100 protein-coding genes and 2 tRNA genes (1 of these 102 running past the window's edge) are annotated in these 115,343 nt (G+C 75.4%); 34 read left to right on the top strand and 68 right to left on the bottom strand.

The features are described 5' to 3' along the window. From mutM to ACI79Z_RS10775, 9 genes are all read right to left on the bottom strand, one after another. Positions 1–872 carry the 5' portion of a bifunctional DNA-formamidopyrimidine glycosylase/DNA-(apurinic or apyrimidinic site) lyase gene (mutM, locus tag ACI79Z_RS10815; RefSeq protein ID WP_456902619.1) on the bottom strand. The gene continues 4 nt to the left of window position 1, outside the view, so 872 of the gene's 876 nt are visible here — the first part of the coding sequence; its start codon is at positions 870–872; its stop codon lies off the left edge, out of view. A gap of 3 nt (positions 873–875) precedes the next feature. Then, entirely contained in the window at positions 876–1,706 is an 831-nt protein-coding gene (gene rnc, locus ACI79Z_RS10810; RefSeq protein ID WP_456902618.1) for a ribonuclease III, read from the bottom strand. 11 nt (positions 1,707–1,717) lie between these two features. Further along, positions 1,718–1,897: a 50S ribosomal protein L32 gene (rpmF, locus tag ACI79Z_RS10805; protein ID WP_089402499.1), complete on the bottom strand. Its 180-nt coding sequence runs from the start codon at positions 1,895–1,897 to the stop codon at positions 1,718–1,720. 2 nt (positions 1,898–1,899) lie between these two features. Beyond that, the gene (locus tag ACI79Z_RS10800; protein WP_387993223.1) at positions 1,900–2,526 is read right to left on the bottom strand and encodes a YceD family protein; all 627 of its coding nucleotides are present in this window, start codon (positions 2,524–2,526) and stop codon (positions 1,900–1,902) included. A 183-nt stretch (positions 2,527–2,709) separates the two neighbouring features. Further along, positions 2,710–3,399 (bottom strand): hypothetical protein, encoded by a 690-nt coding sequence (locus ACI79Z_RS10795; protein ID WP_387993226.1) that lies wholly within the window; start codon positions 3,397–3,399, stop codon positions 2,710–2,712. Next, positions 3,396–3,884 (bottom strand): pantetheine-phosphate adenylyltransferase, encoded by a 489-nt coding sequence (coaD, locus tag ACI79Z_RS10790; RefSeq protein WP_456902617.1) that lies wholly within the window; start codon positions 3,882–3,884, stop codon positions 3,396–3,398. The genes ACI79Z_RS10795 and coaD overlap by 4 nt, the downstream gene beginning before the upstream one ends. Then, positions 3,881–4,435, bottom strand: coding sequence for a 16S rRNA (guanine(966)-N(2))-methyltransferase RsmD (gene rsmD, locus ACI79Z_RS10785; protein ID WP_456902616.1), 555 nt, complete (start codon positions 4,433–4,435; stop codon positions 3,881–3,883). Before rsmD ends, coaD begins: the two co-directional genes overlap by 4 nt. After that, positions 4,432–6,615: an ATP-dependent DNA helicase RecG gene (gene recG / locus ACI79Z_RS10780; protein WP_387993235.1), complete on the bottom strand. Its 2,184-nt coding sequence runs from the start codon at positions 6,613–6,615 to the stop codon at positions 4,432–4,434. Before recG ends, rsmD begins: the two co-directional genes overlap by 4 nt. Positions 6,616–6,619: 4 nt before the next feature. After that, positions 6,620–8,215, bottom strand: a complete 1,596-nt coding sequence (locus ACI79Z_RS10775) for a DAK2 domain-containing protein (protein WP_456902615.1) — start codon at positions 8,213–8,215, stop codon at positions 6,620–6,622. A gap of 173 nt (positions 8,216–8,388) precedes the next feature. Between ACI79Z_RS10775 and rpmB the strand changes: the two genes are divergently transcribed. Further along, the gene (rpmB, locus tag ACI79Z_RS10770) at positions 8,389–8,580 is read left to right on the top strand and encodes a 50S ribosomal protein L28 (protein ID WP_073421792.1); all 192 of its coding nucleotides are present in this window, start codon (positions 8,389–8,391) and stop codon (positions 8,578–8,580) included. A gap of 84 nt (positions 8,581–8,664) precedes the next feature. Here rpmB and ACI79Z_RS10765 read toward each other — a convergent pair whose 3' ends face one another. The 3 genes from ACI79Z_RS10765 to ACI79Z_RS10755 are packed head-to-tail and all read right to left on the bottom strand — an operon-like array spanning position 8,665 to position 10,830. Then, on the bottom strand, positions 8,665–9,294 hold the full coding sequence (locus ACI79Z_RS10765; RefSeq protein ID WP_456902614.1) for a cytidylate kinase-like family protein: 630 nt from the start codon (positions 9,292–9,294) through the stop codon (positions 8,665–8,667). Then, complete coding sequence (locus ACI79Z_RS10760; RefSeq protein ID WP_387993245.1) at positions 9,282–9,812, bottom strand: GNAT family N-acetyltransferase; 531 nt, start codon at positions 9,810–9,812, stop codon at positions 9,282–9,284. The genes ACI79Z_RS10765 and ACI79Z_RS10760 overlap by 13 nt, the downstream gene beginning before the upstream one ends. Then, positions 9,796–10,830: a thiamine-phosphate kinase gene (locus tag ACI79Z_RS10755; RefSeq protein ID WP_387993248.1), complete on the bottom strand. Its 1,035-nt coding sequence runs from the start codon at positions 10,828–10,830 to the stop codon at positions 9,796–9,798. The genes ACI79Z_RS10760 and ACI79Z_RS10755 overlap by 17 nt, the downstream gene beginning before the upstream one ends. Positions 10,831–10,922: 92 nt before the next feature. Here ACI79Z_RS10755 and ACI79Z_RS10750 point away from each other — a divergent pair, with 92 nt between their 5' ends. Together ACI79Z_RS10750 and ACI79Z_RS10745 are read left to right on the top strand one after the other, a co-directional pair. Continuing rightward, entirely contained in the window at positions 10,923–11,156 is a 234-nt protein-coding gene (locus tag ACI79Z_RS10750) for an Lrp/AsnC ligand binding domain-containing protein (RefSeq protein WP_091212468.1), read from the top strand. Positions 11,157–11,250: 94 nt separating this feature from the next. Next, positions 11,251–11,745 (top strand): DUF3515 domain-containing protein, encoded by a 495-nt coding sequence (locus ACI79Z_RS10745; RefSeq protein ID WP_387993251.1) that lies wholly within the window; start codon positions 11,251–11,253, stop codon positions 11,743–11,745. 6 nt (positions 11,746–11,751) lie between these two features. Here the strand turns inward: ACI79Z_RS10745 and ACI79Z_RS10740 are convergent, their stop codons facing one another. Together ACI79Z_RS10740 and ACI79Z_RS10735 are read right to left on the bottom strand one after the other, a co-directional pair. Further along, a complete protein-coding gene (locus tag ACI79Z_RS10740; protein ID WP_456902613.1) occupies positions 11,752–12,390 on the bottom strand; it encodes a hypothetical protein in 639 nt (212 codons plus the stop codon). After that, complete coding sequence (locus ACI79Z_RS10735; protein ID WP_387993257.1) at positions 12,387–13,535, bottom strand: D-alanine--D-alanine ligase family protein; 1,149 nt, start codon at positions 13,533–13,535, stop codon at positions 12,387–12,389. The genes ACI79Z_RS10740 and ACI79Z_RS10735 overlap by 4 nt, the downstream gene beginning before the upstream one ends. A gap of 109 nt (positions 13,536–13,644) precedes the next feature. Between ACI79Z_RS10735 and ACI79Z_RS10730 the strand changes: the two genes are divergently transcribed. Continuing rightward, positions 13,645–14,430 carry a CDP-alcohol phosphatidyltransferase family protein gene (locus ACI79Z_RS10730; RefSeq protein ID WP_387993260.1) on the top strand — a complete coding sequence of 262 codons (786 nt, stop codon included), beginning with the start codon at positions 13,645–13,647 and terminating at the stop codon, positions 14,428–14,430. A 61-nt stretch (positions 14,431–14,491) separates the two neighbouring features. Here the strand turns inward: ACI79Z_RS10730 and ACI79Z_RS10725 are convergent, their stop codons facing one another. The 4 genes from ACI79Z_RS10725 to ACI79Z_RS10710 are packed head-to-tail and all read right to left on the bottom strand — an operon-like array spanning position 14,492 to position 19,121. Beyond that, complete coding sequence (locus tag ACI79Z_RS10725) at positions 14,492–16,132, bottom strand: TIGR03767 family metallophosphoesterase (RefSeq protein WP_387993262.1); 1,641 nt, start codon at positions 16,130–16,132, stop codon at positions 14,492–14,494. 4 nt (positions 16,133–16,136) lie between these two features. After that, on the bottom strand, positions 16,137–17,276 hold the full coding sequence (locus tag ACI79Z_RS10720; protein WP_387993265.1) for a cystathionine gamma-lyase: 1,140 nt from the start codon (positions 17,274–17,276) through the stop codon (positions 16,137–16,139). Between the two features lie 25 nt (positions 17,277–17,301). After that, on the bottom strand, positions 17,302–18,324 hold the full coding sequence (locus ACI79Z_RS10715) for an NAD(P)H-dependent glycerol-3-phosphate dehydrogenase (protein WP_387993268.1): 1,023 nt from the start codon (positions 18,322–18,324) through the stop codon (positions 17,302–17,304). Beyond that, positions 18,321–19,121, bottom strand: a complete 801-nt coding sequence (locus ACI79Z_RS10710; protein WP_456902612.1) for a lysophospholipid acyltransferase family protein — start codon at positions 19,119–19,121, stop codon at positions 18,321–18,323. The genes ACI79Z_RS10715 and ACI79Z_RS10710 overlap by 4 nt, the downstream gene beginning before the upstream one ends. Before the next feature lie 111 nt (positions 19,122–19,232). On the opposite strand from ACI79Z_RS10710, the gene cofC reads away from it, so the two are divergent. Genes cofC through ACI79Z_RS10695 form a run of 3 tightly spaced genes read left to right on the top strand, consistent with a single transcriptional unit; the run spans position 19,233 to position 22,953 of the window. After that, a complete protein-coding gene (gene cofC, locus ACI79Z_RS10705) occupies positions 19,233–19,868 on the top strand; it encodes a 2-phospho-L-lactate guanylyltransferase (RefSeq protein WP_456902611.1) in 636 nt (211 codons plus the stop codon). A gap of 54 nt (positions 19,869–19,922) precedes the next feature. Further along, positions 19,923–22,028 carry an RNA degradosome polyphosphate kinase gene (locus ACI79Z_RS10700; RefSeq protein WP_456902610.1) on the top strand — a complete coding sequence of 702 codons (2,106 nt, stop codon included), beginning with the start codon at positions 19,923–19,925 and terminating at the stop codon, positions 22,026–22,028. Continuing rightward, on the top strand, positions 22,018–22,953 hold the full coding sequence (locus ACI79Z_RS10695; RefSeq protein WP_456902609.1) for an NUDIX hydrolase: 936 nt from the start codon (positions 22,018–22,020) through the stop codon (positions 22,951–22,953). Before ACI79Z_RS10700 ends, ACI79Z_RS10695 begins: the two co-directional genes overlap by 11 nt. A gap of 87 nt (positions 22,954–23,040) precedes the next feature. Here the strand turns inward: ACI79Z_RS10695 and leuD are convergent, their stop codons facing one another. Then, positions 23,041–23,640 (bottom strand): 3-isopropylmalate dehydratase small subunit, encoded by a 600-nt coding sequence (gene leuD, locus ACI79Z_RS10690; protein WP_387993283.1) that lies wholly within the window; start codon positions 23,638–23,640, stop codon positions 23,041–23,043. Positions 23,641–23,673: 33 nt separating this feature from the next. Continuing rightward, complete coding sequence (gene leuC / locus ACI79Z_RS10685; protein ID WP_456902608.1) at positions 23,674–25,092, bottom strand: 3-isopropylmalate dehydratase large subunit; 1,419 nt, start codon at positions 25,090–25,092, stop codon at positions 23,674–23,676. 104 nt (positions 25,093–25,196) lie between these two features. On the opposite strand from leuC, the gene ACI79Z_RS10680 reads away from it, so the two are divergent. The 3 genes from ACI79Z_RS10680 (at position 25,197) to ACI79Z_RS10670 (ending at position 27,383) form a co-directional block, all read left to right on the top strand. Then, positions 25,197–25,859, top strand: a complete 663-nt coding sequence (locus ACI79Z_RS10680) for an IclR family transcriptional regulator (RefSeq protein WP_456902607.1) — start codon at positions 25,197–25,199, stop codon at positions 25,857–25,859. Positions 25,860–25,899: 40 nt separating this feature from the next. Next, positions 25,900–27,009 carry a sulfite oxidase gene (locus ACI79Z_RS10675; RefSeq protein WP_387993290.1) on the top strand — a complete coding sequence of 370 codons (1,110 nt, stop codon included), beginning with the start codon at positions 25,900–25,902 and terminating at the stop codon, positions 27,007–27,009. Positions 27,010–27,155: 146 nt separating this feature from the next. Continuing rightward, complete coding sequence (locus tag ACI79Z_RS10670) at positions 27,156–27,383, top strand: hypothetical protein (RefSeq protein WP_456902606.1); 228 nt, start codon at positions 27,156–27,158, stop codon at positions 27,381–27,383. A gap of 30 nt (positions 27,384–27,413) precedes the next feature. On the opposite strand, the gene ACI79Z_RS10665 is transcribed toward ACI79Z_RS10670, so the two are convergent. Beyond that, positions 27,414–28,190, bottom strand: a complete 777-nt coding sequence (locus ACI79Z_RS10665) for a helix-turn-helix domain-containing protein (RefSeq protein WP_387993296.1) — start codon at positions 28,188–28,190, stop codon at positions 27,414–27,416. 177 nt (positions 28,191–28,367) lie between these two features. Here ACI79Z_RS10665 and ACI79Z_RS10660 point away from each other — a divergent pair, with 177 nt between their 5' ends. After that, a complete protein-coding gene (locus ACI79Z_RS10660; RefSeq protein ID WP_387993299.1) occupies positions 28,368–28,628 on the top strand; it encodes a hypothetical protein in 261 nt (86 codons plus the stop codon). A 44-nt stretch (positions 28,629–28,672) separates the two neighbouring features. On the opposite strand, the gene ACI79Z_RS10655 is transcribed toward ACI79Z_RS10660, so the two are convergent. The 9 genes from ACI79Z_RS10655 to ACI79Z_RS10615 form a co-directional block, all read right to left on the bottom strand. Beyond that, positions 28,673–28,984, bottom strand: a complete 312-nt coding sequence (locus ACI79Z_RS10655) for a hypothetical protein (protein ID WP_387993302.1) — start codon at positions 28,982–28,984, stop codon at positions 28,673–28,675. A 16-nt stretch (positions 28,985–29,000) separates the two neighbouring features. Next, complete coding sequence (locus tag ACI79Z_RS10650; protein ID WP_387993305.1) at positions 29,001–30,683, bottom strand: sodium:solute symporter family protein; 1,683 nt, start codon at positions 30,681–30,683, stop codon at positions 29,001–29,003. A 21-nt stretch (positions 30,684–30,704) separates the two neighbouring features. Further along, the gene (galK, locus tag ACI79Z_RS10645; protein WP_456902605.1) at positions 30,705–31,868 is read right to left on the bottom strand and encodes a galactokinase; all 1,164 of its coding nucleotides are present in this window, start codon (positions 31,866–31,868) and stop codon (positions 30,705–30,707) included. Then, positions 31,865–32,953 (bottom strand): galactose-1-phosphate uridylyltransferase, encoded by a 1,089-nt coding sequence (gene galT, locus ACI79Z_RS10640; RefSeq protein ID WP_387993311.1) that lies wholly within the window; start codon positions 32,951–32,953, stop codon positions 31,865–31,867. Before galT ends, galK begins: the two co-directional genes overlap by 4 nt. 132 nt (positions 32,954–33,085) lie before the next feature. Then, positions 33,086–33,158, bottom strand: a tRNA-Glu gene (locus ACI79Z_RS10635). Between the two features lie 45 nt (positions 33,159–33,203). Continuing rightward, a tRNA-Gln gene (locus ACI79Z_RS10630) sits at positions 33,204–33,275 on the bottom strand. 61 nt (positions 33,276–33,336) lie between these two features. After that, a complete protein-coding gene (locus ACI79Z_RS10625; protein ID WP_456902604.1) occupies positions 33,337–34,452 on the bottom strand; it encodes a CPBP family intramembrane glutamic endopeptidase in 1,116 nt (371 codons plus the stop codon). Positions 34,453–34,625: 173 nt separating this feature from the next. Then, a complete protein-coding gene (gltX, locus tag ACI79Z_RS10620) occupies positions 34,626–36,155 on the bottom strand; it encodes a glutamate--tRNA ligase (protein WP_456902603.1) in 1,530 nt (509 codons plus the stop codon). Further along, positions 36,152–36,964, bottom strand: coding sequence for a fumarylacetoacetate hydrolase family protein (locus tag ACI79Z_RS10615; protein ID WP_456902602.1), 813 nt, complete (start codon positions 36,962–36,964; stop codon positions 36,152–36,154). The genes gltX and ACI79Z_RS10615 overlap by 4 nt, the downstream gene beginning before the upstream one ends. A gap of 54 nt (positions 36,965–37,018) precedes the next feature. Here ACI79Z_RS10615 and ACI79Z_RS10610 point away from each other — a divergent pair, with 54 nt between their 5' ends. The 5 genes from ACI79Z_RS10610 to ACI79Z_RS10590 all read left to right on the top strand — a co-directional run bounded on the left by ACI79Z_RS10610 (position 37,019) and on the right by ACI79Z_RS10590 (position 40,157). Next, a complete protein-coding gene (locus ACI79Z_RS10610) occupies positions 37,019–37,399 on the top strand; it encodes a VOC family protein (RefSeq protein WP_456902601.1) in 381 nt (126 codons plus the stop codon). 16 nt (positions 37,400–37,415) lie between these two features. Then, the gene (locus ACI79Z_RS10605; RefSeq protein WP_387993326.1) at positions 37,416–37,745 is read left to right on the top strand and encodes a putative quinol monooxygenase; all 330 of its coding nucleotides are present in this window, start codon (positions 37,416–37,418) and stop codon (positions 37,743–37,745) included. Positions 37,746–37,908: 163 nt separating this feature from the next. Next, on the top strand, positions 37,909–39,021 hold the full coding sequence (locus ACI79Z_RS10600) for a sensor histidine kinase (RefSeq protein WP_387993329.1): 1,113 nt from the start codon (positions 37,909–37,911) through the stop codon (positions 39,019–39,021). Beyond that, positions 39,018–39,671: a response regulator gene (locus ACI79Z_RS10595; RefSeq protein WP_456902600.1), complete on the top strand. Its 654-nt coding sequence runs from the start codon at positions 39,018–39,020 to the stop codon at positions 39,669–39,671. The genes ACI79Z_RS10600 and ACI79Z_RS10595 overlap by 4 nt, the downstream gene beginning before the upstream one ends. 81 nt (positions 39,672–39,752) lie before the next feature. Then, positions 39,753–40,157, top strand: a complete 405-nt coding sequence (locus ACI79Z_RS10590; protein WP_387993334.1) for a hypothetical protein — start codon at positions 39,753–39,755, stop codon at positions 40,155–40,157. Between the two features lie 71 nt (positions 40,158–40,228). On the opposite strand, the gene cimA is transcribed toward ACI79Z_RS10590, so the two are convergent. The 3 genes from cimA to serA form a co-directional block, all read right to left on the bottom strand. Continuing rightward, on the bottom strand, positions 40,229–41,821 hold the full coding sequence (gene cimA / locus ACI79Z_RS10585) for a citramalate synthase (RefSeq protein ID WP_387993337.1): 1,593 nt from the start codon (positions 41,819–41,821) through the stop codon (positions 40,229–40,231). Positions 41,822–42,071: 250 nt separating this feature from the next. Then, a complete protein-coding gene (locus tag ACI79Z_RS10580; RefSeq protein ID WP_387993340.1) occupies positions 42,072–43,094 on the bottom strand; it encodes a 3-isopropylmalate dehydrogenase in 1,023 nt (340 codons plus the stop codon). Positions 43,095–43,109: 15 nt separating this feature from the next. Then, positions 43,110–44,711, bottom strand: a complete 1,602-nt coding sequence (gene serA, locus ACI79Z_RS10575; RefSeq protein ID WP_456902599.1) for a phosphoglycerate dehydrogenase — start codon at positions 44,709–44,711, stop codon at positions 43,110–43,112. A 195-nt stretch (positions 44,712–44,906) separates the two neighbouring features. On the opposite strand from serA, the gene ACI79Z_RS10570 reads away from it, so the two are divergent. Then, a complete protein-coding gene (locus ACI79Z_RS10570; protein WP_456902598.1) occupies positions 44,907–45,713 on the top strand; it encodes a hypothetical protein in 807 nt (268 codons plus the stop codon). 112 nt (positions 45,714–45,825) lie between these two features. Beyond that, positions 45,826–46,422, top strand: coding sequence for a hypothetical protein (locus ACI79Z_RS10565; protein ID WP_456902597.1), 597 nt, complete (start codon positions 45,826–45,828; stop codon positions 46,420–46,422). Between the two features lie 66 nt (positions 46,423–46,488). Here ACI79Z_RS10565 and ilvC read toward each other — a convergent pair whose 3' ends face one another. The 6 genes from ilvC to ilvD form a co-directional block, all read right to left on the bottom strand. After that, complete coding sequence (gene ilvC, locus ACI79Z_RS10560; protein WP_387993352.1) at positions 46,489–47,514, bottom strand: ketol-acid reductoisomerase; 1,026 nt, start codon at positions 47,512–47,514, stop codon at positions 46,489–46,491. Between the two features lie 45 nt (positions 47,515–47,559). Next, a complete protein-coding gene (ilvN, locus tag ACI79Z_RS10555; protein WP_387993355.1) occupies positions 47,560–48,087 on the bottom strand; it encodes an acetolactate synthase small subunit in 528 nt (175 codons plus the stop codon). 91 nt (positions 48,088–48,178) lie between these two features. Beyond that, positions 48,179–50,047 (bottom strand): acetolactate synthase large subunit, encoded by a 1,869-nt coding sequence (locus tag ACI79Z_RS10550; RefSeq protein WP_456902596.1) that lies wholly within the window; start codon positions 50,045–50,047, stop codon positions 48,179–48,181. A gap of 297 nt (positions 50,048–50,344) precedes the next feature. Continuing rightward, positions 50,345–53,017: a putative bifunctional diguanylate cyclase/phosphodiesterase gene (locus ACI79Z_RS10545; RefSeq protein WP_456902595.1), complete on the bottom strand. Its 2,673-nt coding sequence runs from the start codon at positions 53,015–53,017 to the stop codon at positions 50,345–50,347. Further along, positions 53,010–55,727, bottom strand: a complete 2,718-nt coding sequence (locus ACI79Z_RS10540) for a putative bifunctional diguanylate cyclase/phosphodiesterase (RefSeq protein ID WP_456902594.1) — start codon at positions 55,725–55,727, stop codon at positions 53,010–53,012. The genes ACI79Z_RS10545 and ACI79Z_RS10540 overlap by 8 nt, the downstream gene beginning before the upstream one ends. A 75-nt stretch (positions 55,728–55,802) precedes the next feature. After that, a complete protein-coding gene (ilvD, locus tag ACI79Z_RS10535; RefSeq protein WP_387992642.1) occupies positions 55,803–57,506 on the bottom strand; it encodes a dihydroxy-acid dehydratase in 1,704 nt (567 codons plus the stop codon). A gap of 80 nt (positions 57,507–57,586) precedes the next feature. Between ilvD and ACI79Z_RS10530 the strand changes: the two genes are divergently transcribed. Then, positions 57,587–58,423, top strand: a complete 837-nt coding sequence (locus ACI79Z_RS10530; RefSeq protein ID WP_387992640.1) for a helix-turn-helix transcriptional regulator — start codon at positions 57,587–57,589, stop codon at positions 58,421–58,423. Here the strand turns inward: ACI79Z_RS10530 and ACI79Z_RS10525 are convergent. From ACI79Z_RS10525 to ACI79Z_RS10515, 3 genes are read right to left on the bottom strand one after another with little or no spacing between them, the layout of a single operon-like run. Next, complete coding sequence (locus ACI79Z_RS10525; RefSeq protein WP_387992637.1) at positions 58,405–58,785, bottom strand: PH domain-containing protein; 381 nt, start codon at positions 58,783–58,785, stop codon at positions 58,405–58,407. The genes ACI79Z_RS10530 and ACI79Z_RS10525 overlap by 19 nt on opposite strands. Before the next feature lie 46 nt (positions 58,786–58,831). Further along, complete coding sequence (locus ACI79Z_RS10520) at positions 58,832–59,791, bottom strand: 2-hydroxyacid dehydrogenase (protein WP_456902593.1); 960 nt, start codon at positions 59,789–59,791, stop codon at positions 58,832–58,834. 11 nt (positions 59,792–59,802) lie between these two features. After that, a complete protein-coding gene (locus tag ACI79Z_RS10515; protein WP_387992631.1) occupies positions 59,803–61,191 on the bottom strand; it encodes an NAD(P)/FAD-dependent oxidoreductase in 1,389 nt (462 codons plus the stop codon). Positions 61,192–61,325: 134 nt separating this feature from the next. On the opposite strand from ACI79Z_RS10515, the gene ACI79Z_RS10510 reads away from it, so the two are divergent. Beyond that, positions 61,326–62,498: a PQQ-dependent sugar dehydrogenase gene (locus tag ACI79Z_RS10510; RefSeq protein ID WP_456902592.1), complete on the top strand. Its 1,173-nt coding sequence runs from the start codon at positions 61,326–61,328 to the stop codon at positions 62,496–62,498. A gap of 52 nt (positions 62,499–62,550) precedes the next feature. Here the strand turns inward: ACI79Z_RS10510 and gatB are convergent, their stop codons facing one another. Genes gatB through gatC form a run of 4 tightly spaced genes read right to left on the bottom strand, consistent with a single transcriptional unit; the run spans position 62,551 to position 66,048 of the window. Continuing rightward, entirely contained in the window at positions 62,551–64,050 is a 1,500-nt protein-coding gene (gatB, locus tag ACI79Z_RS10505; RefSeq protein ID WP_456902591.1) for an Asp-tRNA(Asn)/Glu-tRNA(Gln) amidotransferase subunit GatB, read from the bottom strand. After that, a complete protein-coding gene (locus ACI79Z_RS10500; protein WP_387992622.1) occupies positions 64,047–64,229 on the bottom strand; it encodes a hypothetical protein in 183 nt (60 codons plus the stop codon). Before ACI79Z_RS10500 ends, gatB begins: the two co-directional genes overlap by 4 nt. After that, a complete protein-coding gene (gene gatA, locus ACI79Z_RS10495) occupies positions 64,226–65,722 on the bottom strand; it encodes an Asp-tRNA(Asn)/Glu-tRNA(Gln) amidotransferase subunit GatA (RefSeq protein ID WP_456902590.1) in 1,497 nt (498 codons plus the stop codon). Before gatA ends, ACI79Z_RS10500 begins: the two co-directional genes overlap by 4 nt. Next, positions 65,719–66,048 carry an Asp-tRNA(Asn)/Glu-tRNA(Gln) amidotransferase subunit GatC gene (gene gatC, locus ACI79Z_RS10490; protein WP_387992616.1) on the bottom strand — a complete coding sequence of 110 codons (330 nt, stop codon included), beginning with the start codon at positions 66,046–66,048 and terminating at the stop codon, positions 65,719–65,721. Before gatC ends, gatA begins: the two co-directional genes overlap by 4 nt. Positions 66,049–66,234: 186 nt before the next feature. On the opposite strand from gatC, the gene ACI79Z_RS10485 reads away from it, so the two are divergent. Continuing rightward, positions 66,235–66,915, top strand: coding sequence for an ACT domain-containing protein (locus ACI79Z_RS10485; protein ID WP_456902589.1), 681 nt, complete (start codon positions 66,235–66,237; stop codon positions 66,913–66,915). 1 nt (position 66,916) lies between these two features. Here ACI79Z_RS10485 and ligA read toward each other — a convergent pair whose 3' ends face one another. The 8 genes from ligA to cds1 all read right to left on the bottom strand — a co-directional run bounded on the left by ligA (position 66,917) and on the right by cds1 (position 77,643). After that, positions 66,917–69,067: an NAD-dependent DNA ligase LigA gene (gene ligA / locus ACI79Z_RS10480; protein WP_456902588.1), complete on the bottom strand. Its 2,151-nt coding sequence runs from the start codon at positions 69,065–69,067 to the stop codon at positions 66,917–66,919. A 58-nt stretch (positions 69,068–69,125) separates the two neighbouring features. Next, positions 69,126–70,154 (bottom strand): methionine synthase, encoded by a 1,029-nt coding sequence (locus ACI79Z_RS10475; RefSeq protein ID WP_387992607.1) that lies wholly within the window; start codon positions 70,152–70,154, stop codon positions 69,126–69,128. A gap of 57 nt (positions 70,155–70,211) precedes the next feature. Next, positions 70,212–72,023 (bottom strand): bifunctional metallophosphatase/5'-nucleotidase, encoded by a 1,812-nt coding sequence (locus ACI79Z_RS10470; RefSeq protein WP_456902587.1) that lies wholly within the window; start codon positions 72,021–72,023, stop codon positions 70,212–70,214. 164 nt (positions 72,024–72,187) lie between these two features. Continuing rightward, positions 72,188–73,255: a tRNA 2-thiouridine(34) synthase MnmA gene (gene mnmA, locus ACI79Z_RS10465; RefSeq protein WP_387992601.1), complete on the bottom strand. Its 1,068-nt coding sequence runs from the start codon at positions 73,253–73,255 to the stop codon at positions 72,188–72,190. A gap of 5 nt (positions 73,256–73,260) precedes the next feature. Then, positions 73,261–74,442 carry a cysteine desulfurase family protein gene (locus ACI79Z_RS10460; RefSeq protein ID WP_387992598.1) on the bottom strand — a complete coding sequence of 394 codons (1,182 nt, stop codon included), beginning with the start codon at positions 74,440–74,442 and terminating at the stop codon, positions 73,261–73,263. 180 nt (positions 74,443–74,622) lie between these two features. Continuing rightward, positions 74,623–75,585, bottom strand: coding sequence for an electron transfer flavoprotein subunit alpha/FixB family protein (locus tag ACI79Z_RS10455; protein ID WP_387992595.1), 963 nt, complete (start codon positions 75,583–75,585; stop codon positions 74,623–74,625). A 39-nt stretch (positions 75,586–75,624) separates the two neighbouring features. Further along, complete coding sequence (locus ACI79Z_RS10450; protein ID WP_387992592.1) at positions 75,625–76,404, bottom strand: electron transfer flavoprotein subunit beta/FixA family protein; 780 nt, start codon at positions 76,402–76,404, stop codon at positions 75,625–75,627. A gap of 117 nt (positions 76,405–76,521) precedes the next feature. After that, positions 76,522–77,643, bottom strand: a complete 1,122-nt coding sequence (cds1, locus tag ACI79Z_RS10445; protein ID WP_456902586.1) for an L-cysteine desulfhydrase Cds1 — start codon at positions 77,641–77,643, stop codon at positions 76,522–76,524. Between the two features lie 217 nt (positions 77,644–77,860). On the opposite strand from cds1, the gene ACI79Z_RS10440 reads away from it, so the two are divergent. Further along, a complete protein-coding gene (locus tag ACI79Z_RS10440; RefSeq protein WP_456902585.1) occupies positions 77,861–79,927 on the top strand; it encodes a protein kinase domain-containing protein in 2,067 nt (688 codons plus the stop codon). On the opposite strand, the gene ACI79Z_RS10435 is transcribed toward ACI79Z_RS10440, so the two are convergent. The 6 genes from ACI79Z_RS10435 to ACI79Z_RS10410 form a co-directional block, all read right to left on the bottom strand. Further along, on the bottom strand, positions 79,909–81,027 hold the full coding sequence (locus tag ACI79Z_RS10435; protein WP_456902584.1) for an ABC transporter ATP-binding protein: 1,119 nt from the start codon (positions 81,025–81,027) through the stop codon (positions 79,909–79,911). The two genes, ACI79Z_RS10440 and ACI79Z_RS10435, sit on opposite strands and share 19 nt — an antisense overlap. Beyond that, positions 81,024–81,917, bottom strand: coding sequence for an ABC transporter permease subunit (locus tag ACI79Z_RS10430; RefSeq protein ID WP_387992581.1), 894 nt, complete (start codon positions 81,915–81,917; stop codon positions 81,024–81,026). Before ACI79Z_RS10430 ends, ACI79Z_RS10435 begins: the two co-directional genes overlap by 4 nt. Further along, on the bottom strand, positions 81,914–82,837 hold the full coding sequence (locus tag ACI79Z_RS10425; protein ID WP_456902583.1) for an ABC transporter permease: 924 nt from the start codon (positions 82,835–82,837) through the stop codon (positions 81,914–81,916). Before ACI79Z_RS10425 ends, ACI79Z_RS10430 begins: the two co-directional genes overlap by 4 nt. Next, a complete protein-coding gene (locus tag ACI79Z_RS10420; RefSeq protein WP_387992575.1) occupies positions 82,813–83,964 on the bottom strand; it encodes an ABC transporter substrate-binding protein in 1,152 nt (383 codons plus the stop codon). Before ACI79Z_RS10420 ends, ACI79Z_RS10425 begins: the two co-directional genes overlap by 25 nt. A 142-nt stretch (positions 83,965–84,106) precedes the next feature. Beyond that, the gene (locus tag ACI79Z_RS10415; RefSeq protein ID WP_456902582.1) at positions 84,107–84,892 is read right to left on the bottom strand and encodes an enoyl-CoA hydratase/isomerase family protein; all 786 of its coding nucleotides are present in this window, start codon (positions 84,890–84,892) and stop codon (positions 84,107–84,109) included. A 60-nt stretch (positions 84,893–84,952) separates the two neighbouring features. Continuing rightward, positions 84,953–85,765, bottom strand: coding sequence for an ABC transporter ATP-binding protein (locus tag ACI79Z_RS10410; RefSeq protein WP_387992569.1), 813 nt, complete (start codon positions 85,763–85,765; stop codon positions 84,953–84,955). Positions 85,766–85,829: 64 nt separating this feature from the next. Between ACI79Z_RS10410 and glgX the strand changes: the two genes are divergently transcribed. Further along, positions 85,830–87,983, top strand: a complete 2,154-nt coding sequence (gene glgX / locus ACI79Z_RS10405; RefSeq protein WP_456902581.1) for a glycogen debranching protein GlgX — start codon at positions 85,830–85,832, stop codon at positions 87,981–87,983. Positions 87,984–88,116: 133 nt separating this feature from the next. On the opposite strand, the gene ACI79Z_RS10400 is transcribed toward glgX, so the two are convergent. Beyond that, positions 88,117–89,115 carry an FHA domain-containing protein gene (locus tag ACI79Z_RS10400; protein ID WP_387992563.1) on the bottom strand — a complete coding sequence of 333 codons (999 nt, stop codon included), beginning with the start codon at positions 89,113–89,115 and terminating at the stop codon, positions 88,117–88,119. A gap of 99 nt (positions 89,116–89,214) precedes the next feature. Further along, positions 89,215–91,764: an alpha-glucan family phosphorylase gene (gene glgP, locus ACI79Z_RS10395; protein WP_456902580.1), complete on the bottom strand. Its 2,550-nt coding sequence runs from the start codon at positions 91,762–91,764 to the stop codon at positions 89,215–89,217. Positions 91,765–91,895: 131 nt separating this feature from the next. Between glgP and ACI79Z_RS10390 the strand changes: the two genes are divergently transcribed. From ACI79Z_RS10390 to ACI79Z_RS10365, 6 genes are all read left to right on the top strand, one after another. After that, a complete protein-coding gene (locus ACI79Z_RS10390) occupies positions 91,896–93,923 on the top strand; it encodes an alpha-1,4-glucan--maltose-1-phosphate maltosyltransferase (protein ID WP_387992557.1) in 2,028 nt (675 codons plus the stop codon). A 41-nt stretch (positions 93,924–93,964) separates the two neighbouring features. Next, positions 93,965–95,815: a maltose alpha-D-glucosyltransferase gene (gene treS, locus ACI79Z_RS10385; RefSeq protein ID WP_387992554.1), complete on the top strand. Its 1,851-nt coding sequence runs from the start codon at positions 93,965–93,967 to the stop codon at positions 95,813–95,815. Between the two features lie 30 nt (positions 95,816–95,845). After that, complete coding sequence (locus ACI79Z_RS10380) at positions 95,846–97,234, top strand: maltokinase N-terminal cap-like domain-containing protein (RefSeq protein WP_387992552.1); 1,389 nt, start codon at positions 95,846–95,848, stop codon at positions 97,232–97,234. 111 nt (positions 97,235–97,345) lie between these two features. Beyond that, positions 97,346–100,276, top strand: coding sequence for a 1,4-alpha-glucan branching protein GlgB (glgB, locus tag ACI79Z_RS10375; RefSeq protein WP_456902579.1), 2,931 nt, complete (start codon positions 97,346–97,348; stop codon positions 100,274–100,276). Positions 100,277–100,474: 198 nt separating this feature from the next. After that, positions 100,475–101,866 carry a neutral zinc metallopeptidase gene (locus tag ACI79Z_RS10370; RefSeq protein WP_456902578.1) on the top strand — a complete coding sequence of 464 codons (1,392 nt, stop codon included), beginning with the start codon at positions 100,475–100,477 and terminating at the stop codon, positions 101,864–101,866. Positions 101,867–101,957: 91 nt separating this feature from the next. Further along, positions 101,958–103,349 (top strand): neutral zinc metallopeptidase, encoded by a 1,392-nt coding sequence (locus ACI79Z_RS10365; RefSeq protein ID WP_387992544.1) that lies wholly within the window; start codon positions 101,958–101,960, stop codon positions 103,347–103,349. 54 nt (positions 103,350–103,403) lie between these two features. Here ACI79Z_RS10365 and ACI79Z_RS10360 read toward each other — a convergent pair whose 3' ends face one another. The 6 genes from ACI79Z_RS10360 to ACI79Z_RS10335 all read right to left on the bottom strand — a co-directional run bounded on the left by ACI79Z_RS10360 (position 103,404) and on the right by ACI79Z_RS10335 (position 109,751). Continuing rightward, positions 103,404–104,372, bottom strand: a complete 969-nt coding sequence (locus tag ACI79Z_RS10360; protein WP_387992541.1) for a tetratricopeptide repeat protein — start codon at positions 104,370–104,372, stop codon at positions 103,404–103,406. Positions 104,373–104,407: 35 nt separating this feature from the next. After that, positions 104,408–104,941: a MarR family winged helix-turn-helix transcriptional regulator gene (locus tag ACI79Z_RS10355; protein WP_387992538.1), complete on the bottom strand. Its 534-nt coding sequence runs from the start codon at positions 104,939–104,941 to the stop codon at positions 104,408–104,410. Between the two features lie 52 nt (positions 104,942–104,993). Beyond that, entirely contained in the window at positions 104,994–105,923 is a 930-nt protein-coding gene (locus tag ACI79Z_RS10350; protein ID WP_456902577.1) for an endonuclease domain-containing protein, read from the bottom strand. Between the two features lie 125 nt (positions 105,924–106,048). Then, the gene (locus tag ACI79Z_RS10345; protein ID WP_456902576.1) at positions 106,049–107,515 is read right to left on the bottom strand and encodes a phytoene desaturase family protein; all 1,467 of its coding nucleotides are present in this window, start codon (positions 107,513–107,515) and stop codon (positions 106,049–106,051) included. A gap of 23 nt (positions 107,516–107,538) precedes the next feature. Then, positions 107,539–108,564 carry a methylmalonyl Co-A mutase-associated GTPase MeaB gene (gene meaB / locus ACI79Z_RS10340; RefSeq protein ID WP_456902575.1) on the bottom strand — a complete coding sequence of 342 codons (1,026 nt, stop codon included), beginning with the start codon at positions 108,562–108,564 and terminating at the stop codon, positions 107,539–107,541. Further along, positions 108,561–109,751 (bottom strand): acetyl-CoA C-acetyltransferase, encoded by a 1,191-nt coding sequence (locus ACI79Z_RS10335; protein ID WP_456902574.1) that lies wholly within the window; start codon positions 109,749–109,751, stop codon positions 108,561–108,563. Before ACI79Z_RS10335 ends, meaB begins: the two co-directional genes overlap by 4 nt. A gap of 131 nt (positions 109,752–109,882) precedes the next feature. Between ACI79Z_RS10335 and ACI79Z_RS10330 the strand changes: the two genes are divergently transcribed. The 5 genes from ACI79Z_RS10330 to ACI79Z_RS10310 all read left to right on the top strand — a co-directional run. Next, entirely contained in the window at positions 109,883–110,401 is a 519-nt protein-coding gene (locus ACI79Z_RS10330; protein WP_456902573.1) for an alpha/beta fold hydrolase, read from the top strand. A 106-nt stretch (positions 110,402–110,507) separates the two neighbouring features. Further along, entirely contained in the window at positions 110,508–110,969 is a 462-nt protein-coding gene (mce, locus tag ACI79Z_RS10325) for a methylmalonyl-CoA epimerase (protein WP_387992521.1), read from the top strand. Between the two features lie 113 nt (positions 110,970–111,082). Beyond that, positions 111,083–112,414: a crotonyl-CoA carboxylase/reductase gene (ccrA, locus tag ACI79Z_RS10320; RefSeq protein ID WP_456902572.1), complete on the top strand. Its 1,332-nt coding sequence runs from the start codon at positions 111,083–111,085 to the stop codon at positions 112,412–112,414. Between the two features lie 183 nt (positions 112,415–112,597). Beyond that, on the top strand, positions 112,598–114,028 hold the full coding sequence (locus tag ACI79Z_RS10315) for a hypothetical protein (RefSeq protein WP_456902571.1): 1,431 nt from the start codon (positions 112,598–112,600) through the stop codon (positions 114,026–114,028). A 326-nt stretch (positions 114,029–114,354) separates the two neighbouring features. Next, the coding region (locus ACI79Z_RS10310; protein ID WP_456902570.1) for a DUF4397 domain-containing protein at positions 114,355–115,343 on the top strand (989 nt) is incomplete at its 3' end.

The raw sequence follows: 115,343 nt of genomic DNA, 5'->3' as shown, positions 1-115,343 counted from the left end.
GACCGCCTCGCGCGCGGGCGCGGCTGGCACTGCGGGCAGCTGTAGCTCGACCGGTTCGTGAAGGACTCCCGGACGATCGGCGTCCCGCACCGCGGGCAGGGCCGGTCGGCCTGGCCGTAGACGGCGAGGAAGCGGGAGAAGTAGCCGCTCTGCCCGTTGACGTCGACGTACAGCGAGTCGAACGAGGTGCCGCCCTGCGCCAGCGCCTCGCCGAGCACGCTGCGCACGCCGTCGAGCAGGTCCGCGACCTGGGTGCGGGTCAGCCGGTCGGTGGGCCGCGTGCCGTGCAGGCGGGCCCGCCACAGCGCCTCGTCGGCGTAGATGTTGCCGACGCCGCCGATCAGCGTCTGGTCGAGCAGCGCCCGCTTGACCTCGGTGCGCCGGCGGCGCAGCGCGGCGCTGAAGCCGGCCTCGTCGAACGAGGTGTCGAGCGGGTCGATGGCGATGTGCGCCAGCCGCGGCGGGATCCGCTCGCCGTCCGCGTCCTCGACCGCGAGCCCGCCGAACGTGCGCTGGTCGACGAAGCGCAGCTCGCGGCCGCCGTCGGTGAAGGTGAACCGGGCGCGCAGGTGGGTCTCGTCGGGCTGGGACCGCTTCTCCACGAGGAGCTGCCCGCTCATGCCGAGGTGGGCGACCAACGCCCGGCCGGCGGGTGTGCCGTCGGCCTCGGTCAGCGGCAGCCACAGGTACTTGCCGCGGCGGTGCGCGGCGCTGAGCGTGCGGCCGGTCAGCGACTGCACGAAGGAGTCGGCGCCCTCGAGATGCCGGCGCACCGCGCGCGGGTGGTGCACCTCGACGGCGGCCACGGTGCGCCCGGCGACCCAGCGCTCCAGGCCGCGCCGGACCACCTCGACCTCGGGCAGCTCGGGCACGGGTCAGTCCCCGGCGGGCGCGGGGGCGTCGGCGGGCGCGGGGGCGTCGGCGGGCGCGGGGGCGTCGGCGGGCGCGGGGGCGTCGGCGGAGACGGCGCGCCAGGCGGCCTCGGCGGCCTCCTGCTCGGCGGCCTTCTTGGTGCGCCCGGTGCCCTTGCCCCGGACGACGCCGGCCAGCGAGACCGCGGCGGTGAAGGTCTTGGCGTGCGGCGGGCCCTCGTCGGTGACGTCGTAGACGGGGGCGCCCAGGCCGCGGGCGGCGCCGAGCTCCTGGAGGCTGGTCTTCCAGTCCAGGCCGGCGCCGCGGGTGGCGGACTCGACCAGCAGCGGGTCGAACAGGCGGTGCACGACGGCCGCCGCGGTCTCCAGGCCCACGCCCAGGTGCACGGCGCCGATCAGCGCCTCGAGCGCGTCGGCGAGGATCGAGTCCTTCTCCCGGCCGCCGGTGGTCTCCTCGCCGCGGCCGAGCAGCAGGTGCGGCCCCAGGCCGCCGTCGCCGAGCCGCCGGGCGACCCCGGCCAGCGAGGTCATGTTGACCACCGAGGCGCGCAGCTTGGCCAGCCGGCCCTCGGGCAGGTCCGGCTGGCTGCGGTACAGCTCGTCGGTGACGACGAGGCCGAGCACCGCGTCGCCGAGGAACTCCAGCCGCTCGTTGGTGGGCAGGCCGCCGTGCTCGTAGGCGTAGGAGCGGTGGGTCAGCGCCAACGCCAGCAGGCCGCCGGGCAGCTCGATGCCGAGGGCGTCGAGCAGCCAGGCGGCCGCGGAGTCGGCGTGCGCCGGTCCCGCCGGCGAGCCGCCGTCGGGGACGACCGGCGGGCGGGCGGCGCTGCCCACGTCGTACCGGGTCAGACCGAGAGGACCTGGCGGCCGGCGTGCTGGCCGCAGTTCGGGCAGGCCTGGTGCGGCGGCTTGAGCTGGCCGCAGGCGCGGTTCGGGCAGGGGGCCAGCGTGGGGGCGCTCGCCTTCCACTGCGACCGGCGGGCGCGGGTGTTGGCGCGGGACATCTTCCGCTTCGGGACGGCCACGGTCAGTTCTCCTCAGGGTCGCCCGGACGGTCGGTGACCGCTCCGGTGGTGAAACGGCCGGCGAGGCCGGCCCAGCGGGGGTCGACCAGCTCGTGCGAGTGGTCGTCCGGCAGGTCGTCGAGGCGCTGGCCGCAGCCGGAGCACAGGCCGGCGCAGTCCTCGGTGCAGGTGGGCGAGAGCGGCAGGGCGAGGACGACGGCGTCGCGCACCATCGGCTGGAGGTCGATGCGCTCGCCCTCGACGAGACGCACCTCGTCCTCCTCGCTGGTGGCCTCGGTGGTGCTGCCCGGGTAGGCGAACAGCTCCTGGACGTCGAGGTCGTAGGTGTCCTCGACCGGGTCCAGGCAGCGGGCGCACTGGCCCTCGACCGGCACCTCGACGTCGCCGGAGACCAGCACGCCCTCCATCACCGACTCCAGCCGCAGCCGCAGGTGGACCGGCGCGCCCTCGGGGACGCCGATCATCTCCAGCCGCCAGCCCTCGGGGGCCGGGACGGTGCGGTCGAGCTCCTGCATCGAGCCCGGACGGCGGCCGAGCTCGCGCAGTTCCACGGCCCAGGGGTCGGCGGCAGGGCGCCGGGCGTCGGGGGACGCGGCGCCGGGGCGGCGGTCGGCAGGTGCGGCAGGCATGTCGGTACTCGCGGTCGTCAGGGTGGGAGGGGATCCGGCGGGCACGGACACCGGTGGTCGGACCAGCAACCGAGACTACCCGATCCCGCGCCGACGCCGTCCGGCCCTGGCGGGGTGCTGGAACGGCCACCCTCCACGGGCCCTCCGCCTGCGCGTGCGAGGCGTGGGGGAAGGGTGGCCCTCCTACGGCTCCCGCAGCGTCTCGCGGGCCTTCTCCACCGAGCGCAGCATCCGCTCGAGGGTGGTGCCGAAGTCGGCCAGCCGGGTGTCGACGTACTCGTCGACCTCGGCGCGCATCCGGTTGACCTCGGCGACGGTCTGCGCGCCGAGCTCGTCGGAGCGGGCGACCGCGCCGCGGTAGACCTCGGTCTCGCTGACCAGCCGCTCGTGCTCGGCCTGCGCGGCGGCGAGCACCTCGGCGTGCTGGGCCTGCGCGTCGGCGAGCACCGCCTCGTGGTGCGCCTGCGCCTCGGCGATCAGCCGGTCGGCCTCCGCCTCGGCCCGGGTCAGCAGGTCCTCGGCCTCGGCCTGGGCGCGGGCGAGCAGCTCGTCGCGCTGCCGCCGGGCGGTCCCGAGGACCTCCTCGCGCTGGCGGCGGGCCGAGGCGACCAGCCGGTCGGCCTCCTCGCGGGTGCGGCCGGTGAGCTGCTCGGCCTCGGCCTGCGCCTGCTCGAGGATCTCGGTGCGCTGCTCGACGATCGCGCCGGCCGCGTGCACCTCCTCGGGCAGGTTCTCCCGCAGGTCGTCGAGCAGGTCGAGCACCTGGTCGCGCGGCACCATGCACGAGCCGGACATGGGCACGCTGCGGGCGCTCTCGATGAGCCGGCTGAGCTCGTCGACGGTCTCGTAGAGCCGGTACACGACCTCGGTCACGGCTGCGCCCCGTCGTCGCGCTTGGCCAGCAGCCGCTCGAGGACCGCCTTGGGCACCAGCCGGGAGACGTCGCCGCCGAAGGTGGCGATCTGCTTGACCAGGCTGGAGGACAGGTGGCCGACCTGCGGCGCGGTGGGCACGAACAGCGTCTCGACGCCGGCCAGCTCGCGGTTCATCTGCGCCATCTGCAGCTCGTACTCGAAGTCGCCGACCGCGCGCAGGCCCTTGACCACCACCGGGATGTCGTGGCTGCGGCAGTAGTCGACGAGCAGGCCGCTGAAGCTGTCGACGACGACGTTGGGCAGCTCGGCGACCGCCTCGCGCAGCAGCTCCATGCGCTCGTCGACGGAGAACAGCCCGGCCTTGCCGGGGTTGACCAGGACGGCGACCACGAGCTCGTCGTACAGCGCCGCGGCCCGGGTGATGACGTCGACGTGGCCGTTGGTGACCGGGTCGAACGACCCGGGACAGACCGCTCGCCTCACGGGAGGCGACCGTACCGGAGCACGGCCTCCCCGTAGCGGCGGTCGCGGATCCCGGTGAGGGGTGTCGGCCACTCCCAGGGCTCCTCGCGGGAGGAGCGCTCGACGACGACGACCGCGTCCGGGGCGAGCCACTCCCCCGTGACCAGCGCGCTCAGCACGCCGCGCACCTCGTCGGCCCGGACGGCGTAGGGCGGGTCGGCGAGCACGAGGTCGAAGCGGGCCGGCGGCGCGCCGCCGACGACGGTGGGCACCGACCCCGCGACCACCCGTGCGCCGGGCAGGCCGACGGCGGCGACGTTGGCGCGCAGCACCGGCAGCACGCGCGGGCCGTTCTCGACGAGCACCACCTGCGCGGCCCCGCGGGACAGCGCCTCCAGCCCGAGCGCGCCGGAGCCGGCGTAGAGGTCGAGGACGGCGGCGCCGTCGAGGTCGAGCAGGGTGCCGAGGCTGTTGAACAGCCCCTCGCGGGCGCGGTCGCCGGTGGGGCGCACCCCGCTGGGCGGCACCTTCAGCCGCCGCCCTCCGGCCGCCCCGGAGATCAGCCGCGTCATGCCTTCTCGAGGTAGCCCGCGCGCTCGTCGGTGGCCAGGGCGGCGACCTCGGCGGCGAGGCCGGGGTGGTCGGCCAGCCCGCGCTCGGTGGCCAGCAGCGCGGTGGCCTCGGCGCGGGCGGTGGCGATGAGCTCCTCGTCCTCGAGCAGGGACAGCAGCTTGACGGTGGAGCGCCGCCCGGACTGCGCGGCGCCGAGGACGTCGCCCTCGCGGCGGGTCTCGAGGTCCACGCGGGCGAGCTCGAAGCCGTCGGAGGTGCCGGCGACGGCGGCCAGCCGCTGCCCGGTCGCCGTCGTCTCGCGGGCCTCGGTGACCAGCAGGCACAGGCCGCGGTGCTTCCCGCGGGCCACCCGGCCGCGCAGCTGGTGCAGCTGGCTGACGCCGAACCGGTCGGCGTCCATGACCACCATCACGGTGGCGTTGGGCACGTCGACGCCGACCTCGACGACGGTGGTGGCGACGAGGACGTCGACCTCGCGGGCGGCGAAGGCGCGCATGGTCGCCTCCTTCGCCTCGGGCGTCATGCGGCCGTGCAGCACCGCCAGCCGCAGCCCGGCGAGCGGCCCCTCGCTCAGCGCCTCGGCGACGTCGAGGACCGCCAGCGGCGGGCGCCGGTCGTCGCCGCCGCTCTCCTGCGGGGCGTCGGCCTCGTCGGGCTCGTCCTCGCTGCCGGTGTCCTCGTCGCCGATCCGCGGGCAGACGACGTAGGCCTGCCGGCCGGCGGCGACCTCCTCGCGCAGCCGCTCCCACGCGCGGTCGAGCCAGGTGGGCTTGTCGCTGACGGGGACCACCGAGCTGGCCACCCCGCCGCGGCCGCTGGGCAGCTGCCGCAGCACGGAGGTCTCCAGGTCGCCGTAGACGGTCATGGCGACGGTGCGCGGGATCGGCGTGGCGGTCATGACCAGCACGTGCGGCGGCCGGTTGCCCTTGGCGCGCAGCGCGTCGCGCTGCTCCACGCCGAAGCGGTGCTGCTCGTCCACGACGACCAGGCCGAGGTCGGCGAACTCGACGCCCTCCTGCAGCAGCGCGTGGGTGCCGACGACGATCCCGGCGCTGCCGTCGGCCACCGCGGCGCGGGCGGCGCGGCGGGGCGCGGCCTTGAGCGAGCCGGTGAGCAGCACGACCTTCGTGCCCGCGGGGTCGCCGTCCAGCTCTCCGGCGCGGGCCAGCGGGCCGAGCATGCCTGCGATGCTGCGGGCGTGCTGCGCGGCGAGGACCTCGGTGGGCGCCAGCAGCGCGGCCTGCCCGCCGGCGTCGACCACCTGCGCCATGGCCCGCAGCGCGACGACGGTCTTGCCGGAGCCGACCTCGCCCTGCAGCAGCCGGTGCATGGGGTGGTCGCGGGCGAGCTCGGCGGCGAGCTCCTCCCCCACCTGCCGCTGCCCCTCGGTCAGCTCGAAGGGCAGCGCGGCGTCGACGGCGTCGAGGAGTCCGCCGTCGCGGCGCGGGCGGGCGGTGCCCGGCTCCAGCGCCGCGGCCCGCCGGCGGGCGCCGAGGACCAGCTGCAGGACCAGCGCCTCGTCCCACTTGAGGCGCTCCTCGGCGCGCTCGACGTCCTCGTCGCTGGTGGGGCGGTGCACGTCGAGCAGGGCGGCGGGGAGGCTGAGCAGCCCGTGGCGGCGGCGCAGGTCCTCCGGCAGCGGGTCCTCGACGAACCCGAAGCCGCCGGAGGCGTCGAGCAGCAGCCGCACCGACTTCTGGATGACCCAGCTGGAGACGTCCTTGCTCGCCGGGTAGATCGGGATGAGCGCGCGGGCCCAGTCCTCGTCGTCGTCGCCGGTGATCAGGTGGAAGTCCGGGTGGGCGAACTGCTTGGTGCGGCGGTACTCGCCGACCGTGCCGGCGAACAGCCCCCAGGCGCCCTCCTCGAGCTTCCCGAACCTGCGGTTGAAGAAGACCAGCTGCATCTCGCCGGCGCCGTCGCCGACGGTGACCTCGGTGAGCGTGCCGGGCCGGTTGCGCATCCGCCGGCTGGTCACCCGCCGGACCTGGGCGAGCACGGTCACGCGGTCGCCGACCTGCAGGTCGTCGAGCCGGGTCATCTCGCCGCGGCGGGCGTAGCGGCGCGGGTAGTGGCGCAGCAGGTCGCGGACGGTGCGCAGCCCCAGCGACTCGGCCATCGCCTTGGCCGTCTTGGCGCCGAGCACGCGCGCGAGGTCGGTGTCGAGGGTCACCGCCATCGGGCTACTCCACCCCCACCTGCAGGGGCAGGACCGCGCCGGCGTCGTAGCGGACGACCTCGACGGTCGGGTGGACGGCGGCCAGGTGCGCGCAGACGGCGTCACCGAGCGCGGCGTCCGGCCCGACGACGAGGGTGGCCATCTCGCCGCCGGCCGACAGCAGCCGGTCGAGCAGGTCGCAGGCCACCGCGGCGAGGTCGCGCCCGACCACCACGACGTCGCCCTCCGCCGAGCCCAGCGCGTCGCCGGGCCGGCAGAACCCGGCGCTGGTGAGCGCCTCCTGCTCGGCGACGGTGACCTCGGCCCAGCGGGTGGCCGCGGCGGCCTCGGCCATGGCGATGACGTCGTCGCCGAAGCGGCGGGCGGGGTCGGCCACGGCGATGGCCGCCAGGCCCTGGACCGGCGAGCGGGTGGGGACGACGGCGACGTCGCGGCCGGCCTGGCGGGCCCGTTCGGCCGCGCGGGCGGCGACCGGGGTCAGCGCGGGGTCGTTGGGCAGGACGACGACGTCGCCGGCGGCCGAGACGAGCAGCTCGTCGAGCAGCTCGTCCTCGTCGACGCCGTCGGGCCCGCAGGCGACCACGCGGACGCCCTCCCCGGAGAACAGCTGCGCCAGGCCCTCCCCCGGCACGACCGCGACGACGGCCCGGCGGCCGGGCACCGGGGCGGCGGGGCGGACGGGCGCCAGCGGGGTGACGGTGATCCGGTGCGGCCGGCCGGCCTCGATGCCGGCCTCGATGGCGCCGCCGACGTCGCTGGTGTGCACGTGCACGTTCCACTGCCGGCCGGTGGGGGTGTCGACGCCGACGACGACGAGGCTGTCGCCGAGGGCGGCCAGCCGGGTCTGCAGGACGGTGACGGCGGCCTCGTCGGTGTCGGCGAGCAGGTACTGCACCTCGCTGCCGGGGCCCGGCGGCGGCTGGTGCGGCACGTCGGCGGGGTCGGCGGGGTGCGCCGGGCGGGGCACCAGCGGCGGTCGGGCGGGCTCGACGCCGGTGACGGTGGCGACCAGGGCGTCGAGGACGAGGCACAGGCCGGCGCCGCCGGCGTCGACCACGCCGGCGTCGCGCAGCGCGTCGAGCTGGCCGGGGGTGGCCTCCAGGGCCGTGCGGGCGCCGTCGGCCGCGGCGGTGACGACGTCGGCCAGGGCGGTGCGGCCCTCGGCGACGCAGGCCACGGCGCACTCGGCTCCGGCGCGGGCGACGGTGAGGAAGGTGCCCTCCTCCGGGTCGGCGACCGCGGAGTAGGCGGTGTCGGCGGCCTTCTGCAGCGCCGCGGCCAGCGCGGGGCCGTCGGCGGGCTCCTGGCCGGCGAGCTGGTCGGACAGGCCGCGCACCAGCTGGGCGAGGATCGTGCCGCTGTTGCCGCGGGCGCCGAGGACCGCGCCGCGGGTGAGCGCGGTCCAGGCCGGCTCGCGCCCCCCGGCGGCGTCGAGCTCGGCGACCGCCGCCTGCGCGGTGAGGAGCAGGTTGGTGCCGGTGTCGCCGTCGGGCACGGGGAAGACGTTGAGGTCGTCGAGGCTGCGCCGTCCCGCGGACAGCGCGGCGACCGCGGCCCGGCACCAGCGACCGACCGCGGCGTCGTCCAGCGCCTGCAGCACGGCCGGAGGGTACCCGCGGGAACGGACGGACCCGGTCCCGTGGCGGAGCCGCTCCCCGTCCTCCTCCGACCTCGGCGACGGTTCCGCGGAGGAGCGGTTATGCTGGACGACGGTCTCGCGGTCGCCTCCTGTGCGCCGCCGTCTGAAAATCGATTCTCTGGGAGTGATCCACCGTGGCTGCCGTGTGCGATGTCTGTGGCAAGGGGCCCGGTTTCGGTATGTCGGTGTCGCACTCGCACCGCCGCACGCCGCGCCGTTGGAACCCGAACATCCAGTCGGTGCGGGCGCTCGTCGCCCCCGGCAACCGCAAGCGGATCAACGCCTGCACCTCGTGCATCCGCGCGGGCAAGGTCGTCCGCGCCTGATCGCCGGGCCTCCTGACCGGAGGCCGCCGCTCGCGAAGGACCCCGGAGGTCGCCGACCTCCGGGGTCCTTCGCGTGCGCGAGGGTCAGCGGGCGCCGATCCCGCGGGCGCGCGCCGCGGTGACCACCAGGTCCACCACCGTCCCCAGCGGCAGGGCCGTCCCGTCGACGACGAGGTGGTAGTGCCGGGCCGCCGCGGGGTCGCACCGGTAGAAGTGCCGGACGTAGGCCTCGCGGGTGGTGTCGTTGGCCTCGAGCTCCCGCCGGAGCTCCTCCTCGGGGCGGCCGTAGCGCGCCACCGCCGCCCGGAGGCGGGCCTCCGGCGGGCCGTCGAGCCGCACGTGGAGGGCGTCGGGCCGGTCGCGCAGCACCAGCGCCCCGCCGCGGCCGAGCACCACCCCGCCGGCGCCGTCGGCGATCTCGCGCAGCACCCGCTCGGTGTGCTCGCGGTAGGCCCGCTCGTCGGGCTGCGTGGTCGACGGCATGACGCCGCCGACCGGGTCGGGCATGGCACCCAGCGAGGCCACCAGCCGCCACAGGCCGCGCACGACGCGCTCGTCGTTGGCCTCGGCGTCGTCCTGGGAGACGCCGAGCCGGCCGGCCACCTGCGCCGGGATCGCCCGGTCGTGGAAGGCCAGGCCGAGCCGCTCGGCGACGGCGGGACCGACCTCGGGGCCGCCCGCGCCGTAGGACGCGGAGATCGTCACGACGCCCACGGGCGCTCCTCCTCGTCGATCCGCCGGCCGAGGAACACCGCCCCGGCCTCACCGGCGTAGATGCCGTACCCCGGGACGGGCGTGTACCCCATCGCCGAGTACAGCGCGAGCGCCTCGGGCTGCCGGTCGCCGGAGTTGAGCACGACCGAGCGGTGGCCCGACTCGCGAGCGGAGCCCTCGAGCGCGGTGACGAGCACCTGGGCCAGGCCGCGCCGGCGGAAGCGCGGCACGACGTACACGCGCTTGACCTCCGCGACGGTGGGGTCGTCGCCTCCGGTGTGCCGGCGCCAGGCGCCGCAGCCGGCCGGCTCGCCGTCGACCTCGGCGACGAGGAACAGCCCGGCCGGCGGGACGAACTCGGCGGGGTCGACGACGGCGCCGTCCGGGCCGCCGTAGCGCTCCACGTACTCCTGCTGCACCCGGCCGACGAGGTCGCGGGCCAGCGGGTCGTCGTAGGGCACCGCGCGCAGCCGCGCGACCGACCCGTCGCGCAGCCGCACCTCAGCCGAAGTGGACATGCCCGGTCCCCTCCGCACCGACCGCTCCCGCGACCGCGGCCGCGGGCTCCCCGCTGACGGACACGCCCGGTTCCCCCTCCTCGACCCGCCCGATCGGCACCCACCCCTCCGGCAGCGCCGCGGACGGCGGGAAGGTCGCCAGCAGGGCGTGGTCCTCCCCGCCGGTGAGCACCCAGGCCAGCGGATCGGCGCCGAGGGCCGCCGCCACCTGCTGCAGCGGACCGGGCGGCTCCAGGGTCGCACGTACCAGCGCGGCCCGGTCGACGTCCAGGACGACACCGCTGTCGGCGGCCAGGTGCCCGGCGTCGGCGAGCAGGCCGTCGCTGACGTCGCACATGGCGGTCGCCCCGGCGTCGGCCGCGGCCGGCCCGGCGAGGTAGGGCGGGGTGGGGCGGCGGTGCGCGGTCACGGCGGCCAGCGGGCTGCTGAAGCCGCGGCGCAGCACGGCCAGCCCGCACGCCGACCAGCCCAGCCGCCCGGCGACGGCGAGCACGTCCCCGGGACGCGCCCCCGAGCGCAGCACCGGCGCCCGGCCGCCGAGGTCGCCCAGCGCGGTGACCGACAGGACGACGGCGGCGCTGTCGGGGGCGGAGGCCACGGTGTCCCCGCCGACGACGGCGGCGCCCAGCGGCGCGCACTCGGCGGCCATCCCGGCGGCCACGCCCTCCAGCCACGAGGTGGGCGTGTCCGCGGGGCAGGCCAGCCCGACCAGCAGCGCGGTGGCGACCCCGCCCATCGCGGCGACGTCGGCGAGGTTCGCGGCGGCGGCCTTGTGCCCGACGTCCTCGGCCGAGGACCAGTCCCGGCGGAAGTGGCGGCCCTCGACGAGCACGTCGGTGGTGGCGACCACCCGGCCGTCGGGCACCCGCAGCACCGCGGCGTCGTCACCGGGGCCGACCTGCGCGACCCGCGCTGCGCCGGCGCGGGCGACCACCCGGGCGATGACGCCGAACTCCCCCACGACCCGCACGCTGTCGGCGGGGTCCTCGCGCGGCACCAGCGGACGGGGCCGTGTCACAGGCCACCCCGGGTCGCTGGGGTACGTTGCGCTCCGGTCCGTCTGCCGGTGGCAGGCAGCCACCCGCAGAGCCGTCCGAGGAAGGTCGTCCCGTGGTCCACGCCTACATCCTGATCCAGACCGAGGTCGGCAAGGCCGCCCAGGTGGCGTCCACGATCAGCGAGATCGCCGGCGTGACCAAGGCCGAGGACGTCACCGGCCCCTACGACGTCATCGTCCGCGCCGAGGCCGAGACCGTCGACGAGCTGGGTCGCCTGGTGGTCGCCCGCGTCCAGTCGGTCGACGGCATCACGCGCACGCTGACCTGCCCCGTCGTCAACATCTGAGCCGCTGAGCGAGGACACCCCCGCCCCGGACCCGGCGCCGGCGCCCGCGCGCGACCCGCTGCGCCGGCTGGCGCTGATCGCGACCGCCGTCGTCGTGCCGGTGCTCGTGGCGCTGCTGGTCCTGGTCCGGGTGGTCGGCGGCGACGACGAGGGCGACGAGCCGGTCGCCGACGTCAGCGGCGCCCCGACGCAGCAGCGCGCCGAGGACCTCCCGGTGCTGCCGGTCGAGGTCCCGCCGCCGACGCCGGAGGCCGACGCGCACTGCCCCGCGCTGATGTCCGGCCTCCCCCTCGACCTGACCGGGGAGCCGCAGCGGCTGGTCGACTCCGACACCCCCTACGCCGCCGCCTGGGGCGACCCGCCGATCGTGCTGGTGTGCGGCGTGCCGCAGCCCGCGGGCCTGGTCCCCGGCGAGGGGCTGCTGCAGATCGACCAGGTCACCTGGTTCGTCGAGCAGACCGAGGAGGCCACGACCTGGACCGCGGTCGACCGCGCCGCCTACGTGCAGGTAACCCTGCCGCCCGACGTCGACAGCGCCCCGGTCACCGTGCTCAGCGGCGTCATCGCCGACACGCTGCCGCCGCGCTGAGGCCGCTCAGGCGGCCGGGAGCCGCTCCAGCTGGGCCCGGACGGCGTCGTGCACCTCGCCGCCCGCGGCCTGCTCCGTGGCCGCCACGGCGGTCACCCCGACGCTGAACACCCCGTGCGCGCACCAGGCGAACGCCGCCGGGCCCGACAGCCCGGTCGCGGGGTCGACCTCGGCCACGGTGAGCAGGCTGCAGCCCTCGGGCAGCGACGACGGGTCGTGCTGCAGCACGCCCTCGTAGAGCTCGGCGTCGTTGCCGGCGAGGTCGCGCGCGTAGGCGGCGGCGCCGGCGGGGTCGGCGAACTGGTCGAGGAAGACGCTGGTGAGCGGGCCGGTCGCGGCGCCCCAGAAGCGCTCCCAGCCGTGCCGGTAGCCGTACTCGCGCAGCACCGCGCGCTCGCGGGCGGGGTCGTCGGAGTAGGTGGCCACGTCGTCGACGGTCTTGGCGCCGGCGGGGGGCTGCAGGTCGGCGTCGGCGATCCGCGGGAGGCCGGAGGGCACCTCGTCGAGCAGCAGCTCCCCGAGCTCCTCGACGCTCTCCGGCGTGGCCGGGGCGGGCGCGGGGGTGGCGCTGGTCGGCGTGCAGCCGATGGCCGGCACGAGCGACACCAGCCCGGCGAGGACGGCCGCGAGCCGGCCCGGGGTCACCGGGGTGTCCGCTGGTCCCCCGGCCGGCCCGCACGGGTCAGTGCGGAGGCGACCAGCCGGTCCACCAGCTCGGGGTAGGACACCCCGCTGGCCGCCCACATCCGCGGGAACATCGAGATGGGCGTGAAGCCCGGCATGGTGTTGACCTCGTTGACCACCAGCCGCTCACGGCCGTCGGGGCCGGTGCCGAGGAAGAAGTCCACCCGCGCCAGGCCCTCGCAGTCCAAGGCGAGGTAGGCGCGGCGGGAGGCCTCCTGCACCTTCCGCGTCTGCTCGGGCGTGAGGTCGGCCGGGACGTCGAACTCGACGGCGTCCTCGAGGTACTTGGCGTCGAAGTCGTACCAGTCGGTGCCCGGCTTGAGCCGGATCTCGGCCGGCAGGCTGGCCTCCGGCGGCCCGCCGGCGCGGCCGGCGAGCACGCCGCACTCGATCTCCCGGCCGGGCACGGCGGCCTCGACGACGACCTTCGGGTCGACGGCGGCCGCGGTGGCCACCGCCTCGGGGAGCTGCGCCCAGTCGGTGACCCGGGTGATGCCGATGCTGGACCCGGCACGCGAGGGCTTGACGAACACCGGCAGGCCCAGCCGCTCGCGGTCGGCGGCCGTGAGCAGGCCGGGGTCGGCCGACAGGGCACCCTCGGCGTCGCGGAGCACCACGTGGTCGCCCTGCGGCAGCCCGGCGGCGGCCAGGAGCTTCTTGGTGAACTCCTTGTCCATCGACGCGGCGCTGGCGAACACGCCCGACCCCACGTAGGGCAGCCCGCTCATCTCCAGCAGCCCCTGGATGGTGCCGTCCTCGCCGTAGGCGCCGTGCAGCACCGGGAAGACGACGTCGACCTCGGTGAGCGCCGGGCCGATCGCGGCGGCCGGCTCCAGCACGGCCAGCCCGCGCCCGGCGGGGTCGCCGACCAGCGACACCGCCGTCCCGCCGGTGACCTCGGGCAGCCGGCCGCCGTCGATGGCCAGCTGCTGGCCCTCGTCGGGGAGCACCCAGCGGCCGTCCCGGGCGATGCCGACGGGGACCACCTCGTAGCGCTCCCGGTCCAGCGCCGCCATCACGCTGCCGGCGCTGACGCAGGAGATGGCGTGCTCGGCGCTGCGCCCCCCGAACACGACCGCGACGCGCACCTTGCCCGTTCCGCTCATCGCGGCCGACCCTAGTCGACGGTCCCCGCGCGTCCTCCGGCTCCCGCGGGGCCGGCGTCCGCGTGGTGTGGGAACCTCGTCGGCGATGCGGGAGAACGCGGCCCCTCCGGTGGACCCCCGACCTCCGGCGACGACGGCGCACCAGGGGGACGGCGCTGCGCGCAGGCACCCGCTCCCGCTGCGGCTGGCCGGCGCGGCGGTGCACGCCTACACGGCGCTGGGCTCGGTGCTGGCGCTGCTGTTCGTGCTGGCCGCGATCGAGGGCGAGGTCGAGGCCGCGCTGTGGATCGGGCTGGCCGCGCTGGTGGTCGACGGCACCGACGGGATGCTGGCCCGCCGCGCGCGGGTCAAGGAGACGATCCCCTGGTTCGACGGCGCGCTGCTGGACAACATCGTCGACTACCTGACCTACGTCTTCGCCCCCGTCGTCCTGCTGTGGACCACCGGCGCGCTGCCGCACGGGCCGGCCGGCTGGGTGCTGGCCGCGCTGCCGCTGCTGGCGTCGAGCTACCAGTTCTGCCGGGTCGACGCGAAGACCGACGACCACACGTTCCTGGGCTTCCCCAGCTACTGGAACGTCGTCGCGTTCTACGCGGTCGTGCTGGACCTGTCGCAGGTGGCCGTGGCCGTGGTGCTCGTCGTCTGCTCGGTGCTGGTGTTCGTGCCGGTGCGCTACCTCTACCCGTCGCGGACCGAGGCGTTCTGGCAGGTGAGCATGGCGCTGACCGCCGTCTGGTTCGTGTCCTACGCCGTGCTGGTGGCCCAGCTGCCCGACCCGAACCCGTTCGTCGTCGCGCTGTCGTTCGTCTACGTCGTCTACTACCTGGCCTTCAGCGGCTGGCTCACCGCCCGCGCCGCCCACCGCCGCCGCCGGGACGCCCGCACCGCCCGGTGACGTGCCGGAACGACCCTCCCGCACGGGCCCGCGCCGAGCGGAGCGGGGCGTGGGGGTCCTCCTAGAAGGGGGCTCGGAGGACCAGCTCGACGTTGCGGTCGGCGGGCGTGCCGGCCAGCGGCGAGCCCAGGCCCGCGTACGGCACGTTGGCGGCCAGCTCGCGGTGCAGCGCCGCCAGCGCGGCGGGGTCCCCGGCGGCCGGGTCGTCGGCGGCCGGCGGCCGGGCGGGGCTGTCGTGGTCGACCATCGTGCAGACCAGCGACAGGGTGCCGTCGCCGTTGTCGAGCAGCTCGACCAGCCGGGCCTGCCCGGGCCAGTCGACGACGGCGCACGTGGTCACCTCCCACAGCCCGCGCCCCGGCTCGTGCGGGTGCGCCCACGGCCGCACCTCGCTGACGTGCGTGTGCCCGTTGAGCCACAGCACGACGTTCGGGTACCGGTGCAGCAGCGCGAGCAGCTCGGGCGCGCCCAGCGCGGTGTCGCCCGTGGCCGGCTGCCCGCCGAGGGCGTCGGCGCGGGTGAGCGTGCCCGACCCGTGGTGCGAGAGCAGGACCACCAGCCGGTCGGCGTTGCCGGTGGCCACCCGCCCGCCGTCGGGACCGGGCGCCGACGACGACACCTCGCGCAGCCGCTCCTCCAGCCACCGCGCCTGCGCCGCGTCGACCGAGCCCGCGGCGCCGCCGGTGACCCGGGTGGTGTCCAGGCAGACGACGCGCACGCCGGGCAGCCCGTCCCAGGCGTAGTAGGCGGTGCCGTCGCGCAGGTTCTCCTCGGTGAACCCGTGGCCGGTCGGCGCCCCGCCGTCGGAGAGGTGCGCGGCGACGAAGGACCGGCGGTCGATGAAGCGGCGGTCGGCCACCGGCGTCACCGGTCGGGAGGTGGCGGTGGTGAAGACCTCGGAGCGGTGCGTGAACAGGTGCAGCGCGTCGTCCAGCGGCAGGGCGGGGTCGACGTCGACCGGCTTGCGCCCGGCGCCGAGGACGGCGGCCAGCGCGGGCGTGGGGACGCCGACGCCCTGGATGAGCGCTTCGTGGTTGCCGTGGCAGCCCAGCCACGGCAGCCGCAGCCCCTCGGCGGCGAAGGCGGCGAACGCCGCCTCCAGCAGCCCGGGGCGGGCGGGGAAGCCGAACCGCTCGTGGTGGACGCCGCCGTCGTCGTCGGGCCGCCAGAACAGGTCGTGCGGCCACCCGGAGGCCTGCACGCCGTCGTAGGCGGTCAGCCCGGCGCCGGGTGAGACCACTCCCCCGCGGAGGACGGCCAGGTACAGCTCCAGCTCGTTCCACTGCGCGTTGTCGATGGCGTCGCCGGTGGTGACCACCACCTGCAGCGGCTGCCCGGTCCGCGGCGCGCCGGCCAGGCCGTTGAGGGTGCGCACCAGCGCGTCGACGGCGTGCGCGGTCAGCGCCTCCTGCGGCCGGTGCATGGGCACGAGGGCGCGCATCCGCGGGTCGGCCTCGAAGCGGTGGAAGAACTCGAAGCGGGCCGGCGAGCAGACGTCGGCCAGCTGCAGGTCGGTGACGTGGGCGAGGCAGGCGACCGCCCGCACGCCCCGGCGCGGCGGCTCCCACGACGGCCCCACCAGCTCGCGGCGCACCCGGTGCGGCTCCCCGGCCGCCCAGGCGAGCGCCCGGTAGTCGCCGTCCCGGCCGGCGTGCAGCACGGGGCCGGCGGCGAGGACGCGGTCGAGGGTGGTGCGGCTCATCCCGTCAGACGGCGTCGAGCGCGGTGGTGAGGTCGGCGACGACGTCATCGGTGTCCTCGATGCCGCAGGAGAAGCGCAGGAAGCCCGCCGGGACCGCGTCCCCGCCCCACTGCGCCCGCCGGTCGACGGTGCTGTGCACGCCCCCGAAGCTGGTCGCCGCCGTCCACAGCCGGCTCGCGGCGAGGAAGCGCGACACCGCGGCCTCGTCGGCGAGCTCGGCCGAGACGACGCCGACCGGCCGCAGCATCTGCCGGGTGGCGAGCTCGTGCGAGGGGTCCGAGGCCAGCCAGGGCCACCGGACGCCGGTCACCGCCGGGTGGCCGGCGAGGACCTCGGCCACCGCCGCGGCGGTCTCCGCCTGGCGGGCCAGCCGCAGGTCCAGCGTGCTCATCGACCGGTGCCCGAGCCACGCGTCGAACGCGCCGGGCGTGCTGCCGGTGTGGTCACGCCAGCCCTTGAGCCGGTCGAACACCTCGCCGGAGGTGGTGCTCACGTGGCCGAGCAGCAGGTCGCTGTGCCCGGTGAGCGCCTTGGTGTCGGCGCCCACGGTGAGGTCGGCGCCGAGCGCCAGCGGCCGCTGGCCGAGCGGGGTGGCGGTGGTGTTGTCGACGGCGAGCAGCGCGCCGGCCGCCCGCGTCGCGCGGGCCACCGCGGCGACGTCGCAGACGTCGAGGTGCGGGTTGCTCGGCGTCTCGAGGAGGACCATCCGGGCGCCGTCGAGGTCCCCGCGGGCGGCGACGTCCCCGATCCCGGTGGTGGGCACGTACTCCACCCGGACGCCGAGCCGCTCGAGCTCGTCGCGGGCGAGCAGCCGGGTCGCGTAGTAGCCGTCGGCGGGCAGCACGAGGCGGTCGCCGGCCGACACCAGCGCGGTCACCGCGGCGGTGACCGCGGCCATCCCGGTGGAGAACGCGAGGCACCGGCCGCCGTCGAGCTCGCCGACGGCGTCCTCGAAGGCGCGGAACGTGGGGTGCTCGGTGCGGGCGTAGGCGTCGGCGCCGTCGGCGCGCGGTGGGCGGTCGCCGAGGTGGAAGGGGGCGGCGAACACCGGCGAGGGACGCAGCGGGGTGCCCGGCACCGGCGGGGCGTCGCCCGCCCGGACCGAGCGGGTGCCGTCGCCCCACCCGGCAGGGAGCGTCGTCACTCCGGCTCGGCCCGGGGGTGCGTCGTCACTCCGGCTTCGCTTCCCGACTCATGATCTCCTTCACCATCTGCGCGGCCGGCACGCCCTCGTGGCAGACCCGCACGACCGCCTCGGTCACCGGCACGTCCACGCCGTGCGCGCGGGCCAGGTCCAGCACCGGGCGGCAGCTCTTGACCCCCTCGGCGGTCTGCCGGGTGGTGGCCTGCACCTCCTCCAGCGACAGGCCCCGCCCCAGCTTCTCCCCGAACGTGCGGTTGCGCGACAGCGGCGAGCTGCAGGTGGCCACGAGGTCGCCCAGCCCCGCCAGCCCGGCGAAGGTCGAGGGCTCCGCGCCCAAGGCCACGCCCAGGCGGGTGGTCTCGGCCAGGCCGCGGGTGATCAGGGAGGCCCGGGTGTTGTCGCCGAAGCCCATCCCCTCGGCGATGCCGCACGCCAGCGCGATGACGTTCTTCACCGCGCCCCCGAGCTCGCAGCCGACGAGGTCGGAGTTGGTGTACGGCCGGAAGTAGACGGTGTGGCAGGCGGCCTGCAGCGCCGCGGCGCGGTCGGCGTCGGTGCAGGCGATGACGGTGGCGGCCGGCTGCTCCTCGGCGATCTCCCGCGCCAGGTTCGGTCCCGACAGCGCCGCCACCCGGTCCGGGCCGGCGCCGGTGACCTCGCAGATGACCTCGCTCATCCGCTTGGTCGTGCCGAGCTCGACGCCCTTCATCAGCGACAGCAGCGTCGCGTCCGCAGGGAGCAGCGGCGTCCACTCGAGCAGGTTGGCGCGCAGCGACTGCGAGGGGACGGCGAGCACCACGACGTCGGCGCCGTCGAGGGCCTCGGCGGCGTCGGGGGTCGCCGTCAGCGCGCGGGGCAGCGGCACGCCGGGCAGGTACTCGGCGTTCTCCCCCGTCTCCGCGATCGCCCGGGCCAGCTCCGGCCGGCGGGCGTGCAGGGACACCGTGCAGCCGGCGTCGGCGAGCACCTTGGCGAAGGTGGTGCCCCAGGAGCCGGCGCCCAGGACGGCGGCGCGGGTGCCCCGCCCGAGGCGGTCCAGCTCGCTCACGCAGCGCTCCCCGGGAGGTCGCCGGGCAGCGACCGCCCCGGCCGGGGGGCGAACGAGGCGGGGGCCGGCTCACCCCGGAGACCGGACAGCAGGTCGCGCACCCGGCCCATGATGAGGTCGGTGGTCTCCCGGAGCAGGTCCGGGGTCAGCGGGCGGCCGGCGCGGACCTCCGCCCGCAGCGCGGACAGGTCGACCGGCTCCCCGACGGCGTAGTCGGCGGGCGCCCGGAGGCGCAGGTGCAGCTCCTTCGTGTGGTAGTCGTGCACCCGGTGCGGGCCCCACTGGGCCACCGGCAGCACCACCGCGTCGGTGGTCAGCGCCAGGCGCGCGACGCCGGTGCGCGCCTGCATCGGCCACCAGTCGGGGTCGCGGGTCACCGAGCCCTCGGGGTAGATCACGACGACGTTGCCCGCCTCCAGGTCGGCCGCCGCGGCGGCCAGGGAGCCGAGGGCGTCGGCGGAGCCGCGCGCCACGGGGATCTGCCCCGCGTGCCGGAGGATCTTCCCGACCACGCCCTTGAACACCGCCTGCTTGGCCAGGAAGTGCGGTACGCGCCCGTTGTCGTAGACCAGCCGCGCGCAGGCCAGCGGGTCGAGCACCGACACGTGGTTGGCCACCAGCAGCACCGGGCCGGTGCGCGGCAGCCGGTCGCCGTCCCGGTAGCGCAGGCGGAACAGCAGCGAGGTGAGCGGGTAGATCAGCAGGACCGCCAGCTTCAGCGACCACGGCAGCCGGCCGCGCTCGTGCAGCGCGCGCCGCTGTACCGCAGTGGTCCGGAAGGACTGCTCCTCGGTCACCGGCACCCCTCCGCTCGGTCGTGACGACCGGCACATGATCGACCCTCCGGCCGGTCCGGGTGCGCACCGGGGTCCTCCGGCGTCCGCGGCGGGCCGTGGCGGTGTGCTCACATGGTGCCCGTGCGGTGGTCCCTGGTCGTCCCGGCGAAGCGGCTGTCCGCGGCCAAGACCCGCCTGGTGCCGCTGACCGGCGGCGGTCCCGGGCTGCACGCGGACCTCGTGCTGGCGCTGCTGGCCGACACGGTCGCCGCGGCCCGCGCCTGCCCCACGGTGGCCGACGTCGTCGTGGTGACCGACGAGGACCGCGCGGCCGCCACCGTCCGGGCGCTCGGCGCGCGCACGGTGCCCGACGAGCCCGACCGCGGGCTCAACCCGGCGCTCGCCCACGGGGGCCGGGCCAGCGGCGGGCACGCCGTCGCCGCCCTGTCGTCGGACCTGCCGGCGCTGCGGCCGGCGGAGCTGGCCGCCGCCCTGGCCGCGGCCGAGGCGGCGCCGCGCTGCTTCGTCGCCGACGCCGCGGGCACCGGCACCACCCTGCTCACGGCGGCCGGTGTGCCCCTGGACCCGCGGTTCGGCCGGGACTCCGCCGCCGCGCACGCCGCCGCCGGTGCGGTGCCGCTGGACGGCGACTGGCCGGGCCTGCGCCGCGACGTCGACACGCCCGCCGACCTGGCCGCGGCCGCGGGCCTCGGCGTCGGGACGGCGACGGCGGCGCTGCTGCCGCGGCTCCCGCGCCCGGCCGCCTGACGGGGACCGCGCAGGAGCGGCGGCCGTCCACGTGCGTGGGGCACGATGAGCGCCGTGGCAGCCGAGACGACGTCGCCGATCACCGATCCCGAGACGCCCGCCCCCGCGGATCAACCCCCGCTGCCCGCGGACCGCTTCCTCAACCGGGAGCTGTCCTGGCTGGACTTCAACGCGCGGGTGCTCGAGCTGGCCGAGGACGCGTCCATGCCGCTGCTCGAGCGGGTCAAGTTCCTGGCGATCTTCGCGGGCAACCTCGACGAGTTCTACATGGTGCGCATCGCCGGGCTGAAGCGGCGGCTGAGCACCGGGCTGACCGTGCGCTCGCCCGACGGGCTGACCATCCGCGAGCAGCTGGCCCGGGTCACCGAGCGCACCCAGGAGCTGGTGCACCGGCACGCCGAGTGCTTCGAGCGGGACGTCACGCCGCGGCTGGAGGCCGAGGGCATCCGGATCGTGCACTGGGACGACCTCGCCGAGACCGAGACGCGGCGGCTGCGCGAGTACTTCCGCGACCAGGTGTTCCCGGTGCTCACCCCGCTGGCCGTCGACCCGGCGCACCCGTTCCCCTACATCAGCGGCCTGTCGCTCAACCTCGCCGTCGTGGTGCGCGACCCGGAGACCGGCGCGCCGCGGTTCGCCCGGCTCAAGGTGCCCAACAACGTGCCGCGGTTCGTGCCGGTGGGGCCGGTCGACTCCCAGGCGACGTTCCTGCCCCTCGAGGACCTCATCGCCGCGCACCTGTCGCTGCTGTTCCCCGGCCTCGACGTGATCGACCACCACCTGTTCCGGGTCACCCGCAACGCCGACCTCGAGGTGGAGGAGGACCGCGACGAGGACCTGCTGCAGGCCCTTGAGCGGGAGCTCGCCCGCCGCCGGTTCGGCCCCGCGGTCCGGCTCGAGGTCACCGAGACGATGGACCCGCAGATCCTCGACGTCCTCGTCTCCGAGCTCGAGGTCAGCCCGCAGGACGTCGTCACCGTGCCCGGGCTGCTGGACCTGGCCTCGCTGTGGGCGCTGTACGACATCGACCGTCCCGAGCTCAAGGACGAGCCGTTCGTGCCGGCCACCCACCCGCGGCTGTCCGAGGGCGAGACGCCCAAGAGCGTGTTCGCCACGCTGCGCGAGGGCGACGTGCTGGTCCACCACCCGTACCACTCGTTCGCCACGAGCGTGCAGCGCTTCATCGAGCAGGCCGCCGAGGACCCGCACGTGCTGGCGATCAAGCAGACGCTGTACCGGACCTCCGGGGACTCCCCGATCGTCAACGCGCTGATCACCGCCGCGGAGCTCGGCAAGCAGGTGGTCGTCCTCGTCGAGATCAAGGCGCGCTTCGACGAGGAGGCCAACATCACCTGGGCCCGGTCGCTGGAACGGGCCGGCTGCCACGTCGTCTACGGCCTGGTGGGCCTGAAGACGCACTGCAAGACGGCGCTGGTGGTGCGCCGCGAGAACGGCGTCATCCGCCGCTATGTGCACATCGGCACCGGCAACTACAACCCGAAGACGGCGCGGCAGTACGAGGACCTCGGCATCCTCACCGCCGACCCGCGGGTGGGCGCCGACCTCACCGACCTGTTCAACGTGCTCACCGGCTACTCGCGGCAGACCACCTACCGGCAGCTGATGGTGGCGCCGCACGGGGTCCGCGCCGGGCTGGTGGAGAAGATCCGCCGGGAGGCGCGGCACGCCGCCGAGGGCCGTTCGGCGGGCATCCGGTTCAAGGTGAACTCGCTGGTCGACGAGCGGGTCATCGACGCCCTCTACGAGGCCTCCCGCGCCGGGGTCCCGGTCGAGCTGTTCATCCGCGGCATCTGCGCGCTGCGCCCGGGTGTGCCCGGGCTGAGCGAGACGATCCGGGTGCGCTCGATCGTCGGCCGCTTCCTCGAGCACTCGCGGGTCATGGCGTTCGACAACGCGGGCGAGCCGGAGTGGTGGCTCGGCAGCGCCGACCTCATGCACCGCAACCTCGACCGCCGGGTCGAGGTGCTGCTGCGCGTGTGCGACGACACCGCCCAGCGGGAGCTGCAGGCGGTGTTCGACGCCGCCATGGCCCCCGGTGTGCGCTGCTGGGAGCTCGGCTCCGAGGGCCAGTGGACCCGCACCGGGACACGGGACTACCAGGCCGCCCTCATGCACCGGGTGATCGAGCATGCCGGCTGAGCGGACGGCGGTCGTCGCGGCCGCGGGCGGGGTGGTGTGGCGGCCGGCCGCCGACGGCGGGGTCGAGACCGTCCTCGTGCACCGGCCGCGGTACGACGACTGGTCGCTGCCCAAGGGCAAGCTCGACGCCGGGGAGAACGCCCTCTCCGCCGCGGTGCGGGAGGTCGTCGAGGAGACCGGACTGCAGGTGGCGCTCGGCCGCCGCAGCCTGCGCACCCGCTACGAGGTCGCCGCCGGGCCCAAGCACGTGGACTACTGGCTCATGCGGGCGGTCGGCACCGAGCAGCCGTTCGAGCCCAACGACGAGGTCGACGAGCTGCGCTGGCTGCCGCTGGACGACGCCGCCGCGCTGGTCACCCACGAGCACGACCGGCGGGTGCTGGCCGACCTCGCCCGCGACGACGTCCCGCGGGGGCCGTCGCTGCTGCTGGTGCGCCACGCCAAGGCCGGCAGCCGCAGCGACTGGGACGGCCCCGACGACGAGCGGCCGCTGGAGTCCAAGGGGTGGCGGCAGGCGCGGCAGCTGGCGGACGTCCTGCCGGCGTTCAGGCCGGTCGAGCTGCTCAGCGCCGCCCGCGTGCGCTGCCGGCAGACCCTGGAGCCGCTGGCCGAGCGGACCGGCCTGCCCGTGCGCGACCTGCCGGAGCTCGGCGAGGAGGAGTTCACCGCCGACCCGCAGGCCGGCCTGGCCGTCGTCGAGCGGCTGCTGGAGCCGCGGGAGGGCGCCGGGGTCACGGTGGTGTGCAGCCAGGGCGGGGCGATCCCGTCGGTGCTGATGAGCCTCGGCGTCCGCTGGGAGGGCGTCGCCGGGCGGCTGCACCCGCCGGCGGCCAAGGGCAGCGTGTGGGCGCTGGGCGGCCGGCCCGGAGCGCTGCTGGCCGACTACTACCGCGACCTCGGCCCGGACCCCGACGCCCCCGAGTAGGGGGCGCCGGGGCCGACGAAGGACCACCCCTCCCCCCACGCCCCGCGAGCTCGGCGCGGGCCCCTGGAGGGTGGCCGTTCCCTCACGTCACCTGGCGGGGAGCGCCCTCGGCAGCCAGGACGGGCGCTGCGCCTCGTAGGCCTCGATGTCGGCCAGGTGCCGCTCGGTGAGACCGACGTCGTCGAGCCCCTCCAGCAGCCGCCAGCGGATGTAGTCGTCGACCTCGAACGGCACCGTCGTGTCGCCGTAGGTGACCGTCTTCGCCTGCAGGTCGACCGTCACCGGCAGCGCCGGGTCCGCCTCGACCGCCTGCCACAGCGCCTCGACGTCGGCCTGCGGCAGGACGACGGTGAGCAGGCCGGACTTGGTCGAGTTGTTCCGGAAGATGTCGGCGAACCGCGAGCTGATCACGACGCGGAAGCCACCGTCGAGCAGCGCCCAGCAGGCGTGCTCGCGCGACGATCCGGTGCCGAAGTCGGGGCCGGCGACCAGGATCGAGGCGTCGGCGTGGTGCGGCTGGTTGAGCACGAAGTCCGGCTCGTTGGTGCGCCAGGCGACGAACAGGCCGTCCTCGAACCCGGTGCGGGTGATCCGCTTCAGGTACTCGGCCGGGATGATCTGGTCGGTGTCGACGGCGCTGCGCCGCAGCGGGGCCGCGGTGCCGGTGTGCGTGGTGAACGGCTGCATCTCAGACTCCTGCTGGGGTGGCGGGGCGGGTGGTCACACCGTCGCGGGGACGTCGGCCAGGTCGGCGGGAGCGGTCAGCCGGCCGGTGAGCGCGGTGGCGGCGGCCACGGACGGCGACACGAGGTGCGTGCGCCCGCCCTTGCCCTGCCGGCCCTGGAAGTTGCGGTTGCTGGTCGACGCCGACCGCTCCCCCGGCTTGAGCTGGTCGGGGTTCATGCCCAGGCACATCGAGCACCCGGCGCCGCGCCACTCGGCGCCGGCCTCGGTGAACACCCGGTCCAGGCCCTCGGCCTCGGCCTGCTGCTTGACCCCGATCGACCCGGGGACGACGAGCATCCGGGTGTTGGCGTCGATCCGCTTCCCGCGCAGCAGCTCGGCGGCGGTGCGCAGGTCCTCGATCCGGCCGTTGGTGCAGGAGCCGAGGAAGACCGTGTCCACCTCGATCTCGCGCAGCGGCGTGCCGGGGGTGAGGCCCATGTAGGCCAGCGCCTGCTCGGCGGCGCGGCGCTCGTTGTCGTCGGCGAAGTCGGCCGGGTCGGGCACCCGCCCGGTCAGCGGCAGGCCCTGGCCGGGGTTGGTGCCCCAGGTGACGAACGGCGAGAGCTCCGCGGCGTCGAGGACGACCTCGGTGTCGAAGACCGCGCCCTCGTCGGTGTGCAGCGTCCGCCAGTGCGCGACGGCGGCGTCCCAGTCGGCGCCCTGCGGGGCGTGCGGGCGGCCCTGCAGGTAGGCGAACGTCGTCTCGTCGGGGGCGATCATCCCGGCGCGGGCGCCGGCCTCGATCGACATGTTGCAGATCGTCATCCGGGCCTCCATCGACAGCGCCTCGATGGCGCTGCCGCGGTACTCGATGACGTGGCCCGCGGCGCCGTTGGTGCCGATCCGCGCGATGACGGCGAGGATGACGTCCTTGCTCGACACGCCCTCGGGCAGCTCGCCGTTCACCGTGACGGCCATCTGCTTCGGGCGGTACTGCGGCAGCGTCTGGGTGGCCAGCACGTGCTCGACCTCGCTGGTGCCGATGCCGAACGCCAGCGCGCCGAACGCCCCGTGCGTGGACGTGTGGCTGTCGCCGCAGACGATCGTCATCCCCGGCTGGGTCAGCCCGAGCTGCGGGCCGATGACGTGCACGATGCCCTGGTCGCGGTCGCCCATCGGGGCCAGCCGGATGCCGAACTCCGCGGCGTTCCTCCGCAGCGCCTCGACCTGCGCCCGGCTGACCGGGTCGGCGATCGGCGCGAGGACGTCGAGCGTCGGGACGTTGTGGTCCTCGGTGGCCATGGTGAGCTCGGGGTGCCGCACGCGGCGGCCGGCGGCCCGGAGGCCGTCGAACGCCTGCGGGCTGGTGACCTCGTGCACGAGGTGCAGGTCGATGTAGAGCAGGTCCGGCTCGCCCGCGGCACTGCGCACGACGTGGGCGTCGTAGACCTTCTCCGCCAGGGTCTTCGGCACGGGGTCCCTCCCGATCGGGCCATCCCACGGTGGCGTCTCATTCTGTGGGATGGGAGTATCGCTGTGTGGGACAGCCTAACCCCGTCGCCGTTCTGGACAAAGCAGTGGCCATCCTCCGCGCCGTCGCGCAGGAGCCGGCGTCGCTCGCCGACCTCGTGACGCGCACCGACCTGCCGCGGGCGACCGCCCACCGGCTGGCCGTCGCGCTCGAGGGTCACCGGCTGCTGCGGCGCACGCCGGCGGGCACCTGGGCGCCCGGTCCCGCCCTGGCGGAGCTCAGCCACGGCAGCGCCGACCTCGCCCGGGTCGCCGGCCGGCACCTCGCGGCGCTGCGCGACGCCAGCGGCGAGAGCGCGCAGTTCTACGTGCGCGAGGGCGGGTCGCGGGTGTGCGTCGCCGCCGCCGAGCGGGCGCACGGGCTGCGCGACACGGTGCCGGTGGGCGCGCGGCTGCCCATGACGGCGGGGTCGGCGGCGCACGCGCTGCTGGCCTTCGCGCCGCCGGAGGAGGTCACGCCGCTGCTGCCGCAGGCGAGCTTCACCGCCCGCACGCTGCTCGACGTCCGCCGGCGCGGGTGGGCGCACAGCGTGGCCGAGCGCGAGGCCGGCGTCGCCTCGCTGTCGGCACCGGTGCGCGACCCGGCGGGCGCCGTGCTCGGCGCGGTGTCGATCTCCGGCCCGGTCGAGCGGCTGGGCCGCCGGCCGAGCCCCGAGGTGGTCGGCGCGGTCCTGGAGACGGCGGCGGCGATCGCCCGCGCCGCCTCCTAGGAGGGTTCTCCCCGGCGCCCGCGGGGCGGAGACTCCTCGCATGACCGCCACGGAGCCCCGGCAGCGCGGGCGGGCCCGGATCGCCGGGCCGGGCGAGGGCATCGGCCTGGACGAGCTGGCGCTGGCCACCCGCAACCACGGCCTGCCGCTCGAGGCGCTGCGCTACGACGTCACGCCGCCGGGCCTGCACTACGTGCTCACCCACTACGACATCCCCGCCGTCGACCCCGCCACCTGGCGGCTGGAGGTCACCGGCGCGGTCGAGCGGCCGCTGCGGCTGGACCTCGACGACCTGCGCCGGCGGCCGGCGGTCACCTCGCGGGTGCTGCTCGAGTGCGCCGGCAACGGCCGGGCCCGGCTCGAACCGCGCCCGGTCAGCCAGCCGTGGCTGCTCGAGGCCGTCGGCAACGCCGAGTGGACCGGCACACCGCTGGCGCCACTGCTCGAGGAGGCCGGCGTCTCCCCCGCCGCGGTCGACGTCGCCTTCACCGGCGCCGACCACGGGGTCGAGCGCGGCGTCGAGCAGGACTACGCCCGCGGCCTGCCGCTGGCCGAGGCCCTGCGGCCCGACGTGCTGCTGGTGTGGGCGGTGAACGGCGCTCCGCTGCCGCCGCAGCACGGGGCGCCGCTGCGGCTGCTGGTGCCCGGCTGGTACGGCATGGCGCACGTGAAGTGGCTGACCCGGGTCGAGGTGCTCGAGCACCCCTTCCGCGGGTTCCAGAACGCGACGGCCTACCGGCTGAAGACCGAGGCGCACGAGGCCGGCGTGCCGGTCACCCGGATCGCCCCGCGGGCGCTGGTGGCCCCACCCGGCTTCCCCGACTTCATGACCCGCGAGCGGTTCGTGCGGCCCGGCCCGGTGACGCTCACCGGCCGGGCGTGGTCCGGCCGCGCCCCGCTGACCGGCGTCGAGGTGAGCACCGACGGCGGGGTCACCTGGACCCCGGCCGACCTCGCGCCGGCCGACCCGGCGCACCCGCACGCGTGGCGAGCGTGGACCTGCGCCTGGGACGCGGAGCCCGGCGGGTACGAGCTGGTCGTGCGCGCCACCGACGCCGAGGGCCCGCAGCCGGTCGAGCAGCCCTGGAACCGCCAGGGCATGGCCAACAACCTCGTGCAGCGGGTGCCGGTCACCGTCCTCGACGACTGAGCCGGCGGGCCGCCGGCGGCCGGGATACGCACCGTCGCGTATTCCGCGCGGCTCGGCGCGGGCGGAACGTCGTGGTCCCCGGTCACCCACCGCCGGGTCGGCACATCCCAGGGACGGCCCCGTGCCGCACCCGGAGGGGCCTCCCGATGACCACCGCCACACACGGCCCGGCCGCCGCCTGGGCCGCCGCCCACCGCTCCCTGCTCGTCCTGTTCGCGATCGTGGCCACGCTCGCCGTCGCCGCGGCCGTCACCCTGACGGTCCTGCTGGCCACCGACGACGCGGTCCCGGTCGCGCCGTCGCCGGCGCCGGCCGAGGAGGCCTGCGTCCTGCCCGGCGCGATGACGGTCGCCCTCGCCAAGCCGTTCTGCTGACGGCCCGCGACCGGGCCGGCGCGGACCGGGTCAGCCGCCCCACCGCACCACCGGCTGACCCGGTCCCGGCCCGTACGGCAGGCACCGCGCGGCCGCCTCGGCGACGGTGTGCGTGCCGCACTTCTCCCGGATGTGCTCGGTGTGCTTGCGCACGGTGCCGACCGCGATGCGCAGCGCCGCGGCGATCTCCTCGGCGTACAGGCCCGCGCCGGCCAGGCCGAGCACCTCCCACTCGCGCGCGGTCAGCCGCGGCACGTCCGCCCGGCGGTGCTCGGCGTCCAGCCACAGCTCCAGCAGGTGCGGCCGGGCCAGCTCCAGCAGCCGCCGGTCCCGCTCGCCGAACGGGGTGCCGCCGGAGCGGAGGAACAGCAGCACGGGGGCCTGCCCGAGCGGCGCGCGCAGCGGCACCACGAGCTCGCCGGGCACGTCGGTGGTCACCTCGGGGTGCAGCGGACCGGTGCCGTCGCCCGGGTGGAGGTCGGCGGCGGACAGCACGCGGCGGAGGACGCGCTGGGACTGCGGCCCGACCAGCGGGGAGCGCAGCCGGCCGGAGGGGCCGGTCAGCGCGTCCTCGCCGGCGCGCTCGACGCCGCGCGTCCCGTCGGCCAGCACGCCCTGGACGACGACGGTCCGGAGGTCCCGGTGGTCGACCAGCCGGGCGGTCAGGTCGAGGTCGGCGGGGACCAGGCGCAGCAGCCCCTCGAGCAGCTCCCAGGGCAGCACCGGCCCGGGGTCGAGGGACCGCGCCGCCCGGAGCAGGGCGAGCAGCTCCTCGGCGTCCCCAGCGCGCAGGTGCCCCGTGGCCATGTCGGACCCCCCGTCGGCCGTGCCGGTCACGCTAGGCCGCCCGGCGGCGCCCACGGGATACGCACTCTGACGTATTCCGCCCGCCACGGCGGAGGCGCAGCGTCGTCCTCCCCGGGTGTGCCGAGCCCGGGTCCGCGCCTCAGGGGCGGCACGGCCGCACCCGGAGAGGGGCTCCTGATGACCGTGCCCGTCCACCACCCGGCCGGCGCGTGGGCCGCCACGCACCGCATGCTCATCGCCGTCATCGCCGTCGTCACGGCGGCCGTCGTCACCGTCGGCATCGTCCTGCTCGTGCAGCTGACCGGCGACGAGCCCGTCACCGGGACGACGCCCCCGGCCGCCCCCGCCGTCGAGGACTCCGGCGGGGTCCCGCCCTCCGTGGAGACGTGCACCAACCTGAACGGCCTGCAGTCCGTGGCCGCCGCGCTGCTCTGCTGAGCGGCGCCCGGGCCCGCCGTCCCTGGGGACGGCGGGCCCGGAGGTCAGTGCCCGGGGACCGTGCGTCCGCTGCCGTCGTCCTCGGGGTCCTGCCGGTCCGGCGGGGCCTCGACGACGATCGGGCGCAGCCGCGACCACAGCGCGAACGCGGCCGCGAACACGAGCATGGCGAGGCCGGCCCACAGGTTGGCGTTCACGTCGCCGGTCTTGTCCTGCTCGGCCGGCGAGTTGCCGAACAGGCCCATGAGGACCAGCACGACGCCGTAGAAGCCGATCAGCGCCGCGATGACGTTGCGGACGTCGAAGGCGCCGGCCGCGTGCTTGGTCCCGGTGGGGCCGGAGGTGCTGCTGCTCATGACCGTGCTCCTGACGTCAGCGGAAGATCACGTTGAGGACGACGACCATGACCAGCGCGATGCCGGCCAGCTTGGTCGGTGACTGGTACCAGGGCAGCCGGTGCGCGTCGGGGTCGGTCCGCTGCTCCTTCGGCGTCTCGGAGTAGACCAGCCCGGCGAGCTGGGCCACCGGCTTGGGCGCGGTGACCTGGCTGACCACGACGCTGACCACGATGTCGACGACGAAGGCGGCGCTCGCGGCGACGAAGCTCGCGCCCTGGCCGCCGATCGGCAGGACGCCCAGCGACGCCGTCCCGAACGCGTCCTCGCTGAGGAACGCGACGGCGACCGCGGCCAGCGTCCCGGACACGAGGCCCGCCCAGCCCGCGGTCGGCGTCATCCGCTTCCAGAACATGCCGAGGATGAAGGTGGCGAACAGCGGGGCGTTGAAGAAGCCGAACAGCGTCTGCAGGTAGTCCATCAGGTTCGTGTAGCCCGACGCGATGATCGCCGTGCCGATGGCGGCCACGGTCGCGCCGACGGTCGCCCACCGGCCGACGGCGAGGTAGTAGCCGTCGGGCCGGTCCTTCTTCACGTACTGCTGCCACAGGTCGTAGCTGAAGACGGTGTTGAAGGCGGAGATGTTGGCCGCCATGCCGGCCATGAACGCGGCCAGCAGGCCGGCGAGCGCGACGCCGAGCAGGCCGTTGGGCAGGGTGTCGCGGATGAGCAGCAGGATCGAGTTGTTGTAGTCGAAGTCCGTGGCCGACGCCGCCCGGGCCTCGACCACCTCCGGGACCAGGACCGTGGCGATGATGCCCGGGACCACGACGATGAACGGGACGAACATCTTCGGGAAGGCGCCGATGATCGGCGTGCTCCGGGCCGCCGACATGGACTTGGTCGCCATCGCCCGCTGGACCTCGACGAAGTTCGTCGTCCAGTAGCCGAAGGACAGCACGAAGCCGAGACCGAACACGATGCCGATCACCGACAGGACGGGACTGCCGATCCCGGACAGCTCCGTGGCCGGCCACGAGGTGAGCTCCTCGCCGCGGCCCGAGTCGGTGACCCGGTCGATCAGCCCGCCCACGCCGCCGACCCGGTGCAGGCCGATGAGCGTCAGGGGCAGCAGCGCGGCCACGATGACGAAGAACTGCAGGACCTCGTTGTAGATGGCCGCCGACAGCCCGCCGAGGGTGATGTAGCTGAGCACCACGGCCGCCGCGACGATCAGTGACAGCCACAGCGGCCAGCCCAGCAGCGCCTCGACGATGGTGGCCAGCAGGTAGAGGTTGATGCCGGCGATGAGGATCTGCGCGACGGCGAAGCTCAGCGCGTTGACCAGGTGGGCGCCGGTGCCGAACCGGCGGCGCATGAACTCCGGGACGCTGCGGACCTTCGACCCGTAGTAGAAGGGCATCATCACCACGCCCAGGAACAGCATGGCCGGGACCGCGCCGATCCAGAAGTAGTGCATGGTGCTCATGCCGAACTGCGCGCCGTTGGCCGACATGCCGACGATCTCGACGGCGCCGAGGTTGGCCGAGATGAACGCCAGGCCGGTGACCCAGGCGGGCAGCGAGCGGCCCGACAGGAAGAAGTCCAGGCTGTCGGACACCCGCCGGCGGGCGGCGGCGCCGATGAGCAGCACCACGGCGAAGTAGGCGGCCACCAGCAGGTAGTCGACGAACCCCGCGTCCAGTCTCAGATCGTCCACTCGGGCCTCCCTCGGTTCGGGTCAGGACAGGCGGCGGGCCCCCGCGGAGGGGACCACGACGTAGGAGCGGGGGGCGCCGGCGCGCCCGGCGACGGCGGCGGCGACGTCGTCGACGGCCGCGGCGTCGACGAGCGCGACCGCGCTCCCGCCGAAGCCGCCGCCGACCATGCGCGCGCCGTGCGCCCCGGCGGCCAGCGCCGTCTCGACGATCGCGTCGAGCTCGGGCACCGACACCTCGAAGTCGTCGCGCAGCGAGGCGTGCCCGGCGGTGAGCACCGCGCCGACCTCCCGCGGGTCGCCGCCGGCGCGCAGCAGGCCGACGACCTCCTCGACGCGGGCGTCCTCGGTGACCACGTGGCGGGCCCGGCGCAGCAGCAGCGCGCCGCGCTCCGTGCCGTCGTCCAGCGGTGCGAGCGCGTCGACGCCGGTCACCTCGCAGAGCAGGCCGACGCCGAGCCGCCGGGCGGCCTCCTCGCACTCGCGGCGCCGGTCGCCGTAGCCGCTGTCGGCGTGGCTGTGGGTGGTGCCCGAGTCGACGACCAGCAGCGCCAGGCCGGCCGCCTCCAGGTCGAGGGGGACCTGCTCGCTGCCGCGGTCGCGGGTGTCCAGGTGCAGCGCGTGCCCGGCGGTGCACAGCACCGACGCGGACTGGTCGAGGATCCCGGTGGGCGCGCCGACGAAGTCGTTCTCGGCCCGCCGGGCGACGTCGACCAGCTCGTCCGGGCCGAGGTCGAGGTCCAGCAGGTCGCGCAGGGCCACGGCGACGGCGCACTCCAGCGCCGCCGACGACGACAGCCCCGCGCCGGCCGGGACGTCGCCGTCGACCAGCAGGCTCAGGCCCCCGGGCACGGCCTCGCGCAGCTGGTGGACGACGCCGGCCGGGTAGCCGGCCCAGCCGCCGGGGGTGCCGGGCTCGAGCTCGGCGACCGCGACGTCGGCGTCGGCGCCGGGGTGCTGGGCGGAGACGAGGACCAGACGGCCGTCGTCGCGGCGGGCGACCGCGGCCCGGGTGGTGTGCGGCAGCGCGACCGGCAGCACGTGCCCGCCGTTGTAGTCGGTGTGCTCGCCGATCACGTTGACCCGCCCGGGCGCGGCCCAGACGCCCTCGGGCGCGGCGCCGAACCGCTCGGTGAACGCGGCGGCGGCGCGGGCCGCGGCCTCCTCGTCGGTGGGCAGCTCGCTCACGGGACCACCACGTTCCGCAGCTGCTCGGCGACGTCCTCGGGGTTGGTGTCGGTGATGAACGCGCCCATCCCCGACTCGGAGCCCGCCAGGTACTTGAGCTTGCCCGGCGCGCGGCGCAGCGAGAACAGCTGGAGGTGCAGCCACCAGTCCTCCCGGCCGGTGCGCACCGGCGCCTGGTTCCACGCGGCGATGTAGGGCATCGGGGTGTCCATGCGGTGCGCGAAGCGGCCCAGGACGTCGAGGTAGACCTCGGCCAGCGCGTCCCGCTGCGCGTCGTCGAGGGCGGGCAGGTCGGGCACCCGGCGGGTGGGGAACAGCTGCACCTCGTAGGGCCAGCGCGCCGCGGCCGGGACGAAGGCCACCCAGTGCTCGTTCGCCGCCACCACCCGGGGGCCGGTGCGCTCGGACTCCACGACCTCGGCGAACAGGTCCCCGCCGGTCTCCTCGCGGTGCCGGCGCACCGAGGCGAGCACCTTCTCCACCCGCGGGGTCACGAACGGGTAGGCGTAGATCTGCCCGTGGGGGTGGGACAGCGTCACCCCGATCTCCTCGCCGGAGTTCTCGAAGCAGAAGACCTGCTCGACGCCGTCGATGCCGCCGAGCTCCGCGGTGCGGTCGGCCCAGACGTCGACGACCAGCCGCGCGCGGTCGCGGCCCAGCCCGGCGAAGTGCTGGTCGTGGTCGCTGGTGAACAGCACCACCTCGCAGCGGCCGAACCCGGGCCGCAGCTCGGCCAGCGGGGCGCCGGGCGCGGTGGGCGGCACGTCGCGGTCGACGGCGGTGGACAGCGAGGGGAAGCGGTTCTCGAAGACGGCGACCTGGTAGTCGGCCTCGGGCACCTCGGTGGGCCGGCCGGGCCGCGACGGGCACAGCGGGCACTGGTCGGCCGGCGGCAGGAAGGTGCGCGTCTGCCGGTGGGCGGCGATCACCACCCACTCGCCGAGCAGCGCGTCCCGGCGCAGTTGCGAGTGGGTGCCGACGGGTGGCAGGTCGCGGGTGTCCTCGGCGACGCGGGCGGGCGTGCCGTCGGCGTCGAAGTAGACGATCTCGCGGCCGTCGGCCAGCCGTCGACTGGTCCGGATCACCGTGTCCGCCTCCGTTCCCGGCCCGGGATGGGGCCCTGGGAACGCTACGTCCGCTCACGATCATGGGCCACTCGGGGGGGTCCCGGAACGGCGCAGGGCCCCCGGCCGGGTGGCCGGGGGCCCTGCGTGCTGTAGCCCCGAAGGGATTCGAACCCTCGCTACCGCCGTGAGAGGGCGGCGTCCTGGGCCGCTAGACGACGGGGCCGTGCGGTGGTGCTGGTCGTGTTGGTGAGGAGGTGGTGCTTCCTCGCTGGGGTACCAGGACTCGAACCTAGACTAACGGAGCCAGAATCCGTCGGGCTGCCAATTACCCCATACCCCAAGGTTTGGCGGGCACCTCGCGGCGCCGGGGAAGACGATACCCGACGTTCCCGGAGGCCGTGTCACCACCCCCCGGTCCGCGGGTCGCCCGCCGGGACGCGCAGGTCCTGCGCCCCGGTCAGGGTCTCGAACCGCAGCCGGCGGCGGGAGGCCGCCACGACCGCGACGTAGGCGCCCATCGACACGAGCGTGACCAGCAGGTACAGCAGCCCGACGCCGGCCGGGACCTCCTCCGTGGCGACGTCCTCGCCGAGCGTCCCGGCCAGGAGGAACACCAGCACGTTGTTGACCGCGTGCAGCACGATCGCCGCCTCGAGGCCGCCGGTGAGGAAGACCACTGCCGAGGCGGCCAGCCCGAAGGCGAACCGGTCGAGGAAGGTGACGACGTCGCCCGGCGCGTGGGCCAGGGAGAACAGCGCGGCGGTGACCACCGCGGCCACCACCGCGCCGGCACGCGGGTCGCGGATCCAGCCGGCGATCGCCTGGCTGAGGTAGCCGCGGAAGACGTACTCCTCGGCCGCCGACTGCAGCGGTGTGGTGAGGACCACGACCAGCAGCAGCCAGCCCAGGTCGTCGACCGGCCCGGTGACCTCGCCGTCGTCGAGCAGGTAGCCGAGGGTGACCGAGAGCGCGATGCCGACGCCGAGGGTGGCCAGCGCGCGCAGCGTGAGCGGCGCGAACAGCCGCCAGCGCAGGCGGGCGAGCACCGACGACGACCACCCCGGCGACATGCCGTGGGCGGCGACCCAGGCCAGCCAGACGATGGGGATCGCCACGATCAGCGAGAGGTTGGTGAGCAGCAGCACGCCGGGGTCGACCAGGTCGAGCAGCTGCAGGTCCGGGGTGACGCCGGTGAGGAGCACGGCGAGGACCACGACGAACGCGGCGACCCCGTAGGCGACGGTGAACAGCAGCAGGCCCAGCAGCGGCCGCCACCAGCCCCAGTCCCGCGCGCGCATCGCGAGCAGGTAGGGCTGCGGCTCGTCGTGCGGCGGCGTCCCGGGCGGCGGCGCGAGCGCGACGCCGGGCGGGAACGACGCCGGCGGGTGGGGGGCGTGCGGGTGGGGGGCGTGCGGGTGGGGTCCGGGCGGGAGCGGCCCCGGCGGCGGGAACGCACCGTGCCCGGCCGGGCCGTGCGGGCCCGGCGGCAGGGGCACCGGCCCCAGCGGCCAGGGCACCGGCCCGGGCCCTCCTCCCCCGGCCGGCGCCCACGGGGCCGCCCCGCCGCCGTACGGCGTGCCCGGGACCTGGGGCGGCGCCCCGTACGGGCCGGTGGGCGGCGGGCCGGTGTAGGGCTCGTCCTCCGGGGCCGGCGGGCGGTCCGGGGGCGGCGGTCCCCAGGGCGGGACGGTCACCCCGCCGTGTCCCCCGTCGTGCCCCCCGTCGTCGCCCGGGCCGCCGCCAGCCGGGCCAGGGTGCGCTCGCGGCCGAGCAGCTCGATCGACTCGTAGAGCGGCGGGGAGACCGTGCGGCCGCTCACCGCCACCCGCACCGGCCCGAACGCCTGCCGCGGCTTGCGGCCCAGGCCCTCGACGAGTGCGGCCTTGAGCGCCTGCTCGATGCCGGCGGGGCTCCAGTCGGCCAGGTCGCGCAGCGCGTCGGCGGCCGCGTCGAGCACCGCGGCGTCGTCGGGCCGCAGGTTCTTGGCCGCCGCGGCCGGGTCGATGGCCACCTCCTCGGTGAAGAGGAACCCGAGCAGGCCGACGGCGTCGGAGAGGACGACCGTCCGCTCCTGCGCCATCGGGGCGATCGCGCGCAGCACCCGGTCCTGCTCGGCCGTCGGCGGGTCGGCGACCAGTCCGGCGCCGGCGAGGAAGGGCACCACGCGGGCCACGTACTCCTCCACCGGCAGCTCGCGGACGTGCGTGGCGTTGATCGCCTCGGCCTTCTTCACGTCGAAGCGGGCCGGGTTGGCGCTGACCCGGGTGACGTCGAAGGCCTCGACCATCTCGGCGGTGGAGAACACGTCGCGGTCCTCGGCGATCGACCAGCCGAGCAGCGCCAGGTAGTTGGCGAAGCCCTCGGGCAGGAAGCCGCGCTCGCGGTAGACGTCGACGTTGGACTGGGGGTCGCGCTTGGACAGCTTCCTGTTGCCCTCGCCGGTCACGTAGGGCAGGTGGCCGAAGCGCGGGGTGCCACTGGCCACGCCGACGTCCTGCAGCGCCGCGTAGAGGGCGAGCTGGCGGGGGGTCGAGGGCAGCAGGTCCTCGCCGCGCAGCACGTCGGTGATGCCCATCAGGGCGTCGTCGACGGGGTTGACGAAGGGGTACAGCGGCACGCCGTTGCCGCGCACGAGGACGAAGTCGGGCACCGAGCCGGCGGCGAAGCGGACCTCGCCGCGGACCAGGTCCGTCCACACCAGGTCCTCGTCGGGCATCCGAAGCCGCAGCACCGGGTCGCGGCCCTCGGCGCGGAAGGCGGCCTTCTGCGCGTCGGTGAGGAAGCGGTCGGCGTTGTCGTAGCCGAGCTTGGGGTCCTGTCCGGCGGCCAGCCGCCGCGCCTCGACCTCCTCGTTGGTGGAGAAGGACTCGTAGGCGTGCCCGGCCGCGAGCAGCTTCGCCGCGACCTCGCGGTACACCTCGTGCCGCTCCGACTGGCGGTAGGGGCCGTGGGGGCCGCCGACCTCGGGGCCCTCGTCCCAGTCCAGGCCCAGCCAGCGCAGGCAGTCCAGCAGGTGCCGGTAGGACTCCTCGGAGTCGCGGGCGGCGTCGGTGTCCTCGATGCGGAAGACGAACGTGCCGCCGGTGTGCCGGGCGTGCGCCCAGTTGAACAGCGCGGTGCGCAGCAGGCCGACGTGCACCATGCCGGTCGGCGACGGGCAGAACCGGGTGCGCACGGTGCTCGCCGGGGTGCTCGCCGGGGTGCTCGCCGGGGTGCTCATCGTGCGCCGCCCGCGGTGGAGGCGGTGTCGGCGCCGCTGACGGCGTTGGTCAGCGTGCCCAGGCCCTCGATCGAGCACTCGACCCGCTGGCCGGGCCGGATCGGCCCGACCCCGGCCGGGGTGCCGGTGAGGACGACGTCGCCGGGCAGCAGCGTCATCACCCGCGAGATGTAGCTGACCAGGGTGGGCACGTCGAACAGCAGCTGGCTGGTGCGCCCGGCCTGCCGCGGCTCGCCGTCGACGGTGCAGGTGATCTCCAGGTCGGCCGGGTCCTTGCCCAGGCCGCGCAGGTCGGTCTCGATCCACGGGCCGAGCGGGCAGAACGAGTCGAAGCCCTTGGCGCGGGTCCACTGCCCGTCGGCCTTCTGCATGTCCCGCTCGGTGACGTCGTTGCCGATCGTGTAGCCGAAGACGCTGCCCGGGACCTGCTCGGGCGTCAGGTTGCGCGCGCCGCGGGCGCCGATGACGACGGCGAGCTCGACCTCGTGGTGCACGTTGGTGCTGCCGGCCGGGATGCGGATGGCGTCGCCGGGGCCGATGACCGACGTCGAGGGCTTGAGGAACAGCAGCGGCCGCTCCGGGGCGTCGCCGGTGTTCATCTCCTTGACGTGGTCGGCGTAGTTCTTGCCGACGCAGACCACCTTGCTCGGCAGGATCGGCGACAGCAGCCGGACGTCGGCCTGCGCGTGGCGCTGGCCGGTGAAGGAGATGGTCCCGAACGGGTGGCCCTCGATCTGGGCGACCTGGCCGTCGCCGTCGAGGACTCCGAAGGACATGCCCGAGGGCGAGGCGAAGCGGACGATGCGCACGACGTCGAGGCTACTGACCCCGCGCCCACCCGCCGCCCGCCCTACGGTGACCGGGTGGCCTGCCGTCTGAGCGAGATCGTCGTCGACAGCCGGGACCCCGAGGCGCTCGCCGCCTGGTGGGCCGGGGTGCTCGGCTACCGGGTGCTCGGCCGCGACGACGACGGGGCGGTCGAGATCGGGCCCGAGGCCGGTTTCGGCGGCGCCGCCCCCACGCTGGTGTTCGCGCCGGTGCCCGACTCGGCGCCGGGCAAGCCCCGGCTGCACCTCGACGTCAACCCCACCGACCGCGACCAGGACGCCGAGCTGCAGCGGCTGCTCGACCTCGGGGCCACGCGCGCCGACGTCGGGCAGAGCGGCGGGGAGTCCTGGCACGTGCTCGCCGACCCGGAGGGCAACCCGTTCTGCCTGCTGCGCCGCCGTCTCGACCCGCTGTGACCCCGAGGAGAGTCCCGTGATCCTGATCGTCATCAAGTTCCCCGTCCGGCCGGACAAGATCGAGGAGTTCCGCGCGCACGCGGACGAGTACGCCGCCGCGGTCAACGCCGAGGAGGGCAGCCTCTTCTTCGAGTGGTCGCGCAGCGTGCTGGACCCGAACACCTTCGTCTGCATCGAGGGCTTCCGGGACTCCGAGGCCGGCGCCTCGCACGTGGCCACCCCGCACGCGAAGGCCGCCTTCGACTGGATGTCGGACCTCGTGGCCGAGCAGCCGCAGATCATCTACATCGACGAGCCGTCGGTGTCCGGCTTCGGCCCGATGGGCGAGGTGAAGCCCCGGCACTGACGCCCGACGGCGGACCGGTCGCGGGGCCGGAGGCCCCTGGCCGGGACGGCGTGGCGTGGCGTGGCGTGGCTCAGCGGAACGGGGGACGGCCTCCGGCCGCGGTGTCGGCCGGAGGCCGGCGACGGTGTTGACCCCGGCGCGGCGGCGGCGCGACAGTGAGCGGGTGACCCGCGCGCTCGCGGTGCTGACCCTGCTGGCGCTGCTCACCGTCGCGGTCGAGGCCACCGACGACCCGCACCCGCTGCTCGCCGTCGCCCTCGGGACGACGTACGCGGCTCACAGCCTGGTGACGTTCCCGTGGCTGGCCCGGCAGCCGGCCCCGCGCCGGTACTGGCTGACGGCCGGGCACGTCTGCCTGCAGCTGCCGCTCGGGGTCCTGCTGTTCGGCGCGGCGCACGCCGGCGTCGGGGCGACCCTCCTGCTGCTGGTGCTGGTGGCCCAGTGCGTGCTGCTGCTCCCCCTGCCCGCCGCCGCTGCGGTGACGCTGGTCGTGCCGCTGGTGCACCTCGGGATGGGGTGGGCCGACTTCGCCCGCAACGCGCTCGGGCTGCTCGGCGCCGCGGTGTTCACCGCCGTCGTGACCGCGCTGCTGCAGCAGGCGCAGCGGGCGCGGGCGGAGCTCGCCGAGGCCAACGAGCTGCTGCGCGGGTACGCCGCCCAGGCCGGGGAGCTCGCCACGACGCGGGAGCGCAACCGGCTGGCCCGCGACATCCACGACGGCCTCGGCCACCACCTGACCGTCGTCCAGATGCAGGTGCAGGCCGCCCGCGCGGTGCTGCCGACCGATCCGGCGCGCGCCGACGAGGTGCTCGCCAAGGCCCAGTCGCAGGCGAGCGAGGCGCTGGCGGAGGTGCGCCGGTCGGTGGCGACGCTGCGGGCGCCGGTGTCCCGCCCGCCCCTGCGCGTGGCGCTGGAGACGCTGACCGGCGAGGCCGCGGCCGCGGGGCTGCCGGCCACGCTCGAGGTCAGCGGGCCCGAGCGACCGCTGCCGGAGGAGACCGAGGAGTCGCTGTTCCGGTCGGCGCAGGAGGGGCTGACCAACGTGCGCAAGCACGCCGGCGCGACCTGCGCGCGGGTGACGCTGGTCTACGGCGGGGACGGCACCGTGCGGCTGGCGGTCCGCGACGACGGCCGCGGCATCCCCGACACCCCCGGGGACCGGCCCACCTTCGGCCTGCTCGGGGTGCGCGAGCGCGCCGCCCGGGTGGGCGGCCGGGTCACCGTGGGGCCGTGCGGCGGAGCAGGCACCGAGCTGCTGGTCGAGGTGCCCGGGTGAGCGCCGTCCGCGTGCTCGTCGTCGACGACCAGGCCCTGTTCCGGGAGGCGCTGGTCACCCTGCTCGGCGCGCGGCCGGAGGTCGAGGTCGTCGGCGAGGCCGGGGACGGGCACGAGGCGCTGGAGCGGGCGGCGGCCGTGCGTCCCGACGTCGTCCTCATGGACCTGCACATGCCGGTGCTGGACGGGATCGGCGTGACCCGCCGGCTGCGGGTGGAGCAGCCGCACGTCCGGGTGCTGGCGCTGACCACCTTCGACGACGACGAGGACGTCTTCGCCGCGCTCCGCGCCGGCGCGCTGGGCTACCTCCTCAAGGACGTCTCCTCCGACCGCCTGGTCGAGGCGGTGCTGTCGGCCGCCCGCGGCGAGTCGGTGCTGCAGCCGTCGGTCGCGGCCAAGGTGGTCGCCCGCTTCGCGCAGCTCGACGACGCCCCGCGACCGCGGCCCCAGCCGCTGGTCGTGCCGCTGTCCGACCGCGAGCTCGACGTCCTCCGGCTGCTGGCCGAGGGCCGCAGCAACCGGGAGATCGCGCGGACGCTGTACCTGGCGGAGGGCACGGTCAAGAACCACGTCACCAGCGTGCTGGGCAAGCTCGGCGCCCGGGACCGCACGCAGGCGGCACTGCGCGCCCGCGCGCTCGACCTGGTCTGAGGCCGGTCACGCCGGACCGTGACCGGCGGCCGTGACCTCCGGCACGTGGCGGGGACGGCGCCGCGCCCGACCCTCTCCGGCATGACGACGCAGACCCCTCCCGGGCAGACCCCCACGCGCACCCGGCACACCTGGCACCTGGTCCGCCACTACCTGGAGATGGTCGTGGCGATGGTCGCCGGCATGGTGGTCCTCGGCCCGGTCGGGACCTGGCTCTGGCCGGGGCTCGACGACCGCGCCGACGTCCACGCGATCGTGATGGCGACCGAGATGGCGATCGGGATGGCCGCCTGGATGCGCTTCCGCAGGCACTCGTGGCCGGCGATCGCGGAGATGTCCGCGGCCATGTACGCGCCGTTCGCCGTCCTGCTGGTGCCGTACTGGACCGGGACCGTCTCGGCGCCGGCCCTGTTCACCGCCGGGCACGTGCTGATGCTCCCGGCGATGGCGCTGGCGATGTGGTGGCGCCTCGACGAGTACCACTGACCTCGTCGGCCCACCGGCCGACACCACGACCAGGTGCCGTCCCGGCCTGCGCTGAGCCCACCCCCCGCGGCCTAACGGTGGCGGACGGCGTAGGTCAGCGCGTCGACCAGCGCGTGCCAGGAGGCCTCGACGATGTTGTCGTGGACGCCGACGGTGGTCCACTCCCCCACGCCGTCGGTGGTGTCGACGAGCACCCGGGTGGTCGCGCTGGTGCCGCCCTTCCAGCCGAGGATGCGGACCTTGTAGTCGGCCAGCGAGACGTCGGCCAGCCGCGGGTACCGGCTGACCAGCGCCTGGCGCAGCGCGTTGTCCAGCGCGTTGACCGGGCCGTTGCCCTCGCCGGTGCTGATGATCCGCTCGCCGTCGACGTGGACCTTCACCGTCGCCTCGCTCATGACGACGCCGTTGGCCCAGTGCTCGACCGTCGTCCGGTAGCTCTCCAGCTCGAACAGCGGGGCGGGGGCGCCGGGCAGCTGGGAGCGCAGCAGCAGCTCGAAGGAGGCGTCGGCGGCCTCGAACGACCAGCCCTCGGCCTCGAGCACCTTGACCTGGTCCACCACCCGGCCGACGGCGTCGGCGTGCCCCTCGAGGTCGACGCCGAGCTCGCGGCCCTTGAGCTCCACCGAGGCGCGGCCGGCCATCTCGGTGACCAGGATGCGCATGTCGTTGCCGACGACGGCCGGGTCGAGGTGGTTGTAGAGCTCCGGGCTGACCTTGATCGCGCTGGCGTGCAGGCCGGCCTTGTGGGCGAACGCCGAGGCGCCGACGAAGGGCTGGTGGTCGTCGGGGGCGATGTTGGCCAGCTCGGCGATCGCGTGGCTGACCCGCTGCAGCTCGGCCAGGCACTCCGGGGGCACGACCGGCAGGCCCATCTTCGTGACCAGGTTGGCCACCAGCGCGAAGGTGTCGGCGTTGCCGGCCCGCTCGCCGTAGCCGTTGGCGGTGCCCTGCACGTGGGTCACCCCCGCCTCGACGGCGGCCAGCGAGTTGGCGACGGCGCACCCGGTGTCGTCCTGGCAGTGGATGCCCAGCCGGCCCTCCACCCGCGACCGGACGTCGGCGACCACCCGGGCCACGCCCATCGGCAGCATCCCGCCGTTGGTGTCGCACAGGACGCCGACCTCCGCGCCCGCGCCGAACGCGGCCCGCAGCACCGCCACGCCGTAGTCGGGGTCGGCGGCGTAGCCGTCGAAGAAGTGCTCGCAGTCGAGGAACACCCGGCGGCCGTGGGAGACGAGGTGGGCGACGGTGTCGGCGACCATCGCGAGGTTCTCCTCGAGCGTGGTCCGCAGCGCCTCCCGCACGTGCCGGACGTCGGACTTGGCGACCAGGCAGACCACCGGCGTCTCGGCGTCGAGCAGCGCGCGCACCTGCGGGTCGTCCTCCACCCGGACGCCGGCCTTGCGGGTGGCGCCGAACGCGACCAGGACCGCGTGCCGCAGCTTGAGCTCGCTGCGGGCGCGGGCGAAGAACTCGGTGTCCTTGGGCAGCGCCCCCGGCCAGCCGCCCTCGATGTAGCCGACGCCGATCTCGTCGAGCAGCCTCGCTGTGGCGAGCTTGTCGGCGACGGAGAAGCTGATCCCCTCGCGCTGGGCGCCGTCGCGCAGCGTGGTGTCGAAGACGTGGAAGTCGGTGCTGACGGCGGTCGGGCTGTCGGTGGCCACGGGTGCTCCCGGGGGGTCGACGGCGATCAGGCCCCTGACACGAGAAAGACCCCCCGGGTACGGAGGGTCTGCGCGCGGTCGGGGGTGCTGACCGCGCGCTAGGCGATGATGATCGTGCCGGACAGGTGCATCGCCGCGGAGTCTAACGCCGCCGACCGCACGCGGCGGTGCCCGGCCTCACCGTGCGGGGCGGGGCCGGGCACCGCACGGCGAGGTCCGTGCCGGTCCAGCAGCCGGTCCAGCTGCCGGTTCAGCCGCCGGCGAGGGCGGCCAGGCGGTCGCCGACCTCGGCGGTGCGGACCTGCGCCTGCGGGTCGCGGGTCGACAGGTCGAAGGCCACGGCGGCGTTCACCTTGCGGGCGAGGTCGGCGGAGCCGAGGTGCTCGAGCAGCAGGCCGACCGACAGCACGGTCGCCGTCGGGTCGGCGATGCCCTTGCCCGCGATGTCCGGCGCCGAGCCGTGCACCGGCTCGAACATGCTCGGGTTGGTGCCCGAGGCGTCGAGGTTGCCGCTGGCGGCCAGGCCGATGCCGCCGGTGACCGCCGCGGCGACGTCGGTGACGATGTCGCCGAAGAGGTTGTCGGTGACGATGACGTCGTAGCGGCCGGGGTCGGTGATGAAGAACATCGAGGCCGCGTCCACGTGCTGGTAGGCCACGGTGACCTCGGGGAACTCCGCCGACACCTCCTCCACCGTCCGCGACCACAGCGACCCGGCGTGGGTGAGCACGTTGGTCTTGTGGATCAGCGTGAGGTGCCGGCGCGGCCGCGCGGTCGCCCGCTCGAAGGCGTAGCGGACCACCCGCTCGACGCCGAAGGCGGTGTTCAGGCTGACCTCGGTGGCCACCTCGTGCGGGGTGTCGCGGCGCAGCACGCCGCCGTTGCCGACGTAGGGACCCTCGGTGCCCTCGCGCACGCAGAGCATGTCGATGGTGCCGGGGTCGGCCAGCGGGCTGCGGACGCCGTCGTAGAGCCTGGCCGGGCGCAGGTTGACGTGGTGGTCGAGCTCGAAGCGCAGCCGCAGCAGCAGCCCGCGCTCGAGGATGCCCGGCGGCACGCCCGGGTCGCCGATCGCGCCGAGCAGGATCGCGTCGTGCCCGCGCAGCTCCTCGAGCACGGAGTCCGGCAGCAGCTCGCCGGTCCGCTGCCAGCGGGCGGCGCCGAGGTCGTAGGGCGTCGTCTCCAGGTCGGGGGCGACGGCGCCCAGGACCTTGAGGCCCTCGGCCACCACCTCGGGACCGATGCCGTCCCCTGCGATCACAGCCAGGCGCATGACGACGACCCTAGGTCAGCGCGGGTCGAGGTCCGCGGAGCGGGCCTCGCGCGCCCCGATCCGGCCGGCGATGCCGGCGAGCAGGTCGGGGGCCACCGGGCTGTCGACGACGACCGCCATGAGCGCCTCGCCGCCGCGGGTGGTGCGGCTGACCTGCGCCCCGGCGATGTTGATCCCGGCCTCGCCCAGCGCCGCGCCGACGGTGCCGACGACGCCGGGCCGGTCGGTGTAGACGAAGAACAGCAGGTGGCCGGACAGGTCGAGGTCCATGTCGAAGCCGTCGACCTCGACCAGCTTGGGCACCTGGTTCTTGCCGAACAGCGTGCCGGAGACGCAGACCTCGCGGCCGTCGGCCATCGCGCCGCGCACCCGGACGAGGTTGCGGTAGTCGGGGCTGTCGAGGTCGCTGGTGAGGGTCACGTCCAGGCCGCGCAGCTGGGCCAGCAGCGGCGCGTTGACGTAGGTGACCTGCTCCTCGACGACGTCGGCGAAGACGCCCTTGAGCACGGCCAGCTGCAGCACCGAGTCGTCGAACTCGGCGAGCTTGCCGCGGACCTCGACGGTGACCGACTGGGCCAGCCCCCCGGCGACGGCGGTGAAGACCGTGCCCAGCCGCTCGGCCAGCGGCAGCCCGGGCCGCACGTCCTCGGCGACGACGCCGCCGGCCTGCACGTTGACCGCGTCCGGCACGAACTCGCCCTGGAGCGCCAGCCGCACCGAGTGCGCGACGGCGGTGCCGGCCTTGTCCTGCGCCTCCGCCGTCGAGGCGCCCAGGTGCGGGGTGACGACGGTGTTGGGCAGCGCGAACAGCGGGCTGTCGGTGGTGGGCTCGGTCGCGAAGACGTCGATGCCGGCGGCGCCGACCTGGCCCGAGCGCAGCGCGTCGGCGAGCGCGGCCTCGTCGACCAGCCCGCCGCGGGCGGCGTTGACGACGATCACGCCGCGCTTGGTGGTGGCCAGTTCGGCGGCGCCGATGAGCCCCAGCGTCTCCGGCGTCTTGGGCAGGTGGATCGTGATGAAGTCCGCCTCGCGGAGCAGCTCCTCCAGCGACACCATCCGGACGCCGAGCTGCGCGGCGCGGCCGGGTTGGATGTAGGGGTCGTACGCGATGAGGGTGGTGCCGAAGGCGGCCAGCCGCTGCGCGACGAGCTGGCCGATGCGGCCCAGGCCCACGACGCCGACGACCTTGTCGGTGACCTCGACGCCCATGAACTTCGAGCGCTGCCAGGCGCCCCGGCGCAGCGACGCGTCGGCCGCCGGGATCTGCCGGGCGGCGGCCAGCAGCAGGGCGACGGCGTGCTCGGCGGCGCTGACGATGTTCGACGTCGGGGCGTTCACCACCATGACGCCGCGCTCGGTGGCGGCGCTGACGTCGACGTTGTCCAGGCCGATCCCGGCCCGCGCGACGACCTTGAGGTTCGGCGCGGCGGCGAGGGCCTCGGCGTCGATCCGCGTGGCGCTGCGGATCATGACCGCGGCGGCGTCGGCCAGCGCCGGGAGCAGGGCGGACCGGTCGGCGCCGTCGACGTGGCGGATCTCGACGTCGTCGCCGAGCACCCCCAGCACGCTCGGGGCCAGCTCCTCGGCGATCAGGACGACGGGCGCGCTCGCGGTCACGGGTCCACAGCCTAGGGAGGCGGGTGTCCGGGCGGGGTCCCGCGTCCGGGCCGCCCGTGATCACCGGGCGGTGACGGTACGCACCAGCCGCCACGACACCCCCGCCGCGGAGGGAGGGCCGCTTGCCCTGCCGGGTGGCCCCCCCGCACGCTGGGCGCGACGCGCCGGGACGAGCCGGCGCCTCCGGAGGAGACCATGACCGACTTCAGCAAGGACAGCGGCGGGGCCTCGGCCTCCGGCCAGGGCCAGCCCCAGGACCCCTCGTACGGCCAGCAGTACGGGCAGCAGGGCCAGGGCCAGCAGGACTACGGCCAGCAGTACGGGCAACCGGGCTACGGGCAGACCCAGCCGTACGGCCAGCAGGGCTACGGCCAGCAGGGCTACGGCCAGCAGGGCTACGGCCAGCAGGGCTACGGCCAGCAGTACGGCCAGCAGGACTACGGCCAGACCCAGCCCTACGGGCAGCAGTACGGCCAGTACGGGCAGCCGGCGCCCTACGGCCAGCAGTACGGCCAGTACGGCCAGGACGGCGTCCCGGCCAAGCCCGGCGGCGTCGTCACCGCGGCCGTCCTCGGCTTCGTGCTGGGGGCGATCGGCGTCCTGATCAGCCTGCTGCTGGTCTTCGCCGGCGCGGTGGCCAGCAGTGCCGGCGACGAGCTGGACAGCGAGATCCCCGGCTTCGGGTCGGTCGCCGGCGCGGTCGGCGGCGTGATCCTGGTCTTCGGCCTGGTCGCGCTCGTCTGGACCGTCGTCATGATCTGGGGCTCGGTGTGGGCGCTCACCGGGCGCAGCCGCGTGATGCTCCTGGTCGGCGGCTCCATCGCCCTGGCCTTCACCCTCTTCGGCCTGATCGGCAACCTCGCCGACGCCGACACCGCCGGTGCCGGAGGGATCGTCACCAGCCTGCTGTTCTTCCTGGCGGCGCTGGCGATCGTCGTGCTGCTGTCCGTGAAGCCGGCCGCGGCCTTCTTCGCGGCACACCGCGCCCGCCGCGGTCGTTGAGTCCGTCCGTGGGGGGACGTCGCGTCGGCGGCCCCCCGCGGACGCCAGCGAGCCCCTACACTCCGCCGCCGACCGCCGACAGGGCGGAGCCACCTCCAGGAGGAACCCGAGCATGACCAGCCCCAGCTTCGACAAGAACACGCCGCCGGGGGGTCAGCCCGGGTACGGTGCGCCCGGCGCCCAGCCCTACGGCCAGCAGCCCTACGGCGCCCAGCCCTACGGCGCCCAGCCCTACGGCCAGCAGCCGCACGGCGACCCGGCCCCCTACGGCGGCGGCTTCGGCGGCCCCTCCCCGTACGGCGGCGGCCCGGCCGGGCAGCGTCCCGGGCAGGTCACCGCAGCCGCGGTGATCGGCGTCGTCATCGGCGGCCTGGGCTCGCTGTTCGGCCTGCTCGCCGTCCTGGGGATCGGCGTGCTGTTCGCGCTCAGCCCGCTGCTCGGGATCATCACCCTGCTGGCGGTCGCCACGGCCGTCGTCGTGCTGGTCGGCGGCATCCAGGTGCTCACCGGCAAGTCGCCGCGGCTGCTGCTCCTCGGCAGCTACGCCTCGATCGGCATCCAGCTGCTGACGCTGGTCATCTCGCTGGCCGTCGGCGGCGGCTTCGAGTTCTCGGCGCTGCTCGGCTTCGTGCTGCCGGGCCTGATCGTCTTCTTCCTGCAGCAGCCGCAGTCCAAGCAGTACTTCGCCTCGCGCGGCCTGGCGTACTGACCTCCTCCGCACACGCAACGGCCCCCGCTGCCGGCAGGCAGCGGGGGCCGTTCGCGTCGCGGGACGCTACGAGCGGGCGGCGGTGCCGGTGTAGTCGTCGGAGGCCGACACCCAGCTCATCAGGCCGCGGAGCCTGCGGCCGGTCTCCTCGATCGGGTGTGCCTCGGCCTCGGCGCGGCGGCGCTTGAAGTCCGGCGCCCCGGCGTCCTGGTCGGCGATGAAGGCCGCGGCCCACGAGCCGTCCTTGATCGCGGCGAGGACCTCCTTCATCGACTCCTTGACGCGGGCGTCGATGATCTTCGGGCCGGAGGTGTAGTCGCCGTACTCGGCGGTGTCGGACACCGACCAGCGCTGCTTGGCGATGCCGCCCTCGTACATGAGGTCGACGATCAGCTTGAGCTCGTGCAGGCACTCGAAGTAGGCGACCTCGGGCTGGTAGCCGGCCTCGGTGAGGGTCTCGAACCCGGCGGTGATCAGCGCGCTGGCGCCGCCGCAGAGGACGGCCTGCTCGCCGAACAGGTCGGTCTCGGTCTCCTCGGCGAACGTCGTCCTGATGACGCCGGCGCGGGCGCCGCCGATGGCCTTGGCGTAGGACAGCGCCAGCTGCAGGGCCTGCCCGCTCGCGTCCTGCTCGACGGCGACCAGGCAGGGCACGCCCTTGCCGTTCTCGAACTCGCGGCGGACGAGGTGGCCGGGGCCCTTGGGGGCGACCATCGCGACGTCGACGCCGGCCGGGGGCTTGATGTAGCCGAACCGGATGTTGAAGCCGTGGCCGAAGAACAGCGCGTCGCCGTCCTGGAGGTTCGGCTCGATCGACTCGCTGTACAGCGTCCGCTGCACGTGGTCCGGCGCGAGGATCATGATCAGGTCGGCCTCGGCGGCCGCCTCGGCCGGCGTGACGACCCGCAGGCCCTCGGCCTCGGCCTTGGCCCGGCTCTTGGAGCCCTCGGGCAGGCCGACGCGGACGTCCACCCCCGAGTCCCGCAGCGACAGGGCGTGCGCGTGGCCCTGGCTGCCGTAGCCGATGACGGCGACGGTGCGCCCCTGGATGATCGACAGGTCGGCGTCGTCGTCGTAGAAGATCTCGGCCATGCGGTGCGTGCTCCTTCGGTTGTTCTCGTGCGGGGGGTGCGGGGGCTAGGCGCTGCGGTCGACCGGGCGCAAGGTACCGGCGCCGCTCATCGCGCGCGGACCCCGGCCGAGGGCCACCGTGCCCGACTGCGCCATCTCCTTGATCCCGAGCGGGGCGAGGACGGCGAGCAGGGCCTGCAGCTTGTCCGGGGTGCCGGTGGCCTCGAGGGTCACGGTGTCGGTGTTGACGTCGACGACGCGGGCGCGGAAGAGCTCGGCGGTCTGCAGCACCGTCGTGCGCTCGGCCATCGGCGCCCGCACCTTGACCAGCAGCAGCTCGCGCTGGACCGCGGCGCCGCCGTCCAGTTCGACGATCTTGATGACCTCGACGAGCTTGTTGAGCTGCTTGGTCACCTGCTCCAGCGGCGCGGACTCGGCGTCGACGACGATCGTCATCCGCGACAGGTCGGGGTTCTCGGTCGGCCCGACGGCCAGCGACTCGATGTTGAACGCGCGCCGGCTGAACAGCGCCGAGACGCGGGCCAGCACACCGGCCTTGTTCTCGACCAGGACCGACAGGGTGTGGCGGGTCATCTGTGAAGAACCTGCTTCCGATTCGTCGTTCGGCCCCGTTCCAGGGGCCCGCCGCGGGCGTGCGAGTGGTGGGGAGGAACGGGGTCCTCCGTCAGACCTGGTCGTCGCCGAAGACCGGGCGCAGGCCGCGCGCGGCGAGGATGTCGTCGTTGCTGGCGCCCGCGGCGACCATCGGCCACACCTGGGCGTCGTGGCCGACGACGAAGTCGATGACCACCGGCGCGTCGTTGATCGCCATGGCCTTCTCGATCACGGCGTCGACGTCGTCCTTGCTCTCACAGCGCAGGCCGACGCAGCCCATCGCCTCGGCCAGCACCACGAAGTCGGGGATGCGCACCGGCTTGGGCCGGCCCTCGTCGTCCACCGGGTGCAGCTTGGTGTTGGAGTAGCGGCCCTCGTAGAAGAGGGTCTGCCACTGCCGGACCATGCCGAGGTTGCCGTTGTTGATGATCGCGATCTTGACCGGGATGCCCTCGATGGCGCAGGTGGCCAGCTCCTGGTTGGTCATCTGGAAGCAGCCGTCGCCGTCGATGGCCCAGACCGTGGTCTCCGGGCGGCCGTACTTGGCGCCCATGGCCGCGGGCACGGCGTAGCCCATCGTCCCGGCGCCGCCGCTGTTGAGCCACGTGCCCGGCTTCTCGTACCGGATGAACTGCGCGGCCCACATCTGGTGCTGGCCCACGCCGGAGGCGTAGATCGCGTCCGGGCCGGCGATCGTGCCGAGCCGCTCGATGACGTACTGCGGCGACAGCGAGCCGTCCTCGGGCCAGTCGTAGCCCAGCGGGTAGCGCGCCCGCCAGTCGTCGAGCTGGGCCCACCAGGCGGCGAGGTCGGGCGTGCGGCCGGCGGCGTGCTCGGCGCGCAGCGCGGTCACGAGCTCCGCGATGGTCTCCTTCGCGTCGCCCACGATCGGCACGTCGGCCCGGCGGTTCTTGCCGATCTCGGCGGGGTCGATGTCGGCGTGGACCACCAGCGCGCCGGGCGCGAAGGAGGACAGCTGGCCGGTCACCCGGTCGTCGAAGCGGGCGCCGAGGGCGACGAGGACGTCGGCCTTCTGCAGCGCGGTGACCGCGGCGACGGTGCCGTGCATGCCGGGCATGCCCAGGTGCTGCGGCGAGCTGTCGGGGAACGCGCCGCGGGCCATGAGGGTGGTGACGACCGGCGCCCCGGTGAGCTCGGCGAGCTCCGCCAGCTCCTCGGTGGCGCGGGCCTTGAGCACCCCGCCGCCGACGTAGAGGACCGGCCGGCGGGCACCGGCGATCAGCGCGGCGGCCTCGCGGACCTGCTTGCCGTGCGGGCGGGTGGTCGGCTTGTAGCCGGGCAGGTCCAGCCGCGGCGGCCAGGAGAAGTCGGTGGTCGCCTGCAGCACGTCCTTGGGGATGTCGACGAGGACCGGGCCGGGGCGGCCGGTGGCGGCCAGGTGGAACGCCTCCGCGATCCGCTGCGGGATCTCCGCCGGGTCGGTGACCAGGAAGTTGTGCTTGGTGATCGGCATCGTGATGCCGCGGATGTCCGCCTCCTGGAAGGCGTCGGTCCCGATCGCGCCGCTGGGCACCTGGCCGGTGATCGCGACGATCGGCACCGAGTCCATGTAGGCGTCGGCCAGCGGGGTGACCAGGTTGGTCGCGCCCGGGCCGGAGGTGGCCATGCAGACGCCGACCCGGCCGGTGGCCTGCGCGTACCCGGTGGCCGCGTGCCCGGCGCCCTGCTCGTGCCGGACGAGGACGTGCCGCACGCGCGAGTCGAACAGCGGGTCGTAGGCGGGCAGGATCGCGCCGCCCGGGATGCCGAAGACGACGTCGACGCCCACGGCCTCGAGCGAGCGGACCAGGCTCTGCGCGCCGGTGATGCCGGTCGCGGGCTCGGCGGCGGACTCGGCGATCGAGCGGGCCGTCGTCTCGACACCGGTGAGGGCCTCGGCGGCCTCTCGGGTGGCGGACTCGCTCGGGGTGCTGGTCATGCGGGGCGTCTCCTGTGCCGGACGGGCGGGACGGGCGTGCGGTTCCGGGTGTCTGCTCGGTGTCGCCCGGGTGCGGGGAGGCTCCCGGCTGTCCGCCGGGCCGGCCCCGCCCCGGGCCTCGTGCCAACAAAAAACCCCTCGTGCCGTGGGCACAGAGGGGCGTAGCGCGTCGGTCGGGCGACCGGCGCGCTAGGCGACTACGAGGAGCAGGCGGGCGGAGGTCACGCGGACACTGTGCGCCTCGACCGCCGCGACGTCAACCAGGCTGTCCCACACAGTGGACTCGTGTCGTCCGTCTCATGGGACGGCGACGGGGACCGGGCCGTCCAGCGGGGCGGGGTCGAAGGCGTCGACCAGCGCCGGCAGCGCGGGGCCGGGGACCGGCCGGCCGATCAGCCAGCCCTGCAGGAACCGGCAGCCGAGCGCGGTGAGGACGGCCATCTGCTCGCGGGTCTCCACGCCCTCGGCGACGACGTCCATGCCGAGCGTGCGGCCGAGGTCGACGACGCTGCCGACCAGCGCCGCGCCGCGCGGGTCGGTGTCGATGCCGGACACGAAGCCGCGGTCCATCTTCAGCACCTGCACGGGCAGCCGGGCGAGGTAGGCCAGCGACGAGTAGCCCTTGCCGAAGTCGTCGAGGGAGACGATGCAGCCCAGCGCGGACAGCTCGGCGAGCTCGGCCAGCAGCCGCTCGTCGTCGTCCATGAGGACGCTCTCGGTGACCTCGACCATCAGCAGGTGCGCGGGCAGGCCCGAGCGCTGCAGGGCACGGGTGACGTCCTCGACCAGGCAGCGGGCCTGCAGGTGGCGCACGGAGATGTTGACGCCGAGCTTGAGGTCGCGGCCCTGCTCGACGAGGCGGGCGTGCTCGGCGGTCGCCGTCTGCAGCACCCACCGCTGCAGCGGCACGATCAGCCCGTCCTCCTCGGCCAGGCCGATGAACTCCTCCGGCGGCACGGGGCCGAGCACCGGGTGGTCCCAGCGCACGAGGGCCTCGACGCCCAGGACGCGGCGCTCCGCCACGCCGGCGACGGGCTGGTAGACCACCCGCAGCTGGCCCCGCTCGATGGCGGCGGGCAGGTCGCGGGCCAGCCGGCTGCGGCGGGCGGACTCCTCCACCAGCGCCTCCCCCGAGGCCCGGACGCCGTTCTTGCCCTGTGCCTTGACCGTGCGCAGCGCGAGGTCGGCCTCCCGCACGGTCGCCGAGGCGTCGGCGCCGGCGACCACCTCGGTGACGCCGACGCTGGCCGAGGTGCGCAGCACCGGGCCGGCGCCCTCCGGGTCGCCGGGGGCGGCGTAGCGCTGGGTGCGGTCCAGCCGCGCGACCAGCCGCTCGGCCAGGGCCAGCGCCTCGTCGGGACCGGCGTCGACGACGAGGGCGAACTCGTCGCCGCCGAGGCGGGCGACCAGGTCCCCGGCGCGGGCCTCGGCGCGCAGCGAGTCGGCCACCTCGCACAGCAGCCGGTCCCCCGCGTCGTGCCCGGCGACGTCGTTGACCGCCTTGAAGCCGTCGAGGTCGAGCAGCAGCACGCAGGAGCGCCGGCCGCGGGAGGCCTGGGTCAGGGCGCCGTCGAGGGCGGCCATGAAGCGGGCGCGGTTGGGCAGCCCGGTGAGCGAGTCGGTGTAGGCCAGCCGCTCGAGCTCGCGCTGCCCGGCGCGGCGCTCGGTGACGTCGCGCAGGTGCAGCACCAGCCCGTCGCCGGACCGGCGGCCCGCCGCGGGGGCGGCGCCGGACACCTCGACGTCGCGCCAGGTGCCGTCGGCGGCGCGCAGCCGGCCGGCCGCGGGCAGGCCGTCGGGCGTGCCGTCGCGCAGGGCGGCGGAGACGCGGTCGAGCAGGTCCCGGTCCCCCGGGTGCAGCAGGCCGGGCAGCACCCGGCCGATCAGGTCCTCCTCCGCGACGCCGAGCCGCTCGGCGACCGGGCCGGTCGCGGAGGTGACCCGGCCGGAGCCGTCGAGGACCAGCGTGACGGCGTCGCCGCTGTGCACCAGCGCGCGGAACCAGCCCTCGGTCCGCTCCAGGCGGCGGGTCAGGGCGGCGGCGTCCCGGGCCCAGTACAGCGTCCGCGCCGAGGTGAGGAGCACGAGCACGAAGGTCGCCGCGGCCTCGGCGGCGGGCAGCGGGCGGCCGGCGACGGTGCCGCCGGCGACCGCGAGCAGCGCGGCGGTGGCCGCGCCGTGGGCGAGCACGCCCCCGCGCAGGGGCAGCGTGCGGCGGCCGGCGTCGGCGACGGCGTGCGCGCCGGCGTCGGCCCGGGCGGCGCGCAGGCCGGCGGCGAGCACGGCCAGCCAGCCGAGCACGACGACCACACCCCATCCCGGGGCGGTGCCCGCCGACGTGCGGCCGAGCGCGCCGCCGACCGCGACCAGCGACATGGCGACGAAGGCGGCGAGCAGCCAGCCGGCGGCGCGGCGGCGGGCCTCGGGGACGGCGGTGAGGGTGACCAGGCCGATGCCGCACAGGAGCGCCCCGACCAGCGGGTGACCGGCCGCGATCAGGCCGCTGCCCGGCCCGCCGGTCCGGGCGACGAGGTCACCGAGCAGCACGCAGCCGAGCAGGGCGACGGCGACGGTGACGACGACGCCGTCGAGCAGCACCCGCGTGCCGAGCCGCCGGTGCGAGCGCGGCGGCAGCAGCAGGACGGCCGCCCCGACGGCGACCGGGACGCCGAGCAGCGTCGGGAGGTCCTCGACGCCGCCGGTGGCGAGGTCGCGACCGGGTGAGGCGAGGGCCAGGGCCCGGCCGAGCGCGAGCAGCGCGCCGGCGGCGGACAGCGCCCACCAGGGCCGGCCGGCGCGCCCCGGCATCCGGGCGGCACAGCGGGCGAGCGCCGCGGCCGAGGCGGCGGACGCCGTCCCGAGCGCGGCGGGCACCAGCCAGGCGGGCGCACCGGTGAGCAGGCCGGCGACGGTGACGACGCCGAGGACCGCCAGCAGGACCTGGACCGCCGGTGCGGCGCGGTCAGCCACGGCCGCCGGCCCGGACCGTGGAGGGCTCGACCGGCGGGACCGGGTCGGCCGAGGAGCCGACCAACCCCGGCCACAGCTGGCCGGCGCCGTCGCGCAGCAGCCGCACGAGGTCGGCCAGCGGCAGCGGGCGGGACAGCAGGAAGCCCTGCGCCTGGTCGACGCCCAGGCCGCGCAGCGCGCCGAGCTGGGCCGGCGTCTCGACGCCCTCGGCGACGACCTGCAGCCCCAGGGACCGGCCGACGGTGACGACCGCCTCGCACAGCGCGCGGCTCTGCCGGTCGCGGTCGACGCGGGAGACGAAGGACCGGTCGAGCTTGAGCACGTCGACCGGGAGCCGGGTGAGCAGGCCCAGTGACGAGGAGCCGGTGCCGAAGTCGTCCAGGGCCACGTGCACGCCCATCAGGCGCAGCGCCTCGGCGTCGACGGCCACGGAGTCCCCCTCGGCCAGCACGGTCGACTCGGTGACCTCCAGGACCAGCCGCTCGGGCGCCAGGCCGGAGGCGGAGAGCGCGCCGGCGACGTCGTCGACGAGGGTGCGCTCGGCCACGTGCGCGGCGGAGACGTTCATGCCGATCCGCAGGGGCCCGCCCCCGCCGGCGGGCAGCGCGGCGGCGGCCGCGGTGATCTCCCGCAGCGCCCAGCGCTGCAGCTCCCCGATGACCCCGGCCCGCTCGGCGATCGGCACGAACTCCCGCGGCGGGACCTCCCCCAGCTCCGGGTGCCGCCAGCGCAGCAGCGCCTCGACGCCGGAGACCCGCTTGTCGGCCATCGACACCACCGGCTGGAAGGCCAGCCACAGCTCCCCGCGGCCGGCGGCGCCGGGCAGGTCCGCGCGCAGCCGGTCGCGGCGGGCGGCGGCCGCGCCGAGCGCCGGCGTCCAGCAGGTGGCGCGGGCCGAGCGGGAGGCCCGGGCGGCCGCGACCGCGAGCTCGGCGCGGGCGCCGACCTCGGCGGCGCCGGTCCCCGGCTCGACGACGACCACGCCGACGGCGGCGGTGAGGTCGAAGACGCCGGCGGCGGTGGTCACCGGCTGCTCGAGCACGGCCAGGCAGCGGTCGGCGAGCAGCGCGGCGGTGTCGCCGTCGCCCTCGGCCAGGACGGCGAAGGTGCCGCCGACGAGCCGGGCGACGACCTCGTCGCCGCGGACGGCGGCGCGCAGCCGGCGGCCCAGCTCGACGAGGACGGCGGCGACGGCGTCGCGGCCGGCGTGCTCGCGGACCTCGTCCAGGCCGGCGACCTCGAGGAGCAGGACCGCGGACCCGGCGCGGGCGGTCGCGGGCTCCAGGGCCGCGTCCCAGCCGGCCCGGTTGGGCAGGCCGGTGAGCGCGTCGGTGAACGCCAGCTCCTCCAGCGCCCGCTCCCGGGCCACCCGCTCGGTCACGTCGCGGCAGTGCAGCACCACCGAGGCGACCGCCGGGTCGGCGCGCAGGTCGGAGACGCTGGCCTCCAGGCAGCGCCGCGCGCCGCCCGCGTCGCGGACGTGCAGCGTCACCAGCCCGTCGGTGCCGGCGTCGGTGCCGGCGCCGGCGTCGGCACCGAGGACCCGGCGCAGCGCGGCGGCGTCCGCGGGCTCCAGGGTCCCGGGCCGGTTCGCGGCACCCGAGAGCACGTCGCGACCGAGGAGCTCCGCCGGCGTGGCGCCGACCAGCGCGGCCATCGCCGGCGAGACCCAGCCGACGCGCAAGCGGCCGTCGAGGACGAGGACGGCGTCGCGGCCGGAGTGCAGCAGGTTGCGGAAGTAGGCCTCGTCGCGGCGCAGCCGGGCGCCGCGACGGTGGTCCTCGTGGGCGGTGACCCAGCGGTGTGCGGCCGCCAGGCCCACGCAGGCCAGCGCCCCGGCGAGGGTGACCGCGGTCGGCCGGGTGCCCAGCGCCAGCGACACGACGACCAGCGCGACCACGGCCACCAGTGCCAGGTGGGGCAGCACCGACCGCAGCGGGTCGGTGCGGCCGTCGGCCGCGCGGCGGGGGACGTCGGGGCCGGTGCCCGGGTCGAGCAGGCGGGCGAGGACCAGCACCGCCAGGCCGACGACGACGGCCACGCGGGTGACCGGGACGACGTCGTGCGCGCCGAGCAGCGTCGCGGAGGTGGCGGCGCCGCGCGCGGCGCAGAGCAGGACCAGACCGCCCAGCAGCACCGCGGCCATGCGCCGGCGGTGCGCCTCGACAGCCCCGAGGACGGTGAGGCCGGCGGCCATGGTGGCGGCCGCGGCCACGACCGCGGCGCCGAGGACGAGCTGGGCGCCCAGGGACAGCGCCGACCAGCTGTTGCCCGGGCCGACCAGCAGGAACTGCATGACGGCGAGCGCGGCGACGCCGAAGAGGGCGAGCTCGAGCGTCGTCCGCGGGCAGGTGCGCCGCAGGCTGGACCGCTCGACCATGCCGAGCAGGGCCACGACCACGAGGACGTAGCCGGGGACCGTGGGCAGCCAGCGCAGCACCACCGCGGACAGCACGGGGTCCGGCCGGGCCGTGCTGGTCAGGACCAGGCCGAGGACGGGGAACAGCGCCGCGGCGGCCAGCACCCGCCACGGCGGGGCGGAGGGGTCGCCGGTCCGGCTCAGCGCCAGCAGCGCGAGCGCGGTGAGCAGCCCGGCCAGGCCGGTGACGGCGTCGGAGACCGGGTCCAGCGCGGGCACGGCGACCGCCAGGGCGCACGCCGCCGCGGCCGGCACGGCGCACGCCAGCAGCCACCCGATCCGCCTGTCCACACCGGGGGTGTCGGCAGCGGCGCCCCCCGGGGACAGGCCCCGGGGAGCGCCCTCACCCCATCGGGGTGCCCGCGGTCAACCGCAGATCGCGCCGTTCGCCGCGGAGCCGACCAGCTTGGCGTACTTGCCGAGGACGCCGGTGGTGTAGCGCGGGGGCAGCGGCGCCCAGTCCGCGCGGCGGCGGGCCAGCTCGTCGTCGTCGACCAGCAGGTCCAGGGTGCGGGTGGTGAGGTCCAGCCGGACCGGGTCGCCGTCGCGGACCAGCGCGATCGGGCCGCCCTCGGTGGCCTCCGGCGCGACGTGGCCGATGCACAGGCCGGTGGTGCCGCCGGAGAACCGGCCGTCGGTGAGCAGCAGGACGTCCTTGCCCAGGCCCGCGCCCTTGATCGCGCCGGTGACGGCGAGCATCTCGCGCATGCCCGGCCCGCCCTTGGGCCCCTCGTACCGGATGACGACGACGTCGCCGGCCTGCAGCGTGCCCTCGGTGACCGCGTCCATGGCGCCCTGCTCGCCGTCGAAGACCCGGGCGGTGCCCTCGAAGACGTCGCGGTCGAAGCCGGCCGACTTCACCACGGCGCCCTCGGGCGCCAGCGAGCCGCGCAGGATCGTCAGGCCGCCGGTCCTGTGGATGGGCTGCGCCATCGCGTGGATGATCGCGCCGTCGGGGTCCGGCGGGGCGATCTCGGCGAGGTTCTCCGCCATGGTCTTCCCGGTCACGGTGAGCGTGTCGCCGTGCAGCAGTCCGGCGTCGAGCAGCGCGCGCAGGACCACCGGGACGCCGCCGATGCGGTCGATGTCGGTCATGACGTACCGGCCGAAGGGCTTGACGTCGGCCAGGTGCGGCGTGCGGTCGCCGATCCGGTTGAAGTCGTCGAGGGTGAGCTCGACCTGCGCCTCGTGCGCGATGGCCATGAGGTGCAGGACGGCGTTGGTGGAGCCGCCCAGCGCCATGACCACGGTGATCGCGTTCTCGAACGCCTCCCTGGTCATGATCTGCCGCGCGGTGATGCCCTTCCGCAGCAGGTTGACCACGGCCTCGCCGGAGGCGACGGCGAAGGCGTCGCGGCGGCTGTCGGGCGCCGGCGGGGCGGCGCTGCCGGGCAGGCTCATGCCCAGCGCCTCGGCGACGCTGGCCATGGTGTTGGCGGTGTACATGCCGCCGCAGGAGCCCATGCCGGGGCAGGCGGCGCGCTCGACGGCAGCCAGCTCGTCCTGGGTGATCAGCCCGCGGGCGCAGGCGCCGACGGCCTCGAAGACGTCGATGATCGTCAGGTCGTCGCGGTCGCCGAGCCTCCCCGGCAGCGTCGAGCCCGAGTAGAGGAAGACGCTGGCGAGGTCCAGCCGGGCGGCGGCCATGAGCATGCCCGGCAGGGACTTGTCGCAGCCGGCGAGCAGCACCGAGCCGTCGAGCCGCTCGGCGAACATGACCGTCTCCACCGAGTCGGCGATGACCTCGCGGCTGACCAGCGAGGCGCGCATGCCCTCGTGGCCCATGGAGATGCCGTCGGAGACCGAGATGGTGCCGAACTCCAGCGGGAACCCGCCGGCGGCGTGCACGCCCTCCTTGGCCCGCTTGGCCAGCCGGTCCAGCGAGAGGTTGCACGGGGTGATCTCGTTCCACGACGAGGCCACGCCGATCTGCGGCTTGTCCCAGTCGTCGTCGCCCATGCCGACGGCGCGCAGCATGGCCCGGGCCGGGGCCTTGGTGATGCCGTCGGTCACCTCGCGGCTGCGCGGCTTGACGTCGGCGGTGGTGCGGGGGTCGTCCACGGTCGTCACGCCCGCGAGCGTAGGCGCGGTGCCGGGGCGCTCCCAGACGCCGTCGATACTGGTACCGACACCACCACCCGGGAGCCGCCGTGTCCGCCACCGCCCGCCGGGAGCTCGGCGAGTTCCTGCGCTCGCGCCGCTCCCAGGTCGACCCGCGCGTCACCGGCCTGCCCGCCGGCGGCCCGCGGCGCACGCCGGGGCTGCGCCGCGAGGAGGTCGCGCTGCTGTCCGGGGTGAGCTCCACCTGGTACACGTGGCTGGAGCAGGGCCGCGACATCCGCCCGTCCCGGCAGGTGGTCGACGCGCTGGCCCGCACGCTGCGCATGACCCCGGCCGAGCACGGCTACGTGCTGCGGCTGACCGGCCACGGCGGCGCCGCACCCGGCGACCCCGACGGCGGGATGCCCGGCCACGTGCAGCGCCTGCTGGACGCGCTGGGCCCCTCCCCCGCCTACGCCATCACCGCCGACTGGTGGATCGCCGGGTGGAACCGCGCCTACGCGCGCTTCTACCCCGGGGTGGCGGCCGCCCCCGCGGACCGGCGCAACCTCCTGGAGCTGGTCTTCACCGACCCGGCGGTGCGGGCGCTGCTGGCGGACTGGGCCGGGGACAGCCGGCGGTTCCTCACCCAGTTCCGCGCCGAGGTGGGCCCGCGGCTGGCCGACCCGGCGGTCGTCGACCTCGTCGCCCGGCTCGAGGCGGCCAGCCCGGAGTTCCGCGCCGGGTGGGCCAGCCACGACGTCGACCGGTTCAGCTCCGCCGAGCGCCGCTTCGAGCACCCCGAGGTGGGCAGCCTGCTGCTGGAGCACCACCAGCTCACGCCCGCCGACGCCCCCGGGCTGCAGCTGGTCGTCTACACCGCGGCCGAGGGCAGCGAGAGCGCCGGGCGGCTGCGCGCGCTGGCGGGTCAGGCCGCCGGGGGCTGAGGGACGTCGAAACGGCCGCCGGACCACCCCGCCAGCCGCGGCAGGTCGCGGGCCCGCAGGACCGGCAGCGGCACCTCCCCGCCGCCGGTGGTGACCAGCCGCAGCCGGGCGTTGCGGCCCACGCGGATGCCGGCCAGGTCGTCCCAGGGCACCCGGCGCTGCCCGACCAGCCCGCGCGTGGTGATCGCCTCCTCGTCGACGTCGACGCCCACCCGCAGCACCCAGACCGCCGCCAGCAGCGGGAGCAGCAGGACGAGCGCGGCCCACGGCGAGGCGGCGGCGAAGGGCAGCACGCAGACGGCGAGGAAGACGACGGGGAGCAGCGCGACCCGGCTCAGCCGCATGCGCGCGAGGGTTGCCACGTCCCCATGATCCCGCGTCGCCGGACCCCGTTCCCGTGATCCGGCGTCAGTAGTCGCCGACGACGTCGGCCAGGGGTTCCCCGGCCAGCACGCGGCGCAGCTGCGCGACCACGGCGGCCTCCGCGCGGGCGGCGGTCTGCGGCACCGCCCCGCCCACGTGGGGGGTGAGCAGCAGTCCGGGCGCCGACCACAGCGGGTGCCCCTCGGGCAGCGGCTCGGGCTCGGTGACGTCGAGCGCGGCGCGCAGCCGGCCCGCGGTCAGCTCGGCCACCAGCGCGTCGGTGTCGACGACGACCCCGCGGGCGGCGTTGACCAGCAGCGCGCCGTCCCCCATCGCGGCGAGGAAGTCCGCGTCGACCAGGCCGGTGGTCTCCGGGGTGACCGGCACGACGAGGACGACGACGTCGGCGTGGGGCAGCAGCCGCGGCAGCTCGTCGGTGCCGTGGACGCCGTCGCGGGCGGTGCGGGCGACGTAGGTCAGCTCGACGTCGAAGCCGGACATCATCGCGCCGATCCGGCGGCCGATGTCGCCCGCGCCGACGACGAGCACCCGCGCGCCGACCAGCGAGGAGAACGTGCCGGGGCTCCACCGGCCGGCGTCCTGCGCGCGGACCAGGTCGGGCAGGCCGCGCTGGGCGGCCAGCGTCGCGGCCAGCACCCACTCGGCCGTCGACGGCGTGTGCGCGCCGCGGGCGTTGCACAGCACGACGCCCTCCGGCAGCCGGCCGACGAACCGCTCGGCGCCGGCGCTGACCAGCTGGACCAGCCGCAGCCGCGGGAGCGCGGCGAGGAACGCCTCGTCCGGGCTCGCGCCGCCGCTGGGCGGCACCCACACCTGCGCCCGCGCGGCCTCCTCCGGCGGCGGGCCGTCGGCGGGGTCGGCGCGGAAGGCGCGCACGCGCGGGGACAGCGCCTCCACCGCCGCGGCCATCTCCCGGGTGGGCACCAGGACGGTCAGGGTCTCGTCGGGGCCGACGACGTCGGACCCGCGGATCTCGGGAGCCACGGCTCCCGACCCTAGGAGGCGCCGGCGGCGACCTCCGGGCCGGGAACCGCCTGCGGGGCGAGGCCCTGGGCGGTGGCGATGCGCGCGTCCTCGGGCCGGACCACCGACAGCTGGGTGGACTCCGGCGGCAGCACCGTCTGGAACAGCCAGTCGGCCGCGACCCGCACCCGGTTGGCCATCGCCGGCATCGCGTAGAGGTGGTAGCCGCGGGTGACGACCTTGGCCAGCGGCCCGGTCAGGGGCACGCCCAGCGGCCGGGCCACGGCGTCCCAGCCGCCGAGGTCGGCGACCAGGCCGAGGTCGCGGTGCCGGTACCGGCGGGGCCGGCCGACGCCGAGGCTGGCGGCGACGTTGCGGCCGAGGACGGCGCCCTGCCGCTGGGCGTGCTGCGCCGTCGGCGGGGTGTCCGGCAGCTCGCCGTCCTGCTCCCCGGCGGCGAGGTCGGGGACGGCGGCGGCGTCGCCCGCGGCCCACACGCCGGGCGCCCCGGGGACGGCGAGGTCGGGGTCGACGGCGAGCCGGCCCCGGCGCAGCGGCAGCCCCAGCCGGCCGACGAGGGGGTGCGCGACGACCCCGGCGCCCCACACCAGCGTGCGGGTCGGGATCGTCTCGCCGTCGGTGAGGACGACGGCGTCCTCGTCGGCGGAGACCACCGACGTGCGCAGCCGGACGTCGACGCCGCGGCGGGCGAGCACGTCCAGCGCGCGGCGGCCGAGCTCGGGGCCCAGCTCCGGCAGCACCGCCGGCGCGAGGTCGACGAGCACCCACCGCACCTCGGCGGCGCGGGTGCGGTCCCACCGGCTCTCGATCCGGCGCAGCCAGCGCTGGGTCTGGGCGACCACCTCGGTGCCGGTGTAGCCCGCGCCGACGGCGACCACGGTGAGCCGCGCGGCGCGCTCGGCCCGGCCGGCCGGGGTGTCGGGCAGGGCGTCGGCGAGGTCGAGCTGCTCGAGCAGGTGGTCGCGGAGGAACACCGCCTCGACCAGCGTCTTGAGCGCCCGGCCGTGCTCGGGGACGCCGGGGACGGGCACCTGGCGGGTCACCGCGCCCGGGGTGAGCAGGAGCCGGTCCCACGCCATCGCCGTCGGGGTACCGTGCGCCGGCCGCAGCGTGAGCGACCGCGCGGCCAGGTCGACCTCCTCGACCCGGCCCAGGACCAGGCGCACCCGGGGCAGCAGCCGCCGCAGCGAGACCGCGATGTGCCGCGCCTCGACCACGCCGGTGGCCACCTCGGGCAGCAGCGGGCTGTACAGCAGGTAGTCCGTCGGCGTGACCAGGACCAGGTCGGCGGCGTCCGGGGGGAGCAGCCGCTGCAGCCTGCGCAGGGCGGTGAGTCCGGCGAAGCCGCCGCCGACGGTGACCACCCGCGGCCGCCCGCCGCCGTCTCCCGCGATCCGCATGCCGGCCTCCGCTGCTCGCCCGGGTGAGGACGGCAACCTACCGGGGACGGGCACCGCTCCGGGGCGCTGCGCGCGTGCCGGAGCGGTGCCCGGCGTGCGGCTGCCGGTGGCGTCGCGCCCGTACTGTGGAGCGGGTGAGGCGGCAGCGGGGACGGCGCGGCGCCGCGGCGGGCTGCGCGGTCGCCCTGGCGCTCGTGCTCGCCGGCTGCGGCGAGGACGGCTACGAGCCGGCCGGGCCGTTCCGGCCGCTGCCCGAGGGGGCGCCGCCCGAGGTCGGGCCGCCCACCGAGTCCTCCCCCGCGCCCTCGCCCGGCGACCCCGCGGACCCCGGCTCCGGCACCACCGCCGGCGACCCGAACGTCGTCGCCACCGACCTGCTGGTGCCCACCGGGCTGGTCGTGCTGCCCGACGGCAGCGCGGTCGTGGGCGAGCGGGAGACCGGCCGGCTGCTGCACGTCTTCCCCGACCGGTCGCCCGCGCAGGAGCTCATGGTCCTGCCCGGCGTCGACACCGGCGGCGACGGCGGGCTGCTCGGCCTGGCGCTGTCCCCCACGTTCGACGAGGACGGGCTGTTCTACGCCTACGTCTCGACGGCCACCGACAACCGCGTCGTCCGCTTCCCGCTCGGCGGCACGCCCAACCCGGTGCTCACCGGCATCCCCCGCGGTGAGGTGCACAACGGCGGCGGGCTCGCGTTCGCCCCCGACGGCACCCTGTTCGTCGGCACCGGCGACACCGGCAACCCGGCGCTGGCGCAGGACCCGGCCTCGCTCGGCGGCAAGGTGCTGCACGTCGACGTCTTCGGCCAGCCCGCGACCGCCTCGGGCCCCGTGTACAGCCGCGGCTTCTCCGACGTCACGGCGGTCTGCCCGTCCGGCGACGAGGCGGGCACGCTCTACGCCGTCGACGAGTCCTCCGCCGGGCCCGACGAGCTCAACGAGCTGGTCGAGGGCAGCGACCACGGCTGGCCGGCCGCCGGCCCCGGGACGATGGCGCCGCTGTTCGAGGTCGGCAACGCCGAGGGCGGCCTGGGCGGCTGCGCCGCCGCGGGGACCACGGTGTTCCTCGGCGCGCTCGACGGCCAGCGGGTGCACGTCGTCCAGCTCGACGGCGACGGCGGGGTCAGCGGGGACCCGACCGAGCTCATCAGCGGCCGCTACGGCCGGCTGCGCACCGTCGTGCTCGACAGCGAGGGCGCGCTGTGGGTGACCACGTCCAACCGGGACGGCATCGGCGCCCCCGCCGAGGACGACGACAAGGTGCTGCGGATCCTGCCGCCGTCGTCGACCGGCTCCTCCCCCGTGTGACCGTGCACTCCCGCGGACCCGCACGGTGCGGATCCGCGGGAGTGCCCGCAGGTCAGCTGCCGAGGACGCGCTCCTCGAGCATCCGGCGCACGGTCGGGGCGTCGGCCTGGCCGCGGGTGGCCTTCATGACCTGCCCGACCAGCGCGCCGAGCGCCTGGACCTTGCCCGAGCGCACCTTCTCCACGACGTCGGGCGCGCCGGCGATCGCGGCCTCGACGGCGGCGACGAGCTCGTCGGACTCCCCCATCACCGCCAGGCCCCGGGCCTCGACGACGGCGCGCGGGTCGCCCTCGCCGGCCAGGACGCCGTCGAGCGCCTGACGGGCCAGCTTGTCGTTGACGGTGCCCTCGGCGACCAGCGCCGTCAGCTCGGCGACCTGGGCCGGGGTGACGGCGAGGTCGGCGAGCTCGACGCCGGCGTCGTTGGCCCGGCGGGCGAGCTCGCCCAGCCACCACTTGCGGGCGTCGGCCGGCGTGGCGCCGGCGGCGACGGTCTGCTCGACCAGCCCGAGCGCCCCGGCGTTGACCAGCCAGGTCATCTCGGTGGCCGACAGGCCCCACTCCTCCTGCAGCCGGCGGCGGCGGGCGGCGGGCAGCTCGGGCAGCCCGGCGGCCAGCTTCTCCACCCACTCGGCGTCGGGCGCGAGCGGCACGAGGTCGGGCTCGGGGAAGTACCGGTAGTCGGTCGCCTCCTCCTTGCTGCGGCCCGGCGAGGTGCTGCCGGTGTCCTCGTGGAAGTGCCTGGTCTCCTGCAGCACCCGCCCGCCGGCGTCGAGGACGGCGGCCTGCCGGCGCATCTCGTAGCGCACCGCCCGCTCCACCGACCGCAGCGAGTTGACGTTCTTGGTCTCGGTGCGGGTGCCCCACTCCAGGCTGCCGATCGGCGCGAGCGAGGTGTTGACGTCGCAGCGCAGGCTGCCCTGCTCCATCCGCACGTCCGAGGCGCCGAGGGTCTGGATGATCTCGCGCAGCTCGGTGACGTAGGCGCGGGCGACCTCGGGGGCCATGGCGCCGGCGCCGGCCACGGGGCGGGTGACGATCTCCACCAGCGGGATGCCGGCGCGGTTGAAGTCGACCAGCGAGTGGTCGGCACCGTGGATGCGGCCGGTGGCGCCGCCGACGTGCAGGTTCTTGCCGGTGTCCTCCTCGAGGTGCACCCGCTCGATCTCCACGCGGTAGGTCTCGCCGTCCACCTCGACGTCGAGGTGCCCGGCGGTGCACAGCGGCTCGTCGTACTGGCTGGTCTGGAAGCCCTTCGGGATGTCCGGGTAGAAGTAGTTCTTCCGGGCGAAGCGCGACCAGGACGCGATCCGGCAGCCCAGCGCCAGGCCGATCCGGATGGTCGACTCGACGGCGGTGGCGTTGGCCACCGGCAGCGACCCGGGCAGGCCGAGGCAGACCGGGCAGGTCTGGGTGTTGGGCTCGGCGCCGAACGTCGTCGAGCAGCCGCAGAACATCTTCGACTCGGTGCCCAGCTCGACGTGGGTCTCCAGGCCGATGACCGGCTCGTAGCGGGTGAGGACGTCGTCGAGGTCGACGAGGGGCTCGGTCACGGGGTGGGCCCTCCCTTCGGGGTGGTGCTGCGGCCGGTGACCCAGGCACCGAGGCCGGTCAGCACGCCCAGGACGATGAAGACGGCGAAGACGGCCCTGCCGGTGACCAGCCAGAGCACCAGGCCGGCCAGGACGACGAAGGCCACCAGGCCCCAGGCGGCCTTGAGCGGGCCGGTCACGCGGCACGCTCCGCGAGCCGGTCGGCGAGCGGCGCGCCCTGGGCCGCCTCGACGGCGGCGGCCACCCGGTAGCAGCGGTCGTCGGCCAGCGCCGGCGCCATCACCTGCAGGCCGACCGGCAGCCCCTCCGACAGCCCGCACGGCACCGAGATGGCCGGGACGCCGGCCAGGCTCGCGGGCAGCGTGCACAGGTCGGCGGCGTACATGGCCAGCGGGTCGTCGACGCGGGCGCCGATCGGCCAGGCCACCGTCGGGCTGGTCGGGCTGACCAGCACGTCGACGCCGCCGTCGAAGGCGGCGGAGAAGTCGCGGGTGATGAGCGAGCGCACCTTCTGCGCCTGGCCGTAGTAGGCGTCGTAGTAGCCCGCCGACAGCGCGTAGGTACCGAGGATGATCCGGCGCTTGACCTCGGCGCCGAAGCCCTGCTCGCGGGTGAGCGCCATGACCTCGTCGATGTCGCGGGTGCCGTCGTCGCCGACCCGGATGCCGAACCGCATGCCCTCGAAGCGGGCCAGGTTCGACGACGCCTCGCTCGGCGCGATCAGGTAGTACGCCGGCAGCGCCAGCCCGAACGACGGGCAGGAGACCTCGTGCACCTCGGCGCCGGCCGCCTCCAGCAGCGCGACCGACTCGGCGAACCGCTCGAGCACGCCGGCGTCGTAGCCCTCGCGCGCGCCCTCGCCGCCCAGCTCCCGGACGACGCCGACCCGCAGGCCGGACAGGTCACCGCCGGCGCCGCGGCGGGCGGCCTCGACGACGGTGGGCACGGGGGCGTCGATGCTCGTGGAGTCGCGCGGGTCGTGACCGCCGATCGCCTCGTGCAGCAGGGCGGCGTCCATGACCGTGCGGGCCATCGGGCCGGCCTGGTCGAGGCTGGAGGAGAACGCGATCAGGCCGTAGCGCGACACCGAGCCGTAGGTGGGCTTGTGGCCGACCAGGCCGGTGACCGCTGCGGGCTGGCGGATCGAGCCGCCGGTGTCGGTGCCGAGCGCGAACGGGGCGAGCCGGCCTGCCACCGCGGCGCTGGAGCCGCCCGAGGAGCCGCCGGGGATGCGGTCGCGGTCCCACGGGTTGCGGGTGACCTTGTAGGCGGAGTTCTCGGTGGACGAGCCCATCGCGAACTCGTCCATGTTGGTCTTGCCGAGCAGCACCGTACCGGCCTCGTGCAGCCGGGTGGCGACGGTGGCCGAGTACGGCGGTCGCCAGCCCTCGAGGATCCGCGAGCCGCTGGTGGTGGGCACGCCCTCGGTGACGAAGACGTCCTTGAGCGCGACCGGGATGCCCGCGAGCCCCGTGCCGGCGGTGCCCGAGGCGTCGATCTCGCCGGCCCGCCGCAGCGCGGCCTCGGCGTCGACGTGCAGGTAGGCGCCGAGGTCGCCGTCCTCGGCGGCGATGCGGTCCAGGTGGGCGCGGGTGACCTCGACGGCGGAGGTCTCGCCGGCGGCGAGCGCGCTCTGCAGCGCGGTGACCGGCAGGGCGGTGAGGTCGCTCACTCCTCCTCCCCCAGGATGCGCGGCACGCGGAAGCGGCCGTCCTCGGCGGCGGGCGCGCCGGCCAGGACGGCGTCGCGCGGCAGGCACGGGGTGGCGACGTCGTCGCGCAGCACGTTGGTCAGCGGGACGGCGTGGGTCATCGGGGCGACGTCCTCGACGTCGGCGCGCTGCACCTGGGCCACCGCGTCGAGGACCGCGCCCAGCTGGCCGGCGAAGCGGTCGAGCTCCTCGTCGGTGACGGCCAGCCGGGCCAGCCGCGCGAGGTGCGCGATGTCCTGGCGGCCGAGGGCGGGCGACGCTCCGCGGTCGGGCGTGGTGGGGCTCATGCTGGGGGAGGACTCCTGTCGTCGGCGCCGGCCGGCGCCAGGGACGCAACCTGTTCACTGTACGTGGGGACGGTGGGGCGCCGGTCCGGCCGGGCGCGGTGCTCGACCCCGGGCTCCGCATGGGGGAAGCTGCTCGGACCCACGATCGACGGAGATCGGCTCACCTCGTCGCCTGCGGAGGCACCCGTGTCCTATCTCCTGCGGCTGGTCGTGCCCGACCGTCCCGGTCTGCTCGGCGCGGTGGCGACCGCCCTGGGCACGGCGGGCGTCGACATCGTCTCGGTGGACGTGCTGGAGCGCGGCAACGGCGTCGCCGTCGACGACGTCGTGGTCGACCTCCCGCCCGGCCGGCTCCCGGACAGCCTGATCACCGCCGTGCAGTCGGTGCCCGGCGTCCAGGTGGAGACACTGCGCCCCTTCGCCGGGCAGCTGGACACCCACCGCGAGCTCGACCTGCTCGAGGGGCTGGCCCGGGCGGCCGAGTCACCTCCGCCCACCCTCGCGGTCAAGCTGCTGGCCGCCGAGCTGCCGCGGGTGTTCCACAGCGGCTGGGCGGCGGTGCTGCACGCCGACGGCGCCGGCGGCTGCGAGGTGCTGGCCGCCTCCGACGCGGCACCGGCGTTCGAGGGCATGCGGCTGCCGTGGCTGCCGCTGTCCTCGCCGCGGCTGCTGCCCAGCGAGGACGACTGGCTGCCCGAGCGCTGGCGGGAGATGGCCGTCGAGATGATGGCCGCGCCCTTCGGCGACCCGCACACCGCCGTCGTCCTGGGGCGCTCGGGCGGGCCCGCCTACCGCCGCTCGGAGCTGCTGCGGCTGACCCACCTCACCGGGATCGCCGCCAGCGTCGCCCACCTGCCCCCGGCCTGACTCACTCCCCCGCCGGCTCGCTCCCGTCGCCGGTCGTCGCGACCGCGCGGGCGGCCTCGGGCCCCTCCTCGAGCAGCACGCGCAGGCCGTCGTCGTCGAGGATCGGCGCCTTGACCTGCACGGCCTTGTCGTACTTGCTGCCGGGGTCGGCGCCGACCACCACGAAGCCGGTCTTCTTCGACACCGACCCGGTCACCTTGCCGCCGCGCTCCTGGATCGCGGCGATCGCCTGGTCGCGGCTGTAGTCGCGCAGCGACCCCGTGACGACGACGGTGACGCCGGTCAGCGGCCCGGGCGGGGTGTCCTCGCCGGCGTCGGCCAGCTTCACGCCGGCCCGGCGCCACTTCTCCACGACCTCGCGGTGCCAGTCGACGGCGAACCAGTCGCGCACCGAGCGGGCGATGGTCGGGCCCACGCCGTCGGCGGCGGCGAGCTCCTCCTCCGACGCCTCGGCGATCCGGTCCAGCGAGCGGAAGTCGCGGGCCAGCGCCTGGGCGGCGGTCGGCCCCACGTGCCGGATCGACAGGGCCACGAGCACCCGCCACAGCGGCACGTCCTTGCGCGCCTGCAGGTTGGCCAGCAGCCGCTGCCCGTTGGCCGAGAGCGTGCCGTCCTTCTTGGTGAAGAAGTCGGTGCCGCGGAGCTTCTCCTCGGTGAGGTCGAAGACGTCGCCCTCGTCCTCGAGCAGGTGCTCGGCCAGCAGCGCGATCGCAGCCTCGTAACCGAGCACCTCGATGTCGAAGGCGCCGCGGCCGGCCACGTGGAAGACGCGCTCCCGCAGCTGCGCCGGGCAGGACCGGGCGTTCGGGCAGCGGATGTCGGCGTCGCCCTCCTTCTCGTGCCGCAGCTCGGTGCCGCACTCGGGGCAGTGCGTCGGCATGACGAACTCGGTCTCGTCGCCGGTGCGCGCGGCGACGACGGGCCCGAGGACCTCGGGGATGACGTCGCCGGCCTTGCGGATGACGACCGTGTCGCCGATGAGCACGCCCTTGCGCTTGACCTCGCTGGCGTTGTGCAACGTGGCCAGCTGCACGGTGGAGCCGGCGACCTTGACCGGCTCCATGTAGGCGAACGGCGTCACGCGGCCGGTGCGCCCGACGTTGACCCGGATGTCGAGGAGCTTGGTGGTGGCCTCCTCCGGCGGGTACTTGAACGCGATCGCCCAGCGCGGCGCCCGCGCCGTCGAGCCCAGCCGCCGCTGCAGCGCGACCTGGTCGACCTTGACGACGACGCCGTCGATCTCGTGCTCCACCGAGTGCCGCTGCTCGCGGTAGCGCTCGACGTAGGCCCACACCGCCTCGAGGTCGTCGACCACCGCGAACCGGTCGCTCACCGGCAGGCCGAGCGCGCGCAGCCGCTCGTAGGCCTCCGACTGCCGCTCCGGCTCGAAGCCGCGCCGCGCACCGAGGCCGTGCACCACCAGCCGCAGCGGCCGGGAGGCGGTCACCCGCGGGTCCTTCTGCCGCAGCGAGCCCGCTGCGGCGTTGCGCGGGTTGGCGAACGGCGGCTTGCCCTGCTCGACCATGCCGGCGTTGACGTCGGCGAAGGCCGCCGTCGGGAAGTAGATCTCGCCGCGCACCTCCAGCAGCGCGGGCACGTCGTCGCCGGTCAGCTGCTGCGGGACGTCGGCCATCGTGCGCACGTTGGGGGTGACGTCCTCCCCCGTCGTCCCGTCGCCGCGGGTGGCCGCGCGGACCAGCCGGCCGTCCTCGTAGACCAGCGCGACCGCGACCCCGTCGACCTTGAGCTCGCACAGCCAGCGCACGCCCGCCCCGGCGTCGCGGGTGACCCGCGCGGCCCACGCCGACAGCTCGTCGGCGTCGAAGACGTTGTCCAGGCTCTGCATGCGCTCGAGGTGCCGGACCGGGGCGAAGGTGGCGGTGAACCCGCCGTTGACCTTCTGGCTCGGCGAGTCCGGCGTGACCAGCGCCGGGTGGTCGGCCTCGATGGCCTTGAGCTGGGCCATGAGCTCGTCGTACTGACCGTCGCTGACCAGCGGCTCGTCGCGCACGTAGTACGCGAAGGCGTAGCGGTCGAGCTCCTCGGACAGGTCGCGGTGGCGCGTGCGCGCGTCGTCGGGGACCTCGGTGAGGTCCTCCCGCTCGGCGACCGCGGCGACGTGCGGGGTGTCCAGCTCGGCGTCCGTGCTCACGCGGGCACGGTATCCGCCGGGTCTGACTCCGGTGCCGGTCCGCCCGATCGGGTGTCGGTCACTCGGGCAGCAGGTACCGCGCGGCCTCGCGGACGTGGGCCATCGCCGCCCGCGCGTGGGCGGGGCTCGCGCCGGCCAGGCCGCAGGCCGGGGTGAGGGTGACCGCCTCGTGCAGCGTCTCGGCCGGGAAGCCGAGCTCGCGCCACCAGGCGCGCAGCCGCGAGGCGGTGGCCTTCGGCGCCGGCAGCGGCGCGTCGGTCCCGGGGACGACGCCGGGCAGCAGGTGGGTGCCGGCCTCGACGGCGGCGCCGACGGCGTCGAGGTCCTGGACCAGCCCGAGGTCGAACGACAGCCCGGCCGCGCCCGTGGCGCGCAGCAGGTCCAGCGGCGCCCGGTTCGCGCAGCAGTGCACGACCACCGGGACGGGCAGCGCGGTCACGACCGCGGCGAGCTCCGCCTCGACGTCGGGCGCGGCGACGGCGGGCAGCCGGCCGAACCCGCTCGCCGTCGGCAGCGCGCCCTGCAGGACCGCCGGCAGCGAGGGCTCGTCGAGCTGGACGACGACCTGCGCGCCGGGCACCCGCGCGGTCACGGCCGCGACGTGCGCGGCGATGCCCTCGGCCAGCGACTGCCCGAGGTCGCGGCGGGCGCCGGCGTCGACGACGGCCCGCTCGCCGCGCTCCCGCTCGAGGCCGGCGGCCAGCGTCCACGGCCCCGCGGCCTGCACCTTGAACGGGCCGCGGTGGCCACCGGCGACGTCGTGCAGGGCGTCGAGGTCGCGGGCGAGGAGCTCCTGGGCGCGGCGCAGGTCCCGGCCGGGGCGCGGCACGAGACGCCAGCCGGCGGGGGTCAGGTCGACGGCGAGGTCGACGAGGAGGGCGGCGCTGCGGCCGAGCAGGTCCGCACCCGCGCCGCGGGCGGGCAGCTCGGGCAGGTGCGGCAGGCCCGGCAGCTCCCCCAGGACGACCCGCAGGGCCTCGGCCGGGTCGGTGCCGGGCAGCGACCCGACGCCGGAGGCCGGCCCCCACGGTGCGGGAGCCGGCCTCGGGTCGGTGCCGGTCGGGTCGGGCTCGGTCGGGGTGGCCACGGCGGCGACGGTAGTACCGCCGCCGCCGTGACCGGCCGGGCCCGGACGGTGCGTCGGTCAGACGGGCAGGCCGTGGTTCGCGGCCGGCGGGCTGACCGGGGACTGCGTCGCGAAGTACGCCACCAGGGCGTCGACGTCGACCGGGCCGGTGACCGGGTCCGTCCCGCCGGTGAAGGCGTCGAAGCGGTCACCACCGGTGACGAGGAACGAGTTGGCGGCGACCCGGTACGGGGCGTTCGCCGAGAGCACGGTGCCGTTCAGCGTGATCGAGCTGTCGACCACCCGGTCCCCGTAGGGCCGGGTCAGGTCGTACCGGTAGCTGAACCCGGCCGAGGTGCCCAGCACCAGCTGGCTGTTGCGCGGGCCCCCGCCCAGCTGGAACTGCTGCTCCAGCACGTCGTCGATCTGCGCGCCGGTGAGCGTGATCGCGTTGACCGTGTTGCCGAAGGGCTGGACGGCGAACAGCTCGCCGTAGGTGACCTCACCGGCCTCGATGTTGGCCCGCACGCCGCCTGGGTTCATGAAGGCGATGACCGGGTTGCCGAACTGCGCCTGCTGCAGCGCCACCCGCTGGGCCTCGGCGACCAGGTTGCCGATCGGCTGCTCGGCGCCGCGCTGGCTCGAGACCGAGTTGCCGATGAACGCCGTGGCCGAGCCGACGACGACGTTGCGGGACTCGGCAGCGCGGGCGTTCCAGTAGTCGACGATCGACTGCACCTCGGGGTCGGCGGCCTCGCGGGTCACCGGCACGTTGGTGGCCGAGTAGGTCGCGGTCCGCACGACGTCGCCCGTGCTGCGGCTGATGGTGAGACGGATGTCGGTGACCAGGCGGCCGTAGTAGCCGGCCTGGGTCACCAGGCGGGGCTTGCCGCTCGGGTCGTCCAGGCGGCAGTTGTAGGCGTTGTGGCTGTGCGCGCTGACGATCAGGTCGACTGCCGCGGAGGTGCGGGCGTTGATGTCGACGATCGGGCCGGTCAGCCCGGTGCAGCTGTTCGCCGTGGTGGTGGCGGCCGGGTCGGTGACCGCGCCGCCCTCGTGGACGAGGACGCCGATCGCCTCGATGCCCTGGCGCTGCAGCTCCGGCACCCACTGGTTGATCGCGTCGGCCTCGTCGATGAAGGTCACGTCCCGGACGCCGTCGGGCGAGACGATCGTCGGGGTGGTCTCGGTGACCACGCCGATGAGCGCGAACCGCTGGTTGGCCGGGGTCTGGAAGACCTGGTACGGCGGGAGCATCGGCCGGCCGGTGGCGTTGTCGATGACGTTCGCGGCCAGGTAGGGGAACTCCGCGCCGTGGAAGGCGTGCTCGCCCTCGCCGAAGCAGCCGTCGACGCCGGGGGTGATGCCCTCGCACGCCTCGACGTCGTCGCTGTAGGTGCCGTCGGTGGCGCCGGAGATGCGGCGCAGCTCCTCGGTGCCCCGGTCGAACTCGTGGTTGCCCACGGAGGAGACGTCCAGGCCCATGGCGTTGAGGGCCTCGATCGTCGGCTCGTCCTTGTAGACGCTCGACTCGAACGACGAGGCGCTGACCAGGTCGCCGGCACCGACGAACAACGACGTCGACGGGCCCTGGGTGGTGTCCTTGAACGTCGACTGCAGACGCTCCACGGTGGCGGCGATCTGCGGCGCGCCGCCGACCGGCACGGTGACGTCGTCCGAGGTGCCGAGCTTGCCGTCCGCACCGGGCGCGGTCGCCAGCGAGCCGTCGGCCCCGGTCTGCGGCGTGATCCGGCCGTGGAAGTCGTTCATGGCCAGCAGCTGGACGGTCACGTCCTTGGGCGCGGCCTGGGCCGCGCTCGGGACGGCCACGAGACCGGCCGTGGTCGCCACCGCGACGGCGGCGGCGAGGGAGAAGCGCGTTCGGCGCAAGGAGTCCTCCGGAGGACATGCGGAGCGGGCCACCGGAGACGGTGGCCCGGGCGGGGTCGTGAGCCGAGCTACCTAGCCGTGCTCAGGAAGCGGCTCGGACGACACGGTAGGTGACGGAGGGTTCCGACACCAGATCCTCCGGGTGACGATCAGGTGTCCGGCGGTCAGCTGCTGACGGTCCCCTGACCGAGCACCAGGTCGCCCCGCTCCGGGTCGGGCGCGTAGAGGACGGCCGACTGCCCGGGCGCGACGCCGCGCTGCGCCTCGTCGAGCGCGATCACCAGGCCGCCGTCGGGACCGGCGGTCACCGTGCAGGGGACGGCGGTCGCGTGCGCCCGCAGCTGCACCTCCGCGCGCAGCGGGAGCTGCGGTGCCGCCCCGATCCACGTCGGCCGGCCGGTGCGCACCTCGGCGACGCCGGCGAGCTCGGCGGTCCCCACCGTCACGGTCCGGGTGACCGGCTCGATGGACAGGACGTAGCGCGGCCGCTGGTCGCCGACGGCGATGCCCAGCCCGCGCCGCTGCCCCACGGTGAACCCGTGCGTGCCCTCGTGCGTGCCGACGGTGGCGCCGGTGGCGGCGTCGACGACCGGCCCGGGCGCCGTCCCCAGCCGCCGGGTGAGGAAGCCGCGGGTGTCGCCGTCGGGGATGAAGCAGATGTCGTGCGAGTCCGGCTTGGTCGCGACGGCGAACCCGCGCTCGGCGGCGATCGCGCGCACCCGCTCCTTGGTCATCGACCCCAGCGGGAACACCGCCCCCGCCAGCTGGCGCGGGGTGAGCACGCCGAGCACGTAGGACTGGTCCTTGGCCGCGTCCACCGACCGGCGCAGCCGGCCGCCCTCCAGCCGCGCGTGGTGGCCGGTGACGACGGCGTCGAAGCCGAGCGCCAGCGCCCGGTCGAGCACCGCGGTGAACTTGATCTTCTCGTTGCAGCGCAGGCACGGGTTGGGCGTGCGGCCGGCGGCGTACTCGGCGACGAAGTCCTCGACGACGTCCTCGGTGAACCGCTCCGCGAGGTCCCAGACGTAGAACGGGATGCCGAGCTCGTCGGCGACCCGCCGGGCGTCGTGGGCGTCCTCGACGCTGCAGCAGCCGCGGGCGCCGCTGCGCAGCGTCTGCCGGTCCGGCGAGAGCGCGAGGTGCACCCCGGTGACGTCGTGGCCGGCGTCGACCGCCAGCGCCGCGGCGACCGCGCTGTCCACTCCCCCGCTCATCGCGGCGAGCACGCGCACGAGCACTACCTCCCCGCCCCGCGGGCGCGCTCGACCACGGGGGCGATCACGGCCAGCAGCGCGTCGACGTCGTCGCCGGTGCTCGGCGAGCCCAGGCTGAACCGCAGCGAGCTGCGCGCCCGGGCGGCGTCGGCGCCGACGGCGGTGAGCACGTGGCTGGGCCGGGCCACCCCGGCGCTGCACGCCGACCCGGTCGAGCACTCGATGCCGCGGGCGTCGAGCAGCATGAGCAGCGCGTCGCCCTCGGCGCCGGGGAAGGACAGGTGCGCGTTGCCGGGCAGCCGGCCGGGCCCGCCGGCGACGACGTCGTCCAGCGGGGCGCCGTTGAGCTGCGCGTCGGGGACCTGCTCGAGCACCCCGGCCACCAGCCGGTCGCGCAGCGCGGCCAGCCGCTCGGCCCGCTCGGGCCGGGAGCCGGCGGCGGTGGTCACGGCGACGGCGAGGCCGACGATGGCCGCCACGTCGAGGGTGCCCGAGCGGACGTCGCGCTCCTGACCGCCGCCGTGCAGCAGCGGCATGCACTCCGCGTCGCGGCGCAGCAGCAGCACCCCGGCGCCCATCGGGCCGCCGAGCTTGTGGCCGGTCATGGTGAGCGCGTCGACGCCGCTGGCGGCGAAGTCCACCGGCACCTGGCCGACGGCCTGCACCGCGTCGGTGTGCAGCGGCACCCCCGCCGCGTGCGCCACCTCCGCCAGCGCGGCGACGTCGCTGACCGTGCCGATCTCGTTGTTGGCCCACATGACGCTGGCCACCGCGACGTCCGAGCCGTCGCCCAGCGCCTCGGCCAGCGCCTCCGGCGTCACCCGCCCGGTGGGCTCCAGGCGCAGCCAGGTGACCTCCGCGCCCTCGTGCTTGGCCAGCCACTCGGCGCTGTCGAGGACGGCGTGGTGCTCGGCCGGGCTCACCACGAGCCGCCGCCTGCGCGAGTCGGCCTCGCGTCGCGCCCAGTACAGGCCCTTCACCGCGAGGTTGTCGCCCTCGGTGCCCCCGCCGGTGAACAGCACCTCCGACGGGCGGGCGCCCAGCGCCTCGGCCAGCCGCTCCCGGGACTGCTCGGCGGCCCGCCGCGCGGCGCGGCCGCTGGCGTGCAGCGAGGAGGCGTTGCCCACCCGGCCGAGCTGTTCCGTCATCGCGGCCAGGACCTCGGGGAGCACCGGCGTGGTCGCCGCGTGGTCGAGGTAGGTCACTCCGCCCAGGTTAGTCGCGCACGACGGACCCGCTCGGGTGACGCCGGTGACCCCGGAGACGGCGACGGGCGCCGGCCCCCGGAGGGATCGGCGCCCGTCGCTGGTGACGTGCCGGGACGGCCCCGCTGCAGGGGCCCGCGCCGCGCGGAGCGTGGTGCGGGGGGCAGCGCGGTCCTCCGACTACTTGCGAGCGGCGATCTTCTCGGTGGCGGCCGGCACCACCTGGAAGAGGTCACCGACGACGCCGAAGTCGGCCAGCTCGAAGATCGGGGCCTCGGGGTCCTTGTTGACGGCCACGATCGTCTTCGAGGTCTGCATGCCGGCGCGGTGCTGGATCGCGCCGGAGATGCCGACGGCGATGTAGAGCTGCGGCGAGACGGTCTTGCCGGTCTGCCCGACCTGGAAGCTGTGCGGGTAGAAGCCGGAGTCGACCGCGGCACGCGAGGCACCGACGGCGGCGCCGAGCGAGTCGGCCAGGGCCTCGATGATCGAGAAGTTCTCCGCGCTGGCCACACCGCGGCCACCGGAGACGACGATCGAGGCCTCGGTCAGCTCGGGCCGGTTGCTCTTCTGCTCCACGACCCGGTCGACGACGCGGGTCTGCTTCGCCTGGTCGGACAGGCTGACCTCGACCGGGACCTCCTCACCGGCGGCGGGGGCCGGCTCGGGGGTGACCGAGTTGCCGCGCAGCGTGTAGATCGGGGTGCCGGTCGTCACCTTCGAGTGGACGATCTGCTGGCCGGCGAAGACCACCTGGGTGGCGGTGCCGTCGGCGGCGATCTCGCTGACGTCGGTCAGGAAGCCGCTGCCGGTCTTGAGCGCCAGCCGCGCGGCGACCTCCCGGCCCTCCGCGGAGGACGGGATGACGACGGCGGCCGGGGACGCCTGCTGCACCAGCTGGGCGAGCACCTCGGCCTTGGGGGCGACGAGGTACTCGTCGATCTCCGGGGACTCGGCGACGTAGACCTTCGCCGCGCCGTACTGGGCGAGCTGCTCGCGGGCACCGGCGGCGACGCCGGGGCCGCCGGCGACGACCGCCGAGACCTCACCCAGCGCGCGTGCGGCGGTGAGGGCCTCGAGGGTGCCCTTGCGGACGGTGCCGTCGGCCGGGTTCAGCTCGACGAGGACCAGGACCTCTGCCATGGCTGTTCAGTCTCCTCTTCGCTTCGGATCCGGGCCGGGTCAGACGAGCTTCTGGGCGGCGAGGAAGCCCACGAGCTCCTCGGCGCCGTTGCCCTCGTCGGTGACCTTGACGCCCTCGCCCTTCGGCGGGCGGCCGGCGAAGTCGAGGACCTGGCTGGTGGCGGTGGCGAGGCCGACGGCCGAGGCGTCCACGCCCAGGTCGGCCAGCGACCGGCTCTCCACCGGCTTCTTCTTCGCGGCCATGATCCCCTTGAAGGAGGGGTAGCGCGGCTCGTTGATGGTGTCCCAGGTGGACACGATGGCCGGCAGCGGGGCCTCCAGGGCCCAGTAGCCGCCGTCGGTCTGCCGCTCCACCTTCACCGTCGAGCCCTCGACGGTGAGCTTGCGGGCGCCGGAGACCTGCGGGATGCCCAGCCGCTCGGACAGCAGCGCCGGCATGACGCCCATCTGGCCGTCGGTCGACGTGGCGCCCATGAGGACCAGGTCGTACTCGAGCTGCTGCAGCGCCGCGGCGAGGACCGCCGAGGTCTGGACGGCGCACGAGCCGTGGATGGCGTCGTCCTGCACGTGGACGGCCTTGTCCGCGCCCATCGAGAGGGCCTTGCGGATGGCGTCGGTGGCGCTGCCGGGGCCGACGGTCAGCACGGTGACCTCGCCGCCCTGCGCCTCCTTGACCTGCAGCGCCTCCTCGATCGCGTACTCGTCGATCTCGTTGATGACGTTGTCCGCGGTGGCGCGGGCGACGGTGTTGTCCGACGGGTCCAGCGAGCGCTGGGTGCCCGAGTCGGGGACCTGCTTGACCAGAACGACGATGTTCATCGCCAGACCTACCTCCGCAGTCGGTCATGGGGGACGCGGGCCGCGGCCCGCCTGGCTCCGATAGTGGAGGTTACTGCGGGGTAACGGAGCGGCGGACCGGGGTGCCGGTGAGCCCGGTCACGCCGTCCAGCGGCCGGTGGCGGTGAACTCCTCGAGGACCGCCCGGTGGGGCGCGAGGTCCAGTCCGTGCTCGGCCACCCAGACGTCGGAGTGGTAGGTGTGCGCGTACCGCTCGCCGCCGTCGCAGAGCAGGGTGACCACGCTGCCGGCCCGTCCCTCGGCGACCATCTCCGCGACCAGCCGGAAGGCGCCCCACAGGTTGGTGCCGGTCGAGCCGCCGGCCAGCCGCCCGGTCACCCGCTCCAGGTGCCGCACCGCCGCCAGCGACGCGGCGTCAGGGACGCGGATCATCCGGTCGACGACCGACGGCAGGAACGACGGCTCGACCCGCGGCCGGCCGATCCCCTCGATCCGCGACGGCATCCCCGTCGTCCAGCCCGGCTCCTCCTCCACCCAGCCGGGGAAGAACGCCGAGTTCTCCGGGTCGACGACGGCCAGCCGGGTGGGGTGCCGCCGGTAGCGCAGGTAGCGGCCGAAGGTCGCGCTCGTGCCGCCCGTGCCCGCCCCGACGACGACCCACTCCGGCACCGGGTGGCGCTCCAGGGCCATCTGCTCGAACACCGACTCGGCGATGGTGTTGTTGCCGCGCCAGTCGGTGGCCCGCTCGGCGTTGCTGAACTGGTCCAGGTAGTGCCCGCCGCACTCGACGGCCAGCCGGCGCGCCTCGTCGTAGACGTCGGGGGCGTGGTCGACGAAGTGGCAGCGCCCGCCGGCGAACTCGATGAGCGCGACCTTCTCCTGGCTGGTCGAGGCGGGCATGACCGCGACGAAGGGCAGGCCCAGCATCCGGGCGAAGTAGGCCTCGCTGACCGCCGTCGACCCGCTGGAGGCCTCGACGACGGTGCTGCCCTCGGTGATCCAGCCCGAGCACAGCGCGTGCAGGAACAGCGAGCGGGCCAGCCGGTGCTTGAGGCTGCCGGTCGGGTGGGTCGACTCGTCCTTGAGGTAGAGGTCGACGCCCCACTCCGGCGGCAGCGGGTAGACGAGCAGGTGGGTGTCGGCGCTGCGCACCGCGTCGGCCTCGACGACGGCGATCGCCCTCTCCACCCACGCCCGCCCGGCGGGGTCGGACCGGTCGACGTCGGTGACCCCGTCCTCGGGGCTGGGGCGCTCGCTCACCCGGCCATCCTCGTGCACGGCCCCGGCGACCTGCGGCGACACCGGCGCGGCGCCGGGCACCCTGTGTCGTGGCACCGTCGCCGTCCGGCGGGACGCGGCGGTCCGCACGAGGACCTGCGAGCCGAACCGGTCCGTGCGCCGCCGGCCGGTCCCTACCCTCCCGACGCCCGCGCCACCGATCGGCCACGTCCCGGACCGGCCGCCGAGGGAGCCGACCATGCCCCGTCAGTTCGGCCGATACCTGCTCGAGGAGATGATCGGCGCGGGTGGCATGGGCGAGGTGTGGCGGGCGCGCGACACGCGCTTCGACCGGCTCGTCGCGCTCAAGCTCCTGCCCGAGGCGCTCAACCGGGACACGGAGTTCGCCGCCCGGTTCCGCCGGGAGTCGTACGTCGCGGCGCGGCTGCGCGAGCCGCACGTCGTCCCGATCCACGACTTCGGCGAGATCGACGGACGGCTGTACCTCGACATGCGCCTGGTCGACGGGCGCGACCTCGGCCGCCTCCTGGAGGACGGGCCGATCCCGCCGCAGCGCGCGCTGTCCCTGCTCGGCCAGGTCGCCGACGCCCTCGAGGCCGCGCACGCCGACGGGCTGGTCCACCGCGACGTGAAGCCCAGCAACGTGCTGGTGACGCCGACCGACTTCGTCTACGTCGTCGACTTCGGCATCGCCCGGTCGGTCGGCAGCACCCGCACCTCGCTGACGATCACCGGCGCCACCGTCGGGACGCTGGACTACATGGCGCCCGAGCGCTTCACCGACCAGCCCATCGACGGGCGGGTGGACGTCTACTCGCTGGCCTGCGTCCTCGCCCAGACCCTCACCGCCCGCAAGCCCTTCGGCGGGGAGGACCTGCCGGCGCTGCTCTACGCCCACCTCTACGCCGACCCCCCGCGGCCCAGCGAGGTCGTCCCCACCCTCCCGCGGGCGCTCGACGACGTGATCGCGCGCGGGATGGCCAAGCGGCCCGAGGAGCGGTACGCCACGCCGGGCGAGCTGGTCCGCGCGGCCCGGGAGGCCCTCGCGGAGCCGCCGGTGCCGGTCGTGCCGCCCACGGCGCCCCGGCAGGCGGCGACGGCCGCCGCTCCCCCGCCTCCCCCGCCGCCCGCCGCGCCGACGGTCCTCGGCGTCCGGTCCGGGGACGGGCGGCACAGCTCGGTGCGGCCCCTGGCGCCGGCCGGCCGCCCGCCGCACCGGGGCCGCCGCGCCGCCCTGGTCGCCGGCCTGGTGCTCCTGCTCGCCGTCGGGGGGCTCGCCTGGTGGCTGTGGCCGCGGGGGCAGGACGCCGACGGGACGGCGGGGGCCGCGGAGAGCACGACGCCGTCCCCGCAGGACACCGCCCCGCCGCCGAGCCCGCCGCCGCCGGCCAGCCTCGCCGTCCCCACCCGGCTCGGGGAGCCGATCGAGGTCCCGCCGACCCCGGGCTTCCTCGCCGTGGCCCCCAACGGCCGCTACGCCTACACCGCCCACCGGGCGGAGGGGGTGGTCAGCGTCCTGGACACGAACTCGCTGGAGGTCGTCTCCCGGATACCCATCCCGGCCGGGCCGCCGCAGTTCGTCACGTTCTCCCCCGACGGCGGCCGCGCCTATGTGACGGTGACCAACGCGGACCACACCGAGAACTCCGTGGCCTTCGTCGACACCACCACCAACGAGGTGGTCCGCACCGTGGAGGTGGGCCTGCGCCCCTTCGCGCCGGCGACCTCGCCCGACGGCCGGCTGCTGTACATCCCGCTGCACGACGAGGGCCGGGTCGAGGTGCTCGACACGGAGAGCGGCGACGAGGTCGCCTCGTACGACGTCGCGCCCAACCCGCACTGGATCGCCGTCTCCGCCGACGGCACGCGCGCCTACACCGCCAACCACGAGTCCGACGTGCTGTCGGTGCTCGACCTCACCGACGGCGGGCGGGTGCTGCAGGAGATCCCGGCCGGCGACTCGCCGCACAGCGTGGCCGTCTCCCCCGACGGGAGCCGGGTCGCGGTGGTGGCCTACGACAGCAGCGAGGTCCACCTGGTCGACACCGCCACCGGCGCGGCGGTCAGCGGCCCCGTGGGGCTGCAGCCGCAGGACGTCAGCTGGGCGGCGGACGGCCGGCGCCTCTACACCGCGGACGTCGACGGCGACACCATGTCGGTGGTCGACGCCCGGACCCTGCAGGTGACCGCCAGCGTGCCGACCGGGGACGGCCCGACCAGCGTCGCCGTCTCCCCCGACGGCCTGCGGGCCTACGTCACCAACCTCAACGACGCGACGGTGGTCGTCTACGAGCTGACCGCCTGAGGGTCGGCGCCCGCGGGCTCGACCAGCGCGGGGCGCTCGGCCGGGGTGACGGTGACCGCCGTCCCGGGGGTGAGGCCCTGGCTCCCGGCGCTGGGGACGTCGGCCTGAACCTCGACCCCGTCGGGCAGCGCGACCGCCAGGCGGGTGGTGGCGCCGGAGAACGTGCGGGTGACCACCCGGCCCACCCCGCGCGGGTCCTCGACGACCTCCAGCGCCTCGGGCCGCACCAGTGCGAACGCGGGCCCGGACGACGGGGCGGCGCCGAGCACCTCGCGGCGCACGCCGAGGAACTCGACGTCGCCGTCGCCGAGGACGGCCGGGATGCGGTTCATGGTGCCGACGAAGCCGGCCACGAACGCCGTCGCCGGGCGCTCGTAGAGGTCGTCGGGGGTGGCCACCTGCTCCAGCCGGCCGTCGCGCATGACGCCGACCCGGTCGGCCACCGACAGCGCCTCGGACTGGTCGTGGGTGACGAACACGGTGGTGATGCCCAGCTCGAGCTGGATGCGGCGGATCTCCTCGCGCAGCTGCACGCGCACCTGGGCGTCGAGCGCCGACAGCGGCTCGTCCAGCAGCAGCACCTGCGGCGCCACGGCCAGCGCGCGGGCCAGCGCCACCCGCTGCTGCTGGCCGCCGGAGAGCTGGTGCGGGTAGCGCTGCCCGCGGTCGGCGAGCCCGACCAGCTCCAGCAGCTCCGCGGCCCGCCCGGCGCGCTCCTCCCTGCCCCGGCGGCGCACCCGCAGCCCGAAGGCGACGTTCTCGGCCACGGTCATGTTCGGGAAGAGGCTGTAGGCCTGGAACACCATCCCGACGTCGCGCTTCGACGGCGGGATGCCGGTGACGTCGCGGCGGTCGAACCAGACCCGGCCGGCGTCGGGCACCTCGAAGCCGGCGATCGCGCGCAGCGCCGTCGTCTTGCCGCAGCCCGAGGGTCCCAGCAGGGCGAGGAACTCCCCGCCCGCGACCTCCAGGTCCAGCCCGTCGAGCGCGAGCACCGGACCGTAGCGGCGGGTCAGCCCCTCCAGGCGGACGCCGACCGGCGCCTGCTCGCGCAGGTCGGCGGGCGCGGCGGCCCGCGGGGCTGCGGGGACGGCGGTCATGCGGGGTCCTCCTCGCGGCGCCGGCGGTCCAGCGCGGAGATGAGCAGCAGCAGCACCCAGGTCAGCAGCAGCGAGAGCACCGAGACCGCCACCGACAGCCGCGGCTGCGAGCCGGAGATGCGCACGATCCAGGTGGGGAAGGTCTCGAAGCCCAGGATGTTGGCGACGGTGAACTCGCCCAGCACCAGCGCCAGGGTGAGGAAGGCGGCGTTGAGCACCGACGTGCGCAGCACCGGCAGGACGACCGAGGCCATCACCCGCGGCCACGAGGCACCGAGCACCCGCGCGGCCTCGGTGAGCGTGCGCAGCTGGGCGCCGCGGACGCCGGCGTCGAGCGCCCGGTAGACGAACGGCAGCGCCAGCACGACGTAGACGAGCACCAGGATCCACGGCAGCGCCGGCTCCTGGAGCGCGAAGAACGCCTCGGCGAGCGGGGTGCCGTAGAAGTAGTCGGGCGCCCAGGCCAGCACGCTGCGCACGCCGACCACCAGCGCGATCGGCGGCAGCAGCAGCGGCACGAGGGTGAGGAACTCGACCAGCGGGCGCAGCCGCGGCAGCCGCAGCTCCACGAGCACCACGGTGGGCACTACGAGCAGCAGCGCGATCCCGACGGTGAGCACCCCGAGCAGCAGCGAGCGGCCGAAGTTCTCGGCGAACCCCTCGGCGCCGGGGATGCTCGTGTAGGCGTCGGCGGTGACCCCGTCGCGGCCCCGGACGGTGAACCACAGCGAGGCGCCCAGCGGCACGAGGAAGTACAGGCCGAGGACGGCGAACACCGCCCACCGCCACCGGCCGCGGCCCCGCCGGGCGGGCCGGACCGGGGTCTCCGGCTCGACGCCGCCGGCGCCGGTGACGCCCGCGGTGGAGACGCCGGCCGTCGTCGCGCTCACGCCAGCCACCGCGACGTGCGCCGCTGCACCCAGGTGTAGAAGGCCATCACCAGCCCGACGAGGACGACCATCCCCAGGGCCAGCGCCTTGCCGAGGTTCTCCGCGCCGACGACGACGTTGCTCGACAGCGAGTCGGCGATCTGCAGCGTCACCAGCGGCAGGCTCGAGCCGACCAGCGCCTTGGCCGTGGCGTAGGCGGCGAACGCGGAGGCGAACAGCAGCATCGTGGCGCCGAGCACCGGCGGGAGGAGGACGGGCCCGCCGACGTGGCGCCAGTACTGCCAGCGGCTGGCGCCGAGGACGTCGGAGGCCTCGCGCCACTGCGGCCGCAGCGCCTCGACCGCCGGGACGATGGTCAGCACCATCAACGGCACGAGGAAGTACAGGTAGACCAGCGCGAGGCCGGCCATCGAGTACAGCGAGAAGCCGTCGAGGCCGAGGGTGTCGGTCAGCAGGGCGGTGACCACACCGGCGTTGCCGATGGTGGCGAGGAACGCGAACGCCAGCGGGACGCCGCCGAAGTTGGCCAGGACGCCCGAGGCGGTGAGCACCAGCCGCCGCAGCAGCCGGCCGCGCCGGGTGCCGACGACGGCGAAGGCGAGCGCCAGGCCGAGCACCGCGCCCAGCACCGCGGTGACCGCCGACAGCTGCAGGCTGCCGAGGTAGGCGCGGGCGTAGGCGCCGCCGGTGACCGTGCCGAGGTTCGCCGTCGACCAGCTCTCCTCGAAGGTGACCGGGTCGGTGGCGCGGAACGCCTCCACGGCCAGCACGCCGACCGGCAGCAGCAGGAAGACCGCGACGTAGAGCAGGAACGGCAGGACGCCCAGCGCGGGCAGCAGCGCGCCGCGCCGGCGTCCGCTGCGGGACGCCGGCGCGGCGGGGGCGGGTGCGGTGCTCAGCCCGACATCTCCTGGTTCCACCGGGTGGCGACCACCTGCTGGGCGGCGCTCTCCTGCTCCTGGGTCGGGAAGTCCGCGGTGCCCTCGACCGGCGGCAGCGCGGCCAGCGCCTCGGCGTCGGCGGTCCCGGCCTCCTCCATCGCCGGCAGCCGGACCGGCCGGGCACCGCCGGCCAGGTACAGGTTCTGGCCGCGGTCGCTGTAGAGGAACTCCTGCCACAGCCGCGCGGCGGCCGGGTGCGGGGCGTAGGCGCTGATCGCCTGGCTGTAGTAGCTGCCGAACAGCCCGTCGGAGGGGACGGCGACCTGCCACTCGACGCCCTGCTCGGCGAGGGTCCCGGTCAGGGCGGCGTTGTTGTAGTCCCAGTCGATGGCCAGCGGGGTCTCCCCGCTCTGGATCGTCGCCGGGGTGATCTCGACCGGGTTCCAGTTGCCGGCGTCCTTGACCTGGACGAAGAAGTCGATGCCCGGGCCGATGTCGTCCAGGCTGCCGCCGTTGGCCAGCGACGCCGCCCAGACCCCGGAGAAGGCCGCCGCGGCCTGGGTCGGGTTGCCGTTGAGCGCCACCTGGCCGGCGTACTGCGGGTCGAGCAGCTGGGCGAAGGTGGTCGGGCACTCGGCGATCACCGTGGCGTTGCAGCCGATGGAGATGTAGCCGCCGTAGTCGTTGTACCAGTACCCCTCGGGGTCCTTCTGGCCCTCGGGGATGTCGTCCCAGGTCTCCACCTGGTAGGGCGCGAGCAGGTCCTGCGCCTGCGCCTGGCGGGCGAAGGCGGTGCCCAGGTCGAGGACGTCGGGCGCGCGGTCCTGGCCGCGCTGGCTCTCGACGGCGTTGATCTCGTCCTGGCTGGACCCGTCGGGCGAGGCGCTGTTGACGGTGATCCCGTACTCCTCCTCGAAGGCGGAGATGATCTCGCCGTAGTTCGCCCAGTCCGGCGGCAGCGCGATGACGTTGAGCTCACCCTCCGCCTGGGCCGCCTCGACGAGGGCGTCCATGCCACCGAGGTCCTCGGCCGAGCGCGCGGTGGCCGCGTCCGATCCGCCGCCCCCGCCTCCCGAGCCGCCGTCGTCGCCGCCGCCGCACGCGGTCAGCACGAGGGTCGCGGCCGCCACGACGGTCGCGGTCCTCAGGGTGGGGGTGGATCGCACGGGTCCTCCTCGGGAGCTGTCGGACTGCCCTCCGGGCCCGGCGGGACGCCGTCCGGGGGGCTCGACGGATGGTGGCAGAACCGGACCGTCCGGAGGGCCGGTTCCGGTGACGGTCCGGGGAACGTTCGGGAGACGCCGGGGGTCAGCGCCCGGTGAAGGTCGCCTTGCCGGGCCCGCTCTCGAGGAAGGAGCGCATCCCGGTCTTCTGGTCCTCGGTGTCGAACAGCCCGGCGAACAGCCGGCTCTCCAGGGCCAGGCCCCGCTCGAGCGGCCCGTCGAGCCCCTCGTCGATCGCCTGCTTGGCCGCGGCCAGCGCCAGCGGCGGCCCGGCGGCGAACTTCCGCGCCATGGCGACGGCGGTGTCGTACACCTCGGCGTCCGGGACGACGGCGTCGGCCAGGCCCATCTCCAGCGCCTCCTCGGCGCCGACGTGCCGGCCGGTGAAGACGAGGTCCTTGGCCTTGGCCGGGCCGACCAGGCGGGCCAGCCGCTGGGTGCCGCCGGCGCCGGGGATGACGCCGAGCAGGATCTCGGGCTGGCCGACCTTCGCGCCGGCGCCCATGACCCGGAAGTCGGCGCACAGCGCGAGCTCGTAGCCGCCGCCGAGGGCGTAGCCGGTGATGGCGGCGATGACCGGCTTGGGGATGCGGGCGACCGTGGTGAAGCTGTGCGTGAGCTCGCGGCCCCAGGCCACCATCGCGGAGCCGGTCAACTGCGACATCGCCTTGATGTCGGCGCCGGCGGCGAACACCCGCTCCCCGCCGTAGACCACGACGGCGCGCACGTCGGCCCGCTCGGTCGCCTCGATCGCCGCGGTCCGCACCTCGGTGTGCAGCTGCTCGTCGATCGCGTTCATCTTGGGCCGGTCGAGGCGGATCGTGCCCACCCCGTCCTCCACCGACAGGGTCACGAACTCGGGCGCTGCCATGCACGGCCTCCAGCGAGGGGGGACGACGTCGTCGCCTGGACCCTAACCAGCGGGCCGTGGTCAGCCCCGGCGACGGGCGGTGAAGCGGCCGTCGGAGCGCTCGAGCGCCAGCGGCAGGCCGAACGTCTCCGACAGCAGCTCGGCGGTGATCACCTGCTCCAGCGGGCCCGACGCGACCACCGCCCCCTGGCGCAGCAGCAGCGCGTGCGTGTAGCCCGGCGGGATCTCCTCGACGTGGTGGGTGACCAGCACCTGCGCCGGGGCGTAGAGGTAGGTGGCGAGGTCCGACAGCCGGCTCACCAGGTCCTCGCGGCCGCCGAGGTCCAGGCCCGCGCCGGGCTCGTCGAGCAGCAGCAGCTCCGGGTCGGGCATCAGCGCGCGGGCGATCTGCACCCGCTTGCGCTCCCCCTCGCTGAGGGTGCCGAAGGGCCGGTGCGCGATCCGCTGCACGCCCCACTGCTGCATGAGCGTCGCGGCGCGGGTGAGGTCGTGGATGTCGTAGCGCTCCCGCGCGCGGCCGACGATCGCGTACCCGGCGGACAGGACGACGTCGCCGGTGCGCTCCCCCGACTCGATCCGCTGCGCCAGCGCCGCGCTGGTCAGGCCGATCCGCGGGCGCAGCTCGAAGACGTCGACCGCGCCCATCGTCTCGCCGAGCAGCCGCACCTCACCGCGCGTGGGGTGCATGTGCGCCCCGGCCAGCTGCAGCAGCGTCGTCTTGCCCGCGCCGTTCGGGCCGAGCACCACCCAGCGCTGCTCGGGCCGGACGGTCCAGTCCACCCCCCGCAGCAGGTGCGACTGCCCGCGGACGACGTCCACGCCGCTCATCTCGACGACCGGTTCTGCTCCGCCGACGGCGGGACTGCTCGACACGACCCCATCCAACCAACCCGCCCGCCTGCACCCGGGGAGGTGGCGGTCTTGGCACGATCACCCGGTGAGGACCACCAGCGAGGACGTCGAGGTCTGGCCGGGCTCCCCCGCTCCCCTGGGCGCGCACTGGGACGGCACCGGCACGAACTTCGCGCTGTGGTCGGCCGGCGCCACCGCCGTCGACCTGTGCCTGTTCGACGACGGCGGCTTCGAGCACCGGCACCGGCTGCAGGAGACCACCCACCAGGTCTGGCACGGGCGGCTGCCCGGCATCGGCCCCGGCCAGCGCTACGGCTACCGGGTGCACGGGCCCTGGGACCCCGGCGCCGGCCACCGGTGGAACCCGGAGAAGCTGCTGCTGGACCCCTACGCCCGCGCCGTCGACGGCGACCTCTCGCTGCACCCCGCGCTGTTCGCCTACCGCGCCGACGGCCCGGACACGGGCCCGGCCGACCCGCGGGACTCCGCGCCGTACGTGCCGCGCGGCGTCGTCGTCCACGACTCCTTCCCCTGGGACGGCGACCGGCGGCCGGCCACCTCCTGGTCGGACACCGTCGTCTACGAGGTGCACGTCAAGGGCGCGACCATGCGCCACCCCGGCGTGCCGCCGGCGCTGCGCGGCACCTACGCGGGGCTGGCGCACCCGGCGTTCGTCGAGCACCTGGTGTCGCTGGGCGTCACCGCCGTCGAGCTGCTGCCGGTGCACCACTTCGTCAGCGAGCCGCACCTGCTGCGCCGCGGGCTGACCAACTACTGGGGCTACAACACCCTCGGCTACTTCGCCCCGCACGCCGCCTACAGCTCGGCCGGGTCCGGCGGGGCGCAGGTGACCGAGTTCAAGGCGATGGTGAAGGCGCTGCACGCGGCCGGCATCGAGGTGGTCCTCGACGTCGTCTACAACCACACCGCCGAGGGCGACCACACCGGGCCGTCGCTGTCGCTCAAGGGCATCGACAACCCCGGCTACTACCGGCTCAACGGCGAGAACCGGGCCCGCTACACCGACTACACCGGCTGCGGGAACACCCTCGACGTCCGCCGGCCGCAGGTGCTGGCGATGCTCATGGACTCCCTGCGGTACTGGGTCACCGAGATGCACGTCGACGGCTTCCGGTTCGACCTCGCCGCCGCGCTGGCCCGGTCCTTCCACGACGTCGACCGGCTCTCGGCGTTCTTCGACGTCGTCCACCAGGACCCGGTGGTCAGCCAGGTGAAGCTCATCGCCGAGCCGTGGGACGTCGGCGAGGGCGGCTACCAGGTGGGCAACTTCCCGCCGCTGTGGACCGAGTGGAACGGCCGCTACCGCGACACCGTGCGCGACGTCTGGGCCGGCTCGCACGTCGGCGTCCGCGACCTGGCCTACCGGCTGACCGGCTCCTCGGACCTCTACCGCTCCGACGGCCGCCGCCCGTTCGCCAGCGTCAACTTCGTCACCGCCCACGACGGGTTCACCCTCACCGACCTGGTCACCTACGAGCGCAAGCGCAACGAGGCCAACGGCGAGGACAACCGGGACGGCGAGAGCCACAACCGCAACTGGAACTGCGGCGTCGAGGGACCCACCGACGACCCGGAGGTGCAGGCGCTGCGCGGCCGACAGGTCCGCAACCTGCTGACGACGCTGCTGCTGTCGACCGGCGTGCCGATGCTCACCGCCGGCGACGAGCTCGGCCGCACCCAGGGCGGCAACAACAACGCCTACTGCCAGGACAACGAAGTGTCCTGGATCGACTGGGACGCCGTCGACGGGGACCTGCTCGCCTTCGTCCGCCGGCTGGTGCGGCTGCGCCACGACGCGCCGGTGCTGCGCCAGGAGGCGTTCTTCGAGGGCCACGAGATCCCGGGCACCGGCGGCACCCGCGACCTGGCCTGGTTCGCGCCCGGCGGCGGGCAGCTGACCACCGCGGACTGGTTCGACACCGGCCTGCAGACGGTCGGCATGTACCTCGACGGCCGCGGCATCCGGCACAGCGACGAGCGCGGCCGCCCGGTCGTCGACGACTCCTACCTCGTGCAGCTGCACGCCGGGCCGGAGCCGGTGACGGTGCAGCTGCCGGGGGCGCCGTGGTCCGACGGCTACGAGCTCGTGCTGAGCACCGAGTACCCGACCGGGGCGCCGCCGCGGCCGGCCGTCGTCGCGCCGGGACCGATCGAGGTGCCGCCGCGCACCGTCTGGCTGCTGCGCGTCCTGCGCCGCCCGCACGATCAGGTGAGCTGATCGTGCGGCGTCCCGGCTCACCGTCGACGCCGAGCCAGGACACGTTCCGGTGAGCCAGGACGCGTCGAGGTGAGCCCGGAGACGCCGCGGGCCCGGTCCCCTCGGGGAACCGAGCCCGCGGAGGGCGGTGCGCCTAGTCCTGGGGCTGCTCGTAGGTGATGACCGTCCAGCCGAGCAGGAGGCGGTCGCCGTCGGAGAGCGGGTGGGCGACGCCGGGCTCGAGCTGGGTCCACTCGGTGGCCTCGGGGCCGGCGACGTGGGTGCCGTTGAGCGAGCCGAGGTCGGTGAGGGTGACCTCGCGGCCGGAGCGCTGGATGGCCGCGTGCGCCGAGGAGAGCACGTTCTGCGTGTCGGCGATCGGCACCGGCCGGGCGTTGCCCGCGGTCACCAGCTCGTGGCTGTCGGGGCGGCGGCCGAGGACGAGGTCCTCGTCGACGGTGACGACCAGGCCGTCGTCGAAGCGCAGCACCGGCGCGGCGGCGGCGTCGGGCTTCCAGAACGCCGTCTCCTCGCCGCCGTCGTCGACGCGGGTGGAACCCTGCCCCGACGGCGAGGACCCGACCGCGGCGCCGTAGGACGGCGCGGCGGCGAAGCCGGCGTCCGAGCCCGCGCTGAACGACGACGCCGGCGTGTGGGTGGCCGGCGGGACGGCGGCCGGGGCGGCGGAGGCCGCCGCGAGCTGCAGCAGCGCGCCGGCGCCGGGGACCGCGCCCTCGACGAGGTCGTAGGCGACGCCCGGCGGCATCTGCGGCGTGGCCTGGCCCGGGCCGACGTAGAGCGTGGCGCCGAGCGGGAACCCGGCGGCCAGGCTGCACCCGTCGGCCGGCTGGCCGGAGACCGGGACGCCGTCGACGGCCGGCTGGCCCTTGCCGGACCACAGCGCGACGCCGGTGCCGGTGCCGCCGCTGGTGTCGACGAGGACGAGCGCGAAGGAGGCCGAGCCGCCCCCGAGCGCGGGCACCTGGGCGGCGACCGCCGCGAGGACGCGGTCGGCGCCGGGGCCGGACACGCCGAGGCAGGCGTGCAGGGCGGCGACGAGGGCCGGCGAGCCGGGAGCGTCGACCCAGAGCAGTCCCCCGCCGCGACGGGCCACGAGGGCGTCTCCGGGCAGGACTTCACAGCGGTCGGGCATGCGCGCCAGCCTAGTGACCGCACGCCGCCGCGCGTGGTCCGGCCGCACCGCCACGCCACCCGTGGGGACGCTGCGACCGGCGTGACTGGTGGGTCGCCGCTACGCGGAACGCACCAGGCCCAGCTCCGCCGGGTCGGCCAGGTGCTCGGAGTGCGGCAGCACGCGCACCGTGTACCCGAACGCGCCGGTGCGCTCGAGCGGCAGGGTCGCGGTGAACCAGTGCCGCGAGCCCTCGGTGTGCTCGTGCCGCATCGGCACCGTCGTCACCTGGTGCAGGCCGTCGGCGTCGTCGACCCGCCCGTAGGCCGCCTGCACCTCGACGTCGGCCGGGGTGAGGTGCGGCAGCTCCACCTCCGCGCGCAGCGCCAGGGTCGAGCCGATCTCCGGGGTGTCGCCGGCGCCGGTGGCCTCGACGTGGGCGACCCGCACGCCCGACCAGTTCTCCAGCAGGTGCGCCCGCCACTGCGCCTCGGCCCGCGCCGGCGCGTACCCGCCGTCGGCCATGGTCCGCGACGAGCCGGCGGCCGGCACGTACAGCCGCTCCACGTAGTCGCGCACCATCCGGGTGGCGAGCACCTTCGGGCCGGTCTCGCGCAGCGTGTGCCGGACCATCTCGACCCAGCGGGTGGGGATGCCGTCGCGGTCGGTCTCGTAGAACCGCGGCAGCACCTGGGTGGACAGCAGGTCGTAGATGGCCCGCGCCTCGACGTCGTCGCGTCGCTCGGGGTCGGTGACGCCGTCGGCGGTGGGGATCGCCCAGCCGTTCTGGCCGTCGAACCACTCGTCCCACCAGCCGTCGCGGATGGACAGGTTGAGCCCGCCGTTGAGCGCGGCCTTCATGCCCGAGGTGCCGCAGGCCTCCAGCGGCCGCAGCGGGTTGTTCAGCCAGACGTCGCAGCCCCAGTAGAGGTAGCGGGCCATCCCGATGTCGTAGCCGGGCAGGAACGCGATGCGGTGCCGGATCACGGGGTCGTCGGCGAACTTCACCATCTGCTGGATCAGCTGCTTGCCGCCGTCGTCGGCGGGGTGGCTCTTCCCGGCGATGACCAGCTGGACCGGCCGCTCCCCGTCGAGCAGCAGGGCCCGGAGCCGGTCGGGGTCGCGCAGCATGAGGGTCAGCCGCTTGTAGGAGGGCACCCGGCGGGCAAAGCCGATGGTGAGGACGTCGGGGTCGAAGGCGGTGTCGGTCCAGCGCACCTCGGCCTCGGCCGCGCCGCGCGAGCGCGCCGTCTCGCGCAGCCGGCGGCGCACCTCCTCGACCAGCCGGCCGCGCAGCATCCGGCGGGTGTTCCACAGCTCCAGCGCCGGGATCCGGTCGACGCCGTCGAACGACGCCGGCCCGGTGCCCTCGAACGGGTCGCCGTCGCTGGAGGTCTGGGTGCCCAGCTCCACCAGCTCCCGGGCGGTCCAGGTGGGCGCGTGCACGCCGTTGGTGATCGAGGTGATCGGGACGTCGGCCTCGTCGAAGCCCGGCCACAGCGGGTTGAACATGGACCGGCTGACGTGCCCGTGCAGCTCGCTGACGCCGTTGGCCCGCTGCCCCAGCCGCAGGCCCATGTGCGCCATGTTGAACTTCGTCGGGTCGTCCTCGGCACCGAGCGGGATGAGGTGCTCGAGCGGGACGCCGAACCCGGCGAAGTACCGCTCGATCAGCGCGCGCGGGAACCGGTCGATGCCGGCGGGCACCGGCGTGTGCGTGGTGAACACCGTGCCGGCGCGGACGGCCTGCAGCGCCTCGGGGAAGGTCAGCCCGTGCGACTCGGTGAGCTCGCGGATCCGCTCGATCCCCTGGAAGCCGGCGTGGCCCTCGTTGGCGTGGAACACCTCCGGCTGCGGGGTGCCGGTGAGCTGGCAGTAGGCGCGCAGCGCCCGGACGCCGCCGATGCCGAGCAGCATCTCCTGGCGCAGCCGGTGGTCCTCGTCGCCGCCGTAGAGCCGGTCGGTGACCCCGCGCTCGGCCGGGGCGTTCTCCTCGATGTCGCTGTCGAGCAGCAGCAGCGACACCCGGCCCACCTGCGCCCGCCACACGTGCGCGTGCAGGGTGCGGCCCTCGGGCAGCGGGACGGCGATGACGACGGCGGCCCCGTCGGGCTGGCGCAGCAGCTTGACCGGCAGGCCGTGGGGGTCCAGCGACGGGTAGTGCTCCAGCTGCCAGCCGTCGGCCGACAGGCCCTGCTCGAAGTAGCCGGCCCGGTAGAGCAGGCCGACGCCGATCAGCGGCACGCCGAGGTCGGAGGCGGCCTTGAGGTGGTCGCCGGCGAGGATGCCCAGGCCGCCGGAGTACTGCGGCAGCACCTCGGTGATGCCGAACTCGGCGGAGAAGTAGGCGATGCTGCGCGGCGCCTCGGGGCCCAGCGACTGGTACCAGTGCTCGGAGGACAGGTAGTCGTCGAGGTCGTCGACGACGTCCTGGAGGCGGCGGAGGAACCGGCGGTCGGTCGACAGCGTGGCCAGCCGCTCGGCCGACACCTCGCCCAGGACCTTCACCGGGTCGTTGTTGCAGGTCCGCCAGAGTTCGGGGTCCAGCGCCTCGAACAGGTCGCGGGTCTCCGGGTGCCACGACCAGCGCAGGTTCATGACCAGCTGGGACAGCGGCATGAGGGCCTCGGGGAGGGCCGCCCGGACGGTGAACCTACGCAGAGCTCGCACGCGGGGAGCCTAGCCAGCGGGACGCCTCCGGACAGGTCGGAGGCACCACACGACCGGGTGCCGGGCACCCGGTGGGGGACGTCTCGGCGGCCGAGGTGTGACCGGTGCCGGACCTGGATAGCGTGGCCGGGATGACTCGCCGCGCTGACCTCCGCCTCGGCATCACCGATGTCGCCCCCGTCGTGTCCTGCGGGTCGTTCTCGGCCCGCGCCGTGGTCGGCGAGCACCTGCCGGTCACCGCCACCGTCTTCCGGGAGGGCCACGACGCCGTCGCGGCCGACGTCGTCTGGACCGCTCCGGACGGCACCCGGGGTCCCCTCAACCGCATGCGCCGCTTCGGCGAGGAGCCCGACCGGTGGATCACCACCGTGGTGCCCGACCGGGAGGGGCGCTGGACGTTCCGGGTCGAGGCGTGGAGCGACCCGCTGGCCACCTGGCACCACGCCGTCGAGGTGAAGATCGAGGCCGGCCAGGGCCCCGGGGAGCTGGCCAACGACCTCGAGGAGGGCGCCCGGCTGCTCGAGCGGGTCGCCGAGGGCGCCGACGACGAGTGGCGCGGCCGCCTCGGCGAGGCCGTCGCGGCGCTGCGCGACACCTCCCGCACGCTGCCCGACCGGGTCGCGCCCGCGCTGGCCGCCGGGGTGCAGCGCTACCTCGACGAGCACCCGGTCCGCGAGCTGGTCACCCCGACGCCGGAGTACGAGGTGTGGGTCGACCGGCCGCGCGCGCTCTACGGCTCCTGGTACGAGTTCTTCCCCCGCTCCGAGGGCCCCGTCGTCGGCGGCGTCCCCGTGCACGGGACGTTCCAGACCGCGGGCGACCGGCTGCCGGCGGTCGCCGAGATGGGCTTCGACGTCGTCTACCTGCCGCCGATCCACCCGATCGGCAAGGTCAACCGCAAGGGCCCGAACACGCCGCAGTTCCCCGGCGGCAACCCGCACGAGGTCGGCCCGGACGACGTCGGCTCGCCGTGGGCGATCGGCAGCGACGAGGGCGGCCACGACGCCGTCCACCCGCAGCTGGGCACGATGGAGGACTTCCGCGCCTTCGTCGCCCGCACCCGCGGCCTGGGCATGGAGGTGGCGCTGGACCTGGCGCTGCAGGCCGCGCCCGACCACCCGTGGGTCAAGGAGCACCCGGAGTGGTTCACCACCAAGCCCGACGGGACCATCGCCTACGCGGAGAACCCGCCGAAGAAGTACCAGGACATCTACCCGGTCAACTTCGACAACGACCCCGAGGGCATCTACGCCGAGGTGCTGCGGGTGGTGCGGGTCTGGATGGACGCCGGCGTGCGGATCTTCCGCGTGGACAACCCGCACACCAAGCCGCTGGACTTCTGGCACTGGCTGATCTGGAAGGTCAAGGAGACCGACCCGGACGTGCTCTTCCTCGCCGAGGCCTTCACGCGGCCGGCGATGATGCACCAGCTGGCGCGGATCGGGTTCACCCAGTCCTACACGTACTTCACGTGGCGGACCGCGCGCGGCGAGATCGAGGACTACGGCCGCGAGCTCGCCACCAACGCGCACTACATGCGGCCGAACTTCTTCGTGAACACCCCGGACATCCTGCACGCGAGCCTGCAGTACGGCGGCCCGCCGATGTTCAAGATCCGCGCGGTGCTCGCGTCGATGATGAGCCCGACCTGGGGCGTCTACTCCGGGTACGAGCTGTACGAGCACGTGGCGGTGCGGCCGGGCAGCGAGGAGTACCTCGACAGCGAGAAGTACCGGCTGCGCCCGCGTGACTGGGCCGGCGCCGAGGCGGCCGGCCGGAGCCTGGCGCCCTACCTGCGGAAGCTCAACGAGATCCGCCGCCGGCACCCGGCGCTGCAGCAGCTGCGGACGCTGCGGTTCCACCAGGTCGACAACCCGAACCTCATCTGCTTCAGCAAGACCGACCCGGCCTCGCAGGACGCCGTCCTCGTGGTCTGCGCCCTCGACAGCCAGAACCGGCAGATCGGGACGACGGCGCTGGACATGCCGACCCTCGGGCTGGACTGGCACGAGCGCTTCGCCGTCACCGACGAGGTCACCGGCGCCCGCTACGACTGGGGCCAGTTCAACTACGTCGAGCTGGACCCCTACTGGGAGCCGGCGCACGTGTTCTCGGTCCACCTGCCCCGGCCGGTGACCTGGCCGCCGCCGGTCTCCTGACCCCTCCCCCACCTCCTGACGAACGAGGGCTTCCCGCACCGATGACGCTCCCCGTGCCCGACTCCCCCGACGCGGGCTCCGCGCTGCCACCGCGGGGCAGCGACCCGCTCTGGTACAAGCGCGCCGTCTTCTACGAGGTGCTCGTCCGCGGCTTCGCCGACAGCAACGCCGACGGCGTGGGCGACCTCCGCGGCATGATCGACAAGCTCGACTACCTGCAGTGGCTCGGGGTCGACTGCCTCTGGCTGCCGCCGTTCTTCGCCTCGCCGCTGCGCGACGGCGGGTACGACGTCAGCGACTACACCGCGGTGCTGCCGGAGTTCGGCGACATCGACGACTTCCGCGACCTGTTGCACGCCGCCCACGCCCGCGGCATCCGCGTGATCATCGACTTCGTCATGAACCACACCTCGGACCAGCACCCCTGGTTCCAGGCCAGCCGCAGCGACCCCGAGGGCCCCTACGGCGACTTCTACGTGTGGGCCGACGACGACACCGGCTACGCCGACGCGCGGATCATCTTCGTCGACACCGAGTCGTCCAACTGGACGTTCGACCCGGTCCGCAAGCAGTACTTCTGGCACCGCTTCTTCTCGCACCAGCCGGACCTCAACTTCGAGAACCCGAAGGTGCAGGAGGCGATCATCGACGCCCTGCGCTTCTGGCTGGACCTGGGCATCGACGGCTTCCGGCTCGACGCCGTCCCCTACCTGTTCGAGGAGGAGGGGACCAACGGCGAGAACCTCCCCCGCACCCACGAGTTCCTCAAGCACGTGCGCAAGGTGGTCGACGCCGACTACCCCGACCGCGTGCTGCTGTGCGAGGCCAACCAGTGGCCGGCCGACGTCGTCGAGTACTTCGGCGAGGACGGCGACGAGTGCCAGATGGCCTTCCACTTCCCGGTGATGCCGCGCCTGTTCATGGCCGCCCGCCGGGAGCAGCGGTTCCCGATCTCGGAGATCATGGCCCAGACGCCGCCGATCCCCGACAACTGCCAGTGGGGCATCTTCCTGCGCAACCACGACGAGCTGACCCTCGAGATGGTCACCGACGAGGAGCGCGACTACATGTGGGCGGAGTACGCCAAGGACCCCCGCATGAAGGCCAACATCGGCATCCGCCGCCGGCTGGCGCCGCTGCTGGAGAACGACACCAACACCCTCGAGCTGTTCAACGCGCTGCTGCTGTCGCTGCCCGGCTCGCCGGTCCTGTACTACGGCGACGAGATCGGCATGGGCGACAACATCTGGCTCGGTGACCGCGACGGCGTCCGCACGCCGATGCAGTGGACGCCCGACCGCAACGGCGGCTTCTCCACCGCCGACCCGCAGCGGATGTACCTGCCGCTGAACCAGGACCCGGTCTACGGCTACCAGACCACCAACGTCGAGGCGCAGCTGCGCAACACCAACTCGATGCTGCAGTGGATCCGCCGGATGATCGCCGTCCGCAAGGAGCACCCCACCTTCGGCCTGGGCAGCTACGAGGAGGTCGGGTCGCGCAACCCCACGGTGCTGTCGTTCGTCCGCGAGTTCGGCGACGACGTCGTGCTGTGCGTCAACAACCTCTCCCGCTTCCCGCAGCCGGTGGAGCTGGACCTGCGCCGCTTCGAGGGCTACACGCCCATCGAGCTCACCGGCCGGGTCGAGTTCCCGCAGATCGGCGTGCTGCCCTACATGCTCACCCTGGCCGGGCACGGCTTCTACTGGTTCGAGCTGGCCAGGCCGGTGGAGCCGGCCGAGGAGCCGGCCGCGGAGCCGGAGGCCGCCACCAGCCCGGTCGCCGACTCGCTGCTGGCCGCCGGCCTGGTGAGCGAGGCCGAGGAGATCCCCGGCGACAGCGACACCAGGACCGGCGACGACGTCCCGCCCAGCACCGGAGGACCCCGATGAGCGGAGCACCCGAATGAGCGGAGCACCCGAATGAGCAAGGCCCTGGCCGACGTCCTGCGCGAGTGGATGCCGCACCAGCGCTGGTTCGGTGGCAAGGGACGGGAGTGGGCCGACGTCACCGAGGAGGGCTTCTTCCTCTCGCGGTCCGAGCCGGTCCTGTCGGTCCACCGCGTCCGGGTGACCTACGCCGACGGCGCCGTCGAGACCTACCTGGTGCCGCTGTCGTGGCGGGCGCACCCGGAGGAGGAGCTGTCCTCGGCGCTCGTGGGCGCCGTCCCGGCCAGGGGCGCGGACGGCGCCGACCGGGAGAACTACGCCTACGACGCGATGCGCGACCGCGACGCCACCCCGCCGTGGCTGGTGCACCTGGTGGCCGCCTCGACGGTGGGGCCGATGCACTTCCACCCCGCCGGCGTCGCGCCGATCCCCGAGGGCGTGCCCGGCGACGTCGTCTCGACCGAGCAGAGCAACACCTCGCTGGTCTACGGCCAGGACGCCATCTTCAAGCTGTTCCGCCGCCTCGAGCCCGGGCTCAACCCCGACGTCGAGATCGGCGAGGCGCTGCGCAAGACGGAGAACCCGCACATCGCGCCGCTGCTCGGCTACATCGAGATCGACGACCCCGACGGCGGCGAGCCGGCGACCGCGGCGATGCTGCAGACGTTCGTCCGCGGCGCCAGCGACGGGTGGCGGCTGGCCACCGCCAGCGTCCGCGACCTCTACGCGGAGGGCGACCTGCACGCCGACGAGGTCGGGGGCGACTTCGCCGCCGACAGCGAGCGGCTGGGCGCGGCGACCGCCTCCGTGCACGCCGACCTCGCCCGCGTCCTGGACACCGAGCCGGCCGACCGCGAGTGGTTCGCCGCCACCGCGCGGGCGATGACCGACCGGCTGGAGGCCGCGCTGCCCGTCGTCCCGCAGCTGGAGGAGCACCTCGAGGGCCTGCGCGCGGTGTACGCCGCGGTGGCCGACAGCCCGGAGCAGGTGGTGCGCCAGCGGGTGCACGGCGACTTCCACCTGGGCCAGGTGCTGCGGACGGCGACCGGCTGGGTGGTGCTCGACTTCGAGGGCGAGCCGGCCCGGCCGCTGGCCGAGCGGCGGCAGCTGGACAGCCCGCTGCGCGACGTGGCGGGCATGCTGCGCAGCTTCGACTACGCCGCCCGGCACATGCTCGTGGAGCAGCCCGACGACCCCCAGCGCGCCTACCGGGCGCAGGAGTGGGCCGAGCGCAACCGCGGCGCGTTCTGCGCGGGCTACTCGGCGGCCAGCGGCATCGACCCGTGCGGGGACTCGCCCCTCCTGCGGGCCTTCGAGGCGGACAAGGCGGTCTACGAGTGCGTCTACGAGGCGCGCAACCGGCCGAACTGGCTGATGATCCCGCTGCACTCGCTGTCCCGGCTCACCGCCGCGAGCACCTGAGTCCCCCGCCAGACGACACGCAGCAGACGACACGCAGCAGACGACGACGCAGCAGACGACGACGCAGCAGACGACGACGCAGCAGACGACGAAGAGGACGGCAACGCGACGATGACGACGAGCGACCCGACACCCGCGAGCGGGACGGCCGCCGAGACCGCTGACTCGCCGGCCACCAAGGAGCAGCTGCAGCGGGCGGTCGAGGAGATGACCGCGCAGGCCGAGACCGCCGAGGCCGAGCCGGTCGTGAACCCGACCCCGGCGCGCAAGCGGGCGCCGGCGAAGAAGGCCGCCGCGAAGAAGGCCCCGGCCAAGAAGGCCGCCGCGGAGAAGGCCCCGGCTGCGGACGCGGCCACCGCCGCGGTGGCCGGCGGCGACGGCGCCGCCGAGCCCGCCGCGGCGAAGAAGGCCACGAAGCGGACCGCGAAGAAGGCCGCGCCGGCCGCCGACGGCGAGGCGCCGGTCAAGGCCACCCGCAAGCGGGCGCCGCGCAAGACGGCCGCGGAGAGCATCACCGAGCCCACCGCCGAGGTGGTCGCCGAGCAGGGCGGCACCGCGGCGCCGGTGGTCGCGCCCGCGCCGATCGCCGAGCCCGGCTCCCCCACGGGCGCGCCCGCCGGGCAGCCGGAGCCGCCCTCGCCCGACCCGGCCGAGCCCTCGACGCCGCAGGCGCCCGAGGAGGAGTCGGCTGCTGTCGGCACCGCCGACGCGGGGACGGCCGCGCCCGCGCCTGCAGCCGGCGACGGTGGCGGCCTCACCAGCGGCGCCGGCGGCGGGGGCGAGCACGACGCCCCCGAGGAGGTCACCGAGGAGGACCTGCGGGCGATCGTCGACGGCTGGTCCCGCGACCCGCACCGGGTGCTCGGCGCGCACGCCGCCGCCGAGGGCTGGGTGGTGCGCACGCTGCGGCCCGACGCGTCCGCGGTGGTCGTCGTCGACCAGGACGACTCCCGCTACGAGGCCCGGCGGATCCACGGCGGCGGGATCTACGAGGCCGCGCTGCCGCAGCAGCCCGGGGACTACCGGCTCGAGGTGACCTACGGCGGGGACACCTTCACCGTCGACGACCCCTACCGCTGGATGCCCACGCTCGGCGACCTCGACCAGTACCTGATCGGCGAGGGCCGGCACGAGCGGCTGTGGGAGGCGCTCGGCGCGCACGTGCGGCGCTACGAGACCCCGCGCGGCACCGTCGAGGGCGTCTCCTTCGCCGTCTGGGCGCCCAACGCGCAGGGCGTGAAGGTCACCGGCGACTTCGACTACTGGGAGGCCCGGGCCTACCCGATGCGCCAGCTCGGCGGCATCGGCGTCTGGGAGATCTACATCCCCGGGGTCCAGGCCGGCACCCGCTACCGCTTCCACGTCCTGGGCGCCGACGGCGTCTGGCGGGAGAAGTCCGACCCGATGGCGTTCGCCACCGAGGTGCCGCCGGCCAACGCCTCCGTCGTCGTCGAGTCCTCCCACGAGTGGAACGACGACGCGTGGCTGGCCGAGCGCGAGCGCGGCAACTGGCACGAGCGGCCGATGAGCGTCTACGAGGTGCACCTGGGCTCCTGGCGGCAGGGCCTGTCCTACCGCCAGCTGGCCGAGGAGCTCGTCGACTACGCCGTCGCCGCCGGGTTCACCCACCTGGAGTTCCTGCCGGTCGCCGAGCACCCGTTCGGCGGCTCGTGGGGCTACCAGGTCACCAGCTACTACGCCCCGACGTCGCGGTTCGGCAGCCCCGACGACTTCCGGTACCTCGTCGACCGGGCGCACCAGGCCGGCCTCGGCGTCATCGTCGACTGGGTGCCGGCGCACTTCCCCAAGGACGCATGGGCGCTGGGCCGGTTCGACGGCACCGCGCTCTACGAGCACGACGACCCGCGCCGCGGCGAGCAGCCGGACTGGGGCACGTTCGTCTTCAACTTCGGCCGCACCGAGGTGCGCAACTTCCTGGTCGCCAACGCGCTGTTCTGGGCCCAGGAGTTCCACGTCGACGGGCTGCGGGTCGACGCCGTCGCCTCGATGCTCTACCTGGACTACTCGCGCAAGGACGGCGAGTGGATCCCCAACGCGTACGGCGGGCGGGAGAACCTCGAGGCGGTGTCGTTCCTGCAGGAGGTCAACGCCACCCTCTACCGCGAGGTGCCGGGCGTGGTGACCATCGCCGAGGAGTCGACCGCCTGGCCCGGGGTCACCCGGCCCACCTACCTCGGCGGCCTGGGCTTCGGCTTCAAGTGGAACATGGGCTGGATGCACGACTCGCTGGCCTACGTCCAGCGCCAGCCGGTGCACCGCAGCTACCACCACAACCAGCTGACGTTCTCGATGATGTACGCCTACTCCGAGAATTACGTGCTGCCGATCAGCCACGACGAGGTCGTGTACGGCAAGGGCTCGCTGCTGCGGAAGATGCCGGGCGACCGGTGGCAGCAGCTGGCCGGCGTGCGCGGCTACCTCGCGTACATGTGGGCCCACCCCGGCAAGCAGCTGCTGTTCATGGGCTCGGAGTTCGCCCAGGACGGCGAGTGGGCCGAGAGCCGCTCGCTGGACTGGTGGCACCTGGACGACCCCGCGCACCGCGGCGTCCTGCAGCTGGTCACCGACCTCAACGCCCGGTACCGGGAGACCGAGGCGCTGTGGTCGCTCGACGTCGACCCGGCCGGCTTCCAGTGGATCGACGCCAACGACGCGTCGGGCAACGTCATCACCTTCCTGCGCTACGGCCGGCCGAAGGTCGCCGACGTCCCGACGCCGACCGAGGCGGCCGAGAGCGGCACCGACGCCGCGGTGGTCGAGGGCGGCGGGCAGACGCCGGGCCAGGTGCTCGCCGTCGTCTGCAACTTCTCCGGCGCCCCGCACCACGGCTACCGGATCGGCCTGCCGCGCGGCGGGCGCTGGCGCGAGGTCCTCAACACCGACGCCGAGGGCTACGGCGGCTCCGGAGTCGGCAACTACGGCGGGGTCGACGCGGTCGAGGAGCCCTGGCACGGCCAGCCGTTCTCGGCCACCGTCTCCGCGCCGCCGCTGGGCACCCTCTGGCTGCTGCACGAGGGCTGATCCCGGCCGCTCCCCCGGCTCCGACCTGCGACGGCCGGGCCGCTCCACCCGTGGAGCGGCCCGGCCGTCGTCGCGCGCGGACCCGTTCCCAGCCGCTGCCCGCCCGTGCATCATGGCCCGGCTCCGCGCCCCGGTGGCGCGGGCCGGCCCCGGCTCCCTCGGGGGCCCGCACCCCGGCAGAGAAGGAACCCCAGCTCCATGAGGCATGGTCTGCGCCGCGCGATCGTCGCGGCAGCGGCGGGCAGCGTGCTGCTCACCGGTTGCTCGAGCACCGTCGTCGGCGCCGCCTCCCGCGGGCCGGGCGTCCCGGTCGACGTGTCCGACGGCGAGTTCCCCATCACCGGTTCCGCGGACACCGAGGCCGACCGGCTGGCCCGCAACGCCCTGGCCGACCTCGACACCTTCTGGAGCGAGGCCTACCCCGAGTTCTTCGGCGAGGAGTACCAGCCGATCACCGGCGGCTACTTCTCGGTCGACTCCACGGACATCGACGAGTCCGCCTACCCCAGCACCGGCATCGGCTGCGAGCGGGCGCCCGAGGACCCCGACGGCGTGGCGAACAACGCCCACTACGACCCCAACTGTGACGCCGTCGCCTACGACCGCGCGCTGCTCGACCAGCTCAGCGCCGAGTTCGGGCCCTACCTCGGCCCCGCGGTGATGGCGCACGAGATCGGCCACGCCATGCAGGGCCGGTTCGGTTTCGCCGACTCGACGATCGTCGTCGAGACGCAGGCCGACTGCCTGGCCGGCGCCTTCACCCGGTGGGTGATCGACGGCAACGCCGAGCACATCGCGCTGCGCGTCTCCGAGCTCGACCAGGTGGTGCTCGGCTTCATCGGGCTGCGCGACCCGGTCGGGTTCTCCCCCGACGACGACCGGGCGCACGGCTCGGGCTTCGACCGGCTGTCGGGCTTCTACGCCGGCTACGAGGGCGGCGTCGGCACCTGCCGGGACGACTTCACCGAGCAGCGGCTGTTCGTCGCCACCGAGTTCCTCACCGAGGACGACCTCGACAACGAGGGCAACGCGGCGTACGACGAGATCGGCCAGATCATCGGCACCACCCTCCCCGCCTTCTACGAGTCGGTCTTCCCGGGCCTGGGTGAGCAGTTCAGCGCCCCGACCGTCGAGTCGTTCGACGGCACCGCGCCCGACTGCGGCGACATGGGCGCCGAGGACCGCGACCTCGGCTTCTGCGAGGCCGACGGCACCGTCTACGTCGACGAGGCCGACCTGCTCGGCCCGGCCTACCAGGGGATCGGCGACTTCGCCGTGGCCACCGCCGTCTCCCTGGCCTACGCCCAGGCGGCGCGGGCGCAGCTCGGCCTGTCCATCGACGACGCCACGGCCGTCAGCTCCGCGGTGTGCCTGACCGGCTGGTACGCCGGGCGGTTCTGGACCGGCGACTTCCAGGCGCAGGAGATCTCCCTCTCCCCCGGCGACGTCGACGAGGCGGCGATCTTCCTGCTCACCTACGGCCAGCAGGAGAGCGTCTTCCCGAACACCGACCTGTCCGGCTTCGAGATGGTCGACGCCTTCCGCGACGGGTTCCTCAACGGCGGCGCCGGCTGCGAGATCGGTCTCTGACAGCGCACCACCCGTGACGGCGCCCGTCTCCCCCCGGGAGGCGGGCGCCGTCCGCGTTCACGCAGGCCCGTGGCGGGTAGAGGCTCCCGCGATGGACCTCCGCACGCGCTCCCGGGGCGCACTCGCCGTCGTCGTGGCGCTCGGCGTCCTCCTGACGTCGGGGTGCTCGTACGTCGTCATCGGGCAGGCGCGCTCGCAGGGTGCGCCGTCGCAGTCGGTGGGCGACGACGCCCTGCGCGTCGTCGGCGCCACCGACGGGCCGATCGACACCCTCGCCCGCAACGCCCTCGCCGACCTGCAGACGTTCTGGTCGGACACCTTCCCGGCCGTCTTCGGTCAGCAGTTCCAGCCGCTGACCGGCGGCTACTTCAGCGTCGACCCGGACGACGTCGACCCGGCGGCCTACCCCGAGGGCATCGGCTGCGGCACCGACCCGCGCGAGCTGGAGAACAACGCCTTCTACTGCTCCTCGCAGGGCGTGCCCAACTCCGACTCGATCAGCTACGACCGCGCCTTCCTCGGCGAGCTGGCCGCGCAGTACGGCGAGGTCCTGCCGCAGCTGGTGATGGCGCACGAGTACGGCCACGCGGTGCAGGCCCGGGTCGGCTACCCGCGGACCTCGATCGCCACCGAGACCCAGGCCGACTGCCTGGCCGGCGCGTGGACCGCGTGGGTGGCCGACGGCAACGCCGAGTTCTCCTCCGTCGACACCACCGACCTCGACCAGCTGCTGCGCGGCTACTTCCTGCTGCGCGACCCGGTGGGCACCGGCACCGGCGAGCAGCAGGCGCACGGCTCCTACTTCGACCGCGTCTCGGCGTTCCAGGAGGGCTTCGACGACGGCGCCGAGGCGTGCCGCGACAACTACGGCCCCGACCGCGTCTTCACCCAGGGCGAGTTCACCAGTGACACCGACTTCGCCAACCGGGGCAACGCGGACCCCGCGACCACGCAGCAGATCATCGAGGACTCGCTGCCGGAGTTCTGGACCCGCGCGTTCAGCGAGGTGCTGGACGCCGAGTTCACCCCGCCGCAGCTGGAGGCCACCTCGAGCCCGCCGGACTGCGCCCCGTCCGACGTCGCCCTCGTCTACTGCCCCGACGGGGGCAGCGCCGGCCTGGTCGCCTACGACGGGGACTTCGCCGAGCAGGCCTACGAGCTCGGCGACTTCGCCCTGGTCACCGGGGTGGCCATCCCCTACGCGCTGTCGGCGCGCGACCAGCTGGACCTGTCCACCGACGACACCGACGCGCTGCGGTCGGCGGTCTGCCTGACCGGCTGGTACTCCGCGCAGGTCTACAACAACCAGCTCCGGTCGGTGCGGATCTCGCCGGGGGACATCGACGAGAGCGTGCAGTTCCTGCTCGAGTACGGCAACGACCCCGACGTGCTGGCCGACGTCGAGCTGACCGGCTTCCAGCTCGTCGACGTGTTCCGCGCCGGGTTCCTGCAGGGCGCCGGCCCCTGCGACGTCGGGGTCTGAGCCCCCGTCCGCGGAGCCGGCCCCCCGCAGGGCCCACCGCGAGCGGTGGGCCTCCTAGTACAGGGCGGCCATCAGCTGGCGCCGCGCCGCGGCGACCCGGGGGTCCTCGGCGCCCACGACGTCGAACAGCTCGACCAGGTGCCTGCGGGCCGCGTCGCGGTCCTCGCCGGCGGTGCGGCGGACGACGTCGACCAGCCGGGTGAAGGCGCCCTCGACGTCGCCGGTGCCGAGCAGGAAGTCCGCGGCGCGGGTCTGGGCGGCGACGTCGTCGGGGGCGGCGTCGGCCTTCGCGAGCGCGTCGGGGCCGGCGGCGTCGGCGCGGCGGAACAGCTGCACCTGGCGCAGCGCGAGGCCGGCGACCGGGTGGTCGGGCTCGGCGTCGACGATGGCCCGGTAGGCGGCCTCGGCGGCCTCCAGGTCCCCGCGCTCGAGGGCGGCCTCGGCGGCGTCCAGGCGCGGGTCGTCGAGGCCCTCGTCCTCGGCGCCCTCCGCGCCGGGCACCGCGCCGCCGGTGGTGGCGCGCACCAGCTCGGTGACGAACTGGCGGGCCTGCTCCTCGGGGATGGCGCCGGTGAACTCGGCGACCAGCTGCCCCTGCCACACGGCCTTGACCGCCGGGATGCCCTGCACCCGCAGGCCCTGCGCCAGCGCGGGGTTGGCGTCGACGTCGACCTTGGCCAGCACCCACGAGCCGCCGCCCTCGGCGGCCAGCCGCTCGAGGACCGGGGACAGCTGCTTGCACGGCCCGCACCACTCGGCCCACAGGTCGAGGACGACCGGCACCTGGAAGGAGCGGTCGAGGACCTCGGTCTGGAAGGTGGCCTCGGTGACGTCCACGACGGCCGAGCCGGGGGCACCCGCCGTCGCGGCGGCGCTCGGGGGCGGGGCGGCCTGGGCCCGAGCGGCGGCCTCGGAGCGCGCCTTGACGGCGGCGAGGTCGACCGCACCGGCCAGGGAGGCGGCCAGCTGTGCCTGCTGGGCCTGCGCGCGCGGGTCGGGGCGTCCGGGACGGGTGGGCTGCATGCCGTCCATGATCCCACCGGCGGGCCGGTGTGGTGTCAGCCCTCGGCGGACGGGGCCGGATCGACCTCCGCGACGTCGCCGGCGCCCAGGCGCACCCGCCGGAGCAGCGCGAACAGCGTCTCCTGCTCGGCCTCGGGCAGGTCGCCCAGACCGAAGTCGAGCGCCATGAGCTGACCGGTGGCCACCTCGACGACCTCGCGGCCGCGGTCGGTGATCCCGGCCAGGACGCCGCGGCCGTCGGCGGGGTTGGGCCGGCGGTCGACGAAGCCGGCCGCCACCAGCCGGTCGATGGCGTTGGTGACGCTCGTCGGGTGCACCATCAGCCGGCTGCCGATCACCTTGAGCGGCAGCTGCCCGGTGCGGCTGAAGGTCAGCAGCACGAGGACCTCGTAGCGGGCGAAGGTCAACCCGTGCGGGCGCAGCACCTCGTCGAAGCGGGCCAGCAGGATCTGCTGGACCCGGAACACCGACGTCGCCGCGCGCATCGCCGAGGCGGGGCCGAAGCGCTGCTCCCAGGTCTCCCCCGCCCGCTCGATCGGGTCGAACGGCAGCCCCAGCGCCCGGACCATGCGCCCGACGCTACCTGCCTCCCGCCGCGCCCCCACCCCTGACGCCGAGTGGTCACCTGTCGGGGGCATCGCGGGGGCACCACCCCATCAGCTGACCACTCGGGCCGCGGACGGCCAGGGCGGCGGCGATCCGGGCGAGCAGCCGGGCCGGACGGCGCAGGTCCTCGGCCGTGACGAACAGGACCCGCCAGCCGGCGCCCGTCAGCCGGTTGAGACGGCGCCGGTCGGCGGCGAACTGGGTCGGGTCGCCGTGCCACAGGCCGTCGTACTCGACGGCGAGTCGCCGGTCGGGCCAGGCGAAGTCGACGCGGGCCACGAAGCCCCGGTCGTCGCGGACGGTGAACTGCGCGACGGGAACCTCCAGCCCGGACCGGTGGAGCAGCAGTCGCAGTCGGGTCTCCTGCGGTGACCCGGCGAGGCCGTCGGCGAGCGCAGCCGCCCGTCGCACCTGCCGGCATCCGCGCCCGGTGGCCGTCGCAGCAGCAACGCGGAGGGCGTCCAGTCCGACCAGTCGCTCGGCCACGAACCGGTCGAGGAGGACGACCGCCTCGACCAGAGGCCCGCGAGCGGCCGTCTCGAGCGCGGTCACGACGGGCGTGGTGACCGCCACGCCGGCGTGCCGCGTCACCTGCTCATCAGCCAGGGTGGCCCTCCGGACCACGATCCCCGGCACCCGGCTGCGGGACCGCTCAGGGGGCACGGTGAGTTGCACGTCGTCCTCGGACCCGGCGAGGTCCAGTCCCCACAGGACCGCGGCGCTCCGGCCGCTGACCACCGCGCCCGGGACGACGAAGTGGGCGGCGCTGCGGGCCAGCACCTCGTGGGTCAGGTCGACCGTCGTACAGGCGTAGACGTCCCGGAAGACGCGCCGCCACGCGGGTCCGCGAAGCTCGTCGGCGGTCAGCAGTCCGCGCGACACCGCACTCGTCCCGCGGAACACGCGGCCGCGCAACTGCTCGGGGCGGCGCGGCGGTCTCGGCACCGGCGCAGCCTGCCCGACGCCGGGCCCTGCCCGCTGACGCCGTCCACAGACCGGCTCGACCGGGCACCTGGCGGGGTCATCCCGGTACGGAGGTCCCGCCAGGTGACCACTCGACGGGGGGTGCCTCAGGCGGCGGGGCGCAGGCGGGGCACCTCGCGGACGCCGAACACCTCGCGCAGCGCCACCTGCGCGGCGTTGTCGCCGCAGGCGCCGTGCACCGCGGGCCCGGGCGGGGTGGCCGAGGACGCGAGGTACACGCCGTCGACCGGCGTCTTGTACGTGTTCCACCGCGGCACCGGGCGGAACAGCATCTGCCGCAGCGTGGCCTGGCCGTTGGAGATGTCCCCGCCGATGTACACCGGGTTCCACGCCTCCATCTGGACGGCGTTCTTGGTGACCCGGTCGACGACCGTGTCCTTGAAGCCCGGCGCGAACCGCTCGACCTGGTCCTCGATGGCCGCGGTCATGTCGACGTCGGAGCCGTGCGGCACGTGCACGTAGGCCCAGAAGACGTGCCCACCCTCGGGGGCGCGGGTCGGGTCGGGCACGGTCGGCTGGACGGCGAGCACGTACGGGCGCTCCGCGGCCCGCCCCTGGTTCGGGGCCCGCTCGCCGGCGATCGTCTCCTCCAGCGTCCCGGCGACGTGCAGCGTGCCGGCCCGCCGGACGTCGGGGTTGGTCCACGGCACCGGCTCGGACAGGATCCAGTCGATCTTGAACACGCCGGCGCCGTGCCGGTACCGCCGCACCCACCGCCGGTAACCCTCGTTCACGCGGTCGCCGGCCATCGACACGAACGCCTCGGGCGAGGTGTCCAGCAGCACCGCCGGGACGCCGTCGAACTCGCGCAGGTCCGTGACCAGGTGCCCGGTGACCACCTCGCCGCCCTGCTGCTCCAGCGCGGTGACCATCGCGTCGGCGAGGTTCTGCGACCCGCCCTCGACCAGCGGCCACCCGACGTGGTGGCCGAGCATCGTCAGCAGCATCCCGAGCGCGGACGTCAGCGGCTGGCTGAGGTCCAGCATGCCGTGCGCGGCGGCCCCGCCCAGCAGCGCGCGGGCCTCCTCGGTGCGGAAGTACCGGTGCGCCAGCCAGCTCACGTTGGGCAGCCCGTTGAGCCCGAAGTGCACGATCTGCGGCACGCTGCGGGTCGGCAGCCGCCGCAGCCGGCTGGTCAGGAAGAAGTCGACGACGTCCTGCCCGTGCTCCACCAGCGGCTCGAACAGCCGGCGGTAGGCCACGCCGTCGGGCCCGAGCGCGTCGGCGGTCTCCTCCAGCGAGTGGTACTGGACCGCGGCCCGACCGCCGTCGAGCGGGTGCGCGAAGTTGACCTCCGGCTGCACCAGCCGCACGCCGCGGCTGGGCAGGTCGAACTCGCGGAAGAACGGCGCCGCCGCGGCCATCGGCTGCACGATCGAGCAGACGTCGTGCCGGTACCCGGGCCGCATGAGCTCCTCGGTCCGCATGCCGCCGCCGGGCCTGTCCGCGGCCTCCACCACCTGCACGCGCAGGCCGGCGGCGGCCAGCCGGAGGGCGGCGGCCAGGCCGTTCGGCCCGGCCCCGACGACGACGGCGTCCGGCTTCCCGTTCACCGGGCCAGTCTGCCCGGGGCAGGTCAGAGCTGCGCGAGGAGCCGGTCGGCCGCGCGGTAGGGGTCGGTCTCCCCCGCCACCACCTCCTCGGCGAGCGCGGCCAGCGCCGCGGACCCGCGCACCTCGCCGATCCGCTCCCGCAGCCCGGCCAGCGCGATCGCCTCGATCTCCCGGGCGGCCCGCTCGGCCCGGCGGCGGACGCCCTCCCCGGCGTCGGCGAGCCAGCGGCGGTGCGCCTCGACCTCGGCGAGGACCCGGTCGATCCCCTCGTCGCGCGCGGCCACGGTCCGCACGATCGGCGGCCTCCACGCGCCCGGACCGGCGTGCCGCCCGCCGAGGGACTGCACGTACCGCAGGTCCCGCACGGTCTGGTCGGCGCCGTCGCGGTCGGCCTTGTTGACGACGAACACGTCGGCCACCTCGAGGATCCCGGCCTTCGCCGCCTGGATGCCGTCGCCCATGCCCGGCGCCACGAGCACCAGCGTCGTGTCGGCCAGCGAGGCGATCTCCAGCTCCGACTGCCCGACGCCGACGGTCTCCACCAGCACGACGTCGCAGCCGGCCGCGTCGAGCACCCGCAGTGCCTGCGGCGTCGCCCAGGCCAGTCCGCCGAGGTGCCCGCGGGAGGCCATCGACCGGATGTAGACGCCGGGGTCGCCGGCGTGGTCCTGCATCCGCACCCGGTCGCCGAGCAGCGCCCCGCCGGAGAACGGCGACGACGGGTCGACGGCGAGCACGCCCACGCGTCTCCCGGCCGCCCGCAGCGCGCGCACCAGCGCCGTCGTCGTCGTGGACTTGCCCACGCCCGGGGAGCCGGTCAGGCCGATCACCTGCGCGTGCCCGGTGTGCGGGGCCAGCGCGGCGGCGACCTGGCGCAGCACCGGGCTCGCGTCCTCGACCAGCGAGATCAGCCGGGCCACCGCGCGGGCCTCGCCGTCGCGCGCGCGGGCGACCAGGTCGGGGACGTCGACAGCGCGCCGGCCCCGCCGCCCGCGGGGGGCGACAGGGCCGGGCGTCCGGACAGCCGTCCCCTGCGGGGACTCCGTCACGCCTTCGCGGGCACGTGCAGGATCAGCGCGTCGCCCTGGCCACCACCGCCGCACAGCGCGGCGGCGCCGACGCCGCCACCGCGGCGGCGCAGCTCGAGCGCGACGTCGAGCACGATGCGGGCGCCGCTCATGCCGATCGGGTGGCCGAGGGCGATCGCGCCGCCGTTGGGGTTGACCTTCTCCGGGTCGATGCCGAGCTCCCGGGTCGAGACGAGGGCGACCGCGGCGAAGGCCTCGTTGAACTCGACCAGGTCGAGGTCCTTGGGGTCGATGCCCTCCCGCTCGCAGGCCCGCTGGACCGCGCGCGAGGGCTGGCTCTGCAGGGTGGCGTCCGGCCCGGCGACGACGCCGTGGGCGCCGATCTCGGCGATCGGGGTGATGCCCAGCTCCGCGGCCTTCTCCGCGCTCATGACCACGACCGCGCACGCGCCGTCGGAGATCTGCGAGGCGGTGCCGGCGGTGATGGTGCCGTCCTTGGCGAAGGCCGGCTTGAGCCGCGCGAGGGTCTCGACGGTCGTGTCGGCGCGGACGCCCTCGTCGTCGCGGAACTCGATCGGGTCGCCCTTGCGCTGCGGGACGAGGACGGGGGTGATCGCCTCGTCGAAGACGCCGTTCTTCCCCGCCCGGGCGGCCTTCTGGTGGCTCTCCGCGGCGAAGGCGTCCTGCTCCTCGCGGGTCAGGTCGTACCGGCTGTTCGCCTGCTCCGTGAGGGCGCCCATGGCGACCTGGTCGAAGGTGTCCGACAGCCCGTCGTGGGCCATCGCGTCCACGAGGGTGGTGTTCCCGTACCTGGTGCCGGTGCGGGAGTTGGGCAGCAGGTGCGGCGCCTGGGTCATCGACTCCTGGCCGCCGGCCACGACGACGTCGAACTCCCCTGCGCGGATGAGCTGGTCGGCCAGCGCGATGGCACTGAGGCCGGACAGGCACACCTTGTTGACGGTGATGGCCGGGACCGTCATGGGGATGCCGGCGGCGACGGCGGCCGGACGCGCCGGGTTCTGGCCGGCGCCGGCCTGCAGCACCTGACCCATGATCACGTACTCGACCTGGTCGCCCGAGATGCCGGCGCGCTCCAGGGCGGCCTTGATGGCGATGCCACCGAGGTCGGCGGCGGAGAAGTCCTTGAGGGAGCCGAGGAGCCGACCCATGGGGGTCCGGGCGCCGCTGACGATGACCGAGCGGGACATGCTGCCTCCAGTGCGGGTCGCCGACGCTGGCGACCGCGGGTCGGGCCGCGCCGGGCGGACGGGTCGCGGCGGTCGGGCTGCCGGACAGGATAGATCGGTTCTCCAACCGGGGTCGACGGCCAGCTCGGGGGGTGTGGGGCACCGACCGGGTCAGCCGCGCCGTGCTGGCCGCCGCCGTCCCGCCGTACCTGTGCCGGAGCGAGGACGACCCCGACGGCGGGCTCGACGACGCCACCATCGAGCAGTTCCCGCAGGGCGTCCGCGGCGACCGGCCGGCGTTCCTCGACGACTCCACCAAGGACTTCTCCACCCCGGGCGGGCAGCGCCTGCTCGAGAGCCCGGCGGTCAGCGAGGCGCAGCGGCAGTACCCGCCGCAGATCGCCGCGTTCGCGTCGCCGAAGGGCACGGTCGACTGCATCACCGCGTTCGGCCGCACCGACTTCCGGGCCGACGTCGCGAAGGTCACCGTCCCCACGCCGGTGAGCCACGGCGACAGCGACGCGATCGTCCCGTTCGAGGTGAGCGGCACGCGCGCGCACGAGGCGATCGCCGGCAGCGAGCTGGTCGTCATCGAGGGCGGCCCGCACGGCGTCAACGCGTCGCACGCCGAGGAGTTCGACCGGGCGCTGCTGGACTTCCTCGCGCGCTGACCCCCTCCGCACGGCCGGCCGGGGCCCGTCGTGGTCGACGGGCCCCGTGGCGTGATGGTGGCCACACCGGGGAGTCGTCTCAGACGTCTTGCGTCAGGATGACGCGGTGACCGCCGACGCGACTGCTCCCGCGGGCCTGCCCGCCGAGCTGTTCACCACCATCGACCACGTGGGCATCGCCGTCCCGGACCTGGACGAGGCGATCGCCTTCTACGCACGGGCCTTCGGCGTGCGCTCGGTCCACGAGGAGACCAACGAGGAGCAGGGCGTCCGCGAGGCGATGCTCGCCGTCGGCTCCGGCGACACCCGCATCCAGCTGCTCGCCCCGCTGACCCCGGAGTCGACGATCGCCAGGTTCATCGGCCGGTCGGGGCCGGGCCTGCAGCAGCTCGCCTTCCGCGTCGACGACGTCGAGGCGGTCAGCGCCACCCTCCGCGAGCGCGGCCTGCGGCTGCTCTACGACACCCCGAAGCGCGGGACGTCGGACAGCCGCGTCAACTTCGTGCACCCCAAGGACGCCGGCGGCGTCCTTGTCGAGCTGGTCGAGCCCGCCCGCGCCCAGCACTGACCACCCGCGGTCGGAGCCACCCGACCTGCGCGCGACCCCTGGGTTACCGGTCGGTAACCTGCCGCGCACCGCCCTACCACCCCTCCGAGCCGACGAAGACCCGGGAGAGACACGTGGACGAGATCAGGGACGCCATCCTCGCCGACCAGCTCAGCGACATCGGCGGTCTGCCGGTGCCGGAGTCCTACCGGGCGGTCCTCGTCCGCAAGGACGAGCAGGACATGTTCGCGGGGATGCCGACCAAGGAGAAGGACCCGCGCAAGTCGCTGCACGTGGAGGAGGTCGCCACCCCCGAGCTCGGCCCGGGCGAGGCGATCGTGGCCGTCATGGCCTCCTCGGTGAACTACAACACCGTCTGGACCTCGATCTTCGAGCCGGTCTCCACCTTCGGGTTCCTCGAGCGCTACGGCCGGCAGAACGACCTGACCAAGCGGCACGACCTGCCCTACCACGTGGTCGGCTCCGACCTGGCCGGCGTCGTGCTGCGGGTGGGCCCGGGCGTGAACAAGTGGAAGCCCGGCGACGAGGTCGTGGCGCACTGCCTGTCGGTGGAGCTGGAGGACCCGGCCGGCCACGACGACACGATGATGGACCCGCAGCAGCGGATCTGGGGCTTCGAGACCAACTTCGGCGGCCTCGCCGAGCTGGCGCTGGTCAAGAGCAACCAGCTCATGCCCAAGCCCGCGCACCTGTCCTGGGAGGAGGCGGCCGCCCCCGGGCTGGTCAACTCCACCGCCTACCGGCAGCTGGTGTCCCGCAACGGCGCGGGGATGAAGCAGGGCGACGTCGTCCTGATCTGGGGCGCCTCGGGCGGGCTGGGCTCCTACGCCACCCAGATGGCCCTCAACGGCGGCGCGATCCCCGTGTGCGTGGTCTCCAGCCCGGAGAAGGCCGACATCGTCCGCTCGATGGGCGCCGAGCTGGTCATCGACCGGTCCGCCGAGGGCTACCGGTTCTGGAAGGACGAGGACACCCAGGACCCGAGGGAGTGGCAGCGGTTCGGCAAGCGGATCCGCGAGCTGACCGGCGGCGACGACGTCGACATCGTCTTCGAGCACCCCGGCCGGGAGACCTTCGGCGCCAGCGTCTACGTCGCCAAGAAGGGCGGCACGATCGTCACCTGCGCCTCCACCAGCGGCTACATGCACTCCTACGACAACCGCTACCTGTGGATGAACCTCAAGCGGATCGTCGGGTCGCACTTCGCCAACTACAAGGAGGCGTGGGAGGCCAACCGGCTCATCGACAAGGGGCTGATCCACCCGACCCTGTCGAAGACCTACGCGATGGACGAGGTCGGCCAGGCGGCCTACGACGTCCACCACAACCTCCACCAGGGCAAGGTCGGCGTGCTGACCCTCGCCCCGCAGGAGGGCCTCGGCGTCAAGGACGCCGAGAAGCGGGAGAGGCACCTGCCCGCGATCAACCGCTTCCGCGGCGTCTGAGAGAACCCCGGACGGGGGTGCCCGGACGCCGGCAGGCGTCCGGGCACCCTGGGGGGAGCCGCCTCGTTGTCCGACGGGGCGCCGTCCGGGGCCCACCGGCACCACCCGGGGCGCACACGCCGAACGGCCGGACCCGCCTCGACACGCTGACGACCCTCCCCCGACTCTGCGAGGATGACCCGCATGACCGATCCCCGCCGCGACCTGCTGCCGATGCGCGAGGCCCAGCACTCGTTCGACGTGGTGCTGCGGGGTTACGACCGCCACCAGGTGGCCGAGACCATCGAGCGCCTCGAGGCCGACATCCGGGTCGCGCTCGCCGACCGGGACGCCGCGGCCGCCCGGGTCAGCGAGCTGGCCGGCCAGCTCTCGGCGATGCACGGGGAGATCGACCAGCTGCGCCGGAAGGCCGCGTCCTCCGGCCCGGCCACGTTCGAGAACATGAGCGAGCGCATCTCGCACATGCTCCGCCTGGCCGAGGAGGAGGCCGCCGACATCCGCGCGACCGCCGAGCAGGAGGCCCGGGCGCTGCGGGAGCAGACCGCCGCCGAGGAGCGCGCGATGCTCGAGCGGCACGCGGCCGGGCGGGCCGAGGTGGAGCGGATGCTCGCCGAGGCCCGCCAGAACGCCGAGCAGATCGCCAGCAAGGCGCAGATCCGCGCCGACGAGCTGGTGGCCAAGGCGCAGGAGAAGGTCGCCCGGCTCGACGCGGAGTCGCAGGCCCGCCGCGCCAAGGTCGAGGAGGACTTCGAGATCGCGCAGCGCGCCCGCCGCGCCGAGGCCGCGCGGATCGAGGAGGAGCGCGACCAGCAGTCGGTGCGGGCCGCGCAGGAGCGCGTCGCCGCCGCCGAGGCGCACGCGGCGGGCGTCGTCGCCGACGCCGAGGCCTCCGCCGCCGCCGTCCGCCGGGTGCGCGACGAGCTCGCTGCCCGGCTCAACGAGGCCCGACGGGTGCTGTCCACCCTGCCGGACCTGGCCGATCGGCCCCAGCAGCAGCGCCCGGGCCCGCCGGCGCAGCAGGCCGCCCGCCCGCCGGCCCCGGCGCCCCAGCCCGCCGCGCAGCCGGTTCCCCAGCCGGCGGCCTCGGCCCCGCAGTCATCGCCGCAGGAGCAGCAGCCCGCGGCCCGCCGGGACGCCGACGGCACGCGGGCCGCGGTGCCGCCGGCCGTCGGCCGTCCCGCCGGGGAGCCGCAGACGCTCGTGCAGCCCGCCGTCGGCCCGCAGACGGCCGTGCAGCGCACCGTCGGCCCGCAGAGCGGCGGGCAGCCGGCGGCGCCGCGCCCGACCCCGCACGCCCGGCCCGCCGAGGCCCCGGCCGGAGAGGCCGCCGCCGCCCGGCAGCCCACGCGGCCGTCGTCGCCGCAGACGCTGCCCGCCGTGCAGCCGGCGGCCGGGCAGGAGTCCGCGTCCGGCCGGCCGTCGGTGGCCGAGACCCAGCAGATCCGCCCGGTGCACACCGCGAGCCAGGAGGGCCGGCACGGCGGCGGGTCGAGCCGCGCCGAGCAGCCGTCCCCCGACGGCGCCCCGGAGCCCCAGGGCCCGCAGACCGCGGTGCAGCCGGCCGTCCGCAGCGGCGACACCGGCGGCCAGCCCGCCGTCCCCGGGCGTCCCTGACCTGCTGCCCGGCGCGCCGCGGACCGCGGCCCGCCGGGCGCTCGCCGACGCCGTCGGCGGGGCGCCGGTGCCCGCGGACCCGGAGGCCACCGAGCGGCTGCGGGCGTGGCTCGCCGCACAGCTGCCGCCCTTCGCCCGGACGACGTCGAGGTGACCGACGCCGGGGTGCTGGTGTCGTCCCGCCACGTCTCCGCGCCGGAGACCCCGGTGACCACCGCCTGGCGGCGCGCCCGGCGGACCCCACGGGTGTGGGCCGCGGACCCGCGAGGTAGACGTCGGGTCATCCCCTGACGACAGCGGGTCCGAGCCTGCACCGGGAGGCGGAAGTGAGCAGGACGAGCCGGGTCCTGGCGGTGGTGGCCCTGACCGCGGCGGTGGCGGGGCTGCCCGCCGGCCCGGCGGCCGCGGACGACGGCGGCCTGCTCCGGCTCGCGCACCTGTCCCCCGACACCCCCGCCGTCGACGTCTACGTCGACCCGGTCGCCGACCCCGCGGCCGGCCAGGTCTTCCCCGCGGTCGGCTACGGCGCGGTGTCGGACTACCGACCGCTCCCGGCCGGCGCCTACGCGGTCAGCATGCGCGCGGCCGGCGCGGACCCGCAGAGCCCGCCGGTGCTGTCGACGACGGTGCAGGTCGCCGCGGACAGCGCGCACACCGTGGCCGGCGTCGGCCCCTTCGCCGACCTGGGCCTCGAGGTGCTCGACGACGACCTCACCCCGCCGCCGCCGGGCACCGCGCGCCTGCGGGTCGTCGCCGCGGCGGCCGGCGCGCAGACCCTCGACGTCGCCGTCCCCGGCGGGCCGTCGCTGGCCACCGGCCTGGGCTTCGCCGACACGACCGGCTACGTCGACGTCCCCGCGGGCGCCACGGCGGTCACCGTGACGCCGCAGGGCGGCCGGGCCACGGACCTCCCGGTGCAGGTCGACGCCGGCTCGGTGTACAGCGTGCTGGTGCTCGACCGGGCCGGCGGCGGGCTGACCGTCCGCACCACGCTCGACGCCGCCGGCCCCGGGGTCGTCCCCTCGGGCGGGGTGGAGGCCGGCGCCGGTGGCGCGGCCGACGCCTCCTCGCTGCCCGCCCTGGTCGCGACCGCGGCCGCCGTCCTCGCCGCCGCCGCGGCCCTGTTCCTGCCCACCGCGCGGCGGACGGCGACCGGCGCCGCTCCGGGCCGGCACGCCGCGGGGGGGGGGGGGGGGGGGGGGGGGGGGGGGGGGGCGGGGGGGGGGGCGGGGGGCGGGCGCGGGGGGGGGGGGGGGGGGGGGGGGGAGGGGGGTGTGGTGGGGGGGGGGGCGGGGGTGGCGCGGGGCTTTTACTG

Source organism: Geodermatophilus sp. SYSU D00663, from assembly GCF_054050655.1.
Note: the sequence above shows the minus strand (reverse complement) of the source record. Positions and strands in the feature narration are given on the sequence as shown.

Coding starts and splice junctions, on each gene's coding strand:
- ACI79Z_RS10800 (WP_387993223.1), bottom strand. CDS start 2,526: ATGCCTGCCGCACCTGCCGACCGCCGCCCCGGCGCCGCGTCCCCCGAC.
- rsmD (WP_456902616.1), bottom strand. CDS start 4,435: ATGACGCGGCTGATCTCCGGGGCGGCCGGAGGGCGGCGGCTGAAGGTG.
- recG (WP_387993235.1), bottom strand. CDS start 6,615: ATGGCGGTGACCCTCGACACCGACCTCGCGCGCGTGCTCGGCGCCAAG.
- ACI79Z_RS10760 (WP_387993245.1), bottom strand. CDS start 9,812: ATGTCCACTTCGGCTGAGGTGCGGCTGCGCGACGGGTCGGTCGCGCGG.
- ACI79Z_RS10735 (WP_387993257.1), bottom strand. CDS start 13,535: ATGAGCGGAACGGGCAAGGTGCGCGTCGCGGTCGTGTTCGGGGGGCGC.
- ACI79Z_RS10725 (WP_387993262.1), bottom strand. CDS start 16,132: ATGAGCCGCACCACCCTCGACCGCGTCCTCGCCGCCGGCCCCGTGCTG.
- cofC (WP_456902611.1), top strand. CDS start 19,233: ATGGTGCCCGTGCGGTGGTCCCTGGTCGTCCCGGCGAAGCGGCTGTCC.
- ACI79Z_RS10695 (WP_456902609.1), top strand. CDS start 22,018: ATGCCGGCTGAGCGGACGGCGGTCGTCGCGGCCGCGGGCGGGGTGGTG.
- leuD (WP_387993283.1), bottom strand. CDS start 23,640: ATGCAGCCGTTCACCACGCACACCGGCACCGCGGCCCCGCTGCGGCGC.
- ACI79Z_RS10675 (WP_387993290.1), top strand. CDS start 25,900: ATGACCGCCACGGAGCCCCGGCAGCGCGGGCGGGCCCGGATCGCCGGG.
- ACI79Z_RS10670 (WP_456902606.1), top strand. CDS start 27,156: ATGACCACCGCCACACACGGCCCGGCCGCCGCCTGGGCCGCCGCCCAC.
- ACI79Z_RS10665 (WP_387993296.1), bottom strand. CDS start 28,190: ATGGCCACGGGGCACCTGCGCGCTGGGGACGCCGAGGAGCTGCTCGCC.
- ACI79Z_RS10660 (WP_387993299.1), top strand. CDS start 28,368: ATGACCGTGCCCGTCCACCACCCGGCCGGCGCGTGGGCCGCCACGCAC.
- ACI79Z_RS10655 (WP_387993302.1), bottom strand. CDS start 28,984: ATGAGCAGCAGCACCTCCGGCCCCACCGGGACCAAGCACGCGGCCGGC.
- gltX (WP_456902603.1), bottom strand. CDS start 36,155: ATGAGCACCCCGGCGAGCACCCCGGCGAGCACCCCGGCGAGCACCGTG.
- ACI79Z_RS10590 (WP_387993334.1), top strand. CDS start 39,753: ATGACGACGCAGACCCCTCCCGGGCAGACCCCCACGCGCACCCGGCAC.
- ACI79Z_RS10580 (WP_387993340.1), bottom strand. CDS start 43,094: ATGCGCCTGGCTGTGATCGCAGGGGACGGCATCGGTCCCGAGGTGGTG.
- ACI79Z_RS10570 (WP_456902598.1), top strand. CDS start 44,907: ATGACCGACTTCAGCAAGGACAGCGGCGGGGCCTCGGCCTCCGGCCAG.
- ACI79Z_RS10565 (WP_456902597.1), top strand. CDS start 45,826: ATGACCAGCCCCAGCTTCGACAAGAACACGCCGCCGGGGGGTCAGCCC.
- ilvC (WP_387993352.1), bottom strand. CDS start 47,514: ATGGCCGAGATCTTCTACGACGACGACGCCGACCTGTCGATCATCCAG.
- ilvN (WP_387993355.1), bottom strand. CDS start 48,087: ATGACCCGCCACACCCTGTCGGTCCTGGTCGAGAACAAGGCCGGTGTG.
- ACI79Z_RS10550 (WP_456902596.1), bottom strand. CDS start 50,047: ATGACCAGCACCCCGAGCGAGTCCGCCACCCGAGAGGCCGCCGAGGCC.
- ACI79Z_RS10515 (WP_387992631.1), bottom strand. CDS start 61,191: ATGCGGATCGCGGGAGACGGCGGCGGGCGGCCGCGGGTGGTCACCGTC.
- gatC (WP_387992616.1), bottom strand. CDS start 66,048: ATGAGCCCCACCACGCCCGACCGCGGAGCGTCGCCCGCCCTCGGCCGC.
- ACI79Z_RS10455 (WP_387992595.1), bottom strand. CDS start 75,585: ATGGCAGAGGTCCTGGTCCTCGTCGAGCTGAACCCGGCCGACGGCACC.
- ACI79Z_RS10450 (WP_387992592.1), bottom strand. CDS start 76,404: ATGAACATCGTCGTTCTGGTCAAGCAGGTCCCCGACTCGGGCACCCAG.
- ACI79Z_RS10440 (WP_456902585.1), top strand. CDS start 77,861: ATGCCCCGTCAGTTCGGCCGATACCTGCTCGAGGAGATGATCGGCGCG.
- ACI79Z_RS10435 (WP_456902584.1), bottom strand. CDS start 81,027: ATGACCGCCGTCCCCGCAGCCCCGCGGGCCGCCGCGCCCGCCGACCTG.
- ACI79Z_RS10415 (WP_456902582.1), bottom strand. CDS start 84,892: ATGGCAGCGCCCGAGTTCGTGACCCTGTCGGTGGAGGACGGGGTGGGC.
- ACI79Z_RS10400 (WP_387992563.1), bottom strand. CDS start 89,115: ATGCCCGACCGCTGTGAAGTCCTGCCCGGAGACGCCCTCGTGGCCCGT.
- ACI79Z_RS10390 (WP_387992557.1), top strand. CDS start 91,896: ATGACTCGCCGCGCTGACCTCCGCCTCGGCATCACCGATGTCGCCCCC.
- treS (WP_387992554.1), top strand. CDS start 93,965: ATGACGCTCCCCGTGCCCGACTCCCCCGACGCGGGCTCCGCGCTGCCA.
- ACI79Z_RS10380 (WP_387992552.1), top strand. CDS start 95,846: ATGAGCAAGGCCCTGGCCGACGTCCTGCGCGAGTGGATGCCGCACCAG.
- glgB (WP_456902579.1), top strand. CDS start 97,346: ATGACGACGAGCGACCCGACACCCGCGAGCGGGACGGCCGCCGAGACC.
- ACI79Z_RS10370 (WP_456902578.1), top strand. CDS start 100,475: ATGAGGCATGGTCTGCGCCGCGCGATCGTCGCGGCAGCGGCGGGCAGC.
- ACI79Z_RS10365 (WP_387992544.1), top strand. CDS start 101,958: ATGGACCTCCGCACGCGCTCCCGGGGCGCACTCGCCGTCGTCGTGGCG.
- ACI79Z_RS10360 (WP_387992541.1), bottom strand. CDS start 104,372: ATGCAGCCCACCCGTCCCGGACGCCCCGACCCGCGCGCGCAGGCCCAG.
- ACI79Z_RS10355 (WP_387992538.1), bottom strand. CDS start 104,941: ATGGTCCGGGCGCTGGGGCTGCCGTTCGACCCGATCGAGCGGGCGGGG.
- ACI79Z_RS10335 (WP_456902574.1), bottom strand. CDS start 109,751: ATGTCCCGCTCGGTCATCGTCAGCGGCGCCCGGACCCCCATGGGTCGG.
- ACI79Z_RS10315 (WP_456902571.1), top strand. CDS start 112,598: ATGACCGATCCCCGCCGCGACCTGCTGCCGATGCGCGAGGCCCAGCAC.